This window comes from Paenibacillus sp. MT86, from assembly GCF_058792535.1.
Genome location: NZ_CM179499.1, coordinates 2,905,759 through 3,021,101, shown reverse-complemented (window position 1 = coordinate 3,021,101; position 115,343 = coordinate 2,905,759). Strand labels below are relative to the sequence as shown.

Here is a 115,343-nt window from a genome sequence, read left to right as displayed (position 1 = left end):
GCCTTATAATTTTCAGCAACATAATGATTCAAAGCGGCATCCACAGCACCCGCCCCTAATCCCAGTGGAATGGCCAGAACGACAAGCCATGCCATAGAGGGAGCCAAGGAGAAACCAAGCAGTGCTCCTGCAGTCAGGAAGCAGCTGAACAGGGTGATTCTCCCTGTTCCTAACCGCTTTATCATAGAGCCGCTTGCCAGACTAGAAACAATGGTTCCTCCTGCAATAACCATGGACACGATTCCTGCAGAGCCGACGGAAGACCCGATGTCGGGCCATATCACCGGCCAGGCCGATCCAAGTAAAGAATCGGGTAGTCCCAAACTAATAAAAGCCAGATAAATGATAATCAAAAACCAGGTTGCCAAGCGTACACCTTCTCCCATTATAAATGCATCGTTTTCACTAAATAAACTGTCTTTATAAAGTGTGTTTATTTAATATGCAGCAGCATCTTTTTTTTGTCAAGATTCTAGACGCAAAAACCCCCGGAATTTCAATCCCGAGGGTTCCGGTCAACTGTAAGATCAAGGGTCGGTTCCAATTCTTGCAGGGTTAGCCAGCGCATGCCTGCTTCAAAGTCCTCTTGAAACGTCTGCTTCAACACCACTTCGGGGTAAGAAGGCATGGGATGTTGAAGCCGATAAGCTTCCCAAGCCTGAGACCAGGCATCTGCCTCCATTCGGTATTGATATATCACGATTTTGTCAGGTGCCAGGACAGCATTAACAGTATGTATGATTTTACACACAGCTTGCACAAACTTCTCCGTTGTCATCTCTTGATTCCAATCCAGGCCAATGGGCAGAAATTTGATCTCGCCCGACATGCCGTTCTTCCCTTTAACGATCCTCCCATCGAGATAAATAGCTAGGCCGGGTGGATATTTCATAGGAAAGTACATGCCTAGCACGCATTGGTCCCCTTCCAAATCTTCCTTCATCGAATAACCGCTAATGGCTGCATTCACATCATTCTCGACCATTACGGGCAGCCCGAATTGAGATTCGATCTCTTCAATCATGCGAAACCCGGTTAATTCTCGATGACTGCTTACCGTAATTTCTCCATTGACGGCCTGTCCCGGTATGCCGATGCCAATCACCTTGATGGAGGGATAAAGCCCAATGTAATGCTCAATGATTTCATAGAAGCGCTGTCGATCGAATACAGGCATGGTGTATTCTTCTTTGGCCAACAGATCATTTTCCAAATTCACGACGGTTGCCGAGATCAGCTCTTCTCCCTGTTTCTCTTTCAAATAAACGACAAGAGCCAGGCTGAAATTATAATTATATCTATAGGTAAGCGCGGGCCTCCCGCCGTTGGACGGAACGATATCGTCTTCAAACAATTCCCCAAGCTCGCACAGCTCCTTGACCAACGAATTCACCGTAACCACACTCAGCTTGGTCAATGACGCCAATTGGGGCTTCGTCGCCGTTTCTACTCGCTTCATGGTTTTGCGAACATTATTTAAATTGATTTCTTTCATTAAGTTAGCGTTTGCTTTTTTCATAAGCCCCCCTGCACACATGTTTCATCTTAATCTATGTTATCCCTATGATATACTACTTTTCCTGGTATACAAAACGGCATAATTATGCGTTAAGAACAAAAAAACCGCATATGTCATGCGGCTTTCATGTTACTGAGATGAGATCCGGTAAATTAATTCGGTGAGGCTTCTTCCTGCGGCAGCGGCTTGCCCGCTTCAACCAATCGCTTATTGCGCATGAAGAAAACGGTAAGCACGAGCATAAACAATCCGGTACCGACCAGCAGCCATTCGATTTTGACCACGTCGGCAAGCGGACCGAATATCAGCATCCCGATAGGCATCATGGAAGTCGAAATCATCCCGAAGACACCGAATATACGCCCCAGATAATTTTCATCCACCTTCTCCTGCAGCATGACGGTTGTTGGCGTATTAAATATGGGCATCGCTACTCCGAATACAGCCATGATGGCCAAATAAATCCAGAAAACAGGCACAATGCCGAGCGCAAACGTGGACACGGCCATGACGAAGCTGGCTATAGCCATCGTGTACACTTTATTATTAAAGCCGCCCCAGGAAGCAATGATCCCCCCTCCAGCCATCATGCCGACGGAAAACGCGATTTCGATTGCCGTCAAGCGCCATACATCGTCCCCGAAGCTGCGGGTAACCTGCAGCGGGGTCAGAAAGGCTGCAGGCGCCATAAGCACGAAGAAAAAGGCGAAGAAGATAAAAAACGACTTGAGAAAAGCATGCTGTTTAATGTAGGCCAAGCCCTCTTTGAAATCGTCCAGATAGCCCGTGCTTTGCGTGTCCGACGCCTTTTTGTGCAGCGGAATTTTGAGAAAGGCAAACAATGTGAAGATCGCGATCGCAGCCGTAACGACGTCGATAAAAAAAATCGCTTCGATCGTTGCTACGGTGAGCAATCCCGCGCTGACGATGGGCGCTACGAACATGATCAGCGCTTGTAGGCTGCCGTTAATACCGTTTACTTTCGTCAGCTTATCTTGCGGCACGATTTGAGGCAATATGGCTCCGACCGCTGGAGTCTGAATGCCGGCCCCGAGCGCGCGTACGGCGGAAATGATAAACAGCAGCCAAACCGCCTGATAGCCAAGCATAAACGTAATGGCCAACATCAGCGTAACCACCGCGATCATGGAATCCGCGATCATAATGAGCGTTTTACGGTTGAAGCGGTCCGCCCATACCCCGGCAAAAGGCGACAGCAGGAACGTCGGAATGAATCCGCAAATAATATACAGCGTCATCATGATGCCCGACTGCGTCGTCAGCGTAATGTGCCACATAATGGCATATTGAACCAAGGCAGACCCGAACAGCGAGAGTGTTTGGCTGCTTAAAAAGAGAATGATGTTCCTTTTCCAATGGATTTTCTGGGCATCTTCGGTTTCTGACATCGTCCCACCCTTTCGTATGGTCTCGCTCACGCGAATTACACTCATTATAACGTTTAACGTTAGGCGACATTTCTTTTTAATTGCTCATTATGGATTATCTACGATACATATACCCTACATATTATTTATAATTTATCCTTTAACCGCTTGATGAAAACATGCTTCGCTTTTTCTTATTTGCTGCCGCGCTCCACCCTGCGTTCCGTCAAAAAGTAGAGCAATGCCAAGGCCGGAAAAAGAACGCCCAGCCACATCGCCGCTTTCCAGCCGCCCATAGCGTAGGCCCATCCCCCGGCTGCGGAGCCTATGGCTCCGCCGGCAAAAAAGATCGCCATATACAAGCCGTTCAGCCGGCTCCGCACCTCGGCTCCCAACGTGAAAATCGCGCGTTGTCCCAACACCAAATTGGCGGACACGCCCATATCCAGCAGGATGGCGGCAAGTACCAGGATCACGATAGAAAGCAGAGAACCGCCGGCAAACACGATCGGCAAAAGTCCGGATAGTATCACCAGTACGATGGCAATTCCGGTTGCGGGCCGGATCAGACCCTTATCCGCAAAGCGGCCGGCAAGCGGTGCGGCGGCAGCGCCTGATACTCCAGCCAAAGCAAACAACGCAACGCCTGCAGAGGAAAAGTGATACAGCGGACTTGTTAATACAAGCGGAACCGTTGTCCAGAACAGGCTGAACATCCCGAACAGAAAAGCGTGATACAGCGCCCTGCGACGTAGTATCGGCGTCGTTTTCAGCAACCCCAGCATGGATGTGATGATTGCAGGATATTTATCGGTTGTTTGCGGCTTCCTTGCCGGCAGTACTTTGATCAAAACCAGAGCCAGCACGAAGAGAATGGCGGATGACATCATAAAGATAGCATGCCAGCCGAAGTAATTTTCCACCAAACTCGAAACCGGACGGGCCAGCATGATTCCTAACAACAGTCCGCTCATGACATTACCGACATTGCGTCCTCTCGTCTCCTCCGGGGAGAGATGCGCTGCATAAGGGACCAGGATCTGGGCCGCAACGGACCCCACGCCGATAAACAAGGAGGCGGCAAGAAACAGAGCGGCGTTTCGGGCTGCGGCGGCAAAGATTAAGACGATGGCCGTCAGCATCAGCAGCGTAACCACCAGTTTGCGATTTTCAAGCAAATCTCCCAAAGGAACGATGAACAGCAAGCCGATCCCGTAACCGATTTGGGTCAGCGTGACGATAACCCCTGCGGCTCCTGAAGATAATCCTATAGATGAACTGATCGACTCAACTAAAGGCTGCGTATAGTAAAGATTGGCAACGATCAAGCCGCACGCAACAGCAAGAATCAGCATAATCCAGGGGGACGCGGAAATCTCCAACTTGCCCTTTGCATTTCCATTAACATTCATGAGAAGCACTCCTTTTATAAAAATGATATTGTAATCATATTGGAACGTTCATTCCAATATGGGAATACGTTCCCCCTGCATGCTTAAGCAAGGGGGATCCAATCGGAATGATTGTTCCGGAATGATGAAAAAAAAAGCTCTACAGCGACTCGATAACGGCGTTCATCATGCCGCGGACTTTATCGCTGTCGCTTTGGATCCTGGCCATCACGTTGATGCCGTGGTTGAGATTAAGCAGCAGGAACGACAGCATCTTTATGTCTTTCTCGGGGGAAATTTCGCCCGTTTCCTGGCCCTTTTTTAATTTCTCGTAGAACAGCTGCTCCAGCTCCGTAAAGCTTTGGCGAATCGTATTCTGCAAGGGCTCATCCATGGCATCCAGACCCACGGAAGCGTTCGTAATCAGACATCCGTTCGGGTAAGCTTCACCGTGCGTCGCAAACGCGTTCGTGATATGCAGCTCAAAATATTGGCGGATCCCGGCGATCGCAGAAGGGGCATGGTTCATCAGATCGCGTTTTTTTTGCGACATTTTTTTGTATTGCTGGATGGCCTCATAATAAAGCGTTTGTTTATCCTGAAATGTTTCGTACATGCTGGACCTGCTTAATTCCATCGCTTGCAATAAATCCGGTATGCTTGCCCCCTCGTACCCTTTCTCCCAAAAAACGATCATCGCTTTGCGAAGCACCTGCTCACGGTCAAATTCTTTGGTCCGTCCCATTCATACCTCCTCCTTCTCAACACGAGTATAGACTATTCGGAACGAACATTCCAGTATTTTTTTCAATCACTTATTTTCGCCGTACCTCCATTCGAAGCAAAATAGATGGGGTTTGTCACTACCGCCATCGACATGCCATCCGCCTGTCCGAACTGCCGCCAAACCTCTGCCCGTAAGAAGCTTCTATGCTTTGCGTTAAACGTCAGTATAGCGCCCCCTTCCGAGTCGATAGCAGTTTCTTCCTCGAGACCGCGCTCGCTGTACAGCCGAATCCGATCGCCCGCCATCAAGTCATCCAGTTGAACGACCACCTCGTGACTGGCTTGCTCATATGGCACTTCATCTCCAATCCCATAGTCACCGCACTGAAGGTTGGCAAAAGGACCGTCAGGGGAATTAGTAATCACGATGCGGCCTTCCTTAATACCGTTCAGGACGCCCTCCACCGTTTTTGCATCGGTCCAGACCCATACGCATGGCATCGCATGCTTCACATAGGAATCCGGTCGATGCACATCGCTTCCGCCTACGGCTACCAGGCGTCTCCCTGCGACAAGCTGCTCCTGCCACCAAGAAAGCGCGCGTCTGTTGTGCTCTCTCCATGGCCCGTTCCAAATTTCTACCCCGTCGTAATCCACATCGAAATCCCACTCCCACGGGCAGTGATCACAGTGCGTATGGTTCAGCACAATCTTGGCCCCCCGCTCGCGGGCGATTCGAAACTTCTCGTGAACATCGGATATGCCCGATACGCGAAAATCATCCATGGGGCTCGACACGCCAAGGAAATTACTATGACCATAATTCGTCGTAAACTCCGTACCCGGTATCATAAGCACCGAGGTCCCACGCGGATAGGCAAGGTTCTGGCTGCTCGTATTATGATCGGTCATGGCCATAAAATCGCAGCCCAGGCTTTCCATGATGGCCGCATTTTCTTCCAGCGTATAAGACCCGTCGCTATGAACGCTATGCGTGTGAAGATCTCCCTTCAGCCAGCGCCATGTTTTGTAGGTAAACTCGATTTCGATCGTGACCAAGCAACCCTCAGCGGGCACCTTGTAGGCATTATGGAGAATAGCCCATTCTCCTGTGGCCAATAGTCCGGGCAGATAACCCGGGGTGGCAGTATTCGGACCGATATTGAATTCCTGACGAGCCCCTCCGCTCCAGCCTCTTACTCTCTCGGCGTCACGTATCCCTAGATCAATGACCGCTTTGGCGGTGTCGCCGCCATGGGAATCCACCTGATAGCTTACGTGGATTTCTTCGACATCCGGTGGCATTTGGAACGGAATTTCAATGTACGAGCTTTGTTCCGAATGCTCAATGTATCGTTTGTAAACCGATGTGGTCCTCCGCTCGATTTGTTGTGCCATATGGATCCCTCCTCTTTTCTGCCTATTCTTTATTTGCGCCGACAAACATTCCTTTGACAAAATACTTTTGCACATACGGATAGATGATGATGAGCGGGAGCAGGGCAATGACAATCCCCGCCATTCGGACATTGGTCGTGATCATGAAATTGCTCGAGGTCGAATCGGTATCGACGATGAGCGATTTCAGCGCGATTTGCAGCGTATATTTGGACGAGTCGTTGATATAAAGGACGGCCGGCGTGAATTGGTTCCAGCGACTGACGAACTCAAACAGCGTAACCGTTGCCAGTCCTGCGCTCGCAAGCGGCAAGTACATCGTAAAGAAGATCCGAGGATCTCCGGCTCCGTCAATCCGGGCAGATTCCGACATTTCGTAAGGAACGCTCAAAAAGAAATTTCGCATGAGGATGACACTGAATCCGGATACGAAACCTGAAAGTATTAATGAGGACAGCGTGTTAAGGAGTCCTAAATCCTGATTCACGATATAGAGCGGTATCATGATCGCCTCGCTTGGAATCATCATCGTTAGCAGGATCGCGGATAACATCCACTTTTTACCGGGAAGTCCTTTCTGTATCAGGACATAGCCCGCCATGGAACTTAGGAAGACATGACCTAAGGTACCGACAACGGTCACAATGACATTGTTCGTAAAAGGCAAATAAAGCTTCATCCGGTTCCATACGGTGGAGAATCCCTCGAGGCTGAATTCCTTGGGCCAGAGTACGATCCCCGGCTGCATGGAAGCAAAATTGGATGAGAATGCAAGCGCGAGTGTATTTATGAACGGAATAACCATGGTCAAAACGAGCAGAAAGAGGAACAGAACATTGATCGTATCAAACAAACGGCCAAGCAAGCTTATTTTATTCATTGATTTCATATACCGACTCACCCTTCATCATAGCGGATCACCGCTCTTGTTACATACGTCAGCATGAATGTTGCCAAAATCACCAGGAAGCCGGCCGCCGTTGCAGGTCCAACGCTAAATTCCAATATCCCTTTTTGATAGGTGTACATCATTATGACGTCAACTTTCTTGGCAATGGCGCCATTACTCATCACGAATATTTGATCGAACAAACGCAGGATACCCAATACATTTAACATGATGACCACTTTCATGGTGGAACGAAGCATCGGAACGGTGACGTAACGGGCCTTCTGCCAACGACTGGCGCCGTCCATGCTAGCAGCCTCATACAGCGAGGGATTAATGTTCACGATGGCGGCCAGGTACATAATGCAGGTATATCCCATCTCCTTCCAACCTGAAGTAAGGATCATGACGATGCGGGCATAACGATCCGAAGAGAGGAACCCGACCGACTGGCCGCCGAATAGCTGAATGATCTGGTTCACGATGCCTGTATCCGGAGACAACAGCAGAATCCACATCCCGCCTACGACCACCCAAGAGAATAAATGAGGTAAATAGACAATCATCTGGGTCATTTTTTTGAACCAGGCGGAAGCCACTTCATTTAAGGAGAGCGCAAGAATCAGCGGCAAAAAGAAGTTGATGATAAAGCCTCCCGCACCGATCACGATCGTATTTTGAAAAACTTCCCAAAACACCGGATCCTTCAGTACCCTCAGATAGTTATCGAAACCGATAAAGGGCCGGTCACCGATCAGCCGGTAATCTTGAAAGCTGATGGCAAGTCCCCGGGCCAGCGGATAAAAGGAAAAGATGAGGAAATAGGCCAGGATGGGAAGCATCATAAAATATAGAGTTTTGTATTTGAATACGGCTTTCACGGAAATTCACCACCATGATCGAAAAATAAAGAGGGAGCGGCGTGATCACCGCCCCCTGCTCTTAAAGCTTTTAATCGATATACCCGCCGGCTTTAAGTGCTTCCCGCATTTTCTTTACGGCGTCGGCTGCCGGCATCTCGCCCATGATCGCTTTGAAGGAATGTTCATTGATGATCTTCTCGGCATCTGCCCAATGGGAAGGCGTCATTTCCAAAGCAGCGTATTGATCGACGAGATCCTGCGCTTCCTGCACGCCCGGCAGTTTACCGAAAGGCGCTTCGACATTACGGTTGTACCAGAAAGGAACGCCATGATCGGAAGCATGCTCTTTACCGGTTTGCGTCAGCGTAAACTTGCCGTTGTCAACCGTGTAATCCACATCCTTGATGCCTAAGCTGCCCAGGGTTATCCCTTCCTCGGAATGCCACCATTCAATGAATTCGAAAGCTGTTTTCGGATGCTCCGCATTAACGGGTATAACCCATACGTCCGGATCGCCCCTGCGCAGCATGTGGTTGCCGTTCGCATCGGCTGCACCCGGCAAGCCCTTCGCTTCGAATTCCGTATTCGGGTCTTGTTCATGGCGCGTGTTGTTCAGCATGCCCACCCAAGCGTCCCAATACGTAATCATGCCGACGCGGTCGGCAAGGAACAGGTCGCGCATTTTACCGGTGTCATTCGTGGTGAAGTTCGGATCCAGAATGCCTTCCTCAAACAGCTTGTTCAGCCATTCATAAACCGGGATGGCCGCATCCGTGGAATACGGAACGTCCAGCTTGCCGTCAGCGGTTTCGACAAATCGCTGTTTCAGGCCTGCGGCGCTGAAGAAGCCCTGCAGTTCGTACATGCCGGCCGTGCTGAGTCCGTACGTGTCTTTTTTGCCGTTGCCGTCCGGATCTTGATCGGTGAAAGCTTTGAGGACATTGTAATAATCGTCCAGCGTTTCAGGCTCGGGCAGATTTAATTTGTCCAGCCAGTCCTTGCGAACGATCGGCATCGTTCCTCCTTGGTACTTGGTGAACACGCCGTAGATCTCGCCATCCTTCGTCTTGACTTGTTCCCACTCCTTGGCCGGAATGACATTGGGATCCGAAAGCACCTTGGAGCCGTTCACTTGATCGGTCAACGGTGTAAGAATTCCTTGATCAATGAACGTGGACATTTTCTCCTTGCTGATCTGCAGCAGATCGAACTTTTCCCCGGAAGCGATGGCTGCCAGCAGCTTCTGGTCATAGTCGGCAGCCGGCTTGTTCATCGTAACCTTGATGCCGGTTAGACGCTCGATTTCCTGCTCGAACTGCGTATTCTCCTCAGGCGTTTTGCCGCCGATGACACCCGTCATGATTTTGAGCGTGCGTTCTTCGGCATTCGATGCAGCTTGGGACGCGGCATTGCCGCCTTCCTGTGTGCTACTGCTGCCGGCGTTCGGGGAACAACCCGCAAACAGCCCGCCGAACAGAGATACAGCCATGATTGCACTCATGATCTTGATTCTTTTTACCAAGCTAACCACTCCTTCATTGTCGTTAAGAAAGAAATTTGCAGGATTCCCTCACAACCAGCTGCGCGGGTATGATGATTTGCCTGTGGATACGTTTATCGCTTATTTTCTCGAACAACAGCTTGGCTGCTTCCGCTCCGAGCGTCTCTGCCGACAATTCCACGGATGTCAGCTTTGGATTCATATCCTGTGCCAGAATAGCATCATTGCTGAGAGCGATGACCGATAGCTGTTCGGGCACCTCGATATCCAGCTCCCTGGCAGCCCTCAGCACGCCAAGCGCCACTCGATCCGTATCCGTAATGACTGCCGTATAATTCATGTTTCCATAAGTGTTCATGATGGACATATATCCGTATTCCGTTCCGTTGGCATGCAGCTTGTGGTCATAGTACACCACATACTCTTCGGGCATCGGCAGGCCGTGTTGGCTATAAGCCTCCGCCAAGCCAAGTTGTCGATCGTAGGACACGGTCATATCGGAGGATGCATTCAGGAAGAGAACAGTTTGATGTCCGCTCCGGAGCAAATAATCTCCAACCATTTGAGCCACGTTTGCATTGTTGTTATCTACGTGAGCATTTTGCATAATTCCGTTTTTGTGTAACAGACAGCAGAAATCAATAGCCCCAGACTACTAAGTGACTCGATTCTAAAAATGGGCAGACCAGCAGAATTTCATCAGTTTCAATTTTTAAGCTGCCGTTTGTTGTTTTCTAGAAACAATGGAAAGAGCGGATACAAGCAGCACGATGGCATTCAAATACTGGTGAGTCGTTACTTTCTGGATGCCCCAGACATGCATGCCATCAGCCGAAAGATAGGTTTTCATTCTGGAGTTGCATCGTTCCACACTTGTACGCTTGTTGTAAAGCTCCTTCCAGCGTTTTGTATCTCGATGAGGGCTGCAGTATCGCCGAAGATCGTCCTTCGCATCCACCTTGACGACCATACCATAGTTGGAAGTCGAGCAAGCCGCCATGCCTAATGGGCAGTCGACTTTGCCCGTGGCATGAGGACAACGGAACTTCAAGTAATCGCCGTCAGCACCCCAGTAAGTCATGGCGAACCCCATCGAGCAACATGGCGTTCCGGTTGCTGTCATCCCGGCAGGAGGTTCTTTCTCTCCTCGGGGGTTCAGAGGGATGATGGCTTGCGCTTTCACGTTTCGAGCGGCTTCGTAAACTTTCATTTGATCGTAGCCCGCATCGAGCATAAAGAATTTCGCGCTCGTTTTGGCAGCTACCTTCGCAATCAGACCAGGTGCCATTTCTCCGTCATTGACATGTGCGGGCGTGACTTCTAGTGCTAGCGGAAGTTCGCTTTTCGTGTCAACAGCTAGGTGGAGTTTGTATCCGAACCAAGTGACTTTGTGGCCGAATGAATCGAACTTTGCGCCCCAGTTGGCATCGCCGGTCTGCTCACTTTTGCGCTTGGGTTGCTTCTTCTCATAAGCATGGATGGCGGCGCTGTCGATCGCAATGTGGCTGCCGTCGATGATGCCCTCTTGCTGACAGAGGTTGACCAGATTCTCGAATAGCTGCTGTGCCAATTTTTTCTTTGTCAGTTCGGCGAAGACCCGGCTTAGCGTAGAAATAGACGGTGCTTTGCGATCTAATGAAAGTCCACACTGATAGCGAAATCGAAGATCTGTTTCCAATCGATGATGCAAGCCAGTAAACGTTTGAATATGCTCAAGCGGCGCAGCCAAAAGTGCACGAAGAATTCCTTCTCTACAGTGCCCGTCAGCGCCACGGGGTGAACGACTTCTCAATTGCTTGGCATAAGGGCGAAGATCCAAGACGCTAAAAAAAATGGGCAATCGATCTTTTGATTGCATTTTTAACAGATCCTCAAAGGAAAATAGACTTTCTTGGAGAATATACAAGTGACTTCACTTCCTCTCGGAGTTTTTGGGTTTGGTCACTTGAAAACTTCTCCAAATTGGGGTGAAGTCCCTTTTTTATGTTTGAAAATCCTTGTGTATCAAGGGCTCAGATTAATGCAAAATGCTCACGTAACTGATCGTATCGTCATAAGGATCCGACCGCCCCACCAGCACTAAAGGAGTGCCCATCATCAGGTACCGTTGAATTCGCAAATCATTTTTTCGCGGGTTGAGCAGAATGACGCCATCGACAGGATCCTGCGAATACAAAGTGGGATCCTCCTGCTCGGGCAAGGTGTCCAGAACTAGGCGGTACCCTTGCTTGGAGCATTCCTTGATCACACCGTTAATCAACTGAGTATCGAATGCCGTCATCGTCCCATCAGGCGGGAGAGGTATCTTGAGGCCGATGCTCATCGTCCTCTTGATCGCCAGGCTTCGGGCCAGGTGATTCGGGAAATATCCCAGCTCTTGGGCTACCTCTAATACCCGCTCCGTCACTTGTTGGCTGATCGGCCTTTTTTTGCTGAACACACTGGACACGGTTCCCTTGGATACTCCAGCCATCCTGGCAACGTCATCAATGGTAGCCATCTATCGTTGTTCCTTTCTCTAGCAGATTCTGATGGATTGCTTGATCATTAAACCGGTTTAATAACCCTACGTGATTGATTTTAAAAAAGAATAATTGAATAGAATGCAGGTTTATGTTAATTGAAAATTAAATCTTAGGTATAAAACTCGTTTCTTTTTGACAAACCAAAAAAGCCGCCTATCAGGCGACTTGGTATGCACGTATATGATAGAAAAGCTATCCCTACTGAGCTCAATTACCGTTAAAGTTTATCCTTCCCGTGCATCTCCTAGGCTTTCTTTGAGCGCATCGCTTTACATTGAGTAATGCTTTGATCGTTCATGAGTTTGAGGTATTCGTCTGACTCTACGGCGTAGATTGCGACTTTCCCTTCAGTGTCATGATGAATCCCCCAGCCATAGCGCTTGCCTAAGGACGAGGTTCGGAGACAAGGCTGCCCTTTCGAAAAAAACTTCTCGCGAGCGGCTGCTCTTTCCGTTTCCGGAATCTGATTACGCTCGGCAAACACTTCGAACAATACATCTTCTTGCGTGTATCGGTAAGGGTGGTTCGACAGCAGCTCATACTGAATCACCGGTATGGTCTTAGACTCGCCTTTTGCTTTCGGAATGACGGCCTCGCTGACAGGGCAGTCTTCGGCAATTTGAATAAAGGTGTCGTATTCATTCATGTCTTTCATATGTAAGAATAACCTCCAATTCTAATTAACATTCAGTATACATCATATCTTAGCATCTTCTACAAACTAGTGCTTGAATCTTGAATCTCTTCCGGCTTGTATCCGAAGCAGCGGCTCCAGGCAGCGGATACTGGCTTCGACCACTCACTTATTGGAGATCAAAACAGTTGTACGGGCAAGAGCAATCCGTTTTCAATCAACGGTCCGAATATCAACATCCCGCCGGACATCATGGACAGGCTTCTCTTAAATCGTAATCGCCAAAAATGAAGTGCTCATGACTTTATCCTGATAAGTTTCCTAATGTCCTGGAATAAATAACAGCCTCAATCCGTCCTTCCGAAATTGAGACTGTTATGTTATTGAGGCACAAGAATCCGAATCTCATTCACCCGTATAATATCTAATCAAAGCCTGCGTGCCTTTATCCTCAAGCCCCTTCTCGGCCAGCTGGCTGTACAGCGATTCGGCTAGGGACAAGCCCGGCGTAACCAAGTTCATCGCCTTAGCGGATTCCAGCGCGATTCCCATATCCTTGATGAAATGCTTGATATAGAATCCCGGCTCCAGATTCCCGGCAATCATGCGCGGAGCCAAATTGCTAAGCGACCAGCTGCCCGCCGCTCCGCTCTCGATGCTCTTGAGCACGGTTTCGGGATCCAGCCCGGCGCTCTCCGCATAGGCCATCGCCTCGCAGACTCCCATCATGTTAGAGGCAATGGCGATCTGGTTGCACATCTTCGTATGCTGTCCGGCGCCGGCTTGCCCTTGATGGACGATATTGCTTCCCATCGTCGACAGCAGCGGCTGCACCGCCTTGACGTCTCCCTCTTCCCCGCCGATCATGATGGACAGCCTAGCCTCACGTGCCCCCACGTCACCGCCGGAGACCGGAGCATCCATGGCATGGAGCCCTTTCGACGAGGCGGCTTCATAAATGCGGCGGGCAAGCAGCGGACTGGACGTCGTCATATCGATCAGATATGCCCCTTCCCTGGCATGCGCCACCAGCCCGTCCGGGTTCAAATAGAGTTCCTCGACATCCTTCGGGTAGCCCACCATCGTAATGATTACGTCGCAGGCCTGCGCCAGCTTGGCCGGGGTATCGTGCCATACGGCGCCGTCCGCCACCAGCCGCTCCGCCTTGGAGGCGGTTCGCGTGTAAACGTGCAGCGGGTAGCCGGCTTTCCGGATATGCCCTGCCATGCTGTGGCCCATTACGCCCAAGCCGATAAACCCTACGGTCGTTTGATTCGGTGCAATTGTCATCATGTGATCCTCTCCTTTTATTCTATACAAGCCTGAGTCTGTAAAAGCAGTTCTCCTATCTTACCGACAGCCGATACTGCCTTGGAGACATCTGCAGGAACCGCTGAAAGGCCCGGTTCAGGTTTCGTTCGGAATAACCGACGATTTCAGCAATCTCCGTGACCGTGTAATCCGTATCCTTGAGCAGCTGTTTCGCCTTCTGCACTTTGAAGTTCATGACGTATTCAACAAAGGACATGCCCATTTCCTTCTTGAACAGCCGGCTGAGATACGATGGGCTCACCCCAACCAGCTCGGCACAGTCCGCCAGTGAATGAGCACCATCGGGATGACGGCAGATATGGTTGCATACCCGCTGAACGATCAGGCGGGTGGATCGGGTGCGCAGGTCATGGCTGATTTCCTGGTACAGCGGGAACAGCACGCCGATGAACCAGTCATGCATTTCGCGGGAGGTCTGGTTCTCCTTCAGCTGGTCGAACAGGTTACCCCCCAGCAGCTCCAGCACGCCGGGACCTTTCTCCTCCATCGATTGGACTATGGCCGAGAGCAGCACGTAATAGCTCTGGGAGGTCACGTTGTACGATTCCGACACCCGAATACGCCGGGAAAATTCATGAAGCGACGCCTCGGCCTGCGGAAGATCCCCGTTCCACAAATATTCGATCATCTCCGATTCGATATCCTTCGGATACATGAACACGGGATTACGCTCGATTCGGATCATGTCTTCATAAAACAGTACGGTTTCCGCATCATGGAACAGGCGATATTGCAGAGCAAGCTGCGCCTCCTTATAGGATTCTGCCGCCCGGGTCAATGTTCCAGTATTGCCGATGCCGATGGACGCGGAAAAAGAAAGATAGCGCGCCAGGGACTGGCTGACGGATTCCGCATAACATGCGAGGAGGTCGCGGAACTCCTGGGGGGAAGCCCCGGGCTCTCCCGGCCTCAGGATCGCCGCCGCTTCACGATCCTCCCGGTCCACCACGTAGCCCTCCAGCTGCCGGTTGTTTGCCAGCAGCTCGGACATGACGTTTTTGACCGCAAACACGATGACCGGACCTTCGTTAGGCAAGAATCGTTTTTTCACCGGATTCTCGACTTTCACCACCATCGTGGCATATGGTCCGCTCATCGGGATCTTGTGCTTAGCGCACCCCTCCTCCAGTGTGCCGGACCGCCATGAGCTTCCGGACAGCAGCAAACGCTGCAGAAACCGTTCCCGTAAATCCGGTTGAATTTTTCGAATGTAGCTGTTCAGGGATTCCGCCTGCTCGTTTAAGTAGCTGAGGGAGGAGCGGATGTATTCGATTTCATTCTCTTTGACGGAGCTCTCCACCCCGCTCCTGCCGTTTCTTCTCAAATGCTCCCCGTAACGAAGGAGCTGCTGAATCGGATTGTACGCGATTTTGGACGAGAACCAGGTGAGCAATACCGCGATCAGCATGAAGACGGTCACCGACATGACGATCAGGACGCGGATCCACCTCAATTGCTCGATCATCTCCCGCTCCGGCATCCGGGACACGTATAGACGGCCCATAGACGTCTTGTAAAAGGCGATCAGTTCCTTGCCGTCCTCCCCGGTCATGACGTCATGGCCGGACGTTTCCCCGTTCTCTACCAAAGATCCCAAAATGGGATCTTCATCCGCGGTTTTGCCGATCTCGCTGCGTCCATCCGTATGCAGCATGACCCGGCGATCGGAGTCCAGAATGGCCAGCGACTGCTCCTCCAGGGAAAGGGAATAATTGTTCAAAAGGCTGCGAAGCGATTCCTCTTTCACGTGTATGAGGATGGTGCCCCTCGGTTGGCCCTGCACCATAACGGGAAGATGGCGGACGTAAGAGACGTATCCGTTCTCCGACGACTTCGGGAGGTGCATCCACCTCGCTCCCCCTTCCCTCGCCAGGGCTTGCTCAATATCTTCTTTTCCCTTATACCCGTCCAGGTGGACCAGGCCATAGGAATGCGACAGCAGCAGCCGGTGCCGAACATCGTAAAACAGGATGTCTTCGATCAGGTTATTAGTATTTTTGTGCAGTTGAAACAGCTTGAGCATATCCAATTGCTGCATGTAGTCCGTCTCATATTCGGGATTTTCCAGCGCGCTGCGAATCAGCGGACCGCTGGCAAGCTGAAGCGATTCATGCTCGATGCTTGTTATGATATTTTCGACGCGGTCCTTTAGCTGCATCAAGGAAGCCATATTATTTTCCTGGAACTGGACCGTCAGCTTTTTCATGGAGAAATGGTAGTACGCGCTTCCTGCTAGGATCACCGGAATTACGGCCGACAGACATCCGAGCCAAATCAGACGCTTCAGATAGCGGTTCGCGGAGAACCAGCGGAGGAACGATGCCTGAATATGCTGCCAAAGAGACCTCACGATTTATCACCTCCGGTTCCCGCGGCAGGAACTGCCCTGCGGATCACTGTGCCATCCGCAACTCTCTACGGATGATCCTACACCTGTTATACTTCGTCCTCCCGCTTCCTCTATCCTTCAACAACAGCGTTAACGGTGGGATTCAGCGGAATCCGAATGCACTCCCAAACCTCCAGCCGCGGCAGGGTGAAGTTCAATTCGTCGTTCGCTGCGAATCCTTCTATACAGCCTCCGCCGATCAACATCTCCAGTTTAAAGCCGCTCCCTGTAGGCCATCTAGTCCCCGGTCTCAGCCGGACCTCGATGTCGTGCAGAGGCAGCGCCACTGCAAGCGGCCGGCGGCCGGCTCCGTTCACGAAGTGGAGCAGCAGATCACTGCCGCTTCGGAACAGGGTCGTCTGCAGTCCGGGATACGAAGTCGTTACAGACAGCAGCGGCCTCCCGTCAAGCAGGTGGTCAATCGCGTTAGCCAGAAGCATCCCATGCTCGGGCAGCCTGAATTCGCGGAGCAGTGCGCCCAGCGAGAACGCGAAGTACATGGCGCGGCCCGATCCCCACGAATGCTCCAAAGCCAGCGGCAGATCGGTGCGGGAAACGGGCAGCGAAGCCCGCTCCGGAGGAGCTCCCACGCTTTCCGGCGGAGAAAACGGCGGTACGAGCGTCGCCAGTACCCGAACCGCTTCACTGTGCGGCTGAACATAAGCGACATGGCCGCGGTGAGCGATCAGCGCCGTCGTATCCATTCCCTGCTGAAGCGGGTTGATCTCGCACGGCAGCTCCTGAAACCGCAAATAGGAGGCAATCAGGTATTCGCTTTTGAAGGCTTCCTCCGAAATGCCTAGCAGCTCATGGAGCGGCTTGACGCCGGCGTCGGCTGCAGCGGAAGGAAGTGCCCCTTCCGTTAGCAGTTGTCCCCCACCATGTACGTACGAACGCAAGTCGTGGATCAAGGACGGGGTATATTCCGTTCCTTCGGGAATCAATACAACGCGGTAGCGGTCCAACTCCCAATCCTTCCTGCTCTGGGGAAGCAGCACGTCAAACGGGATTTGCCGGTTGATCATCGTTTCGGCCCAGCTCTGCGCCTCGCCGCGCTCGTTCCAGAGCAGGGCGGTTTCCGCAGCCGATACGGCTCCGTCCATATAAGCATCCAGCTTGGCGGCATGATGATTCAGCTCGGCTACGGTTTTCATAATCCGCTTGTCTTCGATCGTATCGGGTATGCCCGTGACGGAGTGCCAGATCTGACCTCCGTTGGCCGGAATTTGAGCCAGCCAGAAGCGATATTCCGCTACCGGAAGCCCGGTATGGCGCCAATCCATGCCCGGGCAGGAATGCACGATGCCAAACGGAGCCGGCCTGCCCGGAACCGACCGCCCCACCTTGATGCTGAGAGCCGGCTTCCAGAATTCAGGGATCCGGGCATGGCCGAGCGAGAGTACGTCCTGCGGCTCCGTACACAGCATATCAGTGATCTGAACGCGCTTCGACAGATTGTCGCGGTGGAGGTTGTAGTATAGAATCATGGGCACCTCCGGCCTCTCCAGCTTGATCAGGTCATACATCGCTTCCATATTGTCATCGAAGCTTCTCGCCGCGAAATCCGGCTCCAGCTCCCGCGAGGAATCCGGCAATTCCTTGCCGTACTGCTCCGCGTATTTACGCCTGCATCGCTCGCATCGGCAGAACACATAACCGGGGTTATTAAAAAAAATGCCATCGATCGGATACCGCGACAACGCTTCGCGGAGCACAGGAGCGGCGACATCCGCATTGCGGTAGCCGCCGTTGATGCAGGTGGACATCAAGAGCGGCCACGGTCCGGGCCGTTCAGCCCCGATGATCTCCGGGCGGCCGCCCTCCTTGCGGACGAACCATTCCGGCCTTCGGAGATACGCACTGTCATCCGCTTTGCTGAAGTCGAACCTGGCGATAAAGCGAAGGTCCTCACGGTGACAGGCCGTGATCAGTTCCCCGAGCAAATCGCGCCCCTCAGGGAGATATCCGTTCACGGTATGGTATGGAACCTGCGTGTCATACCAGGCATATATGCCGCCTGTATTGAAGACCATCGCATTCGCCCCCATCTCCTTCAGCTGCGCGGCAAGCTGGGGTGGGTCGATGCAGGCGGTATCCTGGACCTGCATATTGGGCTGTATGACGCGCAGCGGCTTGTGCCACCAGAAGCGTTCCTCATTAACCTTCGTCATTGCCTTACCTCCTTCTCATTTCAAACTGGCAACAAACGGGCGATTCGCAAGGCGGAGACAGCCGGTTTGAACAGAGGCTTCAACGATGCTGTCTCCTCCCGTTCTTCAACATATTCGCTCCAGAATGCGAGACCGCCCGAGCCGACTGTCCGTTACTCCCCGTTGAACTGCTTGTATGCTTCGGCCATTTGTTGGTACGCTTCCTGAATGTCCGGCTGGTTGTTCAGCTGATCAACGTATGCGCGGAACTCCTCCATTGGAATATGCCCGACGATCGCCTTTGTCACCATGGAAGCATATTCGTCGCTGTATTTAGGCCATGTGCTGCGCCAGCCCTCGGACGTGATGACGCGATAGTGGTCGATTTTTCCGATCTCGTCGTAATTTTCCACCTCTTTGATTTTGGCATCGTTAAAGGCTTTATCGCCGGAAGCGCTGATCACCTTGCCCCACTTGGCATAAGCCAGTACGCCCGCTCCCTTGCTCGTCGTATTGACTTCTTTGACCCCTTGTTCCGTCAGCACCTTCTGCCCGTCCTTTTCGGTGTAATGGACGCCTTCAATGCCGTAATAGGCAAAATCGGTCATTTCCTGGGACGCCGTCTGGTCGAAATATTTGAGCAGCTGCTTCACCTTCTCCTCCGGCACCTTCTTGGAGATGTAGAACCCGCCGGCTACGCCGGTTTCCAGACCGACCGCATAATCCCCTTTCGGTCCCTTCAAGGTCACGTTCAGGATTTTGGCATCAGGCTGACCGGACTTCTTCATCGCCTGCTCCCATTCATGATCCCACCAGATCGGACGGCCATAGGAAGCGGCGCGGTTCGTCTTGAAGAGCTCCTCCGCCTGGCTTTCCTTCATGACCGCGTATTCCTTGGACATCAGGCCGTCCGCGTACAGTCCGCGCAGCCATTCCACCATCTCGACGTACTGAGGCGTAAGGGACGGGCTCATCAGCCCGCCATCATCGGTATAGGTCGGATTGTATACGCCGAAGCCGGCCTGGAATGATGCGGGCGGGTTATTGATATATAGGAGACCTACCGTATCCTTCTTCCCGTTGCCGTCCATATCGGCATCGACGATCTTCTTCAATGCTTCCTTGTATTCTTCGAAATCGGTCGGAACCTTGATGTTCAGCTTCTTCAGCCAGTCCTCGCGTATTTTCAGCCCGCCGTCGATCCGCGAACGGGACCGCGGCACCGCATAGATGCTTCCCTCGACCGACAGATATTTCAAGGCATCCGGGGCCAGGTTGTTTTTCAGATTCGGGTATTCGCTGAGATCCCCCAGGAACGGGGTCAAATCCCAAAACGCGCCGTTCTGGATAGCCGTAATCAGCGTAGGGCGGATCGGGTTCTGATAGGCCACGACTTCGGGCAGATCGCCGGAGGCCAGCAGCAAATCCAGCTTCGTGTCCAGATCCCCCGACGGCACCCATTCCACGTCCAGCTTGACGTTGGTGCGGCGCTCCCATTCCTTCCAATAGTCATTGTTCATGTCGGGGATCTCGTTATAGAGCCCGGCAAACTTTTTGATTGTCATCGGCTTGCCGTCATTGCCTTCTGCTTCCGATCCTCCGGCGTTCTGCGGTTTCTCGCCCGCCTGCCCCCCGCAGCCTGCCAGCATGACGACGGCCATGAGGGCAGCGAGCCAGGGCTTCCAGCTTCTATGCGAGCTCCCCTTCTTTGATGTGTTTTTCATGTAAACCCCTCCTTATGGATGCTCATCATCCATGTATTGTTCTTGAACAAAATCCTAACTCCTTCCCGTCATTCGCGGCGGGATAACGCTTTCAACCTAACCGATCGCATTTTGATCGCAATTCCGATGCGTAAGGGGATCGTTGCCGCATCCTTCCTCAACCTTTAATCGACCCGAGCATCACCCCTTTAGCAAAATGCTTTTGCAGAAATGGGTAAACAACCAAGATCGGTACCATCGCTAGTACAATTGAGGCCATCCGGATGGTCTCTTGCGGCACCACGTTTTCGTCGCTTGCCCCGGCCTGGGCCACCGCCACCGAATTGGAATCGATGACCAGCGTTTTAATCAACAGCTGAAGCGTCCACTTGCTGGAATCCGATAAGTAAATCAAGGCGTTAAAATAGGCGTTCCAATGCCCGACCGCAAAGAACAGGGTGAAGGTGGCGATCGCCGGCATCGACAGCGGGATTATCATTCGCAAAAAAACGCCCATATCCGAGCAGCCGTCCATTTTCGCGGAATCCTCCAATTCGGATGGAAGCGAATCCAAGAAGCTTTTGATAACAATCAAGCTCCAGGCGTTGGTCAGGCCCGGCCAGATCATGGACCAGTAGGAATTCAACAGGCCTAGTTCCTTGACCAGCAAGTAGTTGGGCACGATACCCGGGCTGAACACCAGCGTGAAGATGACGAGCCCCATTACCCAGCGATTCCCGGGCATGGACCGTTTCGTCAGCGCGTAGGCCATCGTAAAGGAAACGACGATGTTGAGCGCGGTACCGACGACCGTAATGAAAACGGTGCTTTTAAACGCATTCATAAAGCTGTTGGTCGATAGAATGTACTTGTAGGACTCCAAGGACCACTGCTCGGGAAACAAATAAAATTTAAGCGGAACATAGACCTCGGGATCCGTAAAGGAAACGCTGAACACGTATAGAAACGGAAACAAGCATGCGACCGAGAACAAGGTGATTAGACTGTAGTTGACCCAATCGAACAAGCTTAGCCCTTTTTTTCGGATAACGAAGCTCACGCGGAATTCCTCCTTTCGTTTAGCATAATGAGTATTCGGCAGACGCCTTTGGAGGCTTAATAAATGCCTTCATGGCCGAGACGCTTTACGATTTTGTCGGCGGCCACGATCAGGACGAGCCCCACCAGCCCCTTGAACATGCCGACCGTCACCCCTACGCTGATTTTCCCTTGAAGAATGCCGTGCGTGTAGGAGTACGTATCGAACACCTCCGCCACCGAGCGCACCAGCGGATTCATCATCAGCAAAATCTGCTCGAAGCCAGTGTCCGCCATGCTGCCCAGCCGAAGAATAAGCAAAATGATGATCGTTGGCCGGATGGCCGGAAGCGTGATATGCCAGATCTGGCGGAACCTGCCCGCCCCGTCCACGACGGCGGCTTCGTAGCGCTGGGGATCCACGCCCGCCATGGCCGCCAGGAAGATAATCGTTCCCCATCCGGCCTCCTTCCACATACTTTGCGCGGTCAGAAGTCCCCAGAAGTAATTGGGGTTGGACAGAAAGGAAACGGTATCCCTGCCGCTTTCGGCAATGAGTTTATTGACGATCCCCACGTCCGTCGACAACAGAAAGAACGTCATGCTGGCCACGACGACCCACGACAGGAAATGAGGCAGGTAAACTATGGACTGGTTCAGGCGCTTGAAGCTCTCATGCCGGATTTCATTCAGCATCAGGGCCAGCAGGATTGGGAGCGGAAAATGGAAGATCAGCGCGATCATATTGATCGCAAACGTGTTCCGCAACATAATATAGAAGTTGGAGCTCGAGAACAGATCCGCAAAGTGCTTAAATCCAGCCCATTCGCTTCCGGCAAAGCCAAGAAACGGATTGTAATCTTTGAAGGCCAGAAGCAGCCCCCACATCGGAGCGATTTTGAACAGCAAGAAGAAGAGTAGCCCGGGCAACAGCAGCAAATAAATGACGCGGTGCTTGACGATGCGGGACGCGAGACTGCCCGGGCGAAGCGTTAGGCCCGGCTTGATGACCCTGCCGGCCCCTTGGGCAGGTATAGCAGATTTAGGCTTTGGCATCGCTGGTGATCAGCTCCTTTCGATCGCCGACAGGCACGGCCTGAAGCCAAACTGCTTCATAACGGCCGATTTGCGGCAGCGTCACCGTCACGCGATCTTGCGAGGTTTCCACCTGCGCATCGGATTCGGCACGGAGCAGCCTGCCCTTCGCTACCGCGTTTCTTGGCAGCATCCACTTTTGCGGCCAAGACCCCGACGCATTCGCTACAGCGGTTTCGTCCACGCGGTCAACGGTCAGTTCCACCTGAACATCATATAACGGAAGCGGATTCATAAAAGTCGTCCCGTTATATCCGGAGAGATTCAGCACCTGAACCAGACATCCGCCCTCCTTCAAACGGTGAACGAACAACTCTAGACATGGGGGTGCGTTCGTAGTAGCCACCCGATTCGGCACGATGTCATGTAGAACGTCCGCCATTACCTGCCTGTAGTCCTCGAACCCGTGGCGATAGTAGAGCTCGCCAGGATTCCAAGGCATATACACGCCGGTTCGGACCGTTCCCTGCTTGCCGACCCGCCTGTGCAGCCCCAAACCGTAATCTGCTCCGATGCGGTGGCCGTAGGCACGCTCCGGGGGCCCGAACGTGGACGGTTCGATGAATGGCAATCGGCACTCGGTCGTATCCGGGTCAAAGGCAACGCGGGCAAAGCTTCCGCCCGCGACGATCCAGTCCCGGCCATGGGCAAATCCGGGGAAATGCGACTTGTCCGAAACGTCCAGGTAAGCGCCCGGCTCCGATTGTTTCACGCCGGCGAACGAGGCCGCGAACCATTCCTTAAGCAACTCCGGCTGCCGCTCCAGCGCGGTTCCCGTTGCGACCAGCACCGCGCCGGCATCCGCCGCCCGATGCAGCGCTCGCGCCGCCGCCACCGACAATCCCTGAACGCCGGGAAGAATAACCGCTCGCATATGCATTAGTTTGGACTCCATGGCCACCAGCTGTTCTTCCATCACCACGTCGAAGAGGACGTGCTCTTCCTTTAGCATTTTGAACATACCGTGATACTCCGCTGCTGCTTCGGGGGCCGCTGGCTTGACGAGCGCCGCTTCAGCCATGGAGCCGAGCTGTCCGAACAGCTCCTCGTGCTCCGCATGGTATCGGAAAATATCCTTTACCGTTTCGAAGCTTGCCCGGTCCGGGTATCCTTCGAATGCCCCGATGATACAGAAATCCAGCCCCGATCCGCTTCCGATGCTTTGATATAGACGGATCGCATTTTCATGCTCGGATACTCCTGTGAAACGGTAGGTCAGGTCGATGGCGTTAATGCTGCAGTTGCTAACCAGCTTGTCATCCCAGCTGTCTTGTATGGACGCAACATTCTCCGAGGCTGAATACAGCCAAGGCTGGCCGCTCCTTTTCAGCGACGTATTCGATTCCTTGCGGACGATATCGACCCGGTGTGGGTGATACGTGCTAATGGCCACATCGGACCGCAGCGACTTCACGAATCCGTGAATGCGCTCCAGCATTTCCCTTGACGTCCGTTCCTGGAAGGACCGGTACAGCTCGTGCATCGGATGTTCGGGACCGGTATACGCAAGCAAATCTTCGCCGGTTACTTCGCGAAACCGCAAGCGGCAGTTTGGGCAATAACAAGGACCATAGAAATTTCCGCTGTAATCCCAATGCTGGTAGCCGAACATATTGAAGAAAATCCCATCCACCGGATAACGCTCCAGCACTTCTTGAATGCTCTCCAGCGACTTCACCTGCTGATAGGCTCCATTCAGGCACGTATGAACGATGCCGTGATAATTGACCTCCCGCCCCTCCCGGTCCCGGTAAAACCATTCGGGATACCGCATCCACAACGATTCGTGCGCTTTACTGAAATCGAACCGTGCAATAAACCGCAATCCATTTGCATGAGCTTTTTCTACCGCTTCCCCCAGAAGGTCCTTGGTTAAATAAGGCGTTACATATTGATGCATAAGCGATGATGGATAGAACGCAAATATGCCTCCTGCATTCATCATGAGCACATTCGCTTGGAACGACTTGAGCTCGCGAATCAAAAGATCCACATCCATATCGGCGTCCGTCTCGCGAAGATTATTTTGAATCAATCGGAGACGGTTCGTTGACCACCATTTCATCCCCATTCCCTCCTTTGCTTGTGGTGTATGTCTACCATAATGAAGCTGAGGGCAGCAGAACAGGGACAATTCTTGCATGAGCACGTTAGGAAAAATATGTCCGATCCGGCATGGGGCGATATCCAGCCCGAGGTCCCTTATACCTGACAGAGCCGCAAGGTAAGAACAGGAGTTTATTGGTCATTTCTTGTTTGGCAGGAAAACTGCAAAAAATGTCCCGTTCCAACCTTCTCTTGTACGGCGGATTATGTCTGCATGATCGATCGAGTTTACGGTTAGGCATCCAAACGATGGGTATGTATTTTCTTTGTACTCGCAACAAAAAAACTCACCCTTGGGTGAGTTTTTTCAATCATGCGCGGGTAAGCGAGAATACGTCTCCGGCTACGATCATGCCAGATTGATGCCTCGGATCGCCTCCACGTTTACTTTCGGTTTACGGTCTTCCGTCAGCAAGCCGTTCACTTCCTGCTGCACGTCCGTAATTTGCGTATAACAGAACCCGCACACATAAGGCAAATTCTTGATCGCTTGTGTGATTCCTTCGTACCGCTCCAAGAATTCGTCCTCGCTGCGGACCTGATTGCCGTAGCCCCAGCCTTCTTCGCTCGTAAAAGCGATGCCGCCGTATTCGCTGATGATGACGGGCTGGCCCCGATAGCCATATCCCTGCGCGAATGGATAACGGTGTGTATTATGCGCGATTTTGTTGCCTAACAGCGCATCCTTGTCCCGATACCGCTCTTCCAGCATAGCGCCGATTTCTTCATAATCATGGAGCGTAATGATATCCGAAACCGTATGTTCCCAGCCGTCGTTCACGATCACCGGCCTCATCTGGTCGAAAGCCTTGGTCAGATGATAGATCGATTCCGTAAATTGCTGCTGCTTGCGGTTGGTCGATATATCGGAAATTCCCCAAGACTCGTTGAACGGCACCCAGGTGATAATGGAAGGATGGTTGTAATGCTGCCGGACGACGTCCATCCACTCTTGCGTGAACCGCTCGACCGCATCGTCCCCGAATTCGTAAGTCGACGGCATTTCCGACCATACCAACAATCCTTTGCGGTCACACCAATATAAATAACGGGGATCCTCCAGCTTCTGATGCTTGCGCACGCCGTTAAAGCCGAGCGCAAGCGTTTTGTCGATGTCTTCCAGCAGCGCTTCCTCCGACGGAGGCGTCAGATGCGTATCGCTCCAGTATCCTTGATCCAGCAGCAGCCGCTGATAAATCGGCGTATGGTTCAAGATGATTTGGTCCCCTGCGATCCGAATGCTCCGCATGCCGAAATAAGAATAGGCGGTGTCGATCGGCTTTCCATTTTGCTTCAGAATCATCTCGACGTCGTATAAATTCGGATGGTTCGGATGCCACGGCTTGACTTTCCATTCGCCCACGGCTTCGTTTACGACGCTCACATCGACCGTTACCGTACCGCGTTCCACGCTCGTTTCCGTCGAACGGATCAGCTTCCCGTCAAACCGGATGATGGTCTGGAGGGTTACCCCGTCGTAGCCGTGCGAGGCATTGCCCAGTTCATAGCCGAAATTCGCCGACCCGCGTTCCAGTTCCGGCGTTATCTTCACCCGGCTGATGTGAATCGGATTCACGTATTCCATCCACACGGTTTGCCATATTCCGGTCGTCTGCACGTACCAGCACCCGAAGTTGTCCTTCATCCATCGCTGCTTGCCGCGCGGCTGCGTACAGCTGTTGCCGTCCACGACTTGAACGGTAATCCTGTTCTCGCGTCCAAACTCGACTGCTTCCGTAATATCGAAGGAAAAGGCTGCGTATCCGCCTTCATGCACGCCGATTTTGCTGCCGTTGACCCATAGGGTCGCCGCGTAATCGACCGCTTGAAAATGTAAAATGATCCGTTTGCCTTCTGCCTCGGCAGGTACGGCTACACTACGTTCATACCATACGCAAGGATGAAATGTTTCATCCGCGATGCCGCTTGCTTTGGTCTCGTACGCAAAAGGCACCGTGATTTTACGGTCAGCTTGAAGGCGTTGGTACCACTTGGCGCTTTCTCCTTCTAGAGCATCGTCGAAGCGAAAATCCCATTCCCCGTTCAGATTTACCCATTCCTCGCGTACCAATTGCGGTCTGGGATAGTCCTTTATATATTTGTGCGAGCTTGACATTATGTTCCACTCTCCATCTTCTGTTAGTTTATCGTTTCTATTTGGTTCCTATGGATTCCACCGTTAAATCGCCAAGCCCGATCTGTTCAGCATGAACCGATCGAATGCCGACCCTCCCCTGCATGAAGGCCTGGGGATCGTCATACGTCAGGACAGGCTCTTCTCCATCCTCGACGAAGACGCGGATCGTCCCGTGAACTGCTTCGATGCGCAAGCTGACGGGCTTGTTCCGTTCCAGCTCAACTTTGATGCTTTGAAGCAGCTCGGAATCGTAATTATGTTTGTACAGTTCCAGTTTCGTGGCGGTGACCGCGAGGAAATATCCCATCAGCGAATCGCTCACTTGATCCCTGAAATCCGACTCGTTTGTCACCCGGAAGAGTACGCCCGCTTGACCGGACGGATCATCGCCCAGCGTTACGGTCGTCCGGATGCGGTAGTCGGACCAAAGGCGGCTGCCTCCATACATCTTGGCATCGGCGTCGGCTGCCCCGGCATAACTTCCGACGGTTTCGTTCCAACGGCCGTGAACATCCTCGGAACTTGCTTGTTCCAATAAACGTTCGATCTTGAATGCTTGATCATCGACCAGCTCGAATTCCATCGTTTTCCACTCCAGCTGCCCATTGTCCAATTGAATGGCGAGGCTATGTAATCCCTTTTCGAGCTTTAGGGATCCTACCCGAATTTTTACCCAGGGTTCGCTGCTGGCGTCATGGCTGCCGTCGATTTTATAGCTTCCGGCTTTTTGATCGTCAACGAGCAGCTTAAAGGCTGCCGGACCCGCGTCAGCCTTGACCGACAAGTCCAGCGCATAGGTGCCCGATTCCGAAACGTTTACTGCATAACGCAGCCAATCGCCTTTTTCCGTAAGCGCAGCCGAATAGCTGCCATCCTCCGCCTGCCGGATCGCCGTTCCGTCCGAATGACGCCATGCGGCGGTTTCCGACGGTTGACGAACCGCATACCCCCTGCCTTCGCCGCTAAGATAATGCACGGCTTCCACGCTGCCGGGAAGCGGCTTGGCCGTTTCGAAGTCACTGCTGCCGTCGGCTTGATTCGAGAATGCGGTATACGACAATCCCGGTACGCCGTTATCGTACCGATACCCGATACGGCCAGGTCCGAACGTTTCCGAAGATTCATCCAGCTTCACTACGCCGTCCAGGTAAACCCGAAGCCGCTCGTTCCCTCGTTCGATACGAATCGTGTGCAGCTTCGACCAATCCGTATCTTCCGGAAGCTCCGCGGTGGCGAGCACATTACGGTTGCCATCCTCCATCCTGCCCAAGGATAGTCGGTTTAGTTCCGGTTCGATTTCGGCGAACCCGAAACGGTTGGTCTCCTCATAGGCAAACAATGCGGCGACCCGCGTCTTTGACGGCACCAAATTATATTCCGCCGTATAGATGCGATCCGTGCTCTCCTTGGTGATGATTCGAGCGCCTCCTTCCGATTTCTCCGACTCCCACCGGCTCTCATCGATGGCGTCTGCGTCCAGCCGATCGGCAAAGACCGGCCCTCTCGGGATAGGCTGATCGTAATTCGTAGGACCCAGAATCTCCATCTTGTCTCCGTTGAATACCAGCCGGTCGATGTTCATGCGACGGACAGGCGGGCCTTCCTGGGATCTTCCCGTCAAGTTATGATAGACGAGATAATAGGAATCCAGATCGGGCCCCATCACCGTCGAGCTGTGGCCAAGCCCGTAAAAGTCCGGCTTAGTGCTGATGACGAGCGGATTGTTGGCCGGAATGCTGTACGGACCGAGCGGCGAATCATGCGATACGGCATAATGAATGCGGTAGCCTTTGCTGAATACATGATTCCCGGTATATGTCATGTAATAGGTACCGTTCCGCTTGATGATCATGGACCCTTCCGTCCAATGCCCCAGATAGGGCCCGGGAATCGTCTGACCGACGCCGAATTCGGCGGGTCCGTCCATCGGAACGCCGACAATGCCCGACGATCCAGCATGGGTAAACAGCCAGGAGCCGTCATCGTCGATAAAGACCGAGCCGTCGATGCTCATTCCGACATTCTCGGAGATTCTTTCGAACGGGCCTGTCGGCGATTCGCTTCGGAACACGTAATGTCCCCTTCCCGCCGGAGAAGTGTATAGATAGAACCACCCGTTCGAGTAAATCACTTCGGGGGCATAGGCTCCGGTCGATACGGGATCTTCCGTCACAAGCCCCGCATAGCTCCAATCGACCAGATTGTCCGACATCCAAGCCTTGATTCCCGTCCGATGATCCTTAGTGCTCACATACAGATAATAGCGGCCGTCATGCCGCAGCACATACGGATCCCCATTGCCGTAATCCTCCCATTCTTCCTCCAACGACGGAAAGGGATTGGCATACATTTCATTGTATATTTCCATATCGACCGCCTCCGGTTTCGTGGTTGTATCGCATCCCGACAATGCCAATCCGGCCGCTAAACCTAACGCTCCGATACAACATGCGATTTTTGACAGGCGCGGCATTCTTATCGCCATGCGCCTCACCCCTTGATTCCGCTGATTGCCATCGATTCGATAAAGTATCTTTGGCAGAAAAAGAACACGATGATCACCGGCACCATGGAAATGATGGCTGCGGCCATGATCATCGGATAATCCGACTGGCCGATGTACATCGCCTGCATGGAAGCGATCAGCACTTGAATCGTTTGCTTCTCGGGCGTATGCAGGTAAATCAGCGGGCCGAGGAAATCATTCCAGATGCCCATAAAGCCGAGAGCGGCTTGGGCAGCGAGCGCCGGCTTCATGATCGGCAGCGCGATTTTGAAGAAGATGCCCGGAAAGCTGCAGCCGTCGATCTTCGCCGCTTCGATCAATTCGGTCGGCATCGCGCTCTGCAAATATTGGCGTATGAAAAAGATGACGACGATGTTGCCGAACAGGCCGGGTACGATGAGCGGCAGCAAGGTGTCTACCCAATCCAGCCTGGAAAACCCGATATACTGCGGTATCATTACCACCGAATACGGAATCATCATCGTTCCGAGCAAGCCCATGAAGAGCATGCCTTTGTAAGGGAATTCGAATTTGCCGAATGCATAGGCCGACATTGCGGATACCAGCATTCCTATGGTCAGGACGATCACCACGATGATCAAGCTGTTCATGAATCCATGCAGCAAAGGCGACTCCAGCCAAACCTTCGCATAGTTGCCGAACGTAATCGGTTCGGGAATCCATTGCGGAGGAATTTCGAATACGTTTCGCCGATCCTTCAACGAAGTCGAGATGGTCCAGATGAACGGAGCGATCATAAAGATCGATCCGAAAAGCAGAAGCAGCAGCGACCAGAGGTCCGTCATTTTTTCCCGTTTCACAGATTTCCCCCCTAGTCTTGGTAAACCCAGCGATTGGAAAGCTTGAATTGTATAAGCGTGACAACAAAGATGAGAATGCCCAGCACCCAGGCAACCGCGCTTGCATAACCCATGTTAAAGTACTGGAACGCATGCTGGAAAATATAATAGACCACCGTGGCCCCGCTATATTCAGGCCCGCCGTCCACCGCCAGCACGTAAATTTGGCTGAACGACTGGAACGCCCCGATGATTCCCATGACCACGACGAAAAAATGAATAGGCGTGAGCAGCGGGATGGTAATCCGCGTCAGCTTGTGCCATGCGCCAGCGCCGTCGATTTCCGCGGCTTCATAATACGTCGAGGAGATGGATTGCAAACCTGCAAGGTACAGCACCATGTTGCCGCCGATGCCGCTCCAAAGCCCGATCAGGATTAACGAAGGCTTCACCCACTCCGGCTTACCCAGCCAGTTAGGGCCGGCAATGCCGAACGTTTCCCACAGAAAATTGCTGAGCAAGCCGTAATCCTGATTTAATATCCACTGCCACAACAGCGATACGGCGATGACCGGCGAAATGACCGGAAGATAATAGATCGTGCGCATGAACGAGATGCCGGCGAATTTACGGTTCATCAGGATGGCCAGCAGCATCGAAAGCACCATGCCGATCGGAATGCCGATCATTAAATAAATCGTATTGTACATCGATTTGTACACTTTCTCGTCGCCCATAAGATCCTTATAGTTGGCGAGTCCCGCCCACTGCGGATCGGATAGCATATCCCATTTGTGAAAGCTGATATATATGGAGAACAAGATCGGCACAAGGCCGAACAAAAGAAACCCGAGAACCGGCGGAGCGACGAACAGATACAACCATGCCAGTTCTCTTCTGCGATACCCGCCAAGCTTGGTACCCATATTCCATTCCACCTTCGCCAGTATTCGATTGATCAGGACGTCTTGATACGGCGGGAGGCGCCGATATCCATGGCTGGCGCCCCGCCTGCTTCATTATTTATTGCCTTTGTCGTAGAGTTCCTGCATCTTCGGCTGGATTTGGGCCGTAAAGTCTTTGGCCGACATCTCGCCGTTCCACACTTTGCTCGCGTTCTGATTGAACGTATCCATCCATTGCGTATCCTTGGAGAAAGCTATAACGTTTGGTCGTCCGTAATCTTGGATAATGTCCAGAAAGACTTGGCGCGTCTGCGGTCCTTTGTCCATTTCCTTAAATTCGCCTTCGGCCATGTTGATCAGGTTGGGAACCGCCTGGCCGAGCTGGTAGTTTTCGCGCTGGCCTTGCTCATCCAGCGATAAGAAGGCGGCCAAATCGAACGCTTCCTGCGGGTGCTTGGATTTTGCCGATACGGCAAATCCCATTGAGCCGAGCCAGGTCGCCGTTTGTCCCGTGTTCGGGCTTGCAGGCCATGCCGCAATATCCCAATCGAAAGGCAGCTCCCAAAATGCCGGCTGATCCCACGGACCCATCGCAAACATGCCTAGCTGGCCGTTAATGAAGCGCGTATACGCATTCATCGCTTGTTCGGCTTCCTGATTCGGGCTGACCTTAAACTTCAAGTTCAGGTCGGCAACAAATTGCATCGCCTCGTAGAATGCGGGCTCGTTGACCTTTACCGTGCCGGTGGCATAATCGATGAATTCCCCGCCGTTGCCCCAAACCGCCGATTCCAGACTGTAAGCGCCTACACCATACTGTTCAGGCTTTCCGTCGCCGTTGTTGTCGACCGTCAGCTTCTGGGCAGCTTCCAGCATGTCGTCCCAGGTCCATTCCCCGGCTTTGGCCGAAGGATACGGCACATTCGCTTTGTCAAACAAATCTTTATTGTAGACAAAAGCCCACGGACCTACGTCCTTCGGCAGGCCGTACAAATCGCCCTCCCCGACCTTGCTGCCGTCAAAACGATAGCGGTCCATGGCCTGCTTCCATACGTTATCGGGATTAAACAATGACGTCTGATCCAGGTATGACTGGATGTTGAGAAGGGTGCCGGCTTCGGCGAAACGGTAAAACTCCGGACCGCCGACATAGAATACGTCCGGCACTTTGCCTGAACTGATCAGCGTTGTCATCTTCTGCGAGTATTCGCCCGGCGGCACCGAAGTGTATTTAACGGTGACGTGCGGATACTTCTCCTCAAAGGAAGCGATCAGCTTTTCGAAAATCTTTTTTTCGTTCGGATTGCCGTGGCCCATAAACTCAATCGTGACGGGTTCCTTCTGGTCCGTACCGGTGGACGCTTCCTGACCTGGCTTCGACGCGTCCGGGTTGCTTGAAGCAGTCCCTCCGTTTGTTCCGTTGCTGCCCCCGCTGCAAGCGGATAACGCAAACACCAGAAGCAGCATCAACATACCTGCAAATTTGCTTTTCGTTTTCATGCGATCCCCCTCTTCTTTAACAAATGATTTGGTTGTAAGCGCTTTACGGAATCATAATAACTTATATTATTATAATTTTATATACTATATTTATTATAAAATTAGTGGTTTTCAGTGGCTTCACGGACGAACCTTTCATTCGTTTACCAGCATGACCGGCACCATAATCCTTCTTGCCTCAAAGGCTCCTTCAATTTGCTCGATCAGCAGCTCAACGGTCAGGCGGCACATTTCCTCTTCATTTTGACGGATAAACGGCACGTGCGGCAGATCCGGCGGATCGAACGTAATCAGCTCCAGATCCTCCGGTACGCGCTTACGGGATGCAACCGCCGATTTATATGCACTTCGGCATAGCTCCGTATTGGCCGTAACGATGCCGGTAATTTCGGGATTGCCGTCTAAAAACTCCCTGATTTTATCGACGGAGTTGCCCGAGGCGATCTCCTCTAACGGGATTAGGCACCATAAGCTTTTGTCGATCGACATCCCGCGTTCCAGAAAAGCCTGCTCGAACCCTTGGGCTCTCTCGTCCGTCACGGTATTCGTAATCTCCGGTGAGATGAACGCGATCGACGAATGGCCATTGTTAATTAAATGCTCCACGGCTTCCTTTGTCCCGTTGACGTTGTCCGAGCTTACGCTGTACGTCTTGATTTCCTTCAAAAACCGGTCGATCAGGACAAAAGGGAAGCGGTCCAGCGACAGCCTTAAAATCGAATCGTTGTATGTCTCGTTTTCAACCGGAAAAATGATGATGCCGTCCACCCCCTGGTTCAAGAAGGACGAGATGACCTTGGACTCCTCGACCTGGGATTCTCGCGTAATTCTCAGCATCAGCTCAAAGCCGGCGGCGGTGGCATATTTCTCGATGTTGTCCAAAAATCGCTGGTCCACTTTCGTTTTCATCGTGGGCAGTACGAGTCCGATCCGTCCGCTTCTGCCCGGACCTGCCGTCCATTCGCCTAACTGATCGAGTGCGGATGCGTTCTCCGGCCTGCTCATCACGAAGGTACCCTTGCCCTGGATCCGGACGAGCAAACCTTCCTCCATGAGTCCGACCAGCGCGTTTTTGCTTGTAATTTGACTGACGCGGTAACGTTCAGACAGTTCCTTCTCGGAAGGGACCCGGTCCCCTTCCCGCAGCTTGCCGATGGCGATCAGCCGCTTGATGTCTTCCTGAATTTTTTTATATAGCGGCAACGATTTCAACGCGCATCACAACCTTTATATTGTAAATAGTATATTTAGTATATTATTATAATATAACTTTCGAAATGTAAATATAAAACTGAACAAACCAGTGATTTGCCTCAAAATATACGAAAAAAAACGGCCTGAACGAAGTTCAGACCGTTTTCACGATGATATTTCTCCTGTGTATCAAGCCAGTATCCTTGATGAACGGATCATTCCGGCCAAATCCATTGGACCGGGACGACCTCCCTTCGAGGCTCGTGCTTACCGGCCAGCTGTTCCGACAACAGATCGACGGCACGCCGGGATACTTCATCCGGTTGCTGCCGGATATAAGGAATGCCTTCAATATCCGGATCGTCAAAGGCGGCGAGCTGCGGTTTGCTCTCCGTCGCCGGCCAAATTTCCCGCATGGCGTAATGGGCATAGCGGGCCAGCTCCGCATTCACGCAAAAGACCGCGGTTACATCACTGCAGCCCTGCAAAAAACGGAGGACCTCCTGCGGTCCGTGTCCCTCCTGAATCGTAACCAAATCCAGCAAGCACCATAGCCTTTTGTCTATCGGCAAGCCCTGCTCCAGAAATGCGGCTTCGAAGCCTTTGGCTCTTTCGTCCGTAACCGAATTCGTAATCTCCGGAGACAGGAAGGCAATGCGCCTGTGCCCCTCCGCAAGCAAACCGGATATGGCTTCGCGTACGCCCTCGTAATTATCAGAGCTGACGCTATAGGTCCGAATCTCCTTCAAAAAACGGTCGACCAGCACCAGGGGGACCTGATCAAGCGACAAACGCAATATTGCGTTATTGTAGCTTTCCTGCTCGACCGGAAATATCAAAAAGCCATCGACTCCCCGTTCCCGGAACTGCTCGATCGCCCGGGATTCTTCCTCCTGCGATTCGCGTGAAATACGGATCAACAGATCGTATTCTCTTTCCGCGCAGTAGCGTTCCAGGCCGTCCAGCAGCTGCTGATCGATCTTGGTTTTCATCGTTGGCAATATGATCGCAATCGTTTTTTTCGTATCCGTCCGGGGCTGCGGTCCTTCCGAAGAGCCCTGCTCCCTAACAAAGGTGCCTTTTCCCCGGTAACGCACCAGAAAGCCTTCCTCCACCAAACCGTTGAGCGCGTTTTTGGATGTGATCTGGCTTACGCCGTACCGCTGAGCCAGCTCCTTCTCCGACGGTACCAAGGCACCTGCCGGAAGCTCGCCGCTCTGAATACTGCGCCGTATATCGTTCTGTATTTGTTTATATAACGGATGCTCCATGTCATACCTCGCTTTTTACGACAGTCCAAACTGAAAAATAATATATATTTAGTATATCTTAATTTATACTAACTGCGATACAATCCATTTTAGAAAGCGCTTTCTAATCTGGATTGGAAGGATTGTTGCTTATGGAACGGAACAAACGCTTTTGGAAGAAACCGCTTGCCTTAATCGTGATGCTTGCGCTTGCTTTAACGTCGTTTCCGTTGTCGCCGGCTCATGCGGCCTCATCCGGGATGGCATGGGCTTCGCAGAAGATTGCTGTCTATACGCCGCCTTCAGGCGGCGTATGGTATCCTCGGCTGCTCAAACTAACGCCGAGCGAATGGCTCGTATCGTTTGACACCAACGCCGGCGGAGGGAACACCCGCATCGTGGTTTCCCGGACGCAGGACGGCGGCTACTCATGGAGCAATCCGGCTACGGCCGTCTCAAGCAGCGCGGGAAATGTTGGGAACGGACAGATGATGAGGCTGCCGAGCGGAGAAATTTGGTTAGCCTACCGTCATGTCGTGCAGAGCGGCTCGACCTATGATATCCAGCTAAACGTCCGGCGAAGCGTCGACGGCGGCTATACTTGGAGCGATTTGCCGGGCGGCTTGATCGGAAGTTCAACCGCCTCCAGTTTTAAAGGTCTGTGGGAGCCGCATTTGGAAATGATTAACGGCACGATAGCCGTCCTTTATGCAGATGACAGTCCGGCGACGGTCGGTACGACCGGGCGGCAAAATTTGTACATGAAAACGTGGAACGGAAGCGGCTGGGGCAGCCGGATTACGGTCAGCGACGGCGTTGCCGCCGGTTCTCGCGATGGCATGCCGGTCATCACGCGGATGCAAGACGGCCGTTATATGACCGTATTCGAAGCATCGGACGTCGCAGGCCACCCTTTTGTCATTAAATATAAAATATCCCCGGACGGCTTGAATTGGTCGGTTCCGCGCCAAACGCTGTACGTGCCGGTCGGCAACGGCAAAAAAGCCGGCGCTCCTTTTGTCGTAACACTTCCCGACGGCCGTCTGATGGCCGCATTCCAAACCGATGAGAGCAGCGCCAATACAGGGGATCCCTACACTTCGATGTTTACCATGATCAGTTCCGACAACGGTGCGACATGGCAGTACAAAACCAACGTTTTTCCGGTATCCGATACGAAGTCTTCCAATTGGAACTCCCTGATGACCGTCGATTCGACCCGCGTCGCAGCCGTGACGAGCGCGACTGATCCGGTTAGCGGAATCTATCTGCGCTTTGGCTATACCGTTACTCCTTCGCAGACGAATCTCGTTAACAATCCCGGATTTGAAACGGCGAATGTAGCTGGCTGGACCACGTACGGCGACGATTACCCGAACCGCATCCTGATTCACGGAGCCAATGACGGCGTCGGGCTTCCCGCGGCGGAAGGCTCTTACTTTGTTGGACTTGCGGGCACGAGCGGGCCTGCAACCGCCTACGTCGGCCAGACCATTACCGGTCTCGATAACGGTACGTATACGATGCGGGCCCGCATGCGAAGCAGCGGAGGCCAGAACAGCTGCGTCATGGAAGTGAAGGACTATGGCGGCGGGATGCGCCAAACGGGCTGCCCGGTCACGACGGCGTGGACGCCTGTCACGATCTCGAATATCCAAGTGACGGCGGGCAAGGCAACGATCGGGTTTTACGTGTCGAACTCCTCCTCTTCCCAATGGGCAGATATCGATCAGGTTGAGTTTTTTCGTAACTGAATGAAGTCAGCTCTCTGCCGAATCCTATCCGGGTCAAACAAACATTGGCAGACTGTCGTAAAGGGACACGCCAGCTAATAAATCCATGAAAGCGAATAATGAAAACTAAAAAGCCGCTAAGAGCGGCTTTTTAGTTTTCTCTTTTCCCAGTCAGTCTGACCATCATGATGTTTCCCGCATTTCACGCTCTTCTTACATCTCCTCTAATGTTGCCTCCGCCACTAGAAAAGCGGTCCCGTCGTATTCATAGCGCAGCCGGACCTCTGCAGGGAAGTTGCCCGGCGATACCTGGATTGGCACCGAAGCATAGAGGGTGTTTTCTTCTACGTCATACCTGACAATGCTGCCAAGTGCGGGCTGGTCCAGCCAAAACCCGGCGTCCTCCTCTTTGTATTCAAAGCTGCGGGTTACGCCGCTCAACGAAAGTTGAAATATCCTTTTCCCGTCTTCCGCCGTCATATGGTAGCTTAGTCTGGATTGTGACGCAAGCACCGGGTCGGCTGCCTTCACTTCGATGAGATCGTCGGTAAGAAGCTTCAATGCGGATTCGCGCATCCCTGTTCCGTAACCGGTTGTCAAAACGATTGCCAGTATATCCTTCTCCTTCCCGCTGCTGCCTGCGGACAGTATCGCGGTTTCCGGATAATAGGATTCGTTACTCACACTGCTCCAATCTGCGAAGGTTCGTTCCGTGTCGCCATATTGAACATTGAACGAACGAATGGTTCCTGCCTCCTTGAACAGAGTACCCGTAATCTTCAGATCCAAGGCTGCATCATCCTTTAAAGTAACGGTTGTTCCTTGATCGTCTCCAGCCTCGAAATCGTCCCGTGGTGTTCCCGTTTCGTCAGTGCTTATTAGTTGGATTTGCGAGATTCGGTGGGTATCATTACGAATGGTAACATCTATCGTTTCCTCATATACCATCGGGATCGAATCCCGGAGCAGCAGACGGAGCTTGTATACCGTTTGTTCAGCATCTGTCGTAATCTCGTTTACGTATATTTCATATACCCAGGGACTGGACACATCATAGCGTTCAAGCGGCCATTTCACCTCGGGATGCTCCCAGATGTCCGGCGTCGGGCCGCCCCAGATGCCAATCTCCCGCTTCAAAAGCGCTGTTGCCAGCGTCACGATCGTACGGTCACTCTCCTGCGAGACTTCACGATCCGCAAGGTTCCACCAATCGAAATCGCCTCCTGACCCGGATACTAAGCCGGATTGGAACGTCCCGCCCTTTGGTACCACCGGACCTGGGCTTACCGGATTAGCGTTTGGTACAGCCTGGTAACCGAACCAGATTCCAACCCCGAACAAGAGCAGCACTACGGGAACAAAGGCACCGATAGTTCGGATCCAGTCCCTGCGGAATTGTTTCTTTTCAACAGCTTGAAGACGTTCCTCCACGGCCTCCATCATGTCCGTCCGGAAACGCTGGTTCTTAAATGGCGGATCAGCCAGCCTTCGATTCCAATCCGGTTTCCAATCATTCATCCTCGATCGCTCCTTTCCATGCGGCGGCCACCTTCTGTTTGGCCCTGAAAATTCTGGACTTTACCGTGCCTGGCGAAAGGCCTGTAATGGCGGATATTTCTTCTATGGATAGCTGATGATGCAGACTAAGCACGAGCGGATCTCGAAATTTAGCTGGCAGCTTCAGTACCTGCTTCCACAATTCATCGGCCTCTGCCCGTTCCAAATATTCCGCTTCGGCTGATGGCGAAATCGGGGTCCGTATCGTCCCCTTCTGCCCGGTGCCGGGAGGTTGCTCGCCCATCAGCACCACTCTGCGCAGGAACGCTCGCTTCAGATAGGAAAGCGCGGTGTTGCGCGTGATTTTCAAAAGCCAGGTCTTGACGGAAGCCTCCCCCCGAAAGGAAGCAAAATGTTGATAGGCTTTAATAAACACATCCTGCGCGACATCATCCGCCGTGTGCGTGTTTTTAGTTATGACGTAGGCATAGTTCCAGACGTCCTCCCCGTAGGATTCCATAAGCATCCGAATGTCCGAAGTTTTCAGCTCCGCGGAATGCTGCATCTGCATTTCCTTCAAAGCAGTTCTCCCCCCTCACCAAAACAGACTCCGTACGGTCGATGAAAGTTCCCGAAATTATATAAATTTGCATAGGTTCATACATATTGGTGCATTGTAGTAATGCAGCTTTTTACAATGGATATATCATCACATGGAGGGATCATTTTGGCAAAGAGCAAACAACAACAGGAAGCACATGGGATCGGACAAGTCGAGCAGCAGCTCAATCATCAAATGGAGGCTGCCGAAGAAATTCAAGGAACGCCGAAATTGGACCGGGAAATTAAAAAAGCCGTTAACCGGCAGGCTGATCCATTAGATGACCTTTCGGAATAAGGAGAATTGTCATGAACAAACTAAGAGCGATTGAAATTTCGGAATCGGCCATTATGAAACATGTAACTTATCAGGATACCCCCATCTATATCCAGCATGTGAATGAGGATGAAACCGCTCGGGTTTATCCGATCGGCAACTCGGAGCAGGAAATGACCGTCCCTTTATCCAGTCTCACGGAGCATCCGTAAGATAGAAGATATAAGCTTCTACAGCCCATTCAAACCTTCAAAAAAAAATCCCATCCAGATTCAGTGGATGGGATTTTTTATTTCTAAAACGCCTTTCTTATAGGCATCAAAAAGCTTGGGACCCTGTTCTGGTCCCAAGCTATAATAAGGAATATTATCTTGTCTTACATGTTGATGCGTCGCTCATAAACTCTTCTTATAAGTTCTTCAATAATTTCATCAGGTGACCGGTCACCCAACCAGGTTTGACCATACATTTGCAATATTTTAATGAGTGGACCATCTTCCCAAAATCCGACGAATTCATCATTGAGGTAAATCTTTTCAACGACATGCTGGTTCATCTCATCGAGGCATTCTTCCAATACTGATTTCGCGACTGGATCGCTAATCCAATCGCTAATCAGGCTGAATTTATGAAATGATACTTCTTCCTTTCCAAAATCACAATACAATCGCTCCATAATTCTTATATCGCGAGAAGAGCTTCCAAGCGCAATTTGGAAATAACCGCTCTCCGCTACCCAGCGGTTATACTTGGTGTTGTAATAAGCAAAGTCTCTTTCTTCAAGTTCAAAAACAATCTGCTGTTTCTCCCCAGGAGCCAACTCGATTTTAGAAAATGCCTTCAATTCTTTCTCCGGACGCGTCCAGGTGCATTCTTCGTCATGCACGTAAAGCTGAACGACCTCTTTCCCTGTTCGGTTCCCGATATTCTCCAGCCAGAAAGAGACCGTGATCCCTGTCTCTGTTTGAGTTGTCTTCATATCCCTATAGGCAAACGAAGTGTAGGATAAGCCATGGCCAAACGGAAACTGCGGAGCGAGTTCCTTTCGATCGTAGTATCGATAGCCGATGAACAGCCCTTCACGATAATACAGCTTGCCGTTTTCACCGCGAATCCTCATATGTGAAGGATTGTCTGAAAGCTTAACCGGAAACGTCTCGGACAGTTTACCGGAAGGACTCACCTCCCCAAACAAGATTTCAGCAATCGCTTTACCCATGCCTTGTCCGGAAAGCCATGAGTGAATGACAGCGGGAACATGCTGAACCCAAGGACGCATCGCCAAAGCTGTACCACTGGTGGTCACCACAATGCACTTCGGTTGTACGGCTGCAATCGCCTGAATAAGCCGAACCTGCTGTTCCGGCAAATCAATGCCCTTCAAATCACGCATCTCGGATTCTGCGTATTCAGGCTGGCCAACGAAGATAACCGCAACATCAGATTTTGCCGCCAATGCAACACTTTCCTTAATCACTTCCTCATGAACGGAGTCATCTTCAGGATAGCCCTCGGCATAACTCAACTCAACGGAAGCTCCAGCCAACCGCTTCATTTCATCAAATGGAATATCCACGCGCGTAGGCGTAACTTTTGCGCTGCCGGCTCCTTGAATTCTAGGTTTTTTGGCAAAACGGCCGATCACTGCAATGGAATGGGTTGATTCTGCCTGGATCGGAAGGATGCCATTCTCATTCTTCAACAGCACAATGCTTTCTGCCGCAGCTTTTCTCGCAAGATTGTGGTACTCCATAGGGGATGCCGGAACAGCTTCTTCCATACCGGTTACACGTTGTACGAGTTTTAGAATACGGGCAACGCTTTTATCGAGCTGCTCTTCTGCAAGAACTCCGCTCTCAACGGCTTTGATAATCGCTTTCGTGTTATAGCCGGCAGGTCCCGGCATTTCGAGATCAAGTCCTGCTTTCAACCCACGAATCCGATCATTCACGGCCGTCCAGTCCGAGATGACGACCCCCTCGTATCCCCATTCTTCTCTCAAAATATCATGCAATAAGTGTTCATTCTCGCTGGTATACGAGCCATTAAGCAAATTATAGGAGCACATGACGGTCCAAGGATCCGATTTTTTGATAATTCGTTCAAAGGCGCTTAAATAAATTTCGCGCAGCGTTCGTTCGTCTACTTCTGAACTCGTCACCATCTTCTCGAATTCTTGGTTATTGCAAGCAAAGTGTTTAAGTGAAGCCCCGACTCCTTTGCTCTGGAGGCCATTGATGAAAGCAGCGCCCAGTTCCCCTGTCAGGCAAGGATCTTCGGAGTAATATTCGAAATTTCTTCCCCCAAGCGGAGTCCGTTTCATGTTGATCCCTGGGCCGAGCAGCAATTCTACGCCCATCTCTTTGGATTCATTACCGAGTGCTTCCCCGACTTCGCGCATCAGTTCCGTGTTCCACGAAGAACCGATAGCTGAGCCAGTGGGATAACATGTTGCCGGAACATTCTCAGTCGTAATCCCCATTTCATCGTCACTGTTCGTTTTGCGGATCCCATTCGTTCCGTCATACATATGAACCGGCGGAATGTTGAGTCTCTCGATCCCCTTGGTCATCCACATGTTTAATCCCGCGCAGAGGGATGCTTTTTCAGTAAGTGTCATTTCCTTTATCCATTCGTTAATCGATGCATTCATTTGTATCCACCCTTTCATATCAAGCTTCTTCTTGGTACTCCCGCTCTTTCTTCAATTCCTGCGCATCGTACAGTTTAAAAAACGGAAACCATACGGCAAACACAATCAGTAAGACAACGGCGAGCAGAATAAGTCCATTGAATCCGGACATGAGGTAAGTCGACACACCGATCGGCGTATACCACAGCTGGAAGATTTTACTAGGAATTTGTGCAAACCCCATATCAAGAGCTAGGTAGACGATGATGGGTGTAATAAGACCATTGATCCACATAGGCACCATCAACAGCGGATTAAAAGCAACCGGCGCTCCATACACAACAGGCTCGTTAATATTAAATAGAGAAGGAATCAAAGTGGCTTTACCAATGGTTTTCAGCTTCTTGGATCTGGAAAACAGGAACCATATCACAAGCGGCAAGGTTGCGCCCATCCCTCCGATTCCAAGCCATCCGGAGAAGAATGTTTCAAAGGTATTAATGTTGACGGGATCCAGTCCCTGCGCCACCAATGCGGCATTATCCTCAATCGCCGGAATCCATATGGCATACCAGATGGGCATCAGAACCCATGGGCTAACTCCGAAGGAGTACAGTACAACTCCAATAAAGTTGAACAGAACAAACCCGATCAGGCTTTGCCCCATAGCATTAATAGGCTCAAACACGCTCACAATCAGTCCAAAGATATCAAAGTGAAGCTGATATACAAGAACCCAGCCGATGCCCATGATCACGGCGATCGGTACCAGGAAGTCAAACCAATCCATAATAAACTCTGGCATGGAAGACCCTTTTTTAAAAAAAGAGAACTTAGCGCAGACATTCATGATGACGGCAATGAAGACGCCTACAATGAGTGCCGTTACCATACCCGCAGGACCGAAACGCTCCAGAACGAACTGAACGGTTCCATCCTCGTTTACGACGGGATTAAGCAGCATGAGGAATAAGGATATGCCGGTCATTCCCGCCAGCAGCTTGATTTTATGTCTCTCCTTCTTCTCCATGACCGTATACGGCGTTAGGAATGCAATAAACAAACCGAGAAGACCGAAGCTGAATGTCGTAATTGGCGTTAAATCCGGCATTCCAGGAATGAAGTCTTGCAAAATTGAAATCAAAGTAATAATGGAACCAATAAAGATCATTGGGATGGCAACCATAATGGCTTCTTGAATCGATGCTATCCAAATGTTATTTGTAATCGCATCCAATCTTGGCGCAAAGGATTCCGTCATCCATTTCATGAAACGCTTCATCTGTTTATTCCCTCCTGTGTTTCTGTTGTGGACATAGCTATAGTATAGATTTCATTGTTAACGCTTACTCGTTGTATATTGCCTCGTCTATGGTCGTTTTTTGTTTATTTCTCGTTTTTGGAGCCAACAAATCTAAGCCGCCAGGATCGGACAGCAAAAAACACCCCTCTCTTATAGAGCGGTGGTGTTCTTGAAGCCTTTAGTGTTTAAAACTGTTTCTCTAAGGTGAGCAATAGGACACCATGCGGTGGAAGAACGATCTCTTTATACCAACCCTGATCCTCTATAGTCTCTGTTCGGATGACAGGGCCGCTTCTTCCGCGAAGATACGCGAGTTCCTCCTCCGTCAAGATTTCGGGTGCTCCCATACGGACCCACTCGTCAAAAACGGAGCCATGATCTCTGTCCATCTGATAAGTCGTGCACTTATAGGTTCCTGAAAGATGAGGAATGTTGACTTGAAACTCCTTGCTGCCCTTCTCCTCGAACACGCCGTAACGGTTATGATTGGACATTTCCGACCAGTCTCCGCTTGAAAACATATGATCCAAATGGACGTAATGATACAGCAGAAGCTGCATGCTCCCATCTTGATTCTGAGTGCCCACATAGCCTTCACCCTTAACGGTTATCTCTTCACCCAATTTCTGAAGAAGCTCAAAGGCGTAATAACTCGGCTTCTTAAGTCCATCCCGATTCATTAAACCAAAACCTCCGTAAAACGGAGAGGATGGAACAAGACTTTCCTCAAACACATCCGTAAAGCACCAAAAAGCCATGGCCTTTACGTCTCCCAGTGTATTCATCGCATGATACATCACAAATGGGGCCATAAACATGGTATCGTGCAGCAGGTGCCGGTCATAGAGCGAAAAGTTCCATTCGGTAATATGCAGCTCCATATCCCGGAAAGAGGCCACCTCCATTTTTTCCTGCAGTCGATGGATGCTCTCTTTATAAAAGGTTGGCGGCATCATTCTCGTCAATATGTTCTGCTCTGCTTTAAGCTGAGGATATTCCGAATAGATATGAAAGGAAAAGAAATCGACCGGAACTTGGTGCCTTTTGCAATATTCCATAAACTCCTCGGTCCATGTGTCGTTCCAGAGTGACCCATAACCTAAAGCCGGGCCCCCTGTTTTTAGTTCAGGCAGAACCGACTTGATCACTCGAACGGTAGACTCATAAAACGAGAAGTATTCCTCCTTGCTGCCTGCCCAGCATACGCCTGATAAATCCGGTTCGTTCCAGACTTCAAAATACCATTGTTTTACTTCCTGAGCCCCATAGCGGTTTAAACAGTGCTGGACGAACTCACGAACCAGCGCCTCCCATTTTGCCTGATCGGCCGGAGGGGAAATATTCCCTCTCCACCAGAATACCGTTTCGCTGGAGCGGCTGAGCAGGGTCGGCATGAAACCAAGCTCCACGAACGGCCGGATGCCCAGCCCAATAAGAAAGTCATACAGCTTGTCAACATAGGCCCAGTTATAGACAGGAGTCCCGTCATCCTGTTCGTTATACACCATCATCTCATCATTAAAGATGCCATGGAAGCGTATGTATTCAAAAGGAATTCGGGCTTTAAGCTCGGTCAGCTGCCGTCGCCAGTCATCGCGCAGCCCTTCAACGGCCCTGCCCGCTGTTGTAATAACGTTCCAGTGCTTTTTGTACCCTGCTGACGTCATCCCCGGCTGAATCTGTATTTGCTCATGATCCGAAACAACCGCTGCTAAAGGGTTGGCCCTCTCCCGTTCTAGATCCGACTTCACTTCCAGATATCGATATAACGACCCCATCGCATTGATCGTATCTAATTCATAATAGTCTCCGCTCGAGGATTCTTCATATGTAAGCGGTTTTCGATTAGGCTTATCCTGAAGCGAGGCAGCGGCTTCACGGTACGAGCTCGGTGTACAACCGTACTTCTCCTTGAAGTACTTATTGAATAGCTTTACGTTCGCAAAACCGCAATCCATCGCAATTTCGGTAATGCTCTTTTCACTTCCCGAAAGCTCCGACTGGGCCTTCTCCAAACGGATCAGCGTTAAATACTTTTGAAAAGGAATACCGATTTTATCGGTGAAGAAGTGAGAAAAATAATGCAAACTTAAGTGCTCTTGTTCCGCCATCGTCTGCAGTGTAATCTTCTCTTTGTAATTTTGATCGATATAGGTTAGAACCCGATTCAACCTTTTATAGTCATAGCTCTTGCCGCCTTCTTCAGCTTCCGGGTTGATTCCTTCCGAAAAATATCGCAATAAATGTCCACATAACGTTTGCAGCCTTCCCAAGGTAAAGCTTCGATAGCCTGGGGACTTCTTGTTCATTTCCCATACCATCTTCGCAAGCTCTTGCTTGATCGTGTCCAATCGGGAACCGGTCGGCTCAGGCTCATTCGCTGAATTACAAGAAATAAAAACGTTATTTTGAAGCCATTCCGGCCCAAACTGAAGCGTTAATAATATATTGTCATGGTCATTCTGCTCAAACTTATGGATCGACATGCTGTTCACCACTACGACGTCGTCCTGATGTAGAACATACTCCTTCTGATCAAGATGCATGATAACAGAACCTTGGAGAACATAGACAATCTCCACCTCTTTATGCCAGTGAAATGGAACATGTTTCACGCTGTTGACAAACAGTTTAAAGGGCATATCCTCTTGATGCTCGATAAATTCATAAAGGTAACGCATAATTTGCCCTCATTTCTAATGAACTGAAACGATATAGCTTTGTTTTAAGTAGCGATTAGATTATTCAGTGTCTCATAGATTACAAACATATTCTTAGATTTTAGAAGCTTATCATTATAGCATGTATCGTTTACGACTTATACATACATTAGAAAACAGGCCATCCGGTACTAGTTTGACGGCTTATCGAATGAAAATCCTCGTTAAGATTAAGATTGCTGTCTAAACTCCTGCGGAGAAACTTGATATACTTTTCTGAACATTTTGGAAAAATGCGAGAAATTATGATAACCAAAGGTCTTGGCTACTTCGGATATGGGGATGGTCGATGTTAAGATCAAATCCTTAGCCTGCGACATCCGGACATGCAATATGTAATCTGTAATCGATTCGCCCACCTCGCGTTTGAACAGACGGGACAGATAAGCTGGATTGAGATGTACGAAGCTGGCAAGCTGTTCTCTTGTGATCGATTCGTGCAAATGTTCCTTAATATAGGATTGTATGCGTTGAATCACGGAGCAGCTTGGATGGAGCTGATCATGAATGACCTGAACGACTTGGAGAACCGTTGCTTTCAATTGTTCAATATTTCGCGGTTGAGCATACAGATGAATTCCTGCCTGATCCTGAAACAACTCCAACGCAGACAGTCCATTTTTATGAAGAATATAATGCACCATTTGCATAAATTCTTGCCGGAAGCCTTCAAGCTCACTAACCGAAAGCTGCGGATATCGGCTCAGCTCTTCCATGCGTCCATGTATCTCTCGCTGCATTTCTTCGAGTTGGCCATGCTCCATAAGGAGGGTCCAGGTGGATATTCGCGGAATCATCGTCTTCATGGATTGGGTGCCTAGTGAAGCCAGCCTGTACACTTGGTTGGATTTATTCAGATTGTTGTATTCCATCTCCAGCAGCTGCCTGTACGTATCGGCAATTTCATACAAAGTGGATCGATTGCCGATATAACAGGAAAAATTACAGCCAAAGTAGGTATAACAGTCCTGAATGTATTTTTCACAGCGCAAGTTCAGTTCATGTGCGGCTTCCCCCTCCGCCCCCTCTTCTCCAGCAATAAGGACGACGTTCACCCCCTGCTTGGTCTGAATGACCTCTCCATGGCCGGCGGGCAGCAGCATTTCGGATGCGCCTTTGCGGATAGCATATTCCATAATTTCTTCATCCTTTGTGCTGAGCTCGCGAAGCCACGATTCCACGCTCACCAGAACAGGCATGAATACAGCCTCTTGCAATCCGCTAAGCTCATGCTCCTCAAGAACATCCGTAACATTAGCTGGGGTGCAGACGATCCTTCCCGAAAATACATCATTCCAAAACTTATCCGTGATCAGGCTTTTTTTCTTCTGCCACAGCTCATAATACGGTTTGTAATGCTCTCGCATATGACGGAGTTCCCGCTCCTGTTTAATCGAATGCAGCGCTTTGGCTATGGTTGCCTGAAGCACATCAAATTCGATCGGTTTTAACAAATAATCGAAGCCATCCAGCTGAATCGCTCTCTTCATGAAGTCAAATGCGGAGTGGGCGGTTAGAAAAATAGTCTCTGTATCGGGAGAAATATCATTCACCCTCTCGAGCAGCTCGATTCCTGTCCCTTTGGGCATTTCGATATCGCAGATCATAATATCAATCGGTGTGCGTTCAAAAACCTGTAATGCATCGCGCATATTATAAGCCTCATACACTTCAGATACCTGCAGTTCCTGCCAATTCACGCCGCTCTTAATTCCCATTACTGCATAGATCTCATCATCTACTATAAGCGCCTTATACATGCGACTACCCCCATACAGATCATCAATATGAAGTAAACTGCTCTACCGTTCGGAAAGGAAGTACAATTCTTATTCTGGCGCCTGAATTCGGAGCATTGTCAAATTCCAGGCGAGCCATATGTCCAAAGATATGCCTAAGACGGTACTGTACATTGGTGATTCCTAGATGCTCCCCTGTCTGATTCTCCATGAAACCGCCCGATTGTAATTTCTCCAGCACTTCCCGGGAGAAGCCGCTCCCGTTATCGGAAATCACGATCTCCAATTGATCATGGATTGGAAGGCTGATATGTATCGCAATATGGAAAGGATGATCCATGAAATCAAATCCGTATTTGATTGCATTTTCAATAAACGGCTGAATTAAGAGCGGCGGAATTGCCGCTTGGTCTGCCCCCTCCGAAATGTCGATTTCATAGGTGACTCGCTCTGGAAAACGGACCTGCTGGATTTTGATATAACTCTCCATATGCTCCATTTCTTCGGCAATCGTTACCGCGATTTGATTCGTCTTCGTTGTAAAACGAAAGTACTTGACGAGGTTCATGCACATGAGCTGGATCACGCTATAATTCTTGATTTCAGCCAAATTGTAGACGATATTGATGGAGTTCAATAAAAAATGGGGATTGATTTGGAGCTGTAAATGCTTAAGTTCGGCCTGATGCGCCTTGATCTGTTCCTCGTAAACGCTGATCTTCAGCTCATGAATCTCGGAGGCCATGCTGTTGAATGTTTCGTTGATCATGGTGAATTCCTTCGCTTTAGAGGCATGAAGCCGCGTGTCCCAGTCCCCGTGCTTGATCCTGCGCATCCCGCGGACAAGATTGTTCATGGGCTTCAGGATGATCTCATTGAGATAAACCAAATAGATAATCAGAATGATGAATGCCACGATGGATATGATGATAATCCCTCGACGAAAGTGATACAGATTCTTCAGCATCTGGGACTCGGGTACAAAAGCGCTGAGTATGACATCCGTGCCCTGAATTTGATTCATGACTACGATATATTTTTGATCATCCTTCTTTACGATTTGATAGACTTCGTTGGATTCAGAGGCGAGAGCGGTATTCAGGCGGTTCGTTCCGATAGCCGACGTATTGGTAATCAATTCACCCTGCTCATTCACAAAGCTGGCAAAGCCATATTCCAGATGAATCAAATCCAGCGGAATCATCAGGTTCTCCAGTTCCACAAACGCCCCGAGGTAAAAATCATCTCCCGTATCCACCAGTCTGATCAATGCGTATTTATGCTGGCTGTACTCAATCGCCTTCCATTCGCGGAAATAGGCGCTGTCCGGTCCAACCTCCTTGACCAGCTGTTCAATGGTCGTTTTGATGGACAACAACTCATCGTAAGATTGGGTCTTGATCGGTGTACTGAATAAATCCTGCTTCTGCACGGAGTAGATAAATTGAAGATCGACGCTGTTGTCAAAACGATGATAACGCGTAAGCGCATTCAAAATTCTGGCCTTGGCAAGAAAGTACTCGTCAGGGTCATTGAGAAGCTGTGAGAGTGCGGCAATATTCGGATCTTCAACGGCAATGTTGTACAAAAAATTCGTTTCCTTGTTCAGGGCAGCCTCGATCTGGTGCGAATAAAGTATCATCGAATTTTTATTCGAGTCCGCTACCTGCTCCCTGATCGTATTGGATGCATAGTAGTTATTGTAGAGAAGCAAGGTAACAAGAGGAACCGCGATCGTAACGAAACCGATGATTAGCTTAAAGCGAAGCGAGTCTTTAATATTCAACATAGCATACACTACCTCGGCTCCATGGAAAGGTTGGCAGAATGTGCTTCTGCAGTATAGCAGGCCATCTACACTCTGAGTATAGTCACATACGGGAAAAAAGGGAATCCCTTATAGGACATACAACGATAGTCCCGATTCGGAATCCCCCTATTCCCTTAGCTTCGTTATTTCTGAGTTTCTGCCCATGCGGCCAGCTGCTTTTCAACCTCAGCTTTAACCTTGTCAAAGCCGGCAGATTTCCGTTTTTCTTTCCATTTAGCAATAATTTTCTCCGGATCAACGGCTCCCGATTTTAAAGTAGCCCCGAACTCTTTCTCGACATTCGCTATGGAGGCCATCTCCGATTTAACCGGTTCTTGATCAAAGGCAAAGCCAAGCGCGATAGAATGCTCCGCTCGTTCATTAAACTTCTTGAACTCTTCCCATTTATTCGGATCTTCATTTACCCATAAATAAGAATTGAACTGGTTCCCGAACATCCAGCCTCCCGGATTAGGATAGCCTTGCGTGTCCGCGTTCACGCCTTCAGGATAATCGATCACGTTATCCGATTTCTTCACATAATGTTTGCCTTCGATCCCCCAGTACAGCATATTGAGCAGCTTAGGATCACTGTACAGCAGATTAAGGAACATCATGGCTCTTGCAGGATCCTTAGAGGTTCGCGAAATTCCGAGCATCGCCCCCTGCGCGTCACCTGTCGTCGTAAACGGCTCCGCCGTCTCTACCTGCACAACTTCTACACCCGATGTTATGCTCATTTCCTTGTCTTTCCCCGGCTTTAAGGATTGGGCAACCGCAAAGGCTTTGCCCGCCTTAATCATATTCATGCCCTGATCCGCGTCTGATGTCAGGATATCTTTATCAAACCAACCGTTCTGATTCCACTGATGCATCCGTTTGTAGAATTCGATGAATTTTGGATCCTCCAGGGTATCCACGGCTTTCAACTCCGTACTTCCCCGCGGAATCGAAAGATTGGCAACGATGCCATCATAATTGGCTGCATCCCAAATATTCGTAAACTTGCTTGAAACAATTGGAATCACGCCAGGCTCATTGTCTTTAATCGTTTGGAACATCGCTTCCATATCTTCCAGGGTCTTAACCCCATTAATATCGAACTTGTATTTATCTACAAGCTTCTTGTCGAGAAGGAATCCGAATCCCTGTCCGAATTCTTTCTTGGTCGGAAGCGCGTACAGCTTGCCGCCGATTCTGGAGCCTTTAATAAAATCCTCACCCAGAATGCCCGGAATATCTTTGCCGTGTTGGGCCATTAATTCGTCGAGGTCCAAGTACTGCCCTTTGGCGACATCTTTCGCGTATGAGAACCAGCTGGCTGTGAACATCAAATCAAAAGGCTCATTGGAGATTTTCATTAAATTGGTTTTATCATCCCAGGAAGCCCATTCGATAGGCTTGAGCTCAATCGTCGCATTGATCTTCTCCGTCAGATATTTGCTCATTTCTTCCTGAACAAGCTGCAAGTCTTTGGGAGCGGTTGCCGGATATACGAGCGTTATTTTATAGGGTTCCGTTTGGGCTTGTTTCCTCCCTGTATCCGTAGCATTTTCGGTCCCCCCCTTACTGCAGCCTGTTAATGCAAGCATTCCGCAAAGCATGATCATAAGCACCAGATAATGCGCTTTTTTCATATCCCTAAGTTCTCCTCTCAACAATAAACTTTAATCTAAGGCATGAAATGGAGTGCAAATCGCCTAACCTGCCCCACCTCCTCTATTGAACGATCGCATGGCTGCTAACCTTTCACGGCACCGGTTGTAATCCCGCTGATGTAATACTTCTGGAAGAACGGATAGGCGAACATCAAGGGGGCAATGCCGACAATGGCAAGTGCCATGCGGACGGTTTCCCTTGGCATCTTGGCGAGCAGGTCCCCGACTTGAGCCGAACTGTTAGACTTCATTAGAAGATACTGAATGTTCGTGAGCGTCTTTGTCATCAGATATTGGATGTTATACAGCTCGGGTTTATCGATAAACAGCATGCAGTTGTACCAGTCATTCCAATAGGACAACGTGTTAAACAGTCCAATCGTGGCCATAATCGGCAAAGAAAGCGGAACGACGATTTTAAAGAAAATCTTCAGTTCGCTTGCACCGTCAATCGTCGCGGATTCAACCACGGATTCCGGGATGGTCGAGGCGAAAAAGCTTCGCATGAGCAGGACATTGAAGGCGCTTAACAGCAGGTTGGGAATGATCATGGCGAATATCGTATTTTTCAGGTCAAACATATTCACATACGTGATATACCAAGGTACCATACCGCCGCCAAACAGCATAGTGAAAAAAATATAAAAGGAAATGGTACGGCGAAACGGCAGCTCGGGTCTGGATAACGGATAAGCAAAAAGCGCTGTTATCAAAAGGCTTACGACGGTTCCAACCAGCGTGGTCAAAATCGTAACGCCGTAAGCTTTCGCTATTTCCGAAAAATCATTGAATAAAAATTGATAGGCCGCAAAGCTGATTTGACTGGGAAACAATGAGTACCCGTTCTGCAGGATGGAATCTTCACTGGAGATCGACACCATAAAGACCAGGATGAACGGAATTAACGAAGCAACTGTAAATGCCCAAAAGAACAGGTGAATCGATGATGCGCCGATCCATTTTTTCGTACTCAACACTTTCACCATCTCTGCCTCCCTCTCTGTTAAAATAAAGCGTCGCGTTTATTAATGCGCCTTACTGCCGTATTCGCTACCAGGATGAGCACCAAACAAACGACGGATTGATAGAATCCAGCCGCTGTCGACATGCCGATATCTCCAGATTGAATCATGGCACGATAGACAAAGGTATCGATGGTATTCGTGGTCGGGATCAAAGCGCCTGTATTCATAGGTACCTGATAGAACAATCCGAAATCGGACCGCAGAATGCCGCTGACGGCGAGCAGGGTCATGGTGGTGATGACTGGCAAAATAAGCGGGATGGTGATCCGGGTCATCTGCTTCCACTTGGTTGCACCGTCAATTGTGGCGGCTTCATAATATTCTTTGTCTATTCCGATAATGGAAGCGAAATAGATGATGGATAGATAACCAACGTTCTTCCATGCATTGACGATGACCAGGATGTAAGGCCAATACTTCGGTTCCCCGTACCAAGATACCGCCTCAGAACCAAACCAATGGATCAATAATCTGTTCACAAGACCGCTATCCACGTTCAAAAAGCTGTAGACCAGATAGGCGACCACGACCATCGAAATGATATGCGGCAGCAGGAATGTGCTTTGATAGAACCGGCTGATCGCTTTATCCTTAATTTCATTAATCAGCAGCGCTACCAGAACGGCTAACACCAGGTTGAGCACAATAAAAACGAAATTGTAAAGGAAGGTATTCCGAGTAATGATGTACGCATCCTGTGAGTTGAACAAGAACTTGAAGTTATCGAACCCTGCCCACGCACTTCCCCATATACCATCGACATAATTATAGTTTTTGAATGCTAGAATCACGCCGTACATGGGGACATAGTTGTTGATGAACAAGTAGACGATCCCCGGCAATGTCATTAGCAGCAGCCACTTATACTTCTTTAGCCTCTTCCGTAAATGAGACGAACCCCTCATGTTCCAGCCCCTTCTTATCACGTCATGTAAACCTTTGCATCCTCATTCTATAACCGATGTTTCCGGTCAACCACTATCCATATGACTTTCTGATACCACAATGGTGACTTCTTCTCACCCGGCTTCAAATGGCAATTGACAGCTTCAACCAGACTCATTATGCTAGGGGCGTAATCGCTGTCATGGCTCATATGAAGATCTGGACAGATGGTATGAATAAGGGGTGTTGGCGCAAATGAGAAAATCATTGCATTTTAAGTGGAATGGCACGTTTAAGATCGTACAGTTTACCGACACGGAATTTTGTGAACCGGATGAGGAAGAAATGCAGATGAAGGCCATGATGAAGAGTATTCTGGAGAAGGAACAGCCGGATTTGGTGATTTATACCGGGGATGTCATTGCAAGCAATAAAAGTCCGAATCCCATTCAAGCTTTTAAAGATGCGGTATCGGTCCCCGAAGAAATGCACATTCCATGGGCCGCCGTATTCGGCAATCATGATTCCGAAGCTGCTGAAATGACTCGTGAGCAGCTGCACTATCTCCAGCTATCACATCGGTACTGTTATGCACAGCCCGATCCGCCGAATGTCCACGGGGTAGGCAATTATGTGCTTGAAATTCTGGACGGGCTTCACCAGCCGGCAGCCGCCTTGTTTTTTCTGGATTCGGGGAGCTACTCACCGCTTGAGCATCTGCGGGTTGGATTCTATGACTGGATTCGCCGAAGTCAGATCGCATGGTATACGGAAGCGTCTCATCGTCTGACCGCTAGAAACGGAGGTGAGCCCCTCCCTTCACTCGGCTTCTTTCATATTCCTCTGCCGGAATACAATGGCATCTGGGATTTCTCGGTCTGTTACGGACAGAAGTTAGACGCCTATTGCTGCGCACCGCTCATCAATACCGGATTTTTTGCGGCCATGCTGGAAATGGGCGATATCATGGGAACTTTTGTAGGCCATGACCATGGGAACGATTTCTGGGGAACGCTGCATGGAATCCGTCTTTGTTATGGTCGTACGTCCCGCAATGCTTATCTGGATCGACCATTTCAACCTGGAGCAAGGGTGATCCAATTAACGGAAGGCCAGCGGAGCTTTGAAACGTGGCTTCATCTAGAAGATGGAAGCATCGTTCATGATCAGCCTGCGCATATACCCGAAGGGCGCGCTCTTAAGATCGAATCGACTTAGACTGAATTGTCTGTATCTATTTAGATCGCACTAAAAGGCTGTTAAAGTTTTGGATGCAAAAAAAGGGAGTGCCCCAAAAGGTCCATTGACCTGGGGCGCCCCCTGTCTGTCGTATGATAATGCGTGAATGAATAAGAAGTTACGTGTCCTTCATTGGTACATGTTACCCTCAATCATCGTCCACTGCACTTGATGCCTTTCATCCATCAGAACGAGATCCGCATCGTATCCGACCTCGATTTTTCCCTTGCGAGATAAACCAAGAATATGGGCAGGCGTTGTTGAAGCCATGCGCACGGCATCCTCCATCGAAATGCCGTTGGCTTCGGTCAGACGCAACGCTTCATTCATAGTCACGGTACTCGATGCTAAAGTGCCGTCCGCAAGCCTGGCAATCCCCTCGGAAACGGTGACGTGATGACCACCAAACATATAATTTCCATCACCTAATCCCATCGCCTGAAGCGCATCCGTAATAAGCACCATGCCTTCCGGCCCTTTGAGACGATGCATTAATCTGACAATGGCCGGATGAAGATGGACTTGATCGACAATCGCTTGCAGGCTTACATGCGCTTCTTCGAACGCGGCTACAATCAGTCCGGGATCTCGATGGTGAATCGGTCTCATGCCGTTAAAGCAATGGGTTACATGACTCGCTCCGGCTGTAAAAGCCAGCTTTGCTTCCTCGTAAGTAGCATCGGAATGAGCTACGGCAATCACGACGCCCTGCTCTTTCAAAAAGGATATAAGCTCCAAGCCTCCAGGCAATTCCGGGGCGATCGTTACCATTTTGATCAGCGAGCCCGCTTCCCGAATAATCAACTTCATTTCTTCCAGATTCGGGTGGCGAAGATATTTTTCGTTTTGCATCCCTTTACGCTTCGGATTCAAATAAGGGCCTTCCAAATGAATGCCGGCGATCCTTGCCCCTTGTTCTCGTCCGATGACAGCTTTTACGCTGCGGATCATGTTCAATAAATCCTCTATCGTTGAACTCACGGAAGTTGCCAGAAACGAGGTGCAGCCGGTTGCCGCACAAGCGCGTGACACTTCTTGAATGCTGTCCTCGGTTCCATCCATCATGTCATAGCCGTTGGCCCCATGGATATGAACATCAATCATCCCCGGTATAAGCCACATTCCGTTTCCATCAATCCGTTCAGCATCGCCTTCGATTGTTTCAATTTCTTGCGTTGGTTCTATTCTCTTCAACTTTCCGTTCGAAATCCAAACCGTTGCAGAAGGAAGTATTTGATGAGGCAGGTGGACTTTGACATGTTGAATGATTTTGTTGTTCATTATGGCTCAACTCCGTCCTGTGGGTTATGAGTCTGACATTCTATGAGCGTAATATTTTTCTGGTCTAATATTTCTTGTATGTCAACGGGGATCGATTGATCGGTTACAATAATATCCACATGATCAAAGTCCAGCTTGAACCTTGATTTCACCGTGAATTTGGTATGATCCGCAACAAGTATGACCTGATCCGAGCGCCGGGCCATCTCCCTCTTCACCCGGACATCGTCTTCATATGGATAATAGAGTCCGTCAGTCTGGATTGCCGTCGCACCGATGAACGCTTTGTCGGCGCGGATTTCACTGATTTTATCGATGACGGAAGGACCGTATAATAATCGATTTTGGGTATGCAGATAACCGCCGAGCACGTAGATGCTCAGATCTTCTCGTTTGGAAAGTATCCCTACATTATCTATGGAGTGCGTAACCGCGGTTATCTGTTTCGCTTGAATATGCTCCGCAACAAATTGTACGGTCGTAGATACGTCCAAGAATACCGTTTCGTGGTCCCGAATCAGTTTAGCGGCATGCTTGCCGATCACGTTCTTGCCTGTGGGCTCATCAATAAGTCGTTCCTGATATGAAGTCAGTTCCTTTTGCAGATCAGGCAAGGCTACCCCTCCGTGTGTTCGAACAACCACTCCTTCTTGTACTAATCTGACAATATCCCTGCGTGCGGTATCCCGCGACACTTGAAAAAACGAGCATATCTCGCCAACACTCATCGTTTTATGTTGTTTTAAATAATCCAGGATTTTTACGAGTCGTTCTTCTTGGAACACATCTCATTCCTCCTCTGTTTAAGCATTTGTATTATATTTATAAGTATATATAAGCAATTAAAAACAAACAATAAGTATTTATAAGTTTATTCTTGTTATTACAAACACTAAAAAACCACGATCATCGTGGTTTTTTAGTAGACATATGTTAGCTCTTCGACAATTCCCATTCCGGTAATCGTGATGTAAGTCACTACTCATAGCTTGGATGATGATAGACTCCTTCTTGAACGGAAGCAGCCTGCCCTTACCGTCGATGCATGGAACCCGTTAATAAGTAAATGATTGCTGGATCGTACCGATCCTTGCATTTAAATATTGATTTTCTTGATATCTCATATTTTCGAACGCCTGCACAGCGGCATTGGCTACATCGATGTCTTGTGCGCTAGTTCCTCCGCTTACACCAATGCCGCCGACAACCCTGCCTTCGTGAACGAGCGGAATCCCTCCGCCAAGTATGACGACTCTACCCTGATTCGTTGTATTAATGCCAAATGTAGCTCCGCCCGGAAGCGCAGATTGCGCTAAATTCGCCGTCGGCATTTGCATCGCTACGCTGGTCCAAGCCTTGCCAATGGCGATATCTATGCCTGCTATTCTCGCGTTATCCATCCGATGAAAAGCTATGAGGTTCCCCCCTTCATCAACGATCGCTACATCAGAATTAAGACCCATTTGTCGTGCTTGGTGTTCAGCAGTTTCCAATAACTTCTTAGCCGCAGTTAAAGTGAGTTTGTACATGGTAGCTCTCCTTTGCTTAAAAGAAATACTACATTATATTGCCATTGCCTATATAGGTGAATTGCCCAATGCCAGCACTTCCGGAATACGGCGACATTAGAACAAGCTAATAACAAAAAAAGCCGCGATTTCCGCGACTTATTTGGCACCATGTTGAGTTCCTCCCGCTTTGAAAGAAGGCTGCGTACTCCTGGTGCAATGCTATTCGACTAGTGTGGCAATACTGAAGCCTGTGTTAGGCATAGGCAAATGCCGGTCCCAACCGTTCGATAACTCGATCCAATTGTCCGGTTAAATAAGGCGAGACCTCACCCAGTCCGGCTAATGCTTCTAACAACGGGAAGGTTTGCCCACCCCAAGGGCCATGTGGATCATGGACCTGTCTGCCGATCCGTAAGCCATCCGCTTCTATGTATATCTTCAATCGTTCCACACCTTCCACAAGCAGGTCGACCGGCAGCGCTTTGTTTCTGCGCCGGGACCATTCTGCCAAGAAGGACATCCCGCGTAGGCTATCATATTCAAAAAAACGCGGAAAGCAGGGCTTCAGCCAATCCATATCCAGAACGCCGCCATGCTGTTTCGAACACACCAGACGATGCTCGATCAAATACCGGGCGCCTTCATCCAAGAAAGCGGCTTCCTGTTCGGTGAATTCACGGTCTGTATGCCATAAGATCGCTTCCAGCGGGGGAAGCGTTGAAATGATAGAGCTTTTTCTTGAATGAATATAAGCTTCCGGCTCGCAGTTCAATCCGCCGTCTGGCAGCTGATGCTTTAAGAGCCATTCGCGAATCCAGGGCAGCTCCGTGTCCACATCGCAGCCATACGCTTTCAGAATCATATAGAATACGGCAAGTTCACAATGGCAGCAATCCATCTTCAACCGGTCACTATCGTTGGTTGGCTGGTCATCGGCTGTAATGATGAAGGTCCGCCAAACCTGGGTTTCGAGTAGATGTTTAGCCCTAGCGATAACCGATTCCGGGATCAGCTTCACCTCTCCCATTTCGTATAGAGCGGCCATATGCCACCAAGCGCCATCCCATTTATGGCGGCTGTTCTCGACGTGACCCGTCTCCCATTGCGAAGTAGATTCAAGGAATTGGATCGACTCTTCAATTGCCAAACGGATTCTCTGATTAGATTCCATTCTACATCCCCTTCATTGACATTTTCCGGTTCACGCTTCCGTCATTCGGATTTCGATTTCCTTAATCACCCTTGCTGGATTGCCCCCGACAACCACGTTATCCGGTATGTCCTTGGTAACCACTGCCCCGGAAGCAATCACGACATTATTGCCTACCGTGACGCCTGGATTGATGGTTGAACGTCCTCCGACCCATACGTTGTTTCCGATGGTTACCGGCTTTCCATATTCCGGCCCTTTAATTCTCTCGAACGGGTCCACCGGATGCGTTGCCGTATACACATGAACGCCTGGGCCGAACATGCAGTTATCGCCGATTCGCACTTCACACACATCCAGGATGGTACAATCAAAATTCGCGAAGAAGTTCTCGCCTACGTGTATGTTGTAGCCATAGTCGAAACGAATGTTAGGCTCCATTCCTATGTGATCGCCAGTTGATCCCAGCAATTCTTTCAATATTTGAATTCGTTGTTGATCTTCCATCTCCGTAGTCTGGTTAAACAGCCGAATCATTCGCCTTGCATATGCCCGGTCTCGCATTAGTTCAGGATCGGAAGCAATATATAGTTCTCCATCCAGCATCTTTTGTTTTTCTGTTTTCATCCTGATAATCCAATCCTCTCTCATCTTGAAGTCAAGTCTCTGTCCGACAAACTAGTTGTGTCATAACGTCCTGTCTAAAGCGGCATAGCTCTCTGCCAATAAGACCCGCCCCACAGAAGGAAGTCATTAGATAGATATCACTTCCCCTTCTCCACAAGCTCAAGCGAATAAGCAAGGCTTTCCAAGGTCCTGGCAATTAACCCGTACATATAGTCCTGATCCGGATGTTCTAGTAATATCATTTGAGGCATGTGCATTTCCGGAATATACTTCAGACATTCCTGCCGGATGATGTTCACATCATCCGGCTGCACCAGGCTCCCAGTCAAAGCAATCGTTTCTGGATTTAATATGGCGATCAGGCTTGCCACTGAATGCGCAGCCAGTACATGAAAAGTTTTCCGATCGTGCAGCTGTTGGAATTGAGCCTCTTGGGATATGCCTAACGGCAAAAAAGCAATTTCGCCAGCAAATCGTGTAAAACCTCGATGAATACGCCCATCCACCATCATGCCTGCACCGGGTAAGCTGCCATCGATGAAAGTTACGACGGCAACCGTCTGTTTCTCATCACACCCTTGTTTATGGTAGAAGCCATATACGGTCAAGTTCATGTCATTTTCAAGAATGACCTCAACCTTATGCTTATCGCGAATGAACGCTTCCAAAGGAACGTTAATCAGTTCCGGTATATCACTGACATTGATGACCCCCTGGTCGACTGCACCGGGGACGCCGATCCCAACCGCCCGTATTTGCGGATATTGCAAGATAAGCCTCTCGATTACCCGATCGATTAAGGCGGGATCTATTCGATTATGTTCTTCATACCCTTGGTCTACAATCTCCCCGGCCATATTGGCGATTGCATATGTAAGAGAGCGGGATCCCGCTTCGGTTTTGACAATGGCAGCAATAATATATGAATGATGCATGTTATACTGGTACATTTTGGCTGGACGTCCGCCCTTCGAGTCATCCACAGCCACCTCCAACACTTCACCGGCATCCAGCAACTCGTTAAGAATATGATTACAAGTGGCGATGCTTAAGCTGGTAGCTTGCGCAACCATGGCCTTCGTAGCCGTTCTCATCGCCATGAGCGCCTGTCGAACTTTCTCCTGATTCATTTGTTTAACCAACATGGTGTTGTTTGTAATGGAGTTCATAATCAAAACCTCAAATAGTTTTTATAACTCTTATAATAAGTACTATATTATATCGTTATTCGTTTGTCTACCAGTAATCATTCCAGCCCTCTATCCATAAAATTCAGGTAAAACAACGACGGCAATTGATAACACTTCGTGATCCTTTACCCAATCCTTCGTTCAAAAAAGAAAAGGCTGGCAACCGACTCTACACCATGATTGCCAAAGTTGTGCCCAGCCTCTTAATCGGGCATCCACTTCCTATTTCAAGTGTCTGCTAGCCCGTCTAATGAACATTGCATTTTCATTTTTAGGATCATGTTGGAAAATTCCCTTTAAGATAGGAGTCCCATAGGTTATTGATAAATTCAATCTGAATGTTGTTCTCCAGCGCCGTGGAAATCAGGCCCCAGTCATCGGATACATAACCCGCCAGTTCAGCATTCCGGGTGATCCTGAACGTTTGCTTGAATGCATATTCCCGAATATCCCGGGTTGTCTGACTTTCAGAGGGACAAAGTTCATGCAATTTCTCGTAACATGAATTCCATGCCGAGTCAAATTCATCCGTGTCCCGCACATCTAATTCGGCATTCCAATCCACTTCTTTATCAAAGACATTTTCAAAAAAGCTGCCTGCGCTGATCATCGAAAACATCTCGGCCGCTGTCATCAAGACTTCTCTCCTCCTTCTATGCTATGTGCCGATATACAGCTTCTCGCCTGAGAAAACAGCCGAATACCCCAACCTGTGCAGCTCGAAATACGGCGCCATCGGGTCGCCTTTTAGCCCGTAACGGTGCCACTGCAAATAGTAGGAGATCCAGTAATCGCAGGCAATCGAATAAAAAGCCTCGTCCAGAATCTCTATAGGCTCCTCTTCGTTTTTGTGCTCCATAATCACTTCGGACAGCGCCTCATAGACATCGGGATCATAGGATTCGCGAACGCTGTCTATTTTCCCTGGAGGAAGAAGCTCGATTTTTTCGATTCCATCCAGGTAGGCGACCGCTTCCGCTGCACGTTCCCATTTCGCAAAAATATCCAGCAGCTGCTTTAACTCCCGAATAAACTGCTCGCCATAACCTCTCAATACGTCCTCGGATACCTCATCCCCTTTGCCGTTAAAATAGGCCGGCACTGTTCCTCCGGTAAAATCCTCCGGGTCCAGCATCTCGTAAATCCGGGAGATCCGCCGCAAGTAAGCATGTCCATCCTCAAGCGGCTCAAAGGTGGCCTCCACCCCTTTTCCGCTAGGCATATACATTTGAAAATATCCATATAACGCTGCTTCTTCAATCACGGCCTCATCGGAATCTGCTTCTTCATCCATCAGGTTGAGCAGATACCGTGCATAAGCCTGCTTATCCATATGTACCCTTCTCCTTCTCGCCGTTAAGCTGGTTATTAAGGTTCTGGTAACAAAAGTTCACCGACCGAATGCCCCTCAGCTCCTCAGCTAAACACGTTACTATATTAACACACAAATCTCCTTCATTGGCTTCGGTTAACAATAAGCCATCACCTTAGACGGCTGTGTTGATAGGTTCGTCTCTCTTCTTATCGTCCAAAGGTAAGCACCTGCATCGCAGGAACAAAAAAAGTCGCCAGATTGGCGACTTTTGTCATGAAAAATTCCGTTATGGTTGCGGTAATTTCAACCTACCACCATCTCCTTGATTCAATCAGGACCATTCATCAATGAACGCTTGAATGCGCTGCTTCACTTCCGAACGCTTCTCTTCGGTTATCCCGCCGATTTTAGCTTTATTCAGGTGCTTGAGCGCATCATTCAGGTGTTTCACGGCCTGTTCCTGCTTCCCTTGCTTCTGCTTCAGCTCCGCTTGTTTCAGCGCATTGCCGATCTGCTGGCTCAGCGGATGGCTGATATCGCCTTGTTGCTTCCAGGACTGAATATCGTCCATCAGTGCCCCAATCGTATCCGATGCTGCAGCATCCGACACTTCAATCTTCATCAATTGCGTATCATTCGTGTAGTAAATATGGCCGTCGTGTCCGAGATTCACATGCTGGGATTCCGCCAGCGTCTGAAACTCCATCGTAACCGGGTCAACCACGGTGACGTGACCGGCAAGCGTCAGATACATGAGGCCGTCCTCGCTCCAGCGAATATACACCGGACGCCAGTTGCCGTATTTCTCCACGCCTTTGTATATCGTTTTGCTTTTTACGATTTCCAGGGTATCCGGATCTACGGCAAAGAGCGTCCCGTCGTAAGCCGCCCACAGCAGTCCGTCCGGACCGAAGCTGGTTCCGCTAATAATATGCGGCGTTGGAGAAGCACCTTCAATAGAAGGAACCCATTCCTTCTCCACCTTGCCCGTCGCGATATCCCAGACAAACATTTTGGCAGCCGGCTCGGAAGGCGTGATGCCCAGCCCGCCGGCAACGGTGGTTGAGCCATATACCTTACCGTCTTTTACCGCAATGCCGACAATCGATTGATTGTTGATGACGTTTTTGTATTCGGTATACTGGCTGCTGTTTGCCGGATCATAGATCGTCAGGGAGCCGCCCAGCTTGCCGTAATCCGGAATGGTGCCGATGAACAGTTTACCTTCCGCTGCTCTCATGATGAACGGACGGTCCTGACCGGTAATTTTGAACAGGCTCTTGCGCTGGGTCGGATTTTCCGCATTGTATTCGAAAATATCCGCACCCGGATATACGCCCATATACATCTTGCCGTTCATGGCGGCCATGCCCTCCGACTGACCCATCGGGAAGGTCTCGAAGGTTCCGGTGTCGATGGAATACGCGGACCCTGTGCCGCCAGGGTAACCGCTGATAAACAGCCGTCCATCCGGACCGTTCTCCATGGTTTGAACAGGAATCGGATTGCCTTTCACCGGATAAGGTACGGCTTTGACCTGCTTGGTCGTCAGATTCATGTAAGCGACGCTGCCTCCGAATTGAACGGTTGCAAGCGAAACACCCGGTAGATCCGGATCGTTCGGCACCTCCACCCAGGCCGTATTGCGCAGGAACGTTCCGTACACGACGCCGGTGTCAACCGCAGCAAGGGTATTCAAATCCACTTCCATCAGATGGTTATTCTGGACGAAATAGATTTTATTGCTGCCCTCCGGCCCGTAAGAGAGGCGGATGCCTTTATTGTTCAGATGGTAGGTATCGCTCCATTGCTGCAGCTCCAGGTCATAGAACAGAAGCCCGCTGTTCCCTTTGCCGATGCCGGCAACCAAATATTTGCCCGCAACGTCCAGCTGGTTCACCATGCCGAGGTCTACCGCTCCGTTATAGGACGGAAGCTGGATGGTTTCCTTCTCCCCAGTCGCTACGTTCACTTTTATAATGCTGCCTTCAATCCCGATGCCGACATACAGATATCCGCCATGATATGCCGTGGAACGGCTGTAGCTTTGGCCTGTGCCTACGATGCCGTAGTCCTTCATTTCCCCTGTAGCTGGATCGTATCGGCCCGCTTTCGCATTCGGGTAAGAACCGAAGTAGACACGGCCCTGTTCATCGTGAGACAGGCCGTACACAACCTGCTCACCGATGCCGCCCAGATTTTTCAGCTGTTTCGTGACCGGAGAGTAGGCGTACAGCGTGCCGTTGCCCCCGATATACACCGTGCCGTCCGGGGTCGTCAAATGCGTCCACGAGCTTTCGGAACCCGTAAGCGGATGCGTGCTCAGCACCTCTTTGGTTTTCAGATCAATGACATGAAAAATAGCCGGCTTGCCGGACACCGTCGTATAAATAACCTCCCGTCCGTCTTGTATGCCAAAGGCCCCGTCATATATGGCAACGCTTTGCATCGGGGAGCCCAAATCGATAGGGTCGCTGTAAGTTTTGCCGATTTCCGCCGAGGCGCTTGCCGGGAAGAAAACCGCAGTCAGCAATGTGATGCAAATGGCGAGACATAGATGACGGAGTCCCTTCTTCGCTTGAGATTTGCTGTGGGTAACGTTCATCAATTCAGACCTCGTTTCTGGTATGGAATGTACTGCCAAATCAATCAAATGGACCGACCTATAAGGGCAACTCGAGCGTTTACCTAGCAAGGATCGCGGCATCCCTCCTCCGTTATGAAGTGTTGTTCATGCTTCTCTGGTATTTATGTAGTTCATATGTTCGCAAAGAATTTAGCATACACCCCACTGTCTGTCAACTGGTTCTTATCTGGTTATTCAAATAGAAAACGATAACTCAAAAAAAAAGCCGCGACCTCATCGGTCGCAGCTTTCGTAACCATTTAGCTTCCTGCCGTTTTCCTGCGCAGCACGGATATCAGTTCCCTTTCGTCTACAAGGTAGGAGAAATATTGCTTCAGCCGTTCCCGGAACAGCAGCATCTCGTCCAGGCTAAGCCCTACATCTCTGCAGGTCTTATACAGCGGGGCTATTTCTCGATGCAGGTTGAGACGGGACGGCCGGCCTTCCATCTCCGGATCTACGTTCTCGGTGATGTAACGGTTCGCCGGAATGCTGTAGGTATGCCTGCGAATGTATTCCTGCACTTCGTCAGAGACTAGGAAATCGGCAAAGCTCTGGGCCAGCTCCCTCTCCTTGGAGCACGCGCTGACCCCGATTCCGGTGCCCAATAGCAGGGTTGTCCCATGATCAAAATGCGGCAGCGGCGCGACGTCATAATCAAAGGTCGCTCCCTTCAGCTGGTTGAGCAGATAATAGGTCGTCAGAATGACAGAGACCTTTTGCTCGCGGAACAGCTTCTCTGCTTCAAAAGCCCCTTGGGCCAAGGCCAGCGGGAACATGCCGTCCTCGTGAATCAATCCGCGAAGCCAAGACAGCCCCTCGACCGCACGGCTCCACGAAGCATCGATCTCAGCATTGCCCCTTCGCTGCATGAGGAATATCGGCCAGCGGTTCAACGAGTACAATTGCAAGGCCAGGCTGTAGCGCCCGGGGCTTCTCAGCTCACGCAGCATTCGCTGGAGATCGTCCCAGCCCCAACTGCTGTCCGGCTCAAACTGGCGCTTTTCCCGCAGATGTTCTTTATTGTAGGCCAAGAGGACGGGAGAATGAATGAACGGCTGCGCCGCCAGCCGGCCTTCGGCATCCATGAACGGGCTGTGCAAAAAAGTATAAGTAGACGCGCGCGGCTCCTGACGGTAAAACAGACCGGTACTGCCGTTCTCCTGAAAATGCATCATATCCTGGATGTTGACGGACAGCACATCCACAATGCCAAGCCTCATCAGATTGGCGATGCTTTCCGGATGTTCGTAGGGAAGGTCCACAATCTCCACAGCCACCCCCGGATGCCGCTCCTGAAATAAGGCGAGCACATCTTCCATTTCGGCCTCCGCATATAGGGAAGGGTACAAACCGAAACGAATCTTACGGGTTTGCCGGGAAGCTGCAACTACTTGGGTGCCTACGCGAGGCACTTTCACGATCAATTCTTCCTGAACCAGCTGATCCAGCGCCTGCCGGACTGAATTTTTGCTCAGTCCATACAGCTCGATCAGGGTCATCTCCGATGGTAGATATTCGCCTTGAGCGTAAGTGCCGCGTTTAATTTGTTGGCGCAGGTCGGTGACCATGTGCTTCATTTTATTTTGATACGTATACCGGTCGGATTTAGCCATATGAGACCACCTTTATTTACCATAACTGGTTTGCTGCATCAATCCATTCTTATAGTATAATCACTCTTCAGTTCGTTTGGCAAAATGAAATCCTGTGGAAGCTGTATCCAAGCAGACAATCTTGAATTAACAATACTAAAAAAGCCGCCATGGTAGGCGACTTTACTCTTCAACGTTATTTTTCCGATATCGCTTTAAGTAAAAACGGGATACTTCCGGGCATATTGTTTGGACACCCGGTATAATTGCTCGATCTCCAGCCGTTGGGTGGCACTGAATTCCTCATGATTTTTCGAACGGCAGCGATAGTTTGTCAGTATGCCCTCCAGCATGAGGTAATACTTGGCATTCACCGGGTAGAGCTGCTTCTCAAGAAATGACGACACACTAAGAAAATCAGACAGTTCCCCTGCCGCTTCCGGTTGGCTTTCCCAATTCCTGAACAGCCATGTATACAACTCGGGGTGGAAGTTGGCCATCACGCCGCTGAAGCCGAAAGCGCCGAGCCGGTAGCTGTCCAGAAGCGTCGCCGTATTGGCGTTGAAGATTTTCAGACTTCCGCCCCGGACCGCCTTGAGTTTATCCCCGATCAGCTGCAGGTCGCAGCTCACGTCCTTGATAAACCTGAAGCGTCCGGTATCGGAGCATTTCTTCAGCATCTCGGGCGTCAGAAGCCGCCGATACGGGGCTGGACACTCATATAATCCGAGGGGGACGTGTTCTGGTAAACGCCCGAGCAGCTTATCGAGATTCGCCAGCCACACATCATCGGATTCCTCAGCGGCGGCAAGCCTGTTCGTGATTAGTACGACGGCGTCGACGCCGGTTTCGGCCATGGCGTTCAGCTCTGTTACCTGGTCCTCAAACGCATCCGATACATGACCCGATGCAATGACCGGTACCCGGCCGGCAGCCTTCGCTTTGACGAAGGCTGCAATCAATACGCGCTCCTCCAGAGTCAATGTATACATTTCGCTGGATTGACAGACGGCAAAGAGTCCGTCTGCCCCCCGTTCGATATACCAATCGATAAGGCGCTCCAAGGCCTCGTAATCCACATTGTTCTGCTCCGAAAACGGCGTTAGCATAACCGGCCAGTTGCCATCGGTGATGATCTGATACATATGCGTCCCCTCCTGAATGGTTCGTATCATTGGTTGTGCTTTATTCTTTTGCAGTCAGTATATTTTGCGGTTCCCTTCCTTCGAATATATCCAGCAATGCCTGAGCGGTAATCATGCTGACCCGCGTATAGGTCTCGAAAGTCTCGGCTGCGGTGTGCGGCGTCGTTATCAGGTTCCCGATTTGCAGAATCGGATGGCCGGGGGTTATGGGCTCTGACTCGTAGACATCGATGGCCGCCCCGGCGATGACTCCAGACGACAGCGCCCGGGAAAGCGCCTGTTCATCCACGACGGCTCCTCTCGCGGTGTTGATGAAAATGGCGGATGGTTTCATCCTGGCAAAAGCCTTGTCATTCATAATATGGTGCGTCTCTTTCACGCTGGGTAAATGCATGCTGACGATATCGCTATGCGCCAGCACATGCTCGAAAGTTGTCATTGTAACGCCGTATTCCGACGCTTTAGCTGTATCTGGATATTTATCATAAGCGATAATCTCGACATCAAAGCCCTTCAACTTCTTCGCGGTGAGCTGTGCGATATTCCCGAAACCTAAAAGGCCGATCGTTCCTCCAGCAAGCTCAGAGCCGACAAAACGTTCCCAGCCGCCGTTCTTCGTCGATCGATCCAGCTCGGGAATGTGACGACGGACCGAGATCATCAATCCGATCGCCAGCTCGGCCACCGCGTTGGCATTGCCTCGTGGTACATTGGTTACTTGTATCCCATACTTTCTTGCAGCCTCCAAATCGATATTGTCCACGCCAACGCCGAAACGGGCGATGCCTTGAAGCTGCGGCGCAAGCTTGAATACCGCCTCATTCCAAGTATCCACGCCGGCAATGACGCCGTCGACCGATCCCACCACTTCCTTCAGTTCCTCGAACGTCAGCGGACGTCCGAAACGATTCTCGATGATCTCGCATCCATGGCTTTCGAGCAGCCGCTTCGCATCCGCGCACAGTTTGGAGTAATTCGTAGCCGTTACTAACACTTTTTTCGCCTTCATTATTTAACTCCTCCTACCGTCATTCCGCTTACCATATATTTTGATGTAAACAGATACATCACGATGACCGGAATCGATGCAATAATGGAGCCACCCATCAGGGGTCCCCATGCGAAGACGTCGCCGACGATCATATCCGACAATCCCAGCGTGATCGTCTTGTCAGCGCCTTTTGTGACAACAACCAATGCATACAGATATTCGCTCCAGCATAACGTGAACGAAAAAATGAAGGTAGCCGCAATGCCCGGAGCCGATAACGGAAAAATGATCTTGGTCATCGTACGGATTCGCGAACATCCATCGATCATGGCCGCTTCCTCGATCTCGTCCGGGATGGATCTAAAATAGGAAATGAGCATCCACGTAGCATACGGAATCGTGATCGTCGGATAAATCAGCATGAGACCGTAAATGGAATTGTTGATGCCGATGGCCGTCACCAGCATGTACAGCGGGATAAACAGAACGGCTCTCGGCATCAGGTACGCATACAGAATGCTTTTGGAGATGAAGCTTCTTCCTCGAAACCTGAGCTTGGAGATCGCATATGCAGCCAACATGCTGACCGTGATCGAGAACAAGGATACGATCAACGAGACGAACAAGCTGTTTTTGATATTCGTCATAAAGCCCTTTTCGTTGATCAGCTTATCGTAGGCGGTTCCGAGAAATTCCTTCGGCCAAAACGTAGGCGTCATGGAATAGATCTCCCCGTTGGATTTGAAGGAGGTAATCACCATCCAATATAAAGGGAAGAGCGCGAATATTAGCAGCAGCGCGAGCGTCGAGTATACCGTAACTTGCTTGCCGAGCGAATTCTTCATTAAGATCACTCCTTACTTGTCGGACGCCAGCGAACGCTTGGTCACATAATTGATCAGCATGATCAGCGGCGGCAGCGTAATGAGGGAAATCGCAATTGCTTTGCCGAGACTCATGTTCAGAAAGCCGACGGTATAGCTAAGCGTGGATAACACCTGCGTGCCATTGTCTGGACCGCCGCGTGTCAGCAGCCAGATAATCTCGAAGTCGTTCAGCGTCCAGATGGTGGTGATGACGGAAGACAGTATGGTCACTTCTTTTACCGAGGGGAGCGTCATGTAGAAAAAGCGCTTGATCGCTCCCGCTCCATCCAGCATAGCGGCTTCATACATCTCTTTGGACACCGTCTGCAGTCCGGCCAATATGGCAATGCCCATGAACGGAATGCCCCGCCACACGTTGACGAGAATGACCGAGAACATGGCCAGGTCCGGTGTGGCCAACCAGCCGACGGGACTGTCGATGAGCCCTGTTTTGAGGAGCATGGCATTCAGCACGCCGCCGACGTCGGAGTAAATCCACTGCCAGGTAAATACGGAGACGATCGTGGGGATGGTCCACGGAAGAAACAGCATCACCCTGAAAAAGTTTCGAGCAACGATATTCTCGTTAAGCACGAGCGCCATAATCATCCCGAAGACCGCTTTCAAAATGACGGCCACCATCGTAAAGACAACCGTATTCCATACCGCCTTCCAAAACACGGAATCGGTAAATAGCTCCGTATAGTTGCGCAGGCCGATGTACGTTTCGGGAACGCCGACCACTTTATTCGTCAAGCTAAGATAGACCGCCCAGCAAAAAGGGAGCGCCATGACAGCCAGCAAATAGATTAGCACCGGACTCATGAGAAGATAAGCCAGCCTGCTGCTTGTATCACTTCGTTCCCGCCTAGGCGCCCGGGTTTTCCCCGGCGTTGTTTGGACTTCCAAGCTTTTCATTGAGAGCACCTTCTTTCTGACGCCTCAGGCTCATCCGCAGCCACGGACCTTGCATCGATGCCTTGTAATCGGACTGCGGAGCCTGATGCGCGGTTAAGTCATAACCCTACTTCGCGTATACCGCCTCGATCTTGCTCTGTAATTCGTCCACTGCTTGTTGAGCCGTGAAGCCGGAATCCAGAAGCATCTTTTGGAAAACGTCGTTGACATATCGAAGGTTATAAATCTCTCCAGCCTTCGGGCTATACTCCGCAGGGTATCCAAGGAAAGCGAAATGTGCGATGGAGTCGACGAATCCTTTGTTCTTCTCCTCCTGCCATACGGATTCGTTTGCCAGGTCCGTGTAAATCGGACCGGTCAATGGAGCTCCATTCTGCACCCACTGGCCGTACCACGCTTTGTCCGTCATATATTCGATGAAGGATTTGGCAAGCTCCTTGTTCGCAGATGCCTTGAATATGCCTAGATTGTTGCTAATGCCAGGCACTACCGCTCCCTTCGGTCCTGCGGGCAGCATGGCGATCCCCGTATTCTCGTACAATTCGGGATTATCGTTCTTGATCGTCGCAGCCAAGCTGCCGACGTTGAAGATCATGGCCGACTGGCCGCTTAAATACGATTTGTTGTTGCCGCTGTCATCCCATCCGATGGAGCTCGGAGGCGTTACCTTATCTTCGATGAAAATGTCCCTGATCAACTGAACCGCCTGAAGAGTTTCGGGCGTATTCACCGCTACATTCTTGCCGTCCTCGGTATCGAGGGAACCTCCGTAGGACCAGATGATCGCCCGGGTCAGCCATTCGGCATCCGAATTGCCTTTCCCGTACCCGAGTCCAGCGCCGTATATCCCTTTGGAAGAATCCGTGAGTGCCTTCGCCATTTCGCGGAATTCCTCCCAGGTTCCAGGCGGCTCGCTGTAACCGGCTGCCTGAAGCATGTCCTTGCGATAGTATAAAGCCGTGGACTCGGTCCAGAACGGCACTCCGTATAACTTGTCCTCGAACGTCACGGAGGTTTTCAGGCTGTCCTGTATTTCCCCGTTTACGTTCTCCACGCTGCCCACAACGTCGGTAACCTCCTCAAGAACGTCCTTGGCATAGAACTGTCCGACTTCCTGGTAGCCAAAGAAGGAGACGTCCGGCGTAGTACCCGATTCGATGGCTGCCGACCATTTCGGATAAAAGTCCTCGTAAGCGATAAACTCCACGTTGACATTCACATCATGCTCTTCCCCGAACTGTTTTGCCCTCTCTTGGATCATCTGGTTTTGCTCTTCGAACATCTGCTTCTTCATCCAGAATGTCAGGGTTTCCTTGCCCGGCTCCTCACTCCCTGATCCGCTGCCTCCCGTTCCCCCTACGCTGCATCCTGCCATCAATATCATGACTAAAGCTGCCGTTACCCATCGTATGGAGTTTTTCTTCATCTTCATCATGTTCACCCCTCAGCATATAGTGGAATGTCCTTACACCATTCATTGTAAGGGCTTCATAAACTGGGTTAAATGATATAGGCTTAACATCCGCTCTCCTTACTTAACATGATGCCGCAATCGAAAGCAGCGGCCGAATTAGACAAAAAAAGCCCGCTTCCAGCCCAAATGCATGGCTGAAAACGGACGGTATTATAGGCTTTATTACGGCATTCCGGTTTCCAAACTGTTTCGGTATTCTTGCGGCGTCACGGAATAATACTTTTTGAACACCCGAATAAAATAATTCGGGTTGTGGTATCCCAGCTTCAGGGCAATTTCGAAGTTTTTCAAGGAGTGGTCGGCCAGCAGCTCGGCCGCTTGCTCCATTTTCAACCGGAGCACATAATCACTAACGTTGAATCCGGTCTCCATTTTAAAGAGGCGGGACACGTGAACCGGATGCATATACATATGGTCCGCGATGGCTTGCAGGGAAATATCCTGAGACAGATGATCCCGTATGAACCGTTTCATCCGGGACACGGCAGCGCTCCGGTCGCTGCGCGTTGCCTGTTCGGCGCTTGACTCCAGTAGAGGCAGAACTTGGCCCACCCATTTGCCGAGCGTGGCCGCAGTCGTGCATTGCGAGAGTCCCGTTACATCCGCAAGGGACGCTCCGACGATATCGGCCAGACTGCGTCCGTTCTTGTGCGCATATGCGCTTAGCGAGGAATATATAAAGAAAAAGGCTTCGGTTACATGCTCTTGAGATTGGCTGTGCGCGAGCGACAATTCCTTCAGGATCTGCTCAAGTTTCTCTTGGATTTGCTTCCAACTGCCGGATTCCAGCAGATGAGGGAGCAGCGGAGGCTCATAACACTTTTGCAAGGAACGGACCGGATGCAGCTCCTCCTCATCTTCTGCGTAAACGAACATATCACTGTGGCTGCCGATATGGCGGCGCAAAGCGAAAAGACTGTCTTGATACAGCTTTCGGACATCTTCCGGGAAGGAACCTCGCTTTCCGATCAGGACGGAGATTGTTCCTTTCAGGTAACGGCTGACATTCATCTGCAGCTGTGCAGCGAAATGCTTGAGCTCATTCTCCTCTGTATGCTCATGAGGGTGCATCCTAGCCGCCGAATCATCGCTTTCAAAAACAAAAAAGACGAGATATCCATGTATGTCCCTGCATCGCCACAATCGAAACCGTTCTCCGAAGATCTCGTCCGCCATGTTACCGATCGCGTACTCCATGATGGAGGAGTCATAAGGGCTCATTTCCGTCAGACGGTCCTCCATGCGTACAAGCATCAGAGCCGCTTGGTTTCCGTTGGCGGATTTCATTTCAAGCAGCTCCAGTTTTTCGGCCCAAACGTTCTTTGGTGATTTCATGCCTTGAAGCAGCTGATTCAGGAATTCGCCTCGAATATGTGGCAGATTAACCCGAAAAGCCTGAACCGCGCGATTATAGGTTTCGCTGGACTCACGCTCCTGCCGCAGCGATTCCACAGCTCCGCCTACTTTTTCAAGAACGACTTCGTCGCTGACGGGTTTTAGCAGGTACTCATAAGTGCCAAGCGTAATGGCTTCCTTCGCGTAAGCAAAATCGGCATACCCGGACAGCAGGATCGTTTTGATATGCTTCCATTTTGATTTCGTGATCTCGACAAGCTCGAGGCCGTTCATCCGTGGCATCGTGATGTCGGAAATCATGATGTCGACCGGCTGCGTCTGCAGTATTTCCAGCGCTTCGAAAGCAGAGTATGCCTTGTGCACCTCATCGATCCCGATTTTCTGCCAAGGTATCGTATGCGCAAGCCCCTCCACCACGCTTGCTTCATCATCAACGATCAGCAATGTATACAACGTTATCCCTCCCTTCCCTACTCGGTATTTCCCAGCATATTTCCACGCGAAGTCCTCCTGACGGCGATTCTGAAAAGGCCAGGCCCGCATGTTTGCCGTACCGGGTGACCAGTCTCTGATGAATGTTCCATAGACCGAATCCTCCGCTTTCGTTCAAAGGCTCTTCGATCTGTCGCTTCAGCTTGTCGATGATGCCAACGTCCATGCCCTGGCCGTTGTTGTCAATTCTGATCCTGCATCGACTCCCTTCGATTTCACCGGAAATATGAATCATCGCGAAATCCAACTGATCCTCAACACCATGGATGACGGCATTTTCCACGATAGGCTGAAGCAGAAGACGCGGAATCTCGAGCTGCATCATGCTGTCAGGAACCTCGATCTCGAAGGTTAGTCGCTGAAGCCGCAGCATCTGAATCGTTAAATAATTGTCAACCAGCTTCACTTCCTCTTCAAGGGGCGCGGTCGGTTTTTCCAGTCGCGTCGTGTACCGGTAATACTCCCCCAAGTTCAGGGCCATGGCCACGACAGCTTCCTTATCGCCAAGATTGGCCATGTTTTTGATGTAGAACAGGCAGTTATACAGGAAGTGAGGGTTAATTTGCGATTGGAGCTGCTTAAGCGTGGCTTCCTTGGATCGCAAAGACTCTTTGTATACCCGTTCGATGAGCTCCTCGATTTGCTCTGCCATGTTGTTGAAGGAGTGAAACAGATACATGAACTCGTTCTTCGGCACATCCTTCAGGCGCGTCATGTATTGACCGTCCCTGATCCTTCTCACCGCATGAAGCAGGCGGGAAATCGGACGCTGGACATTGCGGTACAACAACAAGGTCAGCAGTAAAACGAGAACAAGCAGGAGCGATACGGAAATATAAAAGAGGGCGCTGCTTAAGGTGATCGGGGAATATACGCTGTCCAGCCGGACGAAATCCACCAGATACCAGCCCAAACTGCTGGACAAGACGTAATTCATTACATATTTGCCTTGCCCCGATTGCACGATTCGGCTGCCCTCTTCCCCGAGTCGCAATTCGTTCAGGGTGCCGGCGGCCATTCGTATCGTTTCTTCGACCGATGTGCTGTTGGCAATAACGGTTCCGTCAGGTGCATACAGGAATGGCTCGCTGTCCCCGTCCTGTTTCAACCGATTCAGCATATTGACCAGATTCTGGTCGGTGAAACGGACCTCCACGATCAGATCCTGCGAAGAAGCGGACGTTCTCATCCAGCTAAAAAAAGCTTGTCCTCGCGAATCCCGTTGATAAGTCCAGTTCTGCTTATGGGCATGAGCCAAGTATTCGGCATCATACCTTGCCGACAAGTCGGTTGTCAGCAATTCACGATACGGCGTCAGGTACATTAAGATTTGGCTGTCCCAGCTGCTAGTTGCAATCTGCATGTTCAACATATCCGTGATCCGCTGCTGGCTGTCGATTCGTTCCATGGGAGTGCTGCCTGAGCGCTCCGCCAGATAACTCTTAATCCCGTCATCATTGCTCGCGATCACCGAATATTTCGTTAGCTGGTCGATCATGGTGTCCATCTGACTCATGAAAAACGTCAGTCGGTTCCGCTGGCCCTCCTCCACAGCCGAACGGACGACGTTAATGCTGACCTGATGGGAGTAGGCATACAGCAAAATAATCGGAATAACCAGGACCGCCAGCAATGTTGTAAGCTTGGCAAACGTACTTGTTCTTAACCGCTTCATCAAAAACATACCCCCGTGTCAGAGCGATTCGCTCTACTTCTCGCTGTCGATCAGTTCTTGCAATTGAACGTTTGCCGACTCCGCAGCAATTCCGACATCTTCGCCGATAATTCCTTTCACCACGATACCGCCGATAATGTCCCGTGCTTCCTTCACGTGAATGACTTTTGGACGGTCGTAGCTCATTCCGATCGGAATGGATTCATTGATCACCGGAATCAGCTCATCCGGAAAGCCGGAGATTCCTTCCTTGTCATGCCACAGCGAGCTCCGCGCTCCCGGATTACCGATCTTCTGGGCTTGCAGCACCATGTCCCTGCCCGAAGCCCACTCGATGAATGCCCAGGCAGCATCCTTGCGGGCAGAATTCGCATTGATGCCAATGGCCCATGCAGTGGTGCTATACGGCTTGCGACCGGCATCACCTGCCGGAAAGAGCGCATACCCGATCTTCTCCTTGGCTAATCCCGATTGCGCTAGCAGGGAGTAGATCGCGCTGGCATCGGTGAAAAATACCGCTTTTCCTTGCGCAAAGAGATCTGCGGATTGCGGCCAGCTGTAACTAAGCGCATCGGGCGGTCCATAGTTTCCGAGCAGCCTTACATATCGCTGAATCCCCTTGAGCGTTTCCTTTGTGTTCAATGCCGCTTTATCTGCGCTTAGAAAATTCCCGCCCTCGGAGTAAACGAATGACGATAGCTGGGTTACGAGAGCGCTTCGCTGCCCTCTAGCGACAAATCCGTACATGCCATGCTCGGGATCATGCACCTGTTTAACCGCCGCTTCCAGCTCTTCTAAGGTCTGCGGGACTTCGATCCCTTTTTTCTCTAGCAGGTCCTTGCGATAGTATAGTATCTGCTGCTCCGTCGATAGCGGGACGGCAAGCAGCTTCCCGTTCACCGTTACCGATTCCAGCGCCGTTGAAGAGAAATCGGCGAAGTCGTAACGCGGGTCCGATACGGCATACGATTCCAAGGGCGTTAACCAGCCGTTGTTCTCATACAGAATTAGCTCTTCCAGCGGCCGGATCATGAACACATCGGGACTTTCGCTACCTACCGTCATCTGTACGAACATCTTTTGGCTGAGCTGCTCATTGGTCAACGCTTGAAAATCCACCTTGATACCCGTCTGCTTCTCAAATTCGGGAAGATGGGCGCGAAGGATGTCCGCAACCGGATTTTTAGCCATATATGCGGTAATCCGCACATTGTCAAACGGGCGTTCCGGTTGGTGAGACATACTGCTGTCGGCCCCGTTCCTCCCCGCCATGCATCCGGTCGCCGACACCATGATGACGACAATCCATAACACCATGCAGAAACGTCCTGCAAACTTCATAACTTCCCCTCCTGTCAGTCGGTCATAAATCGATATTAAAGCGTTTACAATGGAGAAGACACTGAAAAAATTTAACATATGGTATACAAATTTAGCCTTTCATGCATGGACCTAATTCTCATTCGGCATTACGACAGACGAAATGGCCCTCTTTATCAAAGACTTTATTAATAGAAAAAAGCCGCTGATCTCGTTCCGATTAGCGGCTTAGAAATTCACCTATTCTGCTTTCTCTTCATAGACAACGACGGTCTGACTTTCCGCTTCCCACTTGACGGTTGCATTCAATGCCTCGCTTATAAATCGTACGGGCACATACGTATTGCCCTTGGTAACGGTAGCTGGGGCATCCAGCGAAATTTTCTTGCCATTGACGGACGCTGTTTTACTGCCAACCAGGAGTTGGATGCTCACTCCGTCCTTCGAGACGGTGATGGAACGCTTTTCAGGATTCCATATAACCTCAGCCTCCAAAGCCTCGGCTATGGCGCGAAAAGGAACATATGTATTGCCTTTTTTGACAAACGGTTCAGTGTCCGAAGCTTCGCCGTTCACATACAGCTTAACTCCATTCTTTTTACCTGCCTTTTTATTGAGCTTTCCCATGGTTTTGTAAAGATCCAGGTTTTTAAAATTGGCTTTGATGGCTTCTTCTTGCAAATACACGGCTTCAGTCACGCTGCCGTTTGTTTCAAGCATGTCCGCTGCCGCTTCTAACGCCTTGTCCTTTTCAATAATGGCCTCAAGTTGTTTTTGTTGCTCGTCCGTTAACTCTGCCGCATATTCGGTAAGCAAAATATTGGCTAGAACGGCGCCTGCCGGTTTATCCTCAACGTTTTGAATGGCATTTAGCAAACCTTTGTATCCTTTGTGTCCTTTGTTCTTGGAATCGACTTTATCGGTGGAAGGGTCGTTTGCTTTCTCTGTTTCCGGCGTTGTGGATTCCTGAACCTGGTCCTCTTCTTTGCTGGACTTATCAGAGGAATCGACTTCCTCGGTTTGCTGCTTGTCATTACGAGTTTCTTTTTCTTTTGGTCCCTTTGGCGATGCCGCGTTACTTGTCTTGCCGGGGGGCGTGTTGCTTGGTTTGGCTGAGATCGTGCCTGCGGCGGTCGCAAACATCAGGGCCGCGCTGGTTAGCAGGATGACTGTTTTTTTCATGATGATTCCTCCTGAATGATCAGATATGCATGCTCCATTCTTTATCGGCAGAAAAAATAGACTTCAATAGATCATGGTAAAGATTTGAATAATGCGGTGAAAATCAAAAAGCCGCCATGAGGGCGACTTTTCTTGCACATCTATTTTGTTATCATCTGCATTCATATTGATAATAGTCTTGTGCATGCACGGCTTGAAATCCAACCGACTCGTATAACCTCAGCGCATGGTCGTTTTTCGTTTCGACTTCCAAGTGCACCGAGTATCCGGCTGAGCTCTGTTCCTTCACGATTCGCCGCAACGCTTTTCTGCCTATTCCTCGGCCCTGATATTCCGGCAATATGGAGAAACCATAAATCCACGCCTGCCCCTCTTCGCGGCTGACTCGCAGCTTCCCGACCGTTTCTTCGTTTACGTCAATCATGAACATACCCGTATTATCAGCAAAATGATGACTCTCCATCGCCCTGGCATCTTCTTCGTCCAATCCGAATGCTTCCACGGATAAGCGCACGCTTGTTTCATAATCTTCCCATGTTGCCTGCCTCAGCAGAATACCGTCCGAATCCTCAAGCGGCATTTCCTGCCACGTCATTTGATGCTCCGAGAAAGCATGCTCCGCACCTAGTTGGTGCAAAAATGCCTTTGCCGCATCGGATCCCGCTGGCGCGTTCAACAAGATTTTCTTGTATCCGGCGAGTTTTACCTGTTCCATTCCGAGATGAAACAACTGCTGGAAATGCCCTTTTCGTCGTTCGGCAGGCTTTACCATGCCGCATACTTCGACGGTCGAGCCAAACGGATATAGCCCAAGAAACGCTACAAGTTCCTTTTCCTCATAATGAAAAAAATCCAGATTCTCCGTTTTGCGTTCTCTGAGCATTTCCCAATTCAGCTTTAATTGGACATGGTCATGAAGTTCGCACTCGGCTTGCAATCGTTCAATGTCTTTTAGCTGTTGTGTCGTTAGCATGTTATCTCCTAATCGGTTCTGAATGTAATTTACGGTCTCGTGCTATTTCAAAATATGGGATAATACGGCTACCGGCTTCCGGCCGGTGATCAGCTGTTGGCCATCCGTATAACCCTCTTCGCGTCCTTCAAGCTCTCCGATGAGGACCGAACGCCAATACCGGATTCGTTCCTGCCGATCTTCATCCCCGATCGCGTTGTGCAGCTCATTGGGATCTTCAACCAGATCGAAGAACTGCTCCTTGCCTGTTTGGGAGAACCAGATGTATTTCTCCTTTCCGTCGGTAACCCAATGATTGGACTGAAGCCCTTGAGCGTGCTCTCCATGAAGATGTGGACGCCAATCCGGCTTGCTTCCTCCATCCCTTCCTGCTGACGCTAGTCTCCAGATGCTCTCGCCTTCAACCGTTTCCGGTATAGGCACGCCGGCCGCTTCCAGCAGCGAGGGCATGATGTCCCGCATTTCCACGACATGATCTGAAACCGTGCCGCTCTTCAGGCCTAAACGGTTGCCGGGATCGTTGACGATAAACGGCACGCGGGTGCTGCCTTCGTACGGAAGAGACTTTCGGAATAAATGATGGTCCCCCAGCAGCTCGCCATGATCGGAAGTAAACAGGATCACCGTGTTGCCTAGCTCCCCATATTCGTTCAATGATTGCAAAAAGCGTCCGATTTGGTGATCGATATGCGTGATCAGGGCGTAATAGGCAGCCATCGCTTTACGCAGACGGCGTTTCGGGACCAGTCCCCGCCCCGTTATAGGGGAGTATCCGGCCAGATCCGGGTCCTCCGTCTCTGCCCAATCGCCAACCGGCGGCTCCGGAATATCGGCATCCTCATACAGATCCAAGTAGGCCTGCGGAGGGTCGAACGGAGGATGCGGCCTGACGAATGACATCCACAGGAAGAACGGCTTCCCGGGGTCCCGTCGCCGCAAAAAGTCAATCGACTGCGTTACCACCCAGTTGGTTGGATGCTGCATTTCCGCCAAATGCCAAGGACGAGCGACGGTTGATGAATTGCAGTCCAAACCAAGATCGGTCATGTCGGCGCCCGGCACCCTCTCGCGGAGCCACTGCAAGTAATCGTCAACTTGATCGTAATGCTCCTGCATCGGAATGCCGTGGTTGTTGCGGTTGTGATGCAGGTAACCATCGTGAAGCATTACGTTGTGGAACCCCAGCAGATTGCGTGCAGGGTAAACATGCATTTTACCGATACACTGCGTGTGATAACCGGCTTTAGCCAATTCCCCCGGCAGCGTCTCCTTGTAATTCCACGGGACGCAGTCTTGATAGCCGACGCGGCCGTGAGCGCGCTGGGATTGGCCGGTTAAGATCGCCGCTCTTGCAGGTACGCAGGTGGGTGTGGCAGAATACGCATGGCTAAACCTTACGCCGCTCCTTGCGAGCTCGTCCAGATTGGGCGTTTCCACCACAGGGTGACCTGCTATGCTAGGGCAATCAAAGCGCATCTGATCGACCGTAATGAGCAGCACATTCGGCCTTCCCTGGCATTGAGTCGAATTCATCATATTCCCTCCTCGGCATGATACTGATATCTATTTGATCATACCTTGTTGCTGAGGGTTGTCAATTGCTCTGCGATTATCCGTAATGGCCCAGGATGATTACGATGGTTATGAATCCACCAATCCTTACTCTGCTTTACTTCTCTGTTACGTCTACGTTTTTGCCATAGGCTTCAAGCTGCGTTAATGCCGGAAAAAGCGCCTCATCGCCTTTGATCAATCGTTTGAGCACCAACCATTCCACTTTGCGGGGTTGAATCTCAAAATATTGGATGCTCCGGCTTTTCACGGGATAGAGCTGCTCCGTTGAACCATCGGAGAATGCAATCGTGACTTCCTTCCACCAGCTGTCATGAGGAAAATCGCCGCGTAAAACAAGACCGATCCGGTCAAGCTCAACCGTTCGCCCGAAATCCAGCGTCAGCTCCGCATCCGACTGCTGGTTAATACCCCAGGATTGATATGGATAGGAGCCGTGATTGTGGTTGGCATAAATGCCGTCGATCGCATTGCGCGCAAAGAAGGTGGGATCATTTCGGGTTTCCACGTTGGCGTGAGCATGCGGGTAAGCGTTGGAATCATGCTTCTGGTCATGGGTATTCAATGCCAAATTCCGATATTGGGTAATTTCGCTATCCGCCGCATAGCGTACCGAAACATAATGTTTTGTCCCCGTAAATGCCTTCTCTGGGTAGGCTTGCTTGAACGACAACGGTATTTCGTATTCCCAGCTGGTTCCCTTGACATATACCAGGGACGGAAAGAGTGCCTCATCCAACTGAACCACCAAATACCGATTCGGGTGCTCCGTCGTAATTCTAAATTTGTCGCCGGCGGCGTATTCCAGCTGTTGACAGGCCAGATAAGTGAAATCCTCGTCTTCCCGCTCCATCACGCGGTCATGGGAGGATGCGAATGACGATCACCTTCCACCCTCACGTTCTGTTCACGATTCAGCAATTCAATTTTGATTCTTGGCATGATCCTTCTCTCCTTGTTCAAGACATATAATGAACTCAAATGGATTTATATGAACCCATACGAACATTATACATCGAACGAAACGAACAGCAACTCCTACGACAATAAACATCAATGATTATTTTTCAAGTGCAAATAGGGCTGCTGTTGTTCCATGAATCTGAGTCGTATCAAAAACAGGGATATTCGTATCTTCCTGTTTAATAAGAAGACCAATCTCAGTACAGCCCAGTATGACTCCCTGGGCACCTTGCTTCTGTAATTGGTTGATCACACGCAAATATTCGTTCTTGGATCGTTGAGAAATAATACCCAAGCACAATTCGTCATAAATGATATGGTTGATAAGTTGTATGTCATCTTCATCAGGAATCAGCACATGAATGCCGGCTGCAATCAGTTTTTCCTTGTAGAAATCCTCAGTCAGCGTGTATTTGGTTCCAAGCAACGCTACGTGATTTATGCCGCTTTCCATGAGCTTCTTCGAAGTGGCATCTGCAATATGAATAATGGGAATACGGATTCTTTGCTGAATGATTGGAGCAACCTTATGCATCGTATTGGTGCAGATTACGATAAAATCCGCACCACCCCTTTCAAGGTTTACGGCAACATCTCCTAAAATTTCTGCGCTCTTGTTCCAATTCCCAACGGCCTGGCATTCTTCAATTTCTTGGAAGTCCACGCTGTATAGCAAAATTTTTGCGGAATGCAGCCCACCCCGTTGTTCCTTTACGACCTCATTTATAATCTGATAGTACATCACGGTGCTCTCCCAGCTCATGCCTCCGATGAGTCCAATTGTTTTCATCATTGCCTCCGTAAGTATCAATTTTTCTGTGTCATTACTCTAATGTAAATAGATGTTATGATCAACGCAAGCAGCAGCCTTCGTAACCGGTCGACAAGACGACCGTCGTGCCAAATGCCAGGAATCCGTTAATCATAATGAGCAGCAGCCCTGGCGCCAACGCTGCCAGTGGCAAATGGAATCAGATCAGCCGATCAGCATCCATTCAAAAAAAGGACACTGCCCAAATCAGGCAGTGCCCTAACTCTCTCTATGACTCATAATCAATGCATTACAAAGTCATGGCATGTCCATATTTCGCGAGGAAGGCTTCCTTAGCTATGTAGTCCTTCATCACGCTGCCGACGCATCGCCAGAAGGATCGGTCATGATTCATATGCAAGAGATGACAGAGTTCATGAATGACCACATAATCAATGACCTCGATGGGCGCCATCGCGAGGCGATAGTTGAAAGTGAGATGCTTCGCCGAGCTGCAGCTGCCCCATTTCGTTTTGGACTCCTCGATGATGAAGGATTTCGGCGTGACTTTGAGCTGCTTCTGATAAATTCGGATTCGTTCCGCGATCACCTTCTTGCAGCTTGCGAAGTAAAATTTCTTCAGATCCCGTTGAAGCTCCTCTTCCGTTAGCCCGTCCGTTTCGATTAACTCATGCAGCGAATAATACTGCCCAAGATGAAGGAATTTGCCTTCATCCTCGTATGCCTTGACCTTCGGAGCCGTTCGGGCTGCCTCGATCGCTTGCAATTGCTTCACGATTTTGCTCCCATGCCGCCTTACGGCGTTGATCACCGTCTCATCGCTTGTACGATTCGGTGCCTTCACCGTGATCAGACCCGATGGGTGGACATGGATCGAAAGCTTTTTGCGTGGACCGTATTCTACATGACATTCGATTTGTAGTTCTCCTACTTGGATTTTCATCTATCACCAACATCGTTTCCGTAAGTTTTTTATTGTCAGATGGCGGAAAGTCGTTTAAACCTCACGATTGCATCTCGTTTTCGATTCGTTTCATAAAGTCTTCGGCCGCACTGTAGCCGAGTTGTTTAAGATACCAATTGTTGGCCGCCGCCTCGATCAGACTGGCTACGTCGCGCCCCGGCTGAAGCTGAACCTCGATATGAGGAATTTGGATGCCTAGATATTCCGTAAATTGAGGCACGGCCTCCAGCTCGTTGTTTAGGGAATTTTCACGCCAAGGCACCAATTCAATGTCGAGCACGATTCGCGTCTCATCCTGAAAAGCCGTGCGCCCGTATTGACGCACCACATTAATCAACCCGATGCTTCGCAGCGCGAGAAACTCCCGGGTTGTCTCATTATGCGTTCCGAGAAGAGTCGAAGGGCCCAGCTTTTTGAGCACCACGATATCGTCCGCCACAAACCGGTGGCCCCGCCGGATAAGGGTGTGGGCCGTTTCGCTTTTGCCAATACCGGATTTGCCCCGGAGCAGGATTCCAATACCGGATACATTCACGCACACCGCATGGATCGACATCTCCGGAGCCAGCGTCTTCACCAAATAACTGTTCAACTTGGCAATAAACTCCGTTGTCGTCTCAGTTGTACGCAACAACGGTATGCCTTCCTGATTGCAGAATAGAGTCAGATAAGGGATCTCCTGCTGTCCTGAGGTGACAATAAAGCACGGCGGATGATATTTGACGATATTTCCGATATGCAGTTTGCGTTCTTCTATGCTAAGCGTCAATAAATAGTTAATCTCCTTACGGCCGAGCACCTGCACTCGCTCCATCGGAAAAAAATCGAAATACCCGACAAACTCCAGACCCGGTCTGTGCGTCTGCGCACGGGTAATCATTCGATCCATGCGATTGGCGCCTGCAAGCACTTCCAAATGAAATAACTCCGTAAGACTTTGAACGGTGATCGACTTCATGTTGTTCTCCTCCTGCGGCTATAAGTGTTCCTGAAAAGGCCTGATCATTATTGCAGCATTCGGATATATTCAACGGCCGAGGGGTACTTTCCTGCAACTCATTGCTCAAACGCTAGATGAACGACAGCCTCGCGCCGATTTGACCGATATGGTTAACGTCTGCCCACAAGATGAAATAAGCGTAGAACATATCCCCAATTTGGACAGGGCTCGGATATCTCACAATAAGGGCTGCTTGGTTATTCATCTCCGTTGGCTGGTCAGCTGACGGATAAATGAAGCACGCTTCTTGATTTTGTATCATAGCAGGGACAATCCTTGGAGAAGAACCGTAAGGCATTAATGGATGAAAAGCTTCGGAGCTGCATACATCGGCAATCCGGTCGCCAGACGAAATCGCGGATACCTGGAAGAAACCGTCGAAGCCCTCGTATCTCTCTTCACTGACCGGCCGCCAATTTGCGGGATACGGGAAGGACACCCGGTATACAAGGCTTGTGAACATGCTTTTCGGAACCTTCCTGCCACCTGGGGACCACTGCAAGGCAGTAATCCTGCCTCCGCTAACGACGTGCATCGGCATCTGTTCCCTGATATCGACGATCCAAAGCTGACTAGCGAATTCTTCATCAGTGCACCCGGACAAATAGGCGATTTTGGCACCGTCCGGCGACCAATCGACGGGCGTGGCGAAACAGTTGGAAACTGCAACCGTCCTTTGATCCTGACCGGTACGGCTGTCAATCTGGATGAGCGAATAGTAATTTGGCTCGCTGTAGGCTGTTGCGCTGTAAGCGATGCTTTTAGAATCAGGAGACCACGCGGGAAAATAGTTTTTCGCGAGTGGGCCGCCTTCCAATGCATAGATGGTGCCGTTTGCCAAATCCACCGTCGAAATCATGGAGATGCTTGCTCCAGGGGATGTATACAGCGCGAAGGTTCCATCCGGGGAAATCCGAACGTCGTGGAGCGGACCGTCCGTTAGATGTGTGATTTGTCTCCGTTCCGTGCCATCGGTCCGAATGCGGTAGAGCTGCGTAACCCCGCCAGAATCAGGAGACGCAAATAGAAGCTCCATGCCCGAAGGGAACCATTGGGCGTCCGTTGCTCCGGTCTCCGGGATGGAATAGCTTCGATGAGAGGCCGTATCATAAATGACGATCCGATCATTCTTGACATACGCCAAAGACCGGCTATCGGGAGACCAGTCCAGCAGCGTGTACGGTTCGATTTGATCAATTCTGGCTACAGTGAACGATACGGTATCCAGCACATGGACCACATTGCCGATACCGATGAATGCGATACTCCTCCGGTCGGGCGACCAATAGGGAACCGAAAATTCCGCGCCGAGCCCTTGAGTAAGTTGAAAATCAAAACCGTCCTGAGGGCGGTACAGCCATATGTCGAACGATCCGCCGCGGTTCGATGTGTAGGCAATCCACACTTGAACGATACCATGAGAAACAGTTTGCAAGGCCAACATCCTCTCTTGAATCATCTGATACTTCAGATATATTCAAAGGAGGACGGTTAGGCGACCGTCCCGGAACGCATTTATGAGCAGAGCTTCACCATAATACCGACGCTTGGATCGGTAAATGGAATAAGCTTAAGCGATGGGCGTTCCATTCGGCAGATCGAAATCCGGCTTCAGAAGCACCACGTCCCCTTGCTCCGGTACGCCGCCGAGCACAAGCACCTCAGATTGATAGCCGGCAATGCGTCTAGGCGGGAAATTGACGATGGCCACGACTTGGTTTCCTACAACGCTATCCGCGTCATACCGTTTCGTAATCTGTGCACTTGTACGCTTGATCCCGAGCGGGCCGAAATCAATCTTCATTTTAATGGCGGGAACGCGCGCTTCCGGGAAGGGCTCTGCTTCCACGACCGTCCCGACGCGAATATCCAGCTTGGTAAAATCATCGATGGTTGCCATGCATTTAACTCCTTACAGGTAGGTTATGGAACATGTTCATGTGCTTCGCGACATGAAATTTAAGTACCATCTTACCACCTGGGGTTGCAGGCATTCAAGAGACAGATTGGTTTAGATCGTTCTATGACGAAGGAGATCAGCTTAGGAGTCACACGAGATGCCTGACTGGCCCCTCTAAGATCGTTGATCTTCCACAAGCCTCAGCCAATTCTGATGATGCTTGCACACCTTTGCCCAAATCTGATCCCGTTCTAAAGTGGAGTAGTTGACGAGCGGCTCGTAAAATACGTCCGCCAGGATCTGAACCACTCCGATTTCGACGAGACCTCTACGGTATCCAGCATGCTGCCGTTCCATTTTCTCCAAATACAGCCTTTAAGCTCGTTCATGCCCACATCGTGCCGCTGCCTGACAACCAATAGATCCATCCATGGGGATTCCGGCGATCGGCTGTAAAATTCATGATTTGTTTTAAATAATTCCAAGCTGTTTACAACCTCAGGCGCATAATCTACCCCTACATAGGAATATTGGGGATCATGAATCAACCGCCAGCCCTGATCCGTTATGCCGGACGGCTCAAGCACATACGTGAACGGCCCCTGTTCATATTTCCCGAATTTCAATGGAATCGGCTCCCATGGCATATCCCCGAGACCGACGTCGACAAGCCAAGACTCTTCTTCCCCAAGTTCTTCGTTCATGAGGCTGACCATTAACCCAAGATGGAAGCCGTTAATCCGTGGCTCTTGTCCTAACGGCTGTACGCCGGCCTTATGCCAACTAACCGCATACCCCAAGGCTCGAAGAAGAGCGGTAAAAGCTCCATTCAAATGAAAACAATAACCGCTTCGTTGATGGATCAGCAGTTGCACCGAATTTTGGATATCCAAGGGAGTCGGTTTCCGGGCAAAAATATCCAGGGTCTGCCAAGGAATTCTTGCCACGTGCGCTTTATGCAGCTCGAATAAATATTCCTTTGTCGGAGCCTTGATTTCGGATATTCCTAATCGGTTCAAATACGCCTTTACCTCGCTATGCGTGATCATAAATACCTGCTCTCCTTCTCCTGTTTTTAGCTTATCATAACTAACAAATTGACCTGCATGGAATGGTCAGTTTGTTGGTGTTATAAAAGACAGGAGGGGTCCCGAGTGGTTAGTTCATGTTCCAGGCTTTTTGCAGCAGCCGAATGCCCGTTTCCATTTCGGACGCATTCAAGCCGGCAAATCCCAAGTATATCCTCGGGTACTGTCCAGCGTCTTGACGCTGATTTATCCACGTCTTCCGCAAGTCGTATATTTTCACGCCGGCTTTCGCAGCCTCCTGAATCAATTCCTCCGAGGTAGCTTCTTTTTTGACGAGCAGTTGAAGGTGAAGTCCGGCATTCTGACCCGTAATTTCAACAAAGTTGCCAAGATGAGCCTCGATCAGCTCGATCAACCGATGATGTCTTTTCTTGTACAGGTTACGAACTTTGCGAATATGGCGAAACCAATGCCCCTGTTCGAAAAAAGCGGTCATGGCCCACTGCTCCACACGCGATGGGGCAAAAAACACCTCCTGCTGCATTTGGGTCAACTGATGCTGCAGTGCCTGTGGAAGAACCAGATAGTTCATTCGCAGTGCGGGGGTGAGCACTTTCGAGAAGGTGCCGGCGTAAATCACCCGTCCGTTATCGTCCAATCCTTGCAGCGAAGCAATCGGCTTGCCTTGATAGCGAAACTCGCCGTCGTAATCATCCTCGATGATGTATGCATGTTTAGCATTCGCCCACTCCAGCAATCGTTCCCGCTCCGGATACGGCATAATGCTTCCTGTCGGGAACTGGTGAGAAGGCGTTACGTACACGAGCTCTGCATGACTTTGCTCCAATCGGTCAAGCGAGATCCCCTTATCGCCAAGCGATATCGGAAGAATCTCGCAGCCATTCAGCTGAAATTGATCCCGTACCAGGCTGTAACCCGGTTCCTCAACGGCAACATGCTTCATCCCTTTCAGCATCCTGGAGAGGAGACCTATGCTATATGCCGTTCCGGCACCGATAACTATTTGATCCGGCGTCGAATTGACCCCTCTGGAATTCCGCAAAAATTCGGAAACCACGCGCCGAAGGGCGTATTCGCCTTGTGGATCCCCATACCCTCCGATCTCGCATAAATGGTGGTCCAGCGCTTCCTTGAGCATTTTACTCCAAATTCGTACCGGGAAGGCAGCTTGATCTAATCGGGTTGGGTTGAAATCGATGACATTGGGATTGGTATGCGCATGGGAACGAATAACCGGTATCGTGGTCATGGAGGGCGGCTGTTGATGCTGTTGGGAGTAGGAGAATTCCTTGTAGGGATTCATGACGTATAGCCCCGACCTCGGTTTGCTGATCACATACCCTTCTGCCGTCAGCATCTGATAAGCCGTCTCGATCGGCGTCTTGCTTATATTAAGCTGAAGCTGGAGGGATCGCACGGATGGCAATCGTTGTCCGTCGGGAATGGCGCCGTTTCGGATACCCTCACGAAGTTGAAGGTATAATTGCTGGTATAACGGAAACTCGCTTTGCTCGGGTAAAAGGATATCAAACATAATGGACCACCTCAGGCTTTTAAATATAAATTCACGACCCACATTCCATTCAATCTGACTTGCATAAACAGCTCCAAAGTGACCATTTCTATGTGGTCAAATATATTCTAAGCTAGCTATAGGCTGAATGTACACTATAACTACCCGTTCAGTACGAAAGGACGAATGAGCCAATGACAACGCTTATCCATCTTCGGCACAAAATAGGGCAAGGCATATCCCCCCGTCAATTTATGGAGGGCATGAGGAGCCTGGAAATGAAACTGAGCCGAATCCCCAACACCAAGGAACAGTTTAGGCAAGTCTATGACCGCTTTCAATGGGACGACCAAGAAGTTCAACGGTTCTTCGCTGAACGTAACGAGCATGGCCAACTGCACTGCCTTATCCTCTGTACGGATTGGTGTCCGGATGTGATCTGGAATGTTCCCGTCTTGTTCCGGGTAATGGAATACAGCCGCATACCGACCGAAGTGCTCATCATGGAAGAGCATCTGGAAACGATGGATCTCTTTCTTACGGGCGGTGGCCGCGCTCAACCGATCGCCCTCTTCCTTAATGCGGCAACCGGCGCGGTTCTTGGACAATGGGGCGCACGACCGGCATACATCCAAAACGTCATGGACGAGTTCAAAAGAAAACACGCTGATAAACAAGCCGATTCGTATCAGGAACAATTGGATCAGGTCTACACAAGGATCGGTGAACTCTACCATGACGGGAACGATTACCGAAAGGTCATGCTTCAGGAGCTAAAGGAGCGGTTTACTTCATTCGCATGAAATGGAATCGCACTGACTGCGGTTCGACATCGGCATCTAGGACATGTACAAGGTAACGTGCGATCAAAACCTTCTATAGTGAGCATGAACGTAACTTAAATCACACTCCCACTGCTTAAATCTTCCTGAATATGTTATCATTACTATCGAAAGCGCCTAATGGAGTTGTTGTGTATACAACTGCTCATTAGGGTAAGTAATTAGAAGCTTTCCATGTATAGGATTCATTAACTGAGTGCAAGGGAGAGAAACATGGATGACAAAAAATGAAGCTCAGCGCCCGTCCCGCGTCGTAATCATCGGTACAGGAGCTGTAGGAGCAACGACTGCGTACACCTTATTCTTGCGGGAAAGAGTATCTGAACTGGTATTGATCGATGCCAACCACGACAAGGCTCTTGGCGAAGCCTTGGATATGAACCACGGCCTCCCTTTTGCCGGCGGGGTGAAACTTTGGGCTGGAGATTACAGCGATTGCAAGGATGCAGACATCATTGTCATTGCCGCAGGCTCCAACCAAAGACCGGGCGAGACGCGAATTGATTTATTGAAGCGGAATACGGCCATATTTGACGATATTATTCAAAATATCGTGAAATACAATGATCACGGCATCATTCTCGTGGCTACGAATCCGGTTGATATCCTGTCTTACGTCACATTGAAAAAGAGCGGCTTCCCGGTTAATCGGGTAATCGGTTCCGGTACCCTGCTCGACAGCGCCCGCTTCCGTTATTTGATCGGGCAAAACAAAGGCATCAATCCGCGCAGCATTCACGCCCATATCGTCGGCGAACACGGCGATTCCGAGCTGCCGCTCTGGAGCATCGCCAACATTGCCGGTATCGGGATCGATCTGACGGACGAGGAAAGGGAAGATATCTTTGATCGTACCAAGAACGCCGCATATGAAATCATCAACGCCAAAGGCTCCACTTCCTATGCTATCGCATTGGCGCTTGACCGGATCATCGTCTCCATTTTGCAAAACGAGGGTTCCGTTCTCAATGTGTCCACGCTGCTTACAGACTACCATGGCGTGTCCGACGTATATCTAGGGGTGCCTTGCGTGGTTGACCGCACCGGCGTGCGGGAAATTCTTAGCCTTGAGTTTAACGACGAGGAATTGACCCAATTCCATGCTTCCGCTAACAAACTGAAAGAACAGATTTCCAAAATCTTCGAATAACCCAAACAAGGCTTTCCGGATGAACGTTCCGGAAAGCCTTGTTTTATTTGGTATGGCATCCGTGCACGACGAGGCCCGCTTGCTATCCATTCGCTGCATAAATTGAGAATGCGCTGTATATCAGAAGCAGCCCCATCAATACATTAAACGTACGTTCATATCGGGACAACAGGTTCTGGAACAGCGAACCGCATAGCGCCCAGGTCATATTGGCGCAAATGCCAACGATGGTGAGCAGTATCGAGAATAATAACAGCTGCACATGGGTTGTTGCGATTGGCATCACGAAGGTCGATACGGCTGTAATCCCGTATAAAATGACCTTCGGATTCATGAATTGAAATATGAATCCGAACGTAAAGCTGTTAAATCCGCCTGGCTTATCATCTGCATCCCCCTGCGGCCTGCTTCGCATGATTTTTACGGCAAGATAAATCATATACAGGAAACCGATCATATTCATAACCGATCGAATCTTCGGGATGTATTGATACATTGCCAAGTTGAAGTAGCTGGACAGCTGCATGATGATCAAACACCCGGTTGCAACCCCGCCGATAAAGCGCATCGTTGCTCGAAAACCGTAACTTCGTGCATTGGTCATCGAAATAATGTTGTTGGGACCGGGCGTAAATGAAGCTACAATGGCATAGGTCAACAGCGGAAGGATAAACAAGCTCTTAACTCCTTTCTTGTTTGTATGTTATAGTGATTCTAATGGGTCGTTATAGCGACCGTGCGTTATCATTATACTTTATGTATGTTATAACGCACAATATGTACAGTATAGAGGTGAACCATCTTTGAAGCCCATCAATCTGATATTGGCGAACAATTTAAAGATGCTCCGGGAGCAGAGAAAGCTGAGTTTGGATAAAGTCGCGGAAATGACCGGCATCAGCAAGACGATGCTGGGTCAGATTGAACGCGGGGAATCGAGCCCCTCCATAACCACCGTATGGAAGATTGCCAACGGATTAAAGCTTTCTTTTTCGTCGTTGATCAATGAGCCGCATTCCGGTATCGTCGTGGTATCACGGGAAGAGGTGCAGGCATTGGTTGAGGATAACGGCCGCATTCGAATTTATCCGTATTTCCCGTATGAAGACGGGCGGCGCTTCGAGATGTATTCATTAGAAATGGAACATGGCGGTTATTTAAGTGCAGAGGCCCATATCGAGGGTACGGAAGAGTTTATTACCGTTTTCGATGGTGAGGTCACCATTCGTGTCGATCATGAGGAATATACGGTAAAGCAAGGTGAATCCATCCGCTTCAAGGCAGACAAACCACATGTCTATCACAATTCGGGTAATTCCCTGAACCGGTTAAGCATGGTGATCCATTATTCCGGATCATGATGTCGATGGAAGAACAGCAACGGCACCCTTTTCATGAAGGGTGCCGTTGCTGTTTTGATGCTGTTGTATTATTAACGTTTTACCGACGCAGCGAATTTGCCCTTACCACCCCATACCGGGACAACAGCTTGCGGCCGAGCAGCCCCACGGCCCGGTCTGTCAGGAATCCCATCAACCCCAGGCAGATCAAGCCGACAAATATCCAATCTGTACGGAAGAACAATCGTGAATTCCATATAAGATAACCAACGCCTTCATTGGATGCAATCATCTCGGCCCCGATAATCGCCATGAACGAGGTTCCCATGGCAAGCCGAATGCCGGTGAACATGAAAGGGACGGTTGCAGGAATGACGACATGCAGCACAATCTGCCATTCGGACGCCCCCATGCTGCGGGCGGAGCGGATCTTATCCTCCTCAACGGATAAAACGCCCGTCAGCGTATTCAAGACCACGATGAAGAAGGTTGCATACAGAATAAGCATGATCTTCGATGTCTCCCCGATGCCGAACCAGACCAGAAACAGGGTTATGAACGCAATCGGAGGAATGAACCGAATGAAATTGAGGAAAGGCTCGGCGAAAGCACGGATCGGTCCGACCTTCCCAATCATGATTCCGACAGGGATCGCCAGCAGACTGCCAAACGTCCAGCCAAGCAGCACGCGGTACGAACTGATTCCGATATATTGAATCAAGGTGCCGTCCGTCAACAATTCGTATCCGCCCTTTGCCGTATAGACGGGACCGGGCAGAATTTCCGGGCCATACGCAAGGGACAGCAGATGCCAGACGCCAAGTCCTACCATCCATAACAGGATATGCAGGGACCATTTTTTAAGATGATTGCTCACGGGAACGCCTCCTCACTACTCGTCAAAATGCGATTGGATTTGGTTGTACAGGGCATGGAAGGCCGGGTCTGACAAATCTCTCGGGTATGCAAGCGGCACCTCATAGATATCCGTTATTCTAGAGGAAGGTCCTGCAGACATAATGCCGATGCGTCCTCCCAGCAGAAGTGCCTCCTGAATATCGTGCGTCACGAAGATGACGGTTTTGTCCGTATCCTGCCATATGCGGACCAATTCCCTTTGCATCGTGCGTCTTGTCATCGCGTCCAATGCGCCGAACGGTTCATCCATGAGCAGGATCGAGGGATCATTGGACAACACCCGTGCCAGCTGTACCCGTTGTTTCATGCCGCCAGACAGTTCGCGCGGATATTTGCTTTCATGTCCCGCAAGGCCCACGAGCTCAATAAATTCGCCGGATATCTCCCTTCTCTTCTCAGCTGGCATCCGTTTCATGCGGAGGCCGAACTCCACATTCTCCCTAACCGTCAACCACGGAAACAAGGATGAGTCGGCTTGCTGAAATACGACGGCACGATCCTGGCCGGGGCGCTCCACTTCCTTTTCCCCTACCCTTACTTGACCTGATGTCTTGGAGACGAAGCCGGCGATCAGACTGAGCAGCGTCGACTTCCCGCACCCGCTCGGTCCCAGCAGAACGAAGAACTCCCCGCCTTTAACCGCCAGGTTGACGTCCTGGATGATATAATGTAAACCGCCTGCCGATGCTGATGCCTGCGTGTAACTTTTATTCAACTGCTCAATATGGATTTCATTCTGCCTTGACGCTACTCTCATTTTCATCATCTCCTTACTTCAAATCAATGACTCGATCCGGGAAGGCTGTTCTTACCAAATCCAGATTCAATTTATCATTCAGCTCGAAATCCTTCTCGATGATACCGTTAGCGACCATGTATTCCTTCTGTCCCCGCAATCCCGCATAGGCTTTGTCCGTAAATCCAATGCTCCATGGATTCTTCGGCAGATCCTTTAAGGTCGCTTCCTTCGGCTGCTTGACTTCTTCGTACATCAAATCCGCTGTTTCCTCCGGATGGGCTTGGGCATAAGCCGACGCTTCATCCAGCGCTTTCAGAAGCGCTACGAATCCTTCCTTGATGCTGTTGATTAATTCATTTGAAGCGATCAAACCGGTGCCAAGCCTTACCGGCGTCTTCGACATATCCGATAGCTCTCTGGCTTCGGCAAGGGCACCGAACTTTTCGTTCAGCACTGCGCCATATACCCATGCGGCGTCAATTTCTCCTTTTTTCAGCGCCACGTAGGCCTCGTCGAAGCCTCCTTGCCCGATCAGCTCCACATCCGACAATGCAACCCCGTTATCGGCGAGATAAACATCCCACAGATAGGGAATGAATGTGCCTCTGGAGAAACTCAATTTCTTGCCCTTGAGATCGGCAGCGCTGGCGATCTCTTTACGGACGAACAGTTTCCATTCGCTTGCGCTCAAATCCGTAGCTGTTCCGGTTGAGGCGAATATAGAGTAATCGCCTTTGCTAACAGCATTCAGGAGTGGGAAGTCTGCACCGAATGCAACATCCACCTGCTTAATAAACAAGGAGTTCACGCCTTCGGCCGGCGTTGCGAAGTTCACCAGCTCGGCATCAATCCCGTGTTTGTCGAAGATCCCCTTGCTCTTAGCTATACGAAACACCGCATTCGTGGAAATATCGGCGATTTTCAATTGAAATTTACTCTCTTGACTGTCACCGCTGGCCTTACCGCATCCGCTAAGCAAACTCATTGCCAGCGTCGATATCAGAAACCAAGCATGCCATCGTTTCAAATAAGGTCTACGCATCGCGATCCCTTTCTTTCTGCGTTATTTCATCGGTCCTGGCCACGCATAACGCTCCCTCCCCATAGGAGATCGTGCCTTCTACTTCCACGGTACTAACGGCACCTCTCGGTGCGGCACCTGGCAGGCGGTAATCTGCCACATCAAGCGGAGCAATCTCGGTCTCTACGGGCAATTCAACCTGTGGCACCCATTCATAAGGAACCCGGTATGCGCGGTAGACCATATTGGAGTTGCGGATATTTTTATAAGGCGAAATATATTCCCATACCAGTTCAAATTCTCTTGTCACCTCGAATATTCGGCCGTCGGCTCCTTCGGTAATCAAGGTGTTGCCGTTGGGCAGACGCTGTGCTGAGCTGATATACGGACTGTAGAAGCGGTAAGAGTCCAGCGGAGCCTGAAAGCCGGCCTCCGTGGGCGTATACTGCCATTCAATCTCTAAGGTTACGGGATTGATTTCCAGAATTCGCGAATGGTCGCGCCGCGCTATTTTCAAGCCATCTGCCGCTTCCGGATTCGGCTTTCCGTATCCGCCCCAGCCGCCGTTGTCGAAGATCAGAATATTGCCTTCGCCCGGAAGTCCCTTCGGTATGAGGTGAGCATGATGCTGGCCGATAATCCAGCCAATATGCTTCGTTTCTTCCGTGGAATAGTCAGGGCCGAGCTTCCAGACAATGTTCCCGGTTTTTTTGTCGATGATGGCAATAATGTTCGTTTCCCGTGCATCCCAGATCATATTATCGGGATGGAAGCGTTCGTCCCCCGCATCATAAAACCGGTTAGGACCAAGCACAGATACCGAGTTAATATGCATCCAATCCCCGGCATGGGCTCCGAAGCCGCGGGTATTCGGATCACGGGATAACGCTAGCTTCGCGTCTTCATCAAACCCGAGTTCATCAAAGTGATCGCTAACCGCCCATTCCCAAATGACATTGCCTTCCCAATCCACTTCGATGATCGTATCGTCCAACAGTTCGATGTCGGAAATTTCGGGACGGTTCACATTTTTGTGAGCAAGAATAAGCGTATTGCCGGAACCTACCTTCGGATCCTGCCCGGGTACATAATAACCGACGGGATTGCCCTCCCGCTGGTAATCATGATGCTGTCGAGCCATCCATTGTGCCGGATGACCCGGGTCCTCTATGTATTCATAACGATCGAATTTCCAGACGATATTGCCCTCCCAGTCGACCTGTACCAGATTGGTTTCATCCTGAAACCCGTACTTCGGATCGCGCTCTGAGGTGCTCCCAAGCACATAACCTCCGGGAAAGAGCTTGTTCGGAAATCCCCGAAGCCCTTTCCATAAGTGAACCTCCCTGCCGTTCATGTCAATCAGGAGGGCGCCGGTATCCGCGGCTTGATAAATCGTGTAGCCGCTCCACGCCTTCCCCGGTTGAAATACGGTTGTACCCGTTGGATAAATCGTTGGATGTCCCATCGTTCAACTTCCTTTCTAATATGAATTTTAGTAAGAAATGAATTTGTTCGAGCGTTTCAGTGAGCCTGGTTTGCTATGATCAATTGCTGCCGGCGTATCGAAAGATGGGCGGGGCGGCCGAAGCACGAAATCCGAGAAGCCCTCCAGATGATCGTTCAACCGTTCAAAATAATGGATCAGATCCCGCAGCTCCTCCTGCGAGAATATTCCGAATATTCGTTCGATCGAACGCCCGCCTATGTATTCGTTACGCTTCACCATTTCTCTTCCAGCATCCGTGATGTCCAGCACAATCGATCTCCGATCGCTCTCGCTCCGTCTTCTTACCGCGAACCCGCAAACCTCAAGTTTATCGCACAAGGCCGTTACCGCTCCGGACGTAAAATCGAGCTGTTCCGCAAGCTCCCCAAGCTTCTGCTCCCCATCCCGCAATATGGTGTTCAGGATCAACAAACCTGGCAGCGATACGCCTTCTATCGAGATTTTGTCACGCTCCTTGACAAATCTCCGCACCATTTTGCGAAAATGCCAATCCGCCTCTTCCATTAATGCCCAATCCGTTTCTTCCATGCCGCTCCTTCCTGTGGAACGATAGCCTCAGACTCCAAGTCATAATCCGTAACGATGTCCGGAAAATACAGAAAGGCTCCCATTTCCCCTTCCGTCAAAATAACGAAATCGAGTAAACAGGAGCCTTTGGTAGACCAATCGGCTGATATATCGTTCAACTAAGATAATGAATGATCATTTAATGAGGACTGAATGAATTTGCTTGTGGCTAGATTAAACCAATTAATACCACCTGTCAAGTAGGAATTAAATATATATTTAAACCATCAAAACAAAACCCCGCACTAGATGCAGGTTTCTCCAAAGCCAAGCATATTGATATCGCACAAAGGTTGTTCCTCTTCTTTGTCGATAGGTCTCGAAGAGGATGCAAGAATAGGCTGTATGTCGATTCAGAAAATCCTATAGAAAAAAGCCGTCGAGACGGTTCCTCGACAGCCTGCATGCATCCATATGTTTGAGCTTGCTGTTAACATGCAATCTCATCTACCTTAACCCGATTTTAATAAATGCCCGCTTTCTTGGAGGTTTGCTGAATCCCGTCGGTTCCATGAACCACCGTGTTTCCCCAGCCGGTCAGGTTTCCGCTTGGCCCTGCAGCCAGATCCAAATCGTTCAGCTCCGGGCTGTTTCCGTACCAGGACCAAGCCAGCCAGCCCACTTCCTTCTGCTGTCCGTACTTCATAATAGCAATCTCATCGACATCGGCACCTTGATGATAGCCGCCGAACTCCCCAATGATTAAAGGCAATCCTTTGTTTAAAACATCGTCCATATTCGTTTTCACCGTAGCGGCATCCTTACCGGCATACTCATACATATGGATGGAGAATACCGTATTCTTCAGTTGATCGGAAGCAAATACCGCGGCCCCCTCATCCACGATGGATTGCGGGTATTGCCCCCATCCCGCTGCATCAACGATCAACGTATTCTTAATGCCCGCGTTTCTTAATTTGGGAATGGCCTGCTTATAACCATCGGCCCATCCGCTGCTGTTCCAATTTCCATACCATTCATTAGCAATATTGACGATGACGCGGTCTTCTTTTCCGATCAATGCCCCTTTGATGCTGATCCAATAGTCGACGGCCGCTTCAAGGGAAGCATACTCATCTTTGCCTGTCGCATCATGCACCTCCAGAACGGCTATCATTTGATGCTGCGACACCAGCGAGATGATACTGTTGACGGCGTTCAGGTCATCCTTGGTCCATTGCGCCCCGTTCGACAAGACGACTCGTACGGTATTGGCTCCCGTTTGCGCGGTAGCCGGAATAGCCGCGTTCAGATCATTCTTGTACCAGGTGTGGGGATGATTTACACCCCTCATCACAAAGGCCTTGCCCGTTGAATCATACAGCTTGGTACCGTTTACATAAAATCCTGTGGCTGCTTCTGGACTAGGAAGCCCACCGCCTACTGACACACACGCCAGGATCGCGACTAGAATAGACTTCCATCCCTGCATCCATATCAACATCATCTTCCTCCCTCTGGATTCATATCATTTGATTTCTAGCCTCGACACTAGATGATGAATCAAAACCGAAGTGTGTAGATTATTTAGGTAATCGTTTAAGTAATAATTCGAATTTTATATGCCTCACCTTCACCTGTCAATGGTGTATATATGTTAATAATAATGTTGCGTGTAAAAGATTTCGTTGACATCGAACGATACTCTTTCTTAAAATATTTTCTAAGGTTAACGATAACTTAATAACGGAGGCTTTATATGACAATGACTTTACATACCCTGGGTTCTGAAATCCGAAAAGAATGGCTGGAGCATATCCTGCCTTTTTGGGGAGGATTGAAGGACGAAACCAACGGCGGGTTTTACGGCCAAGTGAACGCCGATTTAAAGATTGATGAACAAGCAGCCAAAGGCGGGATTGCCTGTTCAAGAATTTTATGGAGCTTTAGCGCAGCCTATCGGACGACGGGGCACGAAATCTACGCAGAGCATGCCAGGCATGCCTTTCAATTTCTCGCGCGCCACCTCATTGATCGCCAATATGGCGGACTGTATTGGATGGTGGATTACAAGGGAGTCCCGACAGATACGAGGAAACATATCTACAATCAAGCGTTCGGCGTATATGCATTAAGCGAATACCACCGCGCTTCCGGGAACCAAGAGGCATTGGATCTGGCCAAAGAGCTGTACCGTCTGATCGAGAGTAAGGGGTATGATGCGAAACGGCAGGCCTACAAGGAAGAGTTCGACCGGGAGTGGAACGAGCAGCCCAACGAAATGCTTAGCGGCAACGGCGTGGTCGCGCATATCACGATGAATACGCATATTCACGTCCTGGAAGCTTACTCCACGCTTTATCGGGCTTGGCCCGAGGCGGTGGTCCGAGAATCGCTTCATAACCTGCTGTCCATTCTGTACCATCATATTTTCGATGCTGATCGGAGACGTTTAGGGGTGTTTTTTGACAAGGATTGGAACCCGCTCGTGGATGTCACTTCATTTGGCCATGATATCGAGGCCAGCTGGTTGATGGATGAGGCGCTTGAGATCATCGGAAGCACGAATCCGGATTATAAGCGCATGGTTCTGGACTTGGCGTATGCCGTTTCTGAACGGGCCGTGCAGCAGGATGGTTCGCTCATGAATGAGCAAGAAGGCTCACGTCTGGATACCTCTAGAATCTGGTGGGTCCAGGCTGAGGCTATGGTCGGTTTTTTCAATGCCTATCAGCGTACGGGAGATATTCAATTTCTTGAACAGGTCTTCAGAATGTGGAATTATACGAAAAAAAATATTATCGATTCCCGCCCGGGCAGCGAATGGTTTTGGTCCGTCAATGAGAACGGACGGCCGGATCAGCACGAGATGGCCGGACCATGGAAATGTCCGTATCATAACAGTCGATTTTGCTTGGAAATCTTAAATCGAATCGAACATGTAAGCAGCAAGCTCTAACAGAATAACAATCAGAAATGTGCCTTCGCCTTTATTTGTCTCAGACGAGCAGGTATACTGTACTTGGATCATGGAATGATTGCATACATACTCGGACAGATGGTCTACTTCGACTGTAGATAAAAGGAGACAAACGCGATGAACAAAAACATAACGATGAAGGACATCGCGGAGCAAGTTGGCGTCAGCACGGTGACCGTCTCGAAAGCCCTGAACGACAAGGAAGGCGTAAGCGACGAGTTAAAGGCAAGAATCAAATCCATCGCCAGCGAAATGGGCTATCGGGTGAACACCGTTGCCAGGTCCATGCGCGAAGGGCTGACTTACAACATCGGCGTCATCATTCCCGAACGTTTTACCGGACCCGACCAATCATTCTATCTTCGCGTCTATCAAGAAATCTCCAAGGGATTGGAAGACTACGGGTATTACGGCATACTTCATATTTTAAGCAGCTCGGATGAACAGGCCTTGCAGCTGCCGCGCATCTATTATGATCGCAAAGTGGACGGATTCATTCTGCTGGGACAGATCAGCAAACCTTACATCGAGATCATGCACGCCATCGAACCGCCGATTCTGTTTCTGGACTTCTACGATGACCATTCGGATATTGATGCGGTGGTTTCGGATAATTTTTACGGTGCCTATGAACTTACCAATTACCTGATCCGGCAAGGACATCGCAACATTGCCTATGTGGGCAGCTTGCATGCCACAAGCAGCATTCAGGATCGGTTCCTGGGTTACTATAAATCGCTGCTGGAGCATCAAATCGCGCTTCGGCAGGACTGGGTAATCAACGATCGGAATGAGCACGGCAATTATCTCGACATCGAGATACCGGATGAATTGCCAACAGCTTTCGTATGTAATTGCGATCAGGTCGCCTATTTGGTTGTGCAGAAATTGCAAGGCATGGGTTACCGCATTCCCGACGACTGCTCCGTCGTCGGTTTTGACAACGATATCTACGCTACGCTGACCGTGCCGCACCTGACGACGGTTGAAGTCAATATGAAGCAGCTGGCTCAAACGTCGATCCAGTCCATCTTAAGCAAAATCAGCACCCCTGATACCAAATTCGGCAGAATTGTGGTGAAGGGCAAGATCATCTATCGTTCTTCCGTCGCCAAGATGTAAACCCTCCCACCATCAAGCATGCCCCGAACCACGCATCGTGCACACAGGGAGCAGTGCGCACGATGTACGAAACGATTGCAAAAGAAAAGACAGCTGCATGGATGCGGCTGTCTTTTAAATTCGTAAAAAATTTACGGCTATTTATTTGCTTGTCTTCCACGTTAGCGCAGGTCTCGTCAAAGAATAAACGGCACAAACCAGGGACACGATGACGATCCCCCCGCCGACCCAGGCCGTGCTGGCTACGGTGCCTCCCTGCTCTAACACGAGGCCTCCAATGGCAGAGCCCAATGCAATGCCGATTTGCAGCGCGGAATTGTTAAAACTTTGCTGGATATCGGACGAACCCGGATCCACTTGAATCAGATAATTCTGCAGAGGAGGAGCCAGGCTCCAGCTCAATGCCCCCCATATCATCATCACGATTAAAAACACGCCAATCGAAAATGTGGATAATGGAAGCACGAACAATACCAGCATGAATGACGTAATGATGATCACGATGCTCTTATGCGATCCGAGCCGATCCGCAAGCGCCCCGCCGAACGCCCCGCCGCCGACGGCGGATAGTCCGAACAGGAAGTAACAGATGCTGATCCAATAAGGACTCAGCCCAAGCTCCGATTCAAGAAACGGCGTGAAGTACGCATATATGGTGTAATGTCCTGCAAGCATGAACAAGGTGGCCAGATGCGCACCGGCGATTTTCATCTTGCCCAGCGCCTTGATCTGAACGGATAACGGCGTAACATTTTCAGGCTTGATCCGGTCCAGGAACATATAGATCAAAATCATGGAACCGATCGACAGGAAGCCGATACCCAGGAACAACACCCGCCATCCGAAAACCTCGCTGATCAGGATGCCGAGCGGCACGCCTAGCACCAATGACGAACTAATCCCCATATAGATAACGCCCAAGGCTTTAGCGCGATGTGCAGGCTCAACCACCTTGGCGGTAATCGTCAAAGATAACACGATAATCAATGCCGTACTCATCGCGGTTAAGATTCTGGCTGCCATGAGCAGCGTAAAGTTCGGACTTACATAAGCCAGCAAGTTACCAATAAAGAAAATAAACAAGGAAATCAGGTAAAGCCGTTTGCGCTCCACTCTTGCCGTCAGCGCAAGAAGCACCGGTCCCGCTATCGCATAGACCAGGGCGAACACGGTAATCAGCTGACCCGCCGTACCGAGCGAAATATGCAAGTCGTCCGCAATGAGCGGCAGTATCCCGCCAACAATAAGTTCAACCAGCCCGACGGATATCGTCGAAATCGCTAGAATTAATACTTTCAGATTCATCTGGAATGAAATCCCCTTTCTTCGATGTCATGTTTATAATCAACAAAAAAATCCTGATTACAAAAAATGACAAACATTTTCTGTAATCAGGATTTTACGGTTCCTGGTAGAGACCCTCAGACCATATTAATGAGGTTATACATTCAAATAAAATATTCAGTTGCGCAACAATCGTTGATTAATTTATCACATCCGTTACGAAAGATCAACCTCCCATGCAGGATTCCAGCAAATCTCCCACAAATGTCCGTCCGGATCGAGAAAATGACCGGAATAGCCTCCCCAGAAGGTGTCTTGTGCCGGTACGGTTACATTAGCGCCCGCTCTACTGGCTTGCTCCATCACCTCATCCACTTCTTCCTTGCTGCCGACGTTGTGGCCGATCGTGAATTCCGAAGAACTCGGGGACGATAAGGGAACATTCGCTTCAACCGACAGATCCTTGCGATTCCATATCGCCAGCTTCACACCGGCTTGCAAGTCAAAAAATGCTACAGCCCCATGCTCGAATTCAGTGCCAATGATTCCTTCGGTCGAAAGCCCGAGCCCGTCACGGTAAAATTCCAGGGACCGTTCCAGGTCATCAACGCCAATCGTAAGTACGGATATGCTTGCTCTCATTTTACATTACCTCCTGTACATCATCATTGTTACTTCTACCCCATTGTCGTTCAACACCGGAATGAAAGATTGTAAAAAAAGGACAAATCTTGCCGCCGCCAAGCATACAAAATTTATGGTTGAAAAGCCTGTTTCGGCGACATGCCGTATAAGCGTTTGAAGGTGTTAATAAAATGAGGCTGATCATAATATCCGTATTGGGCAGCGATTTCAGGAAACCGGTTAGGCTTGGAACGGCGCATCTCCTGCAGCAAATTCTGGAATCGTATGATGTCCGTCATTTCCTTCGGCTTCATGCCCAATTCCTTCTGAAACGTTCTTCTTATGTTTCTCTCGCTGTAATTCATTTTTTCGGCCAGGGCATGAATCGTTATTCTCCCCTTGGAGTCGTATAAATGCTGCATGCCTTGCTCCACCAGCGGCTCAGAACGTATGTTACTCCGTCTTAACGCGTTGAATAAAAACGTCTCAATCAGCTCGATGCGTCGGGCGGAGTCGAGAGCTGTCACTATTTCTTCGTTCAAGTGATTCACCTCTGCCCCCCACGCTTCTTCCAAGAGGACGGGACCCTCCCGAAATTCGGAAGCGGGAAATTGGATGAACGGACGAACGGTTTCCGCATAGAAGCGAATACCGAACAGAGACTGCTCCTGCGTGAGTATCGCCGCTTCATAACGGGACATCAGGCCCGTAATGAAACCGGAAGCCGAGGCGGTCCGTGCCTTCAAATTAAAAATGATATCCACGCAGCCGTCGGGAAGGATGCGATGGAGCGGAGCTTGAATGGACGTGACTCGGTATTCCAAGCTCCAATAACAGGCTACATATGCCATCAATGGCTGGCATGGCCTATATTCCGTATAGGCATAATCTGAAACAGGAGATTGAATCTCTATGGCCGGTGCTTGTACAGGCATAAAATTCCGCAATGCGCTCACCCTTAATTATGCTTGAATTAACAAACAACTTGATAAGAAAGAAAAAATGTAGTCTTAGCGTCTATCAATCATGCTGTCCTGCTCGTATCTGCAGGTTCATAATTTGACCGTCTCGCGACGTAATGTAAACCTTCCAATCCCCCGTTACTCCACGCCCGTCATGCATGGCGAATGTCCGGGTTCCCTCCGTGCCGGCTTTGACATCTGCGTATCCGAATTCCTCCGTTCCCCGGTAGACCTTCAGCATCACGTGGCCCGTGCTGTTCTTATTATGAACCTTAACGGTTAATTTGCTGCCCTGCTCCGGCATGGTGGTAAACGTGTTTTCGTACGCATTGACGCCCTGGTACTTATCCAAGTCTATATATTGCACCTTAAAAGGCGTGTTGCTGTCAGCACCATCAACTTCCTCTATGTACGGTGCCTGATGATGAACGAGTTCGCCTGCACTCTGAGGGAACAGCGTCAGCGCCAGAAACATGGCGAAGCCGACTCCAAGCCATTTCATTTAGGGCGAAACACCTCCAATAAATTTCCCTATGCGCACAGCCGCCTCGCGCAGAGCCTCCTCTTCCTGGACCAGCGCGATTCGCACGTAGCCTTCACCTTCAGAGCCAAAAGCATCTCCTGGTATAACCGCCACGCCTGTATTCAACAGCAATTCGCGGGCGAACCGCCGCGAACTCCATGCTTCCTGGCGAAAAGCTTCTGGCAGCCGAGCCCATAGAAACATCGTGGCCATCGGTTTAGGAACGTCCCACCCCGCTTCGGCCAGGGAAGCTGCGAGGACATCACGGCGTTGTTCATACAGCGAAGCAACACCGCGTTCTTCGTGGGAAGCAGCCATGGCTTGACGCAAGGCATGGACCGCCGCCGTCTGAACCGGCTTGAACACGCCGAAGTCGATGTTGCTTTTGTATTCCCGCAGCGCGCCTACAGCTTCCTCATGACCGGCAAGAAAACCGATGCGACAGCCTGCCATATTAAAGCTTTTGGAGAAGGAGTGAAATTCCACGGCGATGTCGATGGCGCCTGGAGCCTGCAGTACGCTTATCGGGCGATAACCGTCAAAGCCCATTTCGGAATAGGCCAGGTCATGGACGATGAGCACGTCCCATTTTTTCGCCAAACCGACCAACTTTTCAAAAAAAGCAAGATCGGCCTGAACCGCAATCGGATTCCCCGGAAAATTCAGCAGGATGAAGGTTGCTTTCATCCAAATCTCCTCCGGTATGCTGTCCAGATCGGGCACGAACCCCCGCTCTTCTTTCAGTGGCAAATACCAAGGCGTTACCCCTGCGATCGCAAGGGCTCCGGCATAAATCGGATATCCCGGATTCGGCACAATAGCCAAATCTCCCGGATTGCATATGGCTTGAGCCAGATGCGATAATCCGTCCTGAGAGCCCATTAAAGCCAGTATTTCCGTATCGGGATCGACGTTCACGCCGAAGCGGTGCTTCATCCATGCTGCCGACTGCTCTCGGAATTCCATGGTTCCTCTGGTGCCCGGATATGTATAGTTATCTTCTTTTAGCGCTTCTTGGCTCAGGATCTCGCGTATATCGTCAGAAGGACCACGGTCAGGACTGCCAATACTCAAATCGATGATATGTCTTCCCGCCTGGGCAGCTTCTTGTTTCCATTCGCTGACCTCGGCAAATATCGAAGAACCGATCTGTGATAATTTGTCTGCACGCCATGATCGCTTAGAAGTTTGATTCGGCATGGTATCCACCCACTCCACTTTTTTTTCCTACATTATAGCATGAAGCCGGCTTTAGCTTCTCTTGGAATTCCGATCTGGGGCTTGACTTGAAAAGCCTTTCATATCGTAAGATCGAACCATACAAAAAGAGAAACCAGGAGAAGAGACAACCATGACCAGATTGAGAGAAAGCATTTTTATTATCGCGTTTACGTTTGCAGCCTTTGTGCTGGGTACCACCGAATACGTCATTGTTGGATTATTGAAGGACATTAGCGCAACTCTCAGCATTTCGCTTGCGGCTGCAGGTGTCCTCGTATCCTGCTTTGCTATCGCTTATGCGCTCGGAACGCCTTTTGCAGTGACGCTGCTCGGACGCATTCCACGGCATGTTACCATCCTGTCAGCGTACATTGCGGTGTTGGTGTTTAATTACTTGACCATCTTCGCCACCACGTATCCTGTCATGCTGTTCATTCGCATCATCACCGCCATTCTGTGCGGATTGACCTTGTCGCTGGCCATTGCCGCAACCAGTGAGCATATGAGCGCTTCCCGCAGGGCTGGCGCGGTTGCCTGGATCATTGGAGGTTTTTCCATAGCGAATGTCCTGGGCGTTCCCGTCGGGACGCAGATCGGCCAAATGGCTGGATGGCAAACCGCTTTTATCGTTACTTCACTTGTGGGGATCATCCCGCTTGCGTTCATGTTGGCCGTTATGCCCAAGAGCAATACGATTAGCGTAAGCTCCATGAAGCAGCAATTTGCCTTATTCAAAAACCAACGGATTCGTCTTGCGTTCTTCATTCCGGTTTTCGGCGTAGGCTCCGTATTTATCGTATACACGTACATCACGCCGCTGTTAGAGAACGTGCTGGGGATACCGCAGCAATGGATCAGCACCGTCCTGCTGGCTTACGGCGCTTTCACGATTCTAAGCAACTGGCTTGGTGCCAAGGTAGCGCAAGGCAATTCCCGGGTTAAATTGAAAGTGATTTTCACCATCCAAGCGATGATTATGACGGCTCTGGCTCTCACCCTATCGCTCCCGTGGATGGCATTAGCATCCTTGATGCTGGTCGCCTGCTTCTCCTTTGCGCTCAGTACCGCCGTTCAGTTATACCTGATTGACTTGGCAGATGAATCTTCGCCCGGCTCCAAGGACTTCGCTTCCACGCTCATGCCGGTTGCATCCAACATGGGAATTGCGCTCGGCTCCCTTCTGGGCAGCTTGGTCGTGGACAGCATTGGCCTGGCCTACCTGCCGTGGGCTGCAGTTGCATTCGCTATCGGAGCTTTTGTCATAACTTCCCGCTGCCATCAGCTCGACCAAGAGCAATCGGAGTTAACGCTCCTGACATCGGTTAAAGCTTCATAGAACTATTTTAATCCTTCTCATTTTAGGTGAGAGGGATTTTTTTGAACGGCGGAAATCGGTCATTCTCGCTATACCAGATACCTTATCTAAAATGGCACAGTAAACTCGTATTCATTCGATGGTCAACTAATCCAAAGCCTATTTGGAATTCAAAAAGCTTACCCGTTATGTAACGGTGTAAGCTTTTTGTTATCCTATTATTCAGTTCGGCAGGAATCGGCATGAGTCCAATATCATGCCGATTCCGGTTCCAGCAAATAGCGAATCCGCTGTCCACACAATCTCCCTATTCGGCTGATTTCACCGAAAAAAACACCAGGGGTTGCGTCGCATTACCGACTCATCCATTAGGAAAACGCCATAGATACAGCTTTATTAAACCCCTTGGATTTGCGATACTAGAGGACACTGGTTCCGCTATTCCATTGTTTTTACCTATTTCATGGCATTATGCGGACAAGAGTTCCGCTATTGTCGGATTTAGCGTGGATTCGTCCGTGATTATGGTGCAATAACGGATCCTGTGTCCGCTTGATCACCATAATAGGCCCATTTCGGCGTAATAGCGGATCCTCTGTCCTCATGAGCTCCATTTGGGGCAATTTCCAGCAAGTAGCTGGGCCTTCTTTTGTGTACATGTGTTCAATTACAGGCCCATTCTAGCAGATAGAGATTCCTCTACTTCGATATGTGAGGTTAACGGACACTGGTTCCGCTATTCCATTGTTTTTACCTATTTCATGGCATTATGCGGACAAGAGATCCGCTATTGTCGGATTTAGCCTGAATTCGTCCGTGATTATTTTGCAATAACGGATCCTGTGTCCGCTTGATCACCATAATAGGCCCATTTCGGCGTAATAACGGATCCTCTGTCCTCATGAGCTCCATTTGGGGCATTTTCCAGCAAGTAGCTGGGCCTCTTCAATAAGCATGAGTCCAATATCGTACCAATACCAGTAAATAGCGAATCCTCTATCCACACAATCTCCCTATTCGGCTGATTTCACCAATATAGGGGTTGCGACGTATCACCGACTCACCCATTAGGTGTCCTCACAATCACCATAACAGTTTCACTCCAGCAGGCAGCGGTGCCCCCTCATTCTACATCTGCCCACTTAGTCTACATGTATCCAATTATAGGACCATTCCAGCATATAGCGAGCCTCCGCATCGTCCATCCGCTCGATCGATCCCCTGCTTAAGCCGCCATCTCCCGGCATGCCTTCGCACATCTGAAGCAGGCTTCCGCACATTCCTGACAGTGCTTAGCATCATGCTTCTTGCACTCGTTTCCGCAAGCTTCACAAACATCGGCACAGATCCTGCATATTTCTCTGGCATACATGCTGTTCGTGGACATGGCCTGAGCCGCAAAATTACATATATCCGCGCACTGTCGATCCAATCGTATGCATTCCTTCATCATTGCAACATCCTGCTCCTCCAAACATGCGGTGTAACAATGGTTACAAGCTACCATACAGCGCAAGCATTCCTCGATGCATTTTTGAAATGATTCGTGTGACATACAACATTCTCCTTTCGGTCTTAGCAATTATAGGATTACCTTGTACCAAGGTTGTATGTTATTAACCAAAACTTGTGAAGATTCAATGAGGATTTTTTGGAGCATCGAGTTGTCGAGCTTAAAGGTGTGATTAGATTAAAAAAGACGACTGCGCAGCAGCCGTCTCTCCTTTTTCATGATGCCATGAATGCACCATTTCCCGTTAATATACTTCGAGTTGGGCATTCATCGAACATCCCATTATTTTAGCCAGTCCTCACAGGAATCCGCCATTTTTTGCAAAGCTTGAAAGAACATGCTGGCATGGTAACCATCACACACCGCATGGTGCACCTGCATTGAAACCGGCAGCAGCATGCGCCCTCCCTGCTCGGCGTATTTGCCGCCCGTGATGATCGGCAGCAAATATTCTTTATCATGGGCAATATTCAGGTTGAACCCGCTAAACCTTGCCCAGGGGATCATGGATATGGGAAACGTATTGGGCGGTGGATTCTCCTTAACGAAGATCCCTTTGACATCCCGATAACGTTCCATGTCCTGCTCATATAGATCATGGAATCGATCAAAATCGTTCGCAAATTCAGTCCATAAGCTGGAGAAGGTATGATCATCCTTGTGAAAAAAAGTATAACTTGGCGTCATGGAATCCCAGTACCCCAGCTGCCCCCCTGGGCTATACGAGGTTTTGAATTCTGCGCGTTCATTGACAACCCGGGTCACCATGTAAATAAAAGCCGGGTAAAGCTTATACCCCCGAATCTTCAGTGCTTGAAGCAACAGCGTGATATCCGTGTCGACAGTCATGCTGTAGGTGCATTGATTTACGTTTGTGTAATGCTCGAAATACGGCAGTCTGTTCCACCGCTCGATATCAATGGTATGGAAATTCATTTATTTGCCCTCCTAAAATAAAATCGTTCTATTTCAGGAGGGTACATACACCGCTTTAACCACAAGCCATCACTCCAAAGTTTTATATATCCGTCAGCAAGCTCAACGATTACATCTAAAATCCCGTACGACTTTCACGCTATCATAGAAAAAGGCCGTGTTGAACGCTCATATTGTGTTGTGTCCCTATTATAAATCATCACGCTCTTAAAAAATAGAGAATGACAATCCATGCTCCCGCCTGCTTATGTACCTTTGAACTCAACTCAGCGCGTCTCGTCGACGGGATACGCTCTAAAGAAAAGGCTTCGCTCCTCAAGCAGAAGCTCAAGTCGCAAAGCCTTTATCCTTCCAATCTTAATGAATCACTTCCGGCAATTGGGTAAACAGCAGGTTTACCGGCAAATTGCTTCCCGGCGCAGCCGTCAGCATGATTTCAACCTTTTGCTCAAAATCGCCTGTACGGTAGAGAACCGCTTGCTCTCCTGGGGATACCTGGCCCAAGGAATAAATCGGTACGATCGTTCCGTTCATCATGGCATAACCCGAGTACTTGCCGCCCCGCGGGTTAAACGAGATCAGGGTATTCGGCGCTACGCGATCCAGCGTGATTTTATACAGGACCCCGAAGTTGCCGGTATTGTGCGTAATGTCTCCAACCATAGGATCCATGCCTTGCAGGTTAGGGTCATCCTGGTTGTCTCCAAGAACGAGACGCTGGGATTCTGCCCCCACCAGCTCGGAATAACGAATGATCCGCGTCGAATCCGGATAGGTGCCGCGGTTATGAACGCCATCGCGATCCAGGATCGGCAGCGTGCTCAGCACCTTCAACGGATCGGATTTTTCGTCAATCATTACGACGTCGAACTGGATCGGCAGGTCGCTATACATATCCGAGTACAGGGAAATGACATGCCCCTGCTTCATTCGAATGTCGCTCAGCTCCGTCATGACCAGCTTCTGTTCGCCAGGTGCAAGCGTTACGGAAGTTCGCTTCGAATCGTCCTGCATGGATTGGAAATAATTCAGCACGGACTTTTTGCCTGCTGCCGTCGCGATCGGCGATGGACCTGCAAATCCCAGGTAATCTTGTCTGAGCGTTACCGGAGTACTGTTCTTGTTAGTTGCAATCACGTACATCTTCACGTTTTTGTTCAGATTGTTCACGTGGTGAATCATGAAGCGCATGTCGCCTACCGCTGTCTCTTGATACACGATGCCCTCGCTGTTTACGGTTTCCGGGCTGTTACTGCGGATCAGCGTGCTTGGCTCGTCGTAAAAATCATAATTGATCTTCGGACGCGAAGTGACATTGCCGAGGAACGAGAATTTCTCTCCTTCCGGAATGAACAGCATATTGAAGTCGTCTTGCTCATACAACGTCTCGTTCGTTACGTTGATGGTCGTCTCGTAGGAGGAGCTAAGTCCCTTCTTATCGGTGACGGTCAACTTGATGGTATACACGCCAGGCGAGAAGAAGGCATACTCTTTGTTCTCCCACTTGTACGTCAGGTCCTCGTTCTTGTCCTGGTCGTCGTAGCTTTGATCCGTATAGGTGATCAGCTCGCCCATTTTATATTCCATCTTGTCGGTCTCGAACATGGCTACAGGCGGAAGGTTCGGCTGAACGACCGTAATCGTTTGGCTGTTTGGTTCACTCCAAGCTCCCGTCGAATCCTGAACCGAGTAAGTGACTATGTATTGACCTGGCGCATCAAATATATCTTGCTTGCCTTCCCAACGCTCGTCGATGATTTCACCTTGTACATTCTCAACCTGAGGTGTATAGGTAACTGTAGTCTGCCCTGCAAAGATCTCTTTAGGTCCTACCGTAAACTTGGCAACCGGCTTGCTTTCCAGACTCATGATGACGCGCTTGCCAACATTGTCCACTTTATATTGAATGTCCAGCGCTTGCGTGATGGCTGTCAGCGGAACCATGAAGGTGCTCTTGGTTTGGTAAGAGGTGCCTTTCATAGTTTTGGTTACGCCGTTGACGGTATACTTGCTGCTGTCCGTTTTGAAGCGGAGCTCATTGCTTCCTTTAGTGATAATCGTTTCTTTGGTCTTCTTATCGTAAGTGACCTTGAAGCCTACACGATCCACAAGGGCACGGATGGGAACATAGGATACTCCCTTCTTGACTTGCATCGGCTGCGGTGCATTGTAGGTAACGCCGTCTTGAACCATCTTCGTGCTATTAAAATAAAGAATAAGTTCCTTGCCCGTCACGGATGGCGTGTTATTCTGGTTATCCTGCCCTACCGTAGTCGTTCCCGGATCTTGGACTTCACCGGACTCCTCCACCGGCACTTCGGTCGTTCCTGTTTCGGTTGTACCTGTTTCAGTGGTTCCTGCTTCATCCGGCGCTTGAGTTCCTTCTGTCTCTGTCGTATCGGATGTCTCTTGAGCAGCGCCTGAAGCGTTTGTACCCCCGGATTTTAGTGATTTCGTTGCCGCTGAATTTTGCTCATACACTTCTTGGGTGACTGACGGTTGCGTTTGGTCTGCGGCATTGGCATCCGCGCTCGCCGGATAAGCTGCGGCCAATTGGGCAACAGCCAATACGGTTAGCAATGATCGTTTCTTCAGTTTCATTCCATAACTCCTTCTAATCCTTTTTGATATTTTAATGAGGTCATACTATTAGACGTAAATTTTGGTAAAAAAGTTTCTCTGAACTGTGAATAATATTTAAGATGATGTAGAACTTTGTTAAAAACCTATAAAAAATCCCGAAACAGCATCAACGCTGAAACGGGACTAATTGGTCACACGATAGAATTCATATAAATGTTCCTAGATTTCATAAATCCATTAACCTTCCTAAGGTTCCGATTCATCATCATTTTGGAATATACAATATAGGCATTGTAATCAACCGAGCTCATTGTTCGACGTTCAGATGCTCCTGCAAATTCGTAGCCGCAATAACCTTTCTCCCGCTTGCCGGGTCATATTTCCACAGATGAAGACCCGTATCTCCTGTCGGGACATGAATGTCGGTATGATAAGGAAGATTCAAGAAGCTCCGAAATAACATCGAGATCATCCCGCCGTGAGAAACAATGCAGACGCTTTTCAACTCGGGTTCGTTATCGAAGGTAGTAAACAGCTTGGACATGAATTGCTCGGCCCTTGCTCTGAGCTGCACTTCAGATTCTCCGCCTTTAATGGCATCATGCCGCTTCCTTCCGCCCAGGGGCAGAGGGTACTTTATCAATGCCTCTTCCCTTAACATACCCGCGATAACCCCATTATTTTGCTCCATCAAATCAGGATCATAGGTAACGGGTACTTTTGTCGTTTCGGCGATCATGATAGCGGTCTGCTTGGCCCGCTGAAGCGTGCTGGAAAAAATCGCATCCAACGCATATGCATGATGAATCCAATCCGCCAGCAGTCGTGCTTGCTGTTGACCGAGGTCTGTTAAAGCATAATCCGCCCATCCTTCACACCGATTCAGAATATCCGCTTCCGACTGTCCATGTCTGACAACTAGAATTTCAACCATATGCAGTCCCTCACTTACATCCTTCAGTGATTATTGTTTCTTGCCAACGGCGATCCAGCGCCCGTCCACATCCTCAAACACAAGCTCACGATTGTTATAATCCGTTATGGTTAACGGTCTGACAATCTTCACGTTCAATTCCATGAGCTCCTGCTCGATCTCTTGTAGTCCATACGCAACAAAATAGGCATCGTACCCGTAACCGTAACGGATTCGATTCGGCACGACCTCCACGTCTGTCATCGTTAATACGATTTCAATGGAATCCCTGTATAAGCACACATGCGGTTCGTCTGCATCAAGATAGTTCACGGCACGGAACCCGATTTCTTCATAAAATTGACTTGTCCTCTTGATATCAGATGTCGGAAAGATTTGCAGGCAATGGGAAAACCCTGTACTCATGGTCCTATCTCCTTATCTCATGTTCTAGCCCTCTTCGTAACGACTAAACTGCTTATCCTTCATTTCCCGTATATCCCGGATCGCTCATGTGACCGGATCTTCTCCCGGATCCCCAGAAATTGACGCGATGCCAAACAGATGAAGAATCGCTAAGTAGAATGGGTAAAGCGCCAATCCCGCTATGGCAATGAGTCCTGTTACAGGGCTGGGTTTGTCGGCCGGATTCGTGATCGGGAACCATGCAGCCGTAATGTAAACCAGCATCATGAAATAGGGAATCCATAAAATTAGAGCAAAAAAACTTGCTTTGCGACCGTTTAACCAATATCGGACCAGCTTCGGAACCCCCCAACCCGACAGAATGAATCCAGCAACGCAATAGACTAAGGTCAGCGCATTCACGTGATCCAGGTCCCACCCTGTCAATCTGCCAATCCGGTACACGTTGACCATCAGTTCAATCCCGGCAAAAGGGAACAGTGCATACAAAGCAGCCGCCATATTTAATCGAATGATGAAGTTCATCTCCATTCTCCTTGCACGCATTCAACTGTAGACGATATGCGGCAGGCAGCTTTATGAAATCAGCTCTTTAATCAAATACAAATTCAGATCATCATCCGCGCATACCATGTCGCCCGGCACCACAGGTTCGTTGTTGTACATGATCCCGTTGCCGTCCGGAATATAACCGCGCCGTACATAGATTCTTTGAGCCGCTCCATAGTCTCTGTATAATCCCACCCCGATGCCGATACGCGGCAGTTTCTTGCTCACGATGATCTCGAATTCTTCTATGATTCGATTGGCGATCCCGTTTCTTCGATACTCGGGAAACACGTTCAGATCATTGATTTCCGGAATGTTCTGATCCCGAAAATACGGATAAGCCGACTCATATTTCAAATGCGATACGCCGGCCAGCTCACCCTGTACAAAAGCCAACAACGTGATGCGTATGCCGATTTGGTTTTCAAATTCACAACGATCATAATACTCATCCGAGCGTTGTATCTTTTGCTGTTCAAATGTTTCTTTCCAAATACGTTTAAGGTCTGCGTTATCCAAAACTTTCAATGTAATGTCCATAGGGTTACCTCGCTGTTATGTATTGGTATGGTGAGTACCGTCAGCCTCTATTTTAATGCTTTTCCTTAACTTGGTAAATCATTCCGAAGCAATTGATGCATGAAATCAAAACGGCCAAGACGAATGTCCCGGCCGCTGCCCGATTTTTACCACAAATAACCCTGTTGCTAAGCAAAAAACTCGGTCTCTGCTACTTTCTGGCCGACATCAGCATAAACATCGGACGGTGACCTTCTTCCTCCCATTCGGGATGTGCCGCCAATTGTGCCTCAGAAGGACCCCAGTCCTCAACATGAGTTATGGTAAAGCCAAGCCCGATCAACATATTGAGATAGGTACCCATCGTCCGGTGCTGCTTAATTACGCCTTCGGCAAGCCAATTCGTTGTACGCGCTCCTTCTTGCTGGTAATGATCAACCGGCCAGGTTTGATGACCGCTAGGATGCTGAATCCATTCGGGACGGCTTGAAGCCGTATATATCGGATGCTCGACGGAGCATACCAGGCTTCCGCCGGGCTTAAGTGAACGGTGCACTTCCTTTAAGAGGCCCTGCAAGTTTTCAATATAATGAAATGCGAGCGAGCTATACACCAGATCATACTTTTCAGAATCCAGCTCCAGTGTCTCCAGATCCGCTTTGATATAGCTGATGTTGGAGTCCTGCGTTTCGGCCTTCCCCCGTGCCAGCATATTCTCGGATACGTCAACCCCGATCACTTTCTCGGCGCCGCCATGCTCCCTTGCCCATCGGCTGAACCAGCCGAACCCGCAGCCTAAATCAAGAACGCGGGCACCGCTCAGATCCGGCAGCATCGATCGCAGCGTTTCCCACTCGGGAGCGCCGTCCAAGCCATGAACGGAACGACTTAATTGGCTGTAACCCTGAAAGAATCCTTCATCATCATAAATGTTTTGCGTCATCACCGTTATAGCACTTCCTTGGTCTAGAATATCTCTCCTAAACTTACTTTCTTCATGCGTGGTTCTCAAGTTTATGTTTGTTTCTGCCTTAAACAGGATCAAACACCCATAAAAAAGCGATATCTGAAGATCGCCACCGATCCTTCAAATATCGCTGCATTCTAACTTTTCCTTCGTTCTGCCCGAATAATTCTTCGTATCGATTGCTCCGTTAAATAATAACGTTCAGACAAGGTACGAATGGAATCGCCCTTCATATGACACTTGAAAATGTTCCGATTCCGCTCGTCCAGATCTCGCTTGGCTCCGGTTTGTTCTCCCCAGCCCTTGCGGTTCTCCGACTTTCTGGGAATATAAATATAACTTCCATCAATATACTGCTGAATGGTTTTGATTACGTGTTCCGGCAAAATATGTTGTGCTTTTTCGTATTTCATACTCCTTGCCCCTATCTACATGGAATCGTGTAAATAGTGAGCAAAGCCAGCACAAATATAACAGCGGCTAATTCATGTTGGAAGTAGGCTCCGAACGATTTCTCTGCCCGTTATTTCCGTGCAGCTTTGCCCGGAGCCTGATTTAACCACTTGAACGGTCGTGCTCCTAACGTGAGCCATCATCATTTTCACCTCGCCCGATTGGATGATACAAAGTTCATACGCTTCCCTCTATTGTAACAAATTCGATTTCCTTTGTGTCAGGTTCGAATAACGAGATGACGAGTTCTCCCGATCCCACACCTACCCAGCAACCTAGTAGACTAACGAATGTAAAAAAAGCTTACTGGGCCGTTAAAATCAGCGGTCCATCCTTCGTGATAGCGATCGTATGCTCATATTGCGCCGACAGCTTGCCGTCGGCCGTTCTCGCCGTCCACTGATCGTCGTCGATCGTGATGCGGAACGTACCTTCGTTGATCATCGGTTCAATCGTAAACACCATGCCTTCCTTTAACCGAATGCCTTTGCCGGCTACGCCGACATGCTCGTAGTTCGGCTCCTCGTGCAGGCTCCGTCCGATCCCGTGCGCCAGCAGATCGCGCACGACCGAGAACCCGTTCGCTTCCGCATGCTGTTGAATCGCCGACGTTATATCGCCAAGCCGGCCCCCTGGGAGTGCCCGGGCGATCCCCAGATCCAGGCATTCCTTTGCCACCTTCATTATGTTTTGCGCCTCCGGCCGGATATTGCCCACTGGATAGCACCAGCACGAATCGCCGAACCATCCGCCGTATTCCACGACAATGTCGAGCTTCAGCAGGTCCCCATCCATCAGCGCCCGGTTCGAAGGAATGCCGTGGGCCACCACATCGTTGACCGATGTGCAGGTTTCGGCGGGGAAACCGTTGTACCCTTTCGTAAACTGCTTGCCGCCCAGCTTGGTGATGTGTCTGGCAACAAAGTCATTGATCTCCCGGGTGGTGATC

At 50.0% G+C, this 115,343-nt stretch carries 97 protein-coding genes, 1 pseudogene and 1 riboswitch (2 of these 99 only partly in view); of the genes and pseudogenes, 10 read left to right on the top strand and 88 right to left on the bottom strand.

Annotated features, from left to right (window positions below; genetic code table 11):
• From AC3RCL_RS13350 to AC3RCL_RS13220, 27 genes are all read right to left on the bottom strand, one after another.
• Positions 1 to 368 carry the 5' portion of an MFS transporter gene (locus AC3RCL_RS13350; protein ID WP_249732731.1) on the bottom strand. It extends 844 nt beyond the left edge of the window, so only the first 368 of its 1,212 coding nucleotides appear in the window; the start codon lies at positions 366 to 368; the stop codon falls past the left edge of the window.
• A 128-nt stretch (positions 369 to 496) separates the two neighbouring features.
• Positions 497 to 1,519, bottom strand: a complete 1,023-nt coding sequence (locus AC3RCL_RS13345) for an ROK family protein (RefSeq protein WP_492535705.1) — start codon at positions 1,517 to 1,519, stop codon at positions 497 to 499.
• Between the two features lie 152 nt (positions 1,520 to 1,671).
• On the bottom strand, positions 1,672 to 2,928 hold the full coding sequence (locus AC3RCL_RS13340) for an MFS transporter (protein WP_277746105.1): 1,257 nt from the start codon (positions 2,926 to 2,928) through the stop codon (positions 1,672 to 1,674).
• Positions 2,929 to 3,101: 173 nt separating this feature from the next.
• A complete protein-coding gene (locus AC3RCL_RS13335; protein ID WP_213578893.1) occupies positions 3,102 to 4,319 on the bottom strand; it encodes an MFS transporter in 1,218 nt (405 codons plus the stop codon).
• A gap of 139 nt (positions 4,320 to 4,458) precedes the next feature.
• Entirely contained in the window at positions 4,459 to 5,043 is a 585-nt protein-coding gene (locus AC3RCL_RS13330; protein ID WP_096774064.1) for a TetR/AcrR family transcriptional regulator, read from the bottom strand.
• A 62-nt stretch (positions 5,044 to 5,105) separates the two neighbouring features.
• Positions 5,106 to 6,422, bottom strand: coding sequence for a CehA/McbA family metallohydrolase (locus tag AC3RCL_RS13325; RefSeq protein ID WP_492535702.1), 1,317 nt, complete (start codon positions 6,420 to 6,422; stop codon positions 5,106 to 5,108).
• 22 nt (positions 6,423 to 6,444) lie between these two features.
• Positions 6,445 to 7,311 carry a carbohydrate ABC transporter permease gene (locus AC3RCL_RS13320; RefSeq protein WP_492535700.1) on the bottom strand — a complete coding sequence of 289 codons (867 nt, stop codon included), beginning with the start codon at positions 7,309 to 7,311 and terminating at the stop codon, positions 6,445 to 6,447.
• A gap of 8 nt (positions 7,312 to 7,319) precedes the next feature.
• On the bottom strand, positions 7,320 to 8,192 hold the full coding sequence (locus AC3RCL_RS13315) for an ABC transporter permease subunit (protein ID WP_492535698.1): 873 nt from the start codon (positions 8,190 to 8,192) through the stop codon (positions 7,320 to 7,322).
• Positions 8,193 to 8,262: 70 nt separating this feature from the next.
• A complete protein-coding gene (locus tag AC3RCL_RS13310; RefSeq protein WP_492535696.1) occupies positions 8,263 to 9,705 on the bottom strand; it encodes an extracellular solute-binding protein in 1,443 nt (480 codons plus the stop codon).
• A gap of 13 nt (positions 9,706 to 9,718) precedes the next feature.
• Positions 9,719 to 10,237 carry a LacI family DNA-binding transcriptional regulator gene (locus tag AC3RCL_RS13305; RefSeq protein WP_492535694.1) on the bottom strand — a complete coding sequence of 173 codons (519 nt, stop codon included), beginning with the start codon at positions 10,235 to 10,237 and terminating at the stop codon, positions 9,719 to 9,721.
• A gap of 150 nt (positions 10,238 to 10,387) precedes the next feature.
• Positions 10,388 to 11,581, bottom strand: a complete 1,194-nt coding sequence (locus AC3RCL_RS13300) for a transposase (RefSeq protein WP_487717185.1) — start codon at positions 11,579 to 11,581, stop codon at positions 10,388 to 10,390.
• 111 nt (positions 11,582 to 11,692) lie between these two features.
• Positions 11,693 to 12,175, bottom strand: a complete 483-nt coding sequence (locus tag AC3RCL_RS13295) for a LacI family DNA-binding transcriptional regulator (RefSeq protein ID WP_492535692.1) — start codon at positions 12,173 to 12,175, stop codon at positions 11,693 to 11,695.
• Positions 12,176 to 12,444: 269 nt separating this feature from the next.
• Complete coding sequence (locus AC3RCL_RS13290) at positions 12,445 to 12,855, bottom strand: DUF6157 family protein (protein WP_492535691.1); 411 nt, start codon at positions 12,853 to 12,855, stop codon at positions 12,445 to 12,447.
• Between the two features lie 384 nt (positions 12,856 to 13,239).
• Positions 13,240 to 14,127, bottom strand: coding sequence for an NAD(P)-dependent oxidoreductase (locus AC3RCL_RS13285; protein ID WP_492535689.1), 888 nt, complete (start codon positions 14,125 to 14,127; stop codon positions 13,240 to 13,242).
• Between the two features lie 52 nt (positions 14,128 to 14,179).
• Positions 14,180 to 16,516 (bottom strand): helix-turn-helix domain-containing protein, encoded by a 2,337-nt coding sequence (locus tag AC3RCL_RS13280; RefSeq protein WP_492535687.1) that lies wholly within the window; start codon positions 16,514 to 16,516, stop codon positions 14,180 to 14,182.
• Between the two features lie 110 nt (positions 16,517 to 16,626).
• On the bottom strand, positions 16,627 to 18,726 hold the full coding sequence (locus AC3RCL_RS13275) for a hypothetical protein (protein WP_492535685.1): 2,100 nt from the start codon (positions 18,724 to 18,726) through the stop codon (positions 16,627 to 16,629).
• 152 nt (positions 18,727 to 18,878) lie between these two features.
• Positions 18,879 to 20,429 carry an extracellular solute-binding protein gene (locus AC3RCL_RS13270; protein ID WP_492535683.1) on the bottom strand — a complete coding sequence of 517 codons (1,551 nt, stop codon included), beginning with the start codon at positions 20,427 to 20,429 and terminating at the stop codon, positions 18,879 to 18,881.
• Positions 20,430 to 20,586: 157 nt separating this feature from the next.
• Entirely contained in the window at positions 20,587 to 21,468 is an 882-nt protein-coding gene (locus tag AC3RCL_RS13265) for a carbohydrate ABC transporter permease (protein ID WP_096774075.1), read from the bottom strand.
• A 56-nt stretch (positions 21,469 to 21,524) separates the two neighbouring features.
• The gene (locus AC3RCL_RS13260) at positions 21,525 to 22,502 is read right to left on the bottom strand and encodes an ABC transporter permease (RefSeq protein WP_096774076.1); all 978 of its coding nucleotides are present in this window, start codon (positions 22,500 to 22,502) and stop codon (positions 21,525 to 21,527) included.
• Positions 22,489 to 24,606 (bottom strand): family 10 glycosylhydrolase, encoded by a 2,118-nt coding sequence (locus tag AC3RCL_RS13255; protein WP_492535681.1) that lies wholly within the window; start codon positions 24,604 to 24,606, stop codon positions 22,489 to 22,491. Before AC3RCL_RS13255 ends, AC3RCL_RS13260 begins: the two co-directional genes overlap by 14 nt.
• 390 nt (positions 24,607 to 24,996) lie before the next feature.
• On the bottom strand, positions 24,997 to 26,763 hold the full coding sequence (locus AC3RCL_RS13250) for a glycoside hydrolase family 2 protein (protein ID WP_492535679.1): 1,767 nt from the start codon (positions 26,761 to 26,763) through the stop codon (positions 24,997 to 24,999).
• Positions 26,764 to 26,800: 37 nt separating this feature from the next.
• A complete protein-coding gene (locus AC3RCL_RS13245; protein ID WP_492535677.1) occupies positions 26,801 to 29,269 on the bottom strand; it encodes a family 43 glycosylhydrolase in 2,469 nt (822 codons plus the stop codon).
• A 5-nt stretch (positions 29,270 to 29,274) separates the two neighbouring features.
• Positions 29,275 to 30,111: a carbohydrate ABC transporter permease gene (locus AC3RCL_RS13240; protein ID WP_015735774.1), complete on the bottom strand. Its 837-nt coding sequence runs from the start codon at positions 30,109 to 30,111 to the stop codon at positions 29,275 to 29,277.
• An 11-nt stretch (positions 30,112 to 30,122) separates the two neighbouring features.
• The gene (locus AC3RCL_RS13235) at positions 30,123 to 31,016 is read right to left on the bottom strand and encodes a carbohydrate ABC transporter permease (protein WP_492535675.1); all 894 of its coding nucleotides are present in this window, start codon (positions 31,014 to 31,016) and stop codon (positions 30,123 to 30,125) included.
• Positions 31,017 to 31,109: 93 nt separating this feature from the next.
• Entirely contained in the window at positions 31,110 to 32,495 is a 1,386-nt protein-coding gene (locus tag AC3RCL_RS13230; RefSeq protein WP_492535673.1) for an ABC transporter substrate-binding protein, read from the bottom strand.
• A 135-nt stretch (positions 32,496 to 32,630) separates the two neighbouring features.
• Positions 32,631 to 33,707, bottom strand: a complete 1,077-nt coding sequence (locus AC3RCL_RS13225) for a GntR family transcriptional regulator (RefSeq protein ID WP_492535672.1) — start codon at positions 33,705 to 33,707, stop codon at positions 32,631 to 32,633.
• A 197-nt stretch (positions 33,708 to 33,904) separates the two neighbouring features.
• Complete coding sequence (locus tag AC3RCL_RS13220) at positions 33,905 to 34,960, bottom strand: GntR family transcriptional regulator (RefSeq protein WP_192571604.1); 1,056 nt, start codon at positions 34,958 to 34,960, stop codon at positions 33,905 to 33,907.
• A gap of 131 nt (positions 34,961 to 35,091) precedes the next feature.
• On the opposite strand from AC3RCL_RS13220, the gene AC3RCL_RS13215 reads away from it, so the two are divergent.
• A complete protein-coding gene (locus AC3RCL_RS13215) occupies positions 35,092 to 36,693 on the top strand; it encodes a hypothetical protein (protein ID WP_492535671.1) in 1,602 nt (533 codons plus the stop codon).
• Positions 36,694 to 36,885: 192 nt separating this feature from the next.
• Here AC3RCL_RS13215 and AC3RCL_RS13210 read toward each other — a convergent pair whose 3' ends face one another.
• Both AC3RCL_RS13210 and AC3RCL_RS13205 read right to left on the bottom strand, forming a co-directional pair.
• On the bottom strand, positions 36,886 to 38,190 hold the full coding sequence (locus AC3RCL_RS13210) for a hypothetical protein (protein WP_492535670.1): 1,305 nt from the start codon (positions 38,188 to 38,190) through the stop codon (positions 36,886 to 36,888).
• A complete protein-coding gene (locus tag AC3RCL_RS13205) occupies positions 38,183 to 38,749 on the bottom strand; it encodes an RNA polymerase sigma factor (RefSeq protein ID WP_404564512.1) in 567 nt (188 codons plus the stop codon). Before AC3RCL_RS13205 ends, AC3RCL_RS13210 begins: the two co-directional genes overlap by 8 nt.
• Positions 38,750 to 38,896: 147 nt before the next feature.
• Between AC3RCL_RS13205 and AC3RCL_RS13200 the strand changes: the two genes are divergently transcribed.
• Both AC3RCL_RS13200 and AC3RCL_RS13195 read left to right on the top strand, forming a co-directional pair.
• Positions 38,897 to 39,067, top strand: coding sequence for a hypothetical protein (locus AC3RCL_RS13200; RefSeq protein WP_404564513.1), 171 nt, complete (start codon positions 38,897 to 38,899; stop codon positions 39,065 to 39,067).
• An 11-nt stretch (positions 39,068 to 39,078) separates the two neighbouring features.
• The gene (locus AC3RCL_RS13195) at positions 39,079 to 39,258 is read left to right on the top strand and encodes an H-type small acid-soluble spore protein (RefSeq protein WP_404564514.1); all 180 of its coding nucleotides are present in this window, start codon (positions 39,079 to 39,081) and stop codon (positions 39,256 to 39,258) included.
• 164 nt (positions 39,259 to 39,422) lie between these two features.
• Here AC3RCL_RS13195 and AC3RCL_RS13190 read toward each other — a convergent pair whose 3' ends face one another.
• The 8 genes from AC3RCL_RS13190 to AC3RCL_RS13155 all read right to left on the bottom strand — a co-directional run bounded on the left by AC3RCL_RS13190 (position 39,423) and on the right by AC3RCL_RS13155 (position 52,838).
• On the bottom strand, positions 39,423 to 41,699 hold the full coding sequence (locus AC3RCL_RS13190) for a beta-glucosidase family protein (protein WP_492535667.1): 2,277 nt from the start codon (positions 41,697 to 41,699) through the stop codon (positions 39,423 to 39,425).
• A 19-nt stretch (positions 41,700 to 41,718) separates the two neighbouring features.
• Positions 41,719 to 42,960, bottom strand: coding sequence for a PTS sugar transporter subunit IIC (locus AC3RCL_RS13185; RefSeq protein WP_492535665.1), 1,242 nt, complete (start codon positions 42,958 to 42,960; stop codon positions 41,719 to 41,721).
• A 206-nt stretch (positions 42,961 to 43,166) separates the two neighbouring features.
• Positions 43,167 to 45,662 (bottom strand): GH39 family glycosyl hydrolase, encoded by a 2,496-nt coding sequence (locus tag AC3RCL_RS13180; RefSeq protein WP_492535664.1) that lies wholly within the window; start codon positions 45,660 to 45,662, stop codon positions 43,167 to 43,169.
• A gap of 209 nt (positions 45,663 to 45,871) precedes the next feature.
• On the bottom strand, positions 45,872 to 47,461 hold the full coding sequence (locus AC3RCL_RS13175; RefSeq protein WP_492535662.1) for a helix-turn-helix domain-containing protein: 1,590 nt from the start codon (positions 47,459 to 47,461) through the stop codon (positions 45,872 to 45,874).
• 22 nt (positions 47,462 to 47,483) lie between these two features.
• A complete protein-coding gene (locus AC3RCL_RS13170; RefSeq protein ID WP_492535660.1) occupies positions 47,484 to 49,229 on the bottom strand; it encodes a sensor histidine kinase in 1,746 nt (581 codons plus the stop codon).
• A gap of 164 nt (positions 49,230 to 49,393) precedes the next feature.
• Entirely contained in the window at positions 49,394 to 50,887 is a 1,494-nt protein-coding gene (locus AC3RCL_RS13165; protein ID WP_492535658.1) for an ABC transporter substrate-binding protein, read from the bottom strand.
• Positions 50,888 to 50,991: 104 nt separating this feature from the next.
• A complete protein-coding gene (locus AC3RCL_RS13160; protein WP_176502412.1) occupies positions 50,992 to 51,894 on the bottom strand; it encodes a carbohydrate ABC transporter permease in 903 nt (300 codons plus the stop codon).
• A 17-nt stretch (positions 51,895 to 51,911) separates the two neighbouring features.
• The gene (locus tag AC3RCL_RS13155) at positions 51,912 to 52,838 is read right to left on the bottom strand and encodes an ABC transporter permease (RefSeq protein WP_213578911.1); all 927 of its coding nucleotides are present in this window, start codon (positions 52,836 to 52,838) and stop codon (positions 51,912 to 51,914) included.
• A 235-nt stretch (positions 52,839 to 53,073) separates the two neighbouring features.
• On the opposite strand from AC3RCL_RS13155, the gene AC3RCL_RS13150 reads away from it, so the two are divergent.
• Entirely contained in the window at positions 53,074 to 54,036 is a 963-nt protein-coding gene (locus AC3RCL_RS13150; RefSeq protein WP_492535655.1) for a metallophosphoesterase family protein, read from the top strand.
• A 150-nt stretch (positions 54,037 to 54,186) separates the two neighbouring features.
• On the opposite strand, the gene nagA is transcribed toward AC3RCL_RS13150, so the two are convergent.
• From nagA to pdxR, 29 genes and pseudogenes are all read right to left on the bottom strand, one after another.
• Positions 54,187 to 55,338 carry an N-acetylglucosamine-6-phosphate deacetylase gene (nagA, locus tag AC3RCL_RS13145; RefSeq protein ID WP_492535653.1) on the bottom strand — a complete coding sequence of 384 codons (1,152 nt, stop codon included), beginning with the start codon at positions 55,336 to 55,338 and terminating at the stop codon, positions 54,187 to 54,189.
• Positions 55,338 to 56,123 (bottom strand): DeoR/GlpR family DNA-binding transcription regulator, encoded by a 786-nt coding sequence (locus tag AC3RCL_RS13140; protein WP_486047226.1) that lies wholly within the window; start codon positions 56,121 to 56,123, stop codon positions 55,338 to 55,340. The genes nagA and AC3RCL_RS13140 overlap by 1 nt, the downstream gene beginning before the upstream one ends.
• Before the next feature lie 270 nt (positions 56,124 to 56,393).
• The gene (locus AC3RCL_RS13135) at positions 56,394 to 56,867 is read right to left on the bottom strand and encodes a GlcG/HbpS family heme-binding protein (protein WP_096774095.1); all 474 of its coding nucleotides are present in this window, start codon (positions 56,865 to 56,867) and stop codon (positions 56,394 to 56,396) included.
• Positions 56,868 to 57,102: 235 nt separating this feature from the next.
• Entirely contained in the window at positions 57,103 to 58,020 is a 918-nt protein-coding gene (locus tag AC3RCL_RS13130) for a prenyltransferase/squalene oxidase repeat-containing protein (RefSeq protein WP_492535650.1), read from the bottom strand.
• 30 nt (positions 58,021 to 58,050) lie between these two features.
• On the bottom strand, positions 58,051 to 58,626 hold the full coding sequence (locus tag AC3RCL_RS13125) for a sugar O-acetyltransferase (RefSeq protein WP_492535648.1): 576 nt from the start codon (positions 58,624 to 58,626) through the stop codon (positions 58,051 to 58,053).
• A 137-nt stretch (positions 58,627 to 58,763) separates the two neighbouring features.
• Positions 58,764 to 59,795, bottom strand: a complete 1,032-nt coding sequence (locus AC3RCL_RS13120) for an ROK family protein (protein WP_492535645.1) — start codon at positions 59,793 to 59,795, stop codon at positions 58,764 to 58,766.
• 298 nt (positions 59,796 to 60,093) lie between these two features.
• On the bottom strand, positions 60,094 to 60,450 hold the full coding sequence (locus AC3RCL_RS13115; protein WP_492536343.1) for an immunity protein PIM1 family protein: 357 nt from the start codon (positions 60,448 to 60,450) through the stop codon (positions 60,094 to 60,096).
• Between the two features lie 24 nt (positions 60,451 to 60,474).
• On the bottom strand, positions 60,475 to 61,149 hold the full coding sequence (locus AC3RCL_RS13110; RefSeq protein WP_192571593.1) for a hypothetical protein: 675 nt from the start codon (positions 61,147 to 61,149) through the stop codon (positions 60,475 to 60,477).
• A 313-nt stretch (positions 61,150 to 61,462) separates the two neighbouring features.
• Complete coding sequence (locus AC3RCL_RS13105; protein WP_492535643.1) at positions 61,463 to 63,736, bottom strand: FIMAH domain-containing protein; 2,274 nt, start codon at positions 63,734 to 63,736, stop codon at positions 61,463 to 61,465.
• Between the two features lie 281 nt (positions 63,737 to 64,017).
• Positions 64,018 to 65,373, bottom strand: a complete 1,356-nt coding sequence (locus AC3RCL_RS13100; protein ID WP_492535641.1) for an ABC transporter substrate-binding protein — start codon at positions 65,371 to 65,373, stop codon at positions 64,018 to 64,020.
• 194 nt (positions 65,374 to 65,567) lie between these two features.
• The gene (locus tag AC3RCL_RS13095) at positions 65,568 to 66,497 is read right to left on the bottom strand and encodes a dihydrodipicolinate synthase family protein (RefSeq protein ID WP_492535640.1); all 930 of its coding nucleotides are present in this window, start codon (positions 66,495 to 66,497) and stop codon (positions 65,568 to 65,570) included.
• 40 nt (positions 66,498 to 66,537) lie between these two features.
• The gene (locus AC3RCL_RS13090; protein WP_452515464.1) at positions 66,538 to 67,506 is read right to left on the bottom strand and encodes a phosphoglycerate dehydrogenase; all 969 of its coding nucleotides are present in this window, start codon (positions 67,504 to 67,506) and stop codon (positions 66,538 to 66,540) included.
• A complete protein-coding gene (locus AC3RCL_RS13085) occupies positions 67,506 to 68,333 on the bottom strand; it encodes a carbohydrate ABC transporter permease (RefSeq protein ID WP_119847941.1) in 828 nt (275 codons plus the stop codon). The genes AC3RCL_RS13090 and AC3RCL_RS13085 overlap by 1 nt, the downstream gene beginning before the upstream one ends.
• Positions 68,334 to 68,345: 12 nt before the next feature.
• The gene (locus AC3RCL_RS13080; RefSeq protein ID WP_213578922.1) at positions 68,346 to 69,272 is read right to left on the bottom strand and encodes a carbohydrate ABC transporter permease; all 927 of its coding nucleotides are present in this window, start codon (positions 69,270 to 69,272) and stop codon (positions 68,346 to 68,348) included.
• A gap of 106 nt (positions 69,273 to 69,378) precedes the next feature.
• Positions 69,379 to 70,707 carry an ABC transporter substrate-binding protein gene (locus AC3RCL_RS13075; RefSeq protein ID WP_096774105.1) on the bottom strand — a complete coding sequence of 443 codons (1,329 nt, stop codon included), beginning with the start codon at positions 70,705 to 70,707 and terminating at the stop codon, positions 69,379 to 69,381.
• 201 nt (positions 70,708 to 70,908) lie between these two features.
• On the bottom strand, positions 70,909 to 72,555 hold the full coding sequence (locus AC3RCL_RS13070; RefSeq protein ID WP_277746132.1) for a response regulator: 1,647 nt from the start codon (positions 72,553 to 72,555) through the stop codon (positions 70,909 to 70,911).
• On the bottom strand, positions 72,533 to 74,269 hold the full coding sequence (locus AC3RCL_RS13065; protein ID WP_492535637.1) for a sensor histidine kinase: 1,737 nt from the start codon (positions 74,267 to 74,269) through the stop codon (positions 72,533 to 72,535). The genes AC3RCL_RS13070 and AC3RCL_RS13065 overlap by 23 nt, the downstream gene beginning before the upstream one ends.
• A gap of 33 nt (positions 74,270 to 74,302) precedes the next feature.
• Positions 74,303 to 75,610: an ABC transporter substrate-binding protein gene (locus AC3RCL_RS13060; RefSeq protein WP_492535635.1), complete on the bottom strand. Its 1,308-nt coding sequence runs from the start codon at positions 75,608 to 75,610 to the stop codon at positions 74,303 to 74,305.
• A 219-nt stretch (positions 75,611 to 75,829) separates the two neighbouring features.
• Positions 75,830 to 76,771 carry a copper amine oxidase N-terminal domain-containing protein gene (locus AC3RCL_RS13055; RefSeq protein WP_096774109.1) on the bottom strand — a complete coding sequence of 314 codons (942 nt, stop codon included), beginning with the start codon at positions 76,769 to 76,771 and terminating at the stop codon, positions 75,830 to 75,832.
• Between the two features lie 151 nt (positions 76,772 to 76,922).
• The gene (locus AC3RCL_RS13050; protein WP_213578928.1) at positions 76,923 to 77,744 is read right to left on the bottom strand and encodes a GNAT family N-acetyltransferase; all 822 of its coding nucleotides are present in this window, start codon (positions 77,742 to 77,744) and stop codon (positions 76,923 to 76,925) included.
• 42 nt (positions 77,745 to 77,786) lie between these two features.
• Positions 77,787 to 79,277 carry an arylsulfatase gene (locus tag AC3RCL_RS13045; RefSeq protein WP_492536341.1) on the bottom strand — a complete coding sequence of 497 codons (1,491 nt, stop codon included), beginning with the start codon at positions 79,275 to 79,277 and terminating at the stop codon, positions 77,787 to 77,789.
• Positions 79,278 to 79,413: 136 nt separating this feature from the next.
• Complete coding sequence (locus AC3RCL_RS13040) at positions 79,414 to 80,169, bottom strand: hypothetical protein (RefSeq protein ID WP_492535633.1); 756 nt, start codon at positions 80,167 to 80,169, stop codon at positions 79,414 to 79,416.
• A 207-nt stretch (positions 80,170 to 80,376) separates the two neighbouring features.
• Complete coding sequence (locus tag AC3RCL_RS13035) at positions 80,377 to 81,069, bottom strand: aspartate/glutamate racemase family protein (RefSeq protein ID WP_492536339.1); 693 nt, start codon at positions 81,067 to 81,069, stop codon at positions 80,377 to 80,379.
• A 271-nt stretch (positions 81,070 to 81,340) separates the two neighbouring features.
• The gene (locus AC3RCL_RS13030; RefSeq protein ID WP_492535631.1) at positions 81,341 to 81,994 is read right to left on the bottom strand and encodes a M48 family metallopeptidase; all 654 of its coding nucleotides are present in this window, start codon (positions 81,992 to 81,994) and stop codon (positions 81,341 to 81,343) included.
• Positions 81,995 to 82,055: 61 nt separating this feature from the next.
• Positions 82,056 to 82,973, bottom strand: coding sequence for an HPr(Ser) kinase/phosphatase (gene hprK / locus AC3RCL_RS13025; RefSeq protein WP_251496644.1), 918 nt, complete (start codon positions 82,971 to 82,973; stop codon positions 82,056 to 82,058).
• Positions 82,974 to 83,085: 112 nt separating this feature from the next.
• Entirely contained in the window at positions 83,086 to 84,459 is a 1,374-nt protein-coding gene (locus AC3RCL_RS13020) for a hypothetical protein (RefSeq protein WP_492535629.1), read from the bottom strand.
• 126 nt (positions 84,460 to 84,585) lie between these two features.
• Entirely contained in the window at positions 84,586 to 84,915 is a 330-nt protein-coding gene (csaA, locus tag AC3RCL_RS13015) for a chaperone CsaA (protein WP_015735810.1), read from the bottom strand.
• 174 nt (positions 84,916 to 85,089) lie between these two features.
• Positions 85,090 to 85,964: pseudogene (locus tag AC3RCL_RS13010) on the bottom strand (arylamine N-acetyltransferase family protein).
• Between the two features lie 109 nt (positions 85,965 to 86,073).
• Positions 86,074 to 87,498 (bottom strand): MocR-like pyridoxine biosynthesis transcription factor PdxR, encoded by a 1,425-nt coding sequence (gene pdxR, locus AC3RCL_RS13005; protein ID WP_492535627.1) that lies wholly within the window; start codon positions 87,496 to 87,498, stop codon positions 86,074 to 86,076.
• Positions 87,499 to 87,755: 257 nt separating this feature from the next.
• Here pdxR and AC3RCL_RS13000 point away from each other — a divergent pair, with 257 nt between their 5' ends.
• On the top strand, positions 87,756 to 88,280 hold the full coding sequence (locus tag AC3RCL_RS13000) for a thioredoxin family protein (RefSeq protein ID WP_375120092.1): 525 nt from the start codon (positions 87,756 to 87,758) through the stop codon (positions 88,278 to 88,280).
• 256 nt (positions 88,281 to 88,536) lie between these two features.
• Positions 88,537 to 89,469, top strand: coding sequence for an L-lactate dehydrogenase (locus AC3RCL_RS12995; RefSeq protein ID WP_096774118.1), 933 nt, complete (start codon positions 88,537 to 88,539; stop codon positions 89,467 to 89,469).
• A gap of 82 nt (positions 89,470 to 89,551) precedes the next feature.
• Here AC3RCL_RS12995 and AC3RCL_RS12990 read toward each other — a convergent pair whose 3' ends face one another.
• Entirely contained in the window at positions 89,552 to 90,145 is a 594-nt protein-coding gene (locus AC3RCL_RS12990) for a LysE family transporter (RefSeq protein WP_492535625.1), read from the bottom strand.
• A gap of 127 nt (positions 90,146 to 90,272) precedes the next feature.
• On the opposite strand from AC3RCL_RS12990, the gene AC3RCL_RS12985 reads away from it, so the two are divergent.
• Positions 90,273 to 90,830 carry a helix-turn-helix domain-containing protein gene (locus AC3RCL_RS12985; RefSeq protein ID WP_277746141.1) on the top strand — a complete coding sequence of 186 codons (558 nt, stop codon included), beginning with the start codon at positions 90,273 to 90,275 and terminating at the stop codon, positions 90,828 to 90,830.
• A gap of 79 nt (positions 90,831 to 90,909) precedes the next feature.
• On the opposite strand, the gene AC3RCL_RS12980 is transcribed toward AC3RCL_RS12985, so the two are convergent.
• The 6 genes from AC3RCL_RS12980 to AC3RCL_RS12955 form a co-directional block, all read right to left on the bottom strand.
• Positions 90,910 to 91,686 (bottom strand): ABC transporter permease, encoded by a 777-nt coding sequence (locus tag AC3RCL_RS12980; protein ID WP_492535623.1) that lies wholly within the window; start codon positions 91,684 to 91,686, stop codon positions 90,910 to 90,912.
• A 15-nt stretch (positions 91,687 to 91,701) separates the two neighbouring features.
• Positions 91,702 to 92,484, bottom strand: coding sequence for an ABC transporter ATP-binding protein (locus AC3RCL_RS12975; RefSeq protein WP_492535621.1), 783 nt, complete (start codon positions 92,482 to 92,484; stop codon positions 91,702 to 91,704).
• A 13-nt stretch (positions 92,485 to 92,497) separates the two neighbouring features.
• Positions 92,498 to 93,508 (bottom strand): ABC transporter substrate-binding protein, encoded by a 1,011-nt coding sequence (locus AC3RCL_RS12970; protein ID WP_492535619.1) that lies wholly within the window; start codon positions 93,506 to 93,508, stop codon positions 92,498 to 92,500.
• A complete protein-coding gene (locus tag AC3RCL_RS12965; protein WP_492535617.1) occupies positions 93,501 to 94,955 on the bottom strand; it encodes an aryl-sulfate sulfotransferase in 1,455 nt (484 codons plus the stop codon). The genes AC3RCL_RS12970 and AC3RCL_RS12965 overlap by 8 nt, the downstream gene beginning before the upstream one ends.
• 27 nt (positions 94,956 to 94,982) lie before the next feature.
• The gene (locus tag AC3RCL_RS12960) at positions 94,983 to 95,525 is read right to left on the bottom strand and encodes a MarR family winged helix-turn-helix transcriptional regulator (protein ID WP_096774125.1); all 543 of its coding nucleotides are present in this window, start codon (positions 95,523 to 95,525) and stop codon (positions 94,983 to 94,985) included.
• 502 nt (positions 95,526 to 96,027) lie between these two features.
• Entirely contained in the window at positions 96,028 to 97,008 is a 981-nt protein-coding gene (locus AC3RCL_RS12955) for a glycoside hydrolase family 5 protein (protein WP_492536337.1), read from the bottom strand.
• A gap of 255 nt (positions 97,009 to 97,263) precedes the next feature.
• Here AC3RCL_RS12955 and AC3RCL_RS12950 point away from each other — a divergent pair, with 255 nt between their 5' ends.
• Both AC3RCL_RS12950 and AC3RCL_RS12945 read left to right on the top strand, forming a co-directional pair.
• Complete coding sequence (locus AC3RCL_RS12950) at positions 97,264 to 98,463, top strand: AGE family epimerase/isomerase (RefSeq protein ID WP_213578944.1); 1,200 nt, start codon at positions 97,264 to 97,266, stop codon at positions 98,461 to 98,463.
• Positions 98,464 to 98,601: 138 nt separating this feature from the next.
• A complete protein-coding gene (locus AC3RCL_RS12945) occupies positions 98,602 to 99,606 on the top strand; it encodes a substrate-binding domain-containing protein (protein ID WP_404563561.1) in 1,005 nt (334 codons plus the stop codon).
• 141 nt (positions 99,607 to 99,747) lie between these two features.
• Here the strand turns inward: AC3RCL_RS12945 and AC3RCL_RS12940 are convergent, their stop codons facing one another.
• The 5 genes from AC3RCL_RS12940 to AC3RCL_RS12920 all read right to left on the bottom strand — a co-directional run bounded on the left by AC3RCL_RS12940 (position 99,748) and on the right by AC3RCL_RS12920 (position 104,199).
• Positions 99,748 to 100,911: an MFS transporter gene (locus AC3RCL_RS12940; protein ID WP_492535614.1), complete on the bottom strand. Its 1,164-nt coding sequence runs from the start codon at positions 100,909 to 100,911 to the stop codon at positions 99,748 to 99,750.
• Between the two features lie 63 nt (positions 100,912 to 100,974).
• Positions 100,975 to 101,074, bottom strand: a riboswitch (purine riboswitch).
• Between the two features lie 32 nt (positions 101,075 to 101,106).
• Positions 101,107 to 101,532: a VOC family protein gene (locus tag AC3RCL_RS12935; protein ID WP_277746149.1), complete on the bottom strand. Its 426-nt coding sequence runs from the start codon at positions 101,530 to 101,532 to the stop codon at positions 101,107 to 101,109.
• A 113-nt stretch (positions 101,533 to 101,645) separates the two neighbouring features.
• Positions 101,646 to 102,449: a DUF6597 domain-containing transcriptional factor gene (locus AC3RCL_RS12930; RefSeq protein ID WP_492536335.1), complete on the bottom strand. Its 804-nt coding sequence runs from the start codon at positions 102,447 to 102,449 to the stop codon at positions 101,646 to 101,648.
• 85 nt (positions 102,450 to 102,534) lie between these two features.
• Positions 102,535 to 102,978, bottom strand: a complete 444-nt coding sequence (locus AC3RCL_RS12925; protein ID WP_277746151.1) for a hypothetical protein — start codon at positions 102,976 to 102,978, stop codon at positions 102,535 to 102,537.
• Entirely contained in the window at positions 102,979 to 104,199 is a 1,221-nt protein-coding gene (locus AC3RCL_RS12920) for an aminotransferase class I/II-fold pyridoxal phosphate-dependent enzyme (RefSeq protein WP_249732738.1), read from the bottom strand. It lies immediately after the preceding gene.
• Between the two features lie 151 nt (positions 104,200 to 104,350).
• On the opposite strand from AC3RCL_RS12920, the gene AC3RCL_RS12915 reads away from it, so the two are divergent.
• Positions 104,351 to 105,556, top strand: coding sequence for an MFS transporter (locus AC3RCL_RS12915; RefSeq protein WP_492535611.1), 1,206 nt, complete (start codon positions 104,351 to 104,353; stop codon positions 105,554 to 105,556).
• 1,204 nt (positions 105,557 to 106,760) lie between these two features.
• Here AC3RCL_RS12915 and AC3RCL_RS12910 read toward each other — a convergent pair.
• The 10 genes from AC3RCL_RS12910 to map form a co-directional block, all read right to left on the bottom strand.
• Complete coding sequence (locus AC3RCL_RS12910; RefSeq protein ID WP_015735831.1) at positions 106,761 to 107,090, bottom strand: four-helix bundle copper-binding protein; 330 nt, start codon at positions 107,088 to 107,090, stop codon at positions 106,761 to 106,763.
• Between the two features lie 240 nt (positions 107,091 to 107,330).
• Positions 107,331 to 107,984 carry a type A chloramphenicol O-acetyltransferase gene (catA, locus tag AC3RCL_RS12905; protein WP_277746153.1) on the bottom strand — a complete coding sequence of 218 codons (654 nt, stop codon included), beginning with the start codon at positions 107,982 to 107,984 and terminating at the stop codon, positions 107,331 to 107,333.
• A gap of 357 nt (positions 107,985 to 108,341) precedes the next feature.
• A complete protein-coding gene (locus AC3RCL_RS12900; RefSeq protein ID WP_492535608.1) occupies positions 108,342 to 110,585 on the bottom strand; it encodes a stalk domain-containing protein in 2,244 nt (747 codons plus the stop codon).
• A gap of 289 nt (positions 110,586 to 110,874) precedes the next feature.
• A complete protein-coding gene (locus AC3RCL_RS12895; protein ID WP_213578949.1) occupies positions 110,875 to 111,501 on the bottom strand; it encodes a histidine phosphatase family protein in 627 nt (208 codons plus the stop codon).
• A gap of 30 nt (positions 111,502 to 111,531) precedes the next feature.
• The gene (locus AC3RCL_RS12890) at positions 111,532 to 111,906 is read right to left on the bottom strand and encodes a VOC family protein (protein ID WP_492535606.1); all 375 of its coding nucleotides are present in this window, start codon (positions 111,904 to 111,906) and stop codon (positions 111,532 to 111,534) included.
• A gap of 84 nt (positions 111,907 to 111,990) precedes the next feature.
• Entirely contained in the window at positions 111,991 to 112,431 is a 441-nt protein-coding gene (locus AC3RCL_RS12885; RefSeq protein WP_486047193.1) for a hypothetical protein, read from the bottom strand.
• A gap of 51 nt (positions 112,432 to 112,482) precedes the next feature.
• Positions 112,483 to 112,995 carry a GNAT family N-acetyltransferase gene (locus tag AC3RCL_RS12880; protein ID WP_036660828.1) on the bottom strand — a complete coding sequence of 171 codons (513 nt, stop codon included), beginning with the start codon at positions 112,993 to 112,995 and terminating at the stop codon, positions 112,483 to 112,485.
• A gap of 190 nt (positions 112,996 to 113,185) precedes the next feature.
• Positions 113,186 to 113,917 carry a class I SAM-dependent methyltransferase gene (locus AC3RCL_RS12875; RefSeq protein WP_492536334.1) on the bottom strand — a complete coding sequence of 244 codons (732 nt, stop codon included), beginning with the start codon at positions 113,915 to 113,917 and terminating at the stop codon, positions 113,186 to 113,188.
• Positions 113,918 to 114,078: 161 nt separating this feature from the next.
• Positions 114,079 to 114,354, bottom strand: a complete 276-nt coding sequence (locus AC3RCL_RS12870; protein ID WP_015735839.1) for a CD3324 family protein — start codon at positions 114,352 to 114,354, stop codon at positions 114,079 to 114,081.
• Between the two features lie 343 nt (positions 114,355 to 114,697).
• A protein-coding gene (gene map / locus AC3RCL_RS12865) for a type I methionyl aminopeptidase (RefSeq protein ID WP_452515517.1) crosses the window boundary here: on the bottom strand, positions 114,698 to 115,343 show its 3' portion. 101 nt of this gene lie beyond the right edge of the window; the window shows 646 of its 747 coding nt (coding positions 102-747); the start codon falls outside the window, past its right edge — the gene reads right to left on this strand; the stop codon is at positions 114,698 to 114,700.

Coding starts and splice junctions, on each gene's coding strand:
- AC3RCL_RS13045 (WP_492536341.1), bottom strand. CDS start 79,277: ATGAATTCGACTCAATGCCAGGGAAGGCCGAATGTGCTGCTCATTACG.
- nagA (WP_492535653.1), bottom strand. CDS start 55,338: ATGAACAACAAAATCATTCAACATGTCAAAGTCCACCTGCCTCATCAA.
- AC3RCL_RS13150 (WP_492535655.1), top strand. CDS start 53,074: ATGAGAAAATCATTGCATTTTAAGTGGAATGGCACGTTTAAGATCGTA.
- AC3RCL_RS13075 (WP_096774105.1), bottom strand. CDS start 70,707: ATGATGAAGATGAAGAAAAACTCCATACGATGGGTAACGGCAGCTTTA.
- AC3RCL_RS13055 (WP_096774109.1), bottom strand. CDS start 76,771: ATGAAAAAAACAGTCATCCTGCTAACCAGCGCGGCCCTGATGTTTGCG.
- AC3RCL_RS12880 (WP_036660828.1), bottom strand. CDS start 112,995: ATGGACATTACATTGAAAGTTTTGGATAACGCAGACCTTAAACGTATT.
- csaA (WP_015735810.1), bottom strand. CDS start 84,915: ATGGCAACCATCGATGATTTTACCAAGCTGGATATTCGCGTCGGGACG.
- AC3RCL_RS13275 (WP_492535685.1), bottom strand. CDS start 18,726: ATGACGAAGGTTAATGAGGAACGCTTCTGGTGGCACAAGCCGCTGCGC.
- AC3RCL_RS13290 (WP_492535691.1), bottom strand. CDS start 12,855: ATGAAAGACATGAATGAATACGACACCTTTATTCAAATTGCCGAAGAC.
- catA (WP_277746153.1), bottom strand. CDS start 107,984: ATGAATTTCCATACCATTGATATCGAGCGGTGGAACAGACTGCCGTAT.
- AC3RCL_RS13115 (WP_492536343.1), bottom strand. CDS start 60,450: ATGACAGCGGCCGAGATGTTTTCGATGATCAGCGCAGGCAGCTTTTTT.
- AC3RCL_RS13270 (WP_492535683.1), bottom strand. CDS start 20,429: ATGAAAAACACATCAAAGAAGGGGAGCTCGCATAGAAGCTGGAAGCCC.
- AC3RCL_RS13105 (WP_492535643.1), bottom strand. CDS start 63,736: ATGAACGTTACCCACAGCAAATCTCAAGCGAAGAAGGGACTCCGTCAT.
- AC3RCL_RS13245 (WP_492535677.1), bottom strand. CDS start 29,269: ATGGCGATAAGAATGCCGCGCCTGTCAAAAATCGCATGTTGTATCGGA.
- AC3RCL_RS12975 (WP_492535621.1), bottom strand. CDS start 92,484: ATGAGAGTAGCGTCAAGGCAGAATGAAATCCATATTGAGCAGTTGAAT.
- AC3RCL_RS13100 (WP_492535641.1), bottom strand. CDS start 65,373: ATGGCTAAATCCGACCGGTATACGTATCAAAATAAAATGAAGCACATG.
- pdxR (WP_492535627.1), bottom strand. CDS start 87,498: ATGTTTGATATCCTTTTACCCGAGCAAAGCGAGTTTCCGTTATACCAG.
- AC3RCL_RS13260 (WP_096774076.1), bottom strand. CDS start 22,502: ATGCCAAAGCCTAAATCTGCTATACCTGCCCAAGGGGCCGGCAGGGTC.
- AC3RCL_RS12920 (WP_249732738.1), bottom strand. CDS start 104,199: ATGCCGAATCAAACTTCTAAGCGATCATGGCGTGCAGACAAATTATCA.
- AC3RCL_RS12925 (WP_277746151.1), bottom strand. CDS start 102,978: ATGAAATGGCTTGGAGTCGGCTTCGCCATGTTTCTGGCGCTGACGCTG.
- AC3RCL_RS13125 (WP_492535648.1), bottom strand. CDS start 58,626: ATGAAAACAGAAAAACAAAAGATGCTGGATGGAGAACTATATATTGCT.
- AC3RCL_RS12970 (WP_492535619.1), bottom strand. CDS start 93,508: ATGCGTAGACCTTATTTGAAACGATGGCATGCTTGGTTTCTGATATCG.
- AC3RCL_RS13160 (WP_176502412.1), bottom strand. CDS start 51,894: ATGGTGAAAGTGTTGAGTACGAAAAAATGGATCGGCGCATCATCGATT.
- AC3RCL_RS13285 (WP_492535689.1), bottom strand. CDS start 14,127: ATGATGACAATTGCACCGAATCAAACGACCGTAGGGTTTATCGGCTTG.
- AC3RCL_RS13085 (WP_119847941.1), bottom strand. CDS start 68,333: ATGAAGAATTCGCTCGGCAAGCAAGTTACGGTATACTCGACGCTCGCG.
- AC3RCL_RS13170 (WP_492535660.1), bottom strand. CDS start 49,229: ATGTTGAATATTAAAGACTCGCTTCGCTTTAAGCTAATCATCGGTTTC.
- AC3RCL_RS12890 (WP_492535606.1), bottom strand. CDS start 111,906: ATGAGTACAGGGTTTTCCCATTGCCTGCAAATCTTTCCGACATCTGAT.
- AC3RCL_RS12945 (WP_404563561.1), top strand. CDS start 98,602: ATGAACAAAAACATAACGATGAAGGACATCGCGGAGCAAGTTGGCGTC.
- AC3RCL_RS13330 (WP_096774064.1), bottom strand. CDS start 5,043: ATGGGACGGACCAAAGAATTTGACCGTGAGCAGGTGCTTCGCAAAGCG.
- AC3RCL_RS12910 (WP_015735831.1), bottom strand. CDS start 107,090: ATGTCACACGAATCATTTCAAAAATGCATCGAGGAATGCTTGCGCTGT.
- AC3RCL_RS13080 (WP_213578922.1), bottom strand. CDS start 69,272: ATGAAAAGCTTGGAAGTCCAAACAACGCCGGGGAAAACCCGGGCGCCT.
- AC3RCL_RS13030 (WP_492535631.1), bottom strand. CDS start 81,994: ATGAAAATCCAAGTAGGAGAACTACAAATCGAATGTCATGTAGAATAC.
- AC3RCL_RS12900 (WP_492535608.1), bottom strand. CDS start 110,585: ATGAAACTGAAGAAACGATCATTGCTAACCGTATTGGCTGTTGCCCAA.
- AC3RCL_RS13090 (WP_452515464.1), bottom strand. CDS start 67,506: ATGAAGGCGAAAAAAGTGTTAGTAACGGCTACGAATTACTCCAAACTG.
- AC3RCL_RS13215 (WP_492535671.1), top strand. CDS start 35,092: ATGGAACGGAACAAACGCTTTTGGAAGAAACCGCTTGCCTTAATCGTG.
- AC3RCL_RS12875 (WP_492536334.1), bottom strand. CDS start 113,917: ATGACGCAAAACATTTATGATGATGAAGGATTCTTTCAGGGTTACAGC.
- AC3RCL_RS13065 (WP_492535637.1), bottom strand. CDS start 74,269: ATGAAGCGGTTAAGAACAAGTACGTTTGCCAAGCTTACAACATTGCTG.
- AC3RCL_RS13120 (WP_492535645.1), bottom strand. CDS start 59,795: ATGAACTCCATTACAAACAACACCATGTTGGTTAAACAAATGAATCAG.
- AC3RCL_RS12895 (WP_213578949.1), bottom strand. CDS start 111,501: ATGGTTGAAATTCTAGTTGTCAGACATGGACAGTCGGAAGCGGATATT.
- AC3RCL_RS13295 (WP_492535692.1), bottom strand. CDS start 12,175: ATGGCTACCATTGATGACGTTGCCAGGATGGCTGGAGTATCCAAGGGA.
- AC3RCL_RS13305 (WP_492535694.1), bottom strand. CDS start 10,237: ATGGTTGGAGATTATTTGCTCCGGAGCGGACATCAAACTGTTCTCTTC.
- AC3RCL_RS13345 (WP_492535705.1), bottom strand. CDS start 1,519: ATGAAAAAAGCAAACGCTAACTTAATGAAAGAAATCAATTTAAATAAT.
- AC3RCL_RS13320 (WP_492535700.1), bottom strand. CDS start 7,311: ATGAAATCAATGAATAAAATAAGCTTGCTTGGCCGTTTGTTTGATACG.
- AC3RCL_RS12915 (WP_492535611.1), top strand. CDS start 104,351: ATGACCAGATTGAGAGAAAGCATTTTTATTATCGCGTTTACGTTTGCA.
- AC3RCL_RS13155 (WP_213578911.1), bottom strand. CDS start 52,838: ATGAGGGGTTCGTCTCATTTACGGAAGAGGCTAAAGAAGTATAAGTGG.
- AC3RCL_RS13230 (WP_492535673.1), bottom strand. CDS start 32,495: ATGAAAACGAAAAGCAAATTTGCAGGTATGTTGATGCTGCTTCTGGTG.
- AC3RCL_RS12940 (WP_492535614.1), bottom strand. CDS start 100,911: ATGAATCTGAAAGTATTAATTCTAGCGATTTCGACGATATCCGTCGGG.
- AC3RCL_RS13325 (WP_492535702.1), bottom strand. CDS start 6,422: ATGGCACAACAAATCGAGCGGAGGACCACATCGGTTTACAAACGATAC.
- AC3RCL_RS13110 (WP_192571593.1), bottom strand. CDS start 61,149: ATGGATAAGCAGGCTTATGCACGGTATCTGCTCAACCTGATGGATGAA.
- AC3RCL_RS13340 (WP_277746105.1), bottom strand. CDS start 2,928: ATGTCAGAAACCGAAGATGCCCAGAAAATCCATTGGAAAAGGAACATC.
- AC3RCL_RS13175 (WP_492535662.1), bottom strand. CDS start 47,461: ATGTATAAGGCGCTTATAGTAGATGATGAGATCTATGCAGTAATGGGA.
- AC3RCL_RS13020 (WP_492535629.1), bottom strand. CDS start 84,459: ATGTTGGCCTTGCAAACTGTTTCTCATGGTATCGTTCAAGTGTGGATT.
- AC3RCL_RS13040 (WP_492535633.1), bottom strand. CDS start 80,169: ATGGAGCGGGAAGACGAGGATTTCACTTATCTGGCCTGTCAACAGCTG.
- AC3RCL_RS13050 (WP_213578928.1), bottom strand. CDS start 77,744: ATGCTAACGACACAACAGCTAAAAGACATTGAACGATTGCAAGCCGAG.
- hprK (WP_251496644.1), bottom strand. CDS start 82,973: ATGAAGTCGATCACCGTTCAAAGTCTTACGGAGTTATTTCATTTGGAA.
- AC3RCL_RS12960 (WP_096774125.1), bottom strand. CDS start 95,525: ATGGAAGAAACGGATTGGGCATTAATGGAAGAGGCGGATTGGCATTTT.
- AC3RCL_RS12935 (WP_277746149.1), bottom strand. CDS start 101,532: ATGAGAGCAAGCATATCCGTACTTACGATTGGCGTTGATGACCTGGAA.
- AC3RCL_RS13255 (WP_492535681.1), bottom strand. CDS start 24,606: ATGAAATGGTGGTCAACGAACCGTCTCCGATTGATTCAAAATAATCTT.
- AC3RCL_RS12965 (WP_492535617.1), bottom strand. CDS start 94,955: ATGGGACATCCAACGATTTATCCAACGGGTACAACCGTATTTCAACCG.
- AC3RCL_RS12885 (WP_486047193.1), bottom strand. CDS start 112,431: ATGAACTTCATCATTCGATTAAATATGGCGGCTGCTTTGTATGCACTG.
- AC3RCL_RS13130 (WP_492535650.1), bottom strand. CDS start 58,020: ATGGAATCTAATCAGAGAATCCGTTTGGCAATTGAAGAGTCGATCCAA.
- AC3RCL_RS13165 (WP_492535658.1), bottom strand. CDS start 50,887: ATGAAAAAAGCGCATTATCTGGTGCTTATGATCATGCTTTGCGGAATG.
- AC3RCL_RS13250 (WP_492535679.1), bottom strand. CDS start 26,763: ATGTCAAGCTCGCACAAATATATAAAGGACTATCCCAGACCGCAATTG.
- AC3RCL_RS13035 (WP_492536339.1), bottom strand. CDS start 81,069: ATGAAAACAATTGGACTCATCGGAGGCATGAGCTGGGAGAGCACCGTG.
- AC3RCL_RS13235 (WP_492535675.1), bottom strand. CDS start 31,016: ATGGGTACCAAGCTTGGCGGGTATCGCAGAAGAGAACTGGCATGGTTG.
- AC3RCL_RS13095 (WP_492535640.1), bottom strand. CDS start 66,497: ATGTATCAGATCATCACCGATGGCAACTGGCCGGTTATGCTAACGCCG.
- AC3RCL_RS13135 (WP_096774095.1), bottom strand. CDS start 56,867: ATGTACAAACTCACTTTAACTGCGGCTAAGAAGTTATTGGAAACTGCT.
- AC3RCL_RS13000 (WP_375120092.1), top strand. CDS start 87,756: ATGAAACTGAGCCGAATCCCCAACACCAAGGAACAGTTTAGGCAAGTC.
- AC3RCL_RS13185 (WP_492535665.1), bottom strand. CDS start 42,960: ATGAAGCGTTTCATGAAATGGATGACGGAATCCTTTGCGCCAAGATTG.
- AC3RCL_RS12950 (WP_213578944.1), top strand. CDS start 97,264: ATGACAATGACTTTACATACCCTGGGTTCTGAAATCCGAAAAGAATGG.
- AC3RCL_RS12930 (WP_492536335.1), bottom strand. CDS start 102,449: ATGCCTGTACAAGCACCGGCCATAGAGATTCAATCTCCTGTTTCAGAT.
- AC3RCL_RS13180 (WP_492535664.1), bottom strand. CDS start 45,662: ATGCGTTACCTTTATGAATTTATCGAGCATCAAGAGGATATGCCCTTT.
- AC3RCL_RS13220 (WP_192571604.1), bottom strand. CDS start 34,960: ATGGAGCATCCGTTATATAAACAAATACAGAACGATATACGGCGCAGT.
- AC3RCL_RS13195 (WP_404564514.1), top strand. CDS start 39,079: ATGAACAAACTAAGAGCGATTGAAATTTCGGAATCGGCCATTATGAAA.
- AC3RCL_RS12955 (WP_492536337.1), bottom strand. CDS start 97,008: ATGTTGATATGGATGCAGGGATGGAAGTCTATTCTAGTCGCGATCCTG.
- AC3RCL_RS12870 (WP_015735839.1), bottom strand. CDS start 114,354: ATGAAATACGAAAAAGCACAACATATTTTGCCGGAACACGTAATCAAA.
- AC3RCL_RS12995 (WP_096774118.1), top strand. CDS start 88,537: ATGACAAAAAATGAAGCTCAGCGCCCGTCCCGCGTCGTAATCATCGGT.
- AC3RCL_RS13210 (WP_492535670.1), bottom strand. CDS start 38,190: ATGAATGATTGGAAACCGGATTGGAATCGAAGGCTGGCTGATCCGCCA.
- AC3RCL_RS13060 (WP_492535635.1), bottom strand. CDS start 75,610: ATGAAGTTTGCAGGACGTTTCTGCATGGTGTTATGGATTGTCGTCATC.
- AC3RCL_RS13335 (WP_213578893.1), bottom strand. CDS start 4,319: ATGAATGTTAATGGAAATGCAAAGGGCAAGTTGGAGATTTCCGCGTCC.
- AC3RCL_RS13190 (WP_492535667.1), bottom strand. CDS start 41,699: ATGAATGCATCGATTAACGAATGGATAAAGGAAATGACACTTACTGAA.